At 71.5% G+C, this 114302-nt stretch carries 110 protein-coding genes and 1 riboswitch (2 of these 111 only partly in view); of the genes, 45 read left to right on the top strand and 65 right to left on the bottom strand.

The genetic code is table 11. From position 1 onward, the window contains the following. From carB to pyrR, 5 genes are all read right to left on the bottom strand, one after another. On the bottom strand, positions 1-409 hold the 5' end (the start) of the coding sequence (carB, locus tag BM085_RS13685; protein ID WP_093887366.1) for a carbamoyl-phosphate synthase large subunit. Its footprint begins 2885 nt before the window's first position; the window shows 409 of its 3294 coding nt (coding positions 1-409); its start codon is at positions 407-409; the stop codon falls past the left edge of the window. Continuing rightward, entirely contained in the window at positions 402-1580 is a 1179-nt protein-coding gene (gene carA / locus BM085_RS13680) for a glutamine-hydrolyzing carbamoyl-phosphate synthase small subunit (RefSeq protein ID WP_093887365.1), read from the bottom strand. Before carA ends, carB begins: the two co-directional genes overlap by 8 nt. A gap of 127 nt (positions 1581-1707) precedes the next feature. Next, on the bottom strand, positions 1708-3003 hold the full coding sequence (locus BM085_RS13675) for a dihydroorotase (protein WP_093887364.1): 1296 nt from the start codon (positions 3001-3003) through the stop codon (positions 1708-1710). After that, a complete protein-coding gene (locus tag BM085_RS13670) occupies positions 3000-3932 on the bottom strand; it encodes an aspartate carbamoyltransferase catalytic subunit (protein WP_012889508.1) in 933 nt (310 codons plus the stop codon). The genes BM085_RS13675 and BM085_RS13670 overlap by 4 nt, the downstream gene beginning before the upstream one ends. Then, positions 3929-4498 carry a bifunctional pyr operon transcriptional regulator/uracil phosphoribosyltransferase PyrR gene (pyrR, locus tag BM085_RS13665; protein WP_242676147.1) on the bottom strand — a complete coding sequence of 190 codons (570 nt, stop codon included), beginning with the start codon at positions 4496-4498 and terminating at the stop codon, positions 3929-3931. The genes BM085_RS13670 and pyrR overlap by 4 nt, the downstream gene beginning before the upstream one ends. Positions 4499-4762: 264 nt before the next feature. Here pyrR and BM085_RS13660 point away from each other — a divergent pair, with 264 nt between their 5' ends. From BM085_RS13660 to BM085_RS13615, 10 genes are all read left to right on the top strand, one after another. Then, positions 4763-5686 carry a F0F1 ATP synthase subunit gamma gene (locus BM085_RS13660; protein ID WP_093887363.1) on the top strand — a complete coding sequence of 308 codons (924 nt, stop codon included), beginning with the start codon at positions 4763-4765 and terminating at the stop codon, positions 5684-5686. 104 nt (positions 5687-5790) lie between these two features. Further along, on the top strand, positions 5791-6063 hold the full coding sequence (locus BM085_RS13655) for a DUF3040 domain-containing protein (RefSeq protein WP_093887362.1): 273 nt from the start codon (positions 5791-5793) through the stop codon (positions 6061-6063). Between the two features lie 178 nt (positions 6064-6241). Beyond that, positions 6242-7618, top strand: coding sequence for an amino acid permease (locus BM085_RS13650; protein ID WP_245789301.1), 1377 nt, complete (start codon positions 6242-6244; stop codon positions 7616-7618). Positions 7619-7640: 22 nt separating this feature from the next. Then, complete coding sequence (locus BM085_RS13645) at positions 7641-8885, top strand: arginine deiminase (RefSeq protein WP_093887360.1); 1245 nt, start codon at positions 7641-7643, stop codon at positions 8883-8885. 38 nt (positions 8886-8923) lie between these two features. Beyond that, positions 8924-9928: an ornithine carbamoyltransferase gene (argF, locus tag BM085_RS13640; RefSeq protein WP_093887359.1), complete on the top strand. Its 1005-nt coding sequence runs from the start codon at positions 8924-8926 to the stop codon at positions 9926-9928. Between the two features lie 168 nt (positions 9929-10096). Then, positions 10097-11032, top strand: a complete 936-nt coding sequence (gene arcC, locus BM085_RS13635) for a carbamate kinase (RefSeq protein ID WP_093887358.1) — start codon at positions 10097-10099, stop codon at positions 11030-11032. 100 nt (positions 11033-11132) lie between these two features. Further along, on the top strand, positions 11133-12557 hold the full coding sequence (locus tag BM085_RS13630) for an amino acid permease (protein ID WP_093887357.1): 1425 nt from the start codon (positions 11133-11135) through the stop codon (positions 12555-12557). After that, on the top strand, positions 12554-13462 hold the full coding sequence (locus BM085_RS13625) for a universal stress protein (RefSeq protein ID WP_093887356.1): 909 nt from the start codon (positions 12554-12556) through the stop codon (positions 13460-13462). Before BM085_RS13630 ends, BM085_RS13625 begins: the two co-directional genes overlap by 4 nt. Before the next feature lie 271 nt (positions 13463-13733). After that, positions 13734-14228, top strand: coding sequence for a transcriptional regulator BldD (bldD, locus tag BM085_RS13620; protein ID WP_012889498.1), 495 nt, complete (start codon positions 13734-13736; stop codon positions 14226-14228). A gap of 218 nt (positions 14229-14446) precedes the next feature. Next, positions 14447-15577, top strand: coding sequence for a PP2C family protein-serine/threonine phosphatase (locus BM085_RS13615; protein WP_093887355.1), 1131 nt, complete (start codon positions 14447-14449; stop codon positions 15575-15577). Positions 15578-15602: 25 nt separating this feature from the next. Here the strand turns inward: BM085_RS13615 and BM085_RS13610 are convergent, their stop codons facing one another. Further along, positions 15603-16049: an SAV_6107 family HEPN domain-containing protein gene (locus BM085_RS13610; RefSeq protein ID WP_093887354.1), complete on the bottom strand. Its 447-nt coding sequence runs from the start codon at positions 16047-16049 to the stop codon at positions 15603-15605. Between the two features lie 322 nt (positions 16050-16371). Continuing rightward, the gene (locus BM085_RS13605; RefSeq protein WP_093887353.1) at positions 16372-17166 is read right to left on the bottom strand and encodes a L,D-transpeptidase family protein; all 795 of its coding nucleotides are present in this window, start codon (positions 17164-17166) and stop codon (positions 16372-16374) included. A 119-nt stretch (positions 17167-17285) separates the two neighbouring features. On the opposite strand from BM085_RS13605, the gene BM085_RS13600 reads away from it, so the two are divergent. Next, positions 17286-17765, top strand: a complete 480-nt coding sequence (locus BM085_RS13600; RefSeq protein ID WP_386431360.1) for a YbaK/EbsC family protein — start codon at positions 17286-17288, stop codon at positions 17763-17765. Between the two features lie 136 nt (positions 17766-17901). Next, a complete protein-coding gene (locus BM085_RS13595) occupies positions 17902-18450 on the top strand; it encodes a GNAT family N-acetyltransferase (RefSeq protein WP_177245094.1) in 549 nt (182 codons plus the stop codon). 234 nt (positions 18451-18684) lie between these two features. On the opposite strand, the gene metF is transcribed toward BM085_RS13595, so the two are convergent. Further along, the gene (metF, locus tag BM085_RS13590; RefSeq protein ID WP_093887351.1) at positions 18685-19617 is read right to left on the bottom strand and encodes a methylenetetrahydrofolate reductase [NAD(P)H]; all 933 of its coding nucleotides are present in this window, start codon (positions 19615-19617) and stop codon (positions 18685-18687) included. A 107-nt stretch (positions 19618-19724) separates the two neighbouring features. On the opposite strand from metF, the gene BM085_RS13585 reads away from it, so the two are divergent. Then, positions 19725-20792: a polyprenyl synthetase family protein gene (locus tag BM085_RS13585; protein WP_093887350.1), complete on the top strand. Its 1068-nt coding sequence runs from the start codon at positions 19725-19727 to the stop codon at positions 20790-20792. Between the two features lie 145 nt (positions 20793-20937). Here the strand turns inward: BM085_RS13585 and thiE are convergent, their stop codons facing one another. The 3 genes from thiE to BM085_RS13570 are packed head-to-tail and all read right to left on the bottom strand — an operon-like array spanning position 20938 to position 23154. Further along, complete coding sequence (gene thiE / locus BM085_RS13580) at positions 20938-21579, bottom strand: thiamine phosphate synthase (protein WP_093887349.1); 642 nt, start codon at positions 21577-21579, stop codon at positions 20938-20940. Continuing rightward, positions 21557-21931, bottom strand: a complete 375-nt coding sequence (locus BM085_RS13575; protein WP_031162748.1) for an Rv2175c family DNA-binding protein — start codon at positions 21929-21931, stop codon at positions 21557-21559. The genes thiE and BM085_RS13575 overlap by 23 nt, the downstream gene beginning before the upstream one ends. Positions 21932-21981: 50 nt before the next feature. Then, entirely contained in the window at positions 21982-23154 is a 1173-nt protein-coding gene (locus BM085_RS13570) for an NAD(P)/FAD-dependent oxidoreductase (protein WP_093887348.1), read from the bottom strand. A gap of 331 nt (positions 23155-23485) precedes the next feature. Between BM085_RS13570 and thiO the strand changes: the two genes are divergently transcribed. The 4 genes from thiO to pknB all read left to right on the top strand — a co-directional run bounded on the left by thiO (position 23486) and on the right by pknB (position 27576). Beyond that, entirely contained in the window at positions 23486-24607 is a 1122-nt protein-coding gene (gene thiO, locus BM085_RS13565) for a glycine oxidase ThiO (RefSeq protein WP_093887347.1), read from the top strand. Next, complete coding sequence (gene thiS / locus BM085_RS13560) at positions 24604-24804, top strand: sulfur carrier protein ThiS (protein ID WP_093887346.1); 201 nt, start codon at positions 24604-24606, stop codon at positions 24802-24804. Before thiO ends, thiS begins: the two co-directional genes overlap by 4 nt. A gap of 5 nt (positions 24805-24809) precedes the next feature. Continuing rightward, entirely contained in the window at positions 24810-25568 is a 759-nt protein-coding gene (locus BM085_RS13555) for a thiazole synthase (protein WP_093887345.1), read from the top strand. Positions 25569-25644: 76 nt separating this feature from the next. Further along, a complete protein-coding gene (pknB, locus tag BM085_RS13550; protein ID WP_093887344.1) occupies positions 25645-27576 on the top strand; it encodes a Stk1 family PASTA domain-containing Ser/Thr kinase in 1932 nt (643 codons plus the stop codon). A gap of 30 nt (positions 27577-27606) precedes the next feature. Here pknB and alc read toward each other — a convergent pair whose 3' ends face one another. The 9 genes from alc to uraD form a co-directional block, all read right to left on the bottom strand. Next, positions 27607-28560: an allantoicase gene (gene alc / locus BM085_RS13545; RefSeq protein WP_093887343.1), complete on the bottom strand. Its 954-nt coding sequence runs from the start codon at positions 28558-28560 to the stop codon at positions 27607-27609. After that, positions 28557-29936, bottom strand: coding sequence for an allantoinase AllB (gene allB, locus BM085_RS13540; RefSeq protein WP_093887342.1), 1380 nt, complete (start codon positions 29934-29936; stop codon positions 28557-28559). Before allB ends, alc begins: the two co-directional genes overlap by 4 nt. Positions 29937-30038: 102 nt before the next feature. Next, positions 30039-31328: a glycerate kinase gene (locus BM085_RS13535; RefSeq protein WP_093887341.1), complete on the bottom strand. Its 1290-nt coding sequence runs from the start codon at positions 31326-31328 to the stop codon at positions 30039-30041. A gap of 94 nt (positions 31329-31422) precedes the next feature. Further along, entirely contained in the window at positions 31423-32805 is a 1383-nt protein-coding gene (locus BM085_RS13530) for an 8-oxoguanine deaminase (RefSeq protein WP_177245092.1), read from the bottom strand. 124 nt (positions 32806-32929) lie between these two features. Continuing rightward, complete coding sequence (locus BM085_RS13525) at positions 32930-33403, bottom strand: (2Fe-2S)-binding protein (RefSeq protein ID WP_093887340.1); 474 nt, start codon at positions 33401-33403, stop codon at positions 32930-32932. Next, positions 33403-34278: an FAD binding domain-containing protein gene (locus BM085_RS13520; RefSeq protein WP_093887339.1), complete on the bottom strand. Its 876-nt coding sequence runs from the start codon at positions 34276-34278 to the stop codon at positions 33403-33405. Before BM085_RS13520 ends, BM085_RS13525 begins: the two co-directional genes overlap by 1 nt. Before the next feature lie 2 nt (positions 34279-34280). Continuing rightward, on the bottom strand, positions 34281-35162 hold the full coding sequence (gene pucL / locus BM085_RS13515; RefSeq protein WP_093887338.1) for a factor-independent urate hydroxylase: 882 nt from the start codon (positions 35160-35162) through the stop codon (positions 34281-34283). A 2-nt stretch (positions 35163-35164) separates the two neighbouring features. Further along, positions 35165-35476 (bottom strand): hydroxyisourate hydrolase, encoded by a 312-nt coding sequence (gene uraH, locus BM085_RS13510; protein WP_093887337.1) that lies wholly within the window; start codon positions 35474-35476, stop codon positions 35165-35167. Between the two features lie 79 nt (positions 35477-35555). Continuing rightward, positions 35556-36152 carry a 2-oxo-4-hydroxy-4-carboxy-5-ureidoimidazoline decarboxylase gene (uraD, locus tag BM085_RS13505; protein WP_093887336.1) on the bottom strand — a complete coding sequence of 199 codons (597 nt, stop codon included), beginning with the start codon at positions 36150-36152 and terminating at the stop codon, positions 35556-35558. 205 nt (positions 36153-36357) lie between these two features. Here uraD and BM085_RS13500 point away from each other — a divergent pair, with 205 nt between their 5' ends. Continuing rightward, positions 36358-37218 (top strand): deoxyribonuclease IV, encoded by an 861-nt coding sequence (locus BM085_RS13500; RefSeq protein ID WP_093887335.1) that lies wholly within the window; start codon positions 36358-36360, stop codon positions 37216-37218. A gap of 483 nt (positions 37219-37701) precedes the next feature. Here the strand turns inward: BM085_RS13500 and BM085_RS13495 are convergent, their stop codons facing one another. From BM085_RS13495 to BM085_RS13475, 5 genes are all read right to left on the bottom strand, one after another. After that, entirely contained in the window at positions 37702-39258 is a 1557-nt protein-coding gene (locus tag BM085_RS13495; RefSeq protein ID WP_093887334.1) for a sodium:solute symporter family transporter, read from the bottom strand. Further along, positions 39255-39641: a hypothetical protein gene (locus BM085_RS13490; RefSeq protein ID WP_143120911.1), complete on the bottom strand. Its 387-nt coding sequence runs from the start codon at positions 39639-39641 to the stop codon at positions 39255-39257. The genes BM085_RS13495 and BM085_RS13490 overlap by 4 nt, the downstream gene beginning before the upstream one ends. Further along, a complete protein-coding gene (locus BM085_RS13485) occupies positions 39638-40402 on the bottom strand; it encodes a LytR/AlgR family response regulator transcription factor (protein ID WP_086576695.1) in 765 nt (254 codons plus the stop codon). Before BM085_RS13485 ends, BM085_RS13490 begins: the two co-directional genes overlap by 4 nt. 78 nt (positions 40403-40480) lie before the next feature. Next, the gene (locus BM085_RS13480) at positions 40481-41665 is read right to left on the bottom strand and encodes a histidine kinase (protein ID WP_093887332.1); all 1185 of its coding nucleotides are present in this window, start codon (positions 41663-41665) and stop codon (positions 40481-40483) included. Between the two features lie 48 nt (positions 41666-41713). After that, positions 41714-42334 (bottom strand): molybdopterin-dependent oxidoreductase, encoded by a 621-nt coding sequence (locus BM085_RS13475; RefSeq protein WP_093887410.1) that lies wholly within the window; start codon positions 42332-42334, stop codon positions 41714-41716. 379 nt (positions 42335-42713) lie between these two features. Between BM085_RS13475 and aroF the strand changes: the two genes are divergently transcribed. Continuing rightward, positions 42714-43751, top strand: coding sequence for a 3-deoxy-7-phosphoheptulonate synthase (gene aroF / locus BM085_RS13470; RefSeq protein WP_031162787.1), 1038 nt, complete (start codon positions 42714-42716; stop codon positions 43749-43751). 139 nt (positions 43752-43890) lie between these two features. Here the strand turns inward: aroF and thiI are convergent, their stop codons facing one another. Then, complete coding sequence (gene thiI, locus BM085_RS13465) at positions 43891-45093, bottom strand: tRNA uracil 4-sulfurtransferase ThiI (protein WP_093887331.1); 1203 nt, start codon at positions 45091-45093, stop codon at positions 43891-43893. Between the two features lie 445 nt (positions 45094-45538). On the opposite strand from thiI, the gene BM085_RS44370 reads away from it, so the two are divergent. Next, entirely contained in the window at positions 45539-46048 is a 510-nt protein-coding gene (locus tag BM085_RS44370) for a hypothetical protein (protein WP_177245091.1), read from the top strand. A gap of 723 nt (positions 46049-46771) precedes the next feature. On the opposite strand, the gene BM085_RS13455 is transcribed toward BM085_RS44370, so the two are convergent. From BM085_RS13455 to BM085_RS13445, 3 genes are all read right to left on the bottom strand, one after another. Then, entirely contained in the window at positions 46772-47797 is a 1026-nt protein-coding gene (locus tag BM085_RS13455; RefSeq protein ID WP_093887330.1) for a 6-phosphofructokinase, read from the bottom strand. A gap of 355 nt (positions 47798-48152) precedes the next feature. Next, on the bottom strand, positions 48153-49670 hold the full coding sequence (locus BM085_RS13450; protein WP_218158702.1) for a N,N-dimethylformamidase beta subunit family domain-containing protein: 1518 nt from the start codon (positions 49668-49670) through the stop codon (positions 48153-48155). Between the two features lie 57 nt (positions 49671-49727). After that, entirely contained in the window at positions 49728-50675 is a 948-nt protein-coding gene (locus tag BM085_RS13445; protein ID WP_177245090.1) for a lactonase family protein, read from the bottom strand. A 146-nt stretch (positions 50676-50821) separates the two neighbouring features. Here BM085_RS13445 and BM085_RS13440 point away from each other — a divergent pair, with 146 nt between their 5' ends. After that, complete coding sequence (locus tag BM085_RS13440; RefSeq protein WP_093887328.1) at positions 50822-51724, top strand: bifunctional helix-turn-helix transcriptional regulator/GNAT family N-acetyltransferase; 903 nt, start codon at positions 50822-50824, stop codon at positions 51722-51724. Between the two features lie 173 nt (positions 51725-51897). On the opposite strand, the gene BM085_RS13435 is transcribed toward BM085_RS13440, so the two are convergent. Further along, a complete protein-coding gene (locus tag BM085_RS13435) occupies positions 51898-52830 on the bottom strand; it encodes an acetyltransferase (RefSeq protein ID WP_093887327.1) in 933 nt (310 codons plus the stop codon). A gap of 435 nt (positions 52831-53265) precedes the next feature. On the opposite strand from BM085_RS13435, the gene BM085_RS13430 reads away from it, so the two are divergent. Further along, entirely contained in the window at positions 53266-56418 is a 3153-nt protein-coding gene (locus BM085_RS13430) for a KAP family P-loop NTPase fold protein (protein ID WP_143120909.1), read from the top strand. Positions 56419-56562: 144 nt separating this feature from the next. Here the strand turns inward: BM085_RS13430 and BM085_RS13425 are convergent, their stop codons facing one another. Continuing rightward, positions 56563-57780, bottom strand: coding sequence for an MFS transporter (locus BM085_RS13425; protein WP_093887325.1), 1218 nt, complete (start codon positions 57778-57780; stop codon positions 56563-56565). Between the two features lie 210 nt (positions 57781-57990). Here BM085_RS13425 and BM085_RS13420 point away from each other — a divergent pair, with 210 nt between their 5' ends. Next, positions 57991-58569 carry a helix-turn-helix domain-containing protein gene (locus BM085_RS13420; protein ID WP_093887324.1) on the top strand — a complete coding sequence of 193 codons (579 nt, stop codon included), beginning with the start codon at positions 57991-57993 and terminating at the stop codon, positions 58567-58569. A gap of 141 nt (positions 58570-58710) precedes the next feature. Here the strand turns inward: BM085_RS13420 and BM085_RS13415 are convergent, their stop codons facing one another. Continuing rightward, complete coding sequence (locus BM085_RS13415) at positions 58711-59178, bottom strand: Dps family protein (protein WP_031162809.1); 468 nt, start codon at positions 59176-59178, stop codon at positions 58711-58713. Positions 59179-59292: 114 nt separating this feature from the next. Between BM085_RS13415 and BM085_RS13410 the strand changes: the two genes are divergently transcribed. The 4 genes from BM085_RS13410 (at position 59293) to mmuM (ending at position 65064) form a co-directional block, all read left to right on the top strand. Then, on the top strand, positions 59293-59985 hold the full coding sequence (locus tag BM085_RS13410) for a MerR family transcriptional regulator (protein WP_093887323.1): 693 nt from the start codon (positions 59293-59295) through the stop codon (positions 59983-59985). Next, on the top strand, positions 59982-62303 hold the full coding sequence (locus BM085_RS13405) for a VIT domain-containing protein (protein ID WP_093887322.1): 2322 nt from the start codon (positions 59982-59984) through the stop codon (positions 62301-62303). The genes BM085_RS13410 and BM085_RS13405 overlap by 4 nt, the downstream gene beginning before the upstream one ends. A gap of 72 nt (positions 62304-62375) precedes the next feature. Continuing rightward, entirely contained in the window at positions 62376-64007 is a 1632-nt protein-coding gene (locus BM085_RS13400) for a DUF885 domain-containing protein (RefSeq protein WP_093887321.1), read from the top strand. 193 nt (positions 64008-64200) lie between these two features. Further along, entirely contained in the window at positions 64201-65064 is an 864-nt protein-coding gene (gene mmuM, locus BM085_RS13395) for a homocysteine S-methyltransferase (RefSeq protein WP_093887320.1), read from the top strand. A gap of 54 nt (positions 65065-65118) precedes the next feature. On the opposite strand, the gene BM085_RS13390 is transcribed toward mmuM, so the two are convergent. Continuing rightward, the gene (locus BM085_RS13390) at positions 65119-65436 is read right to left on the bottom strand and encodes an L-rhamnose mutarotase (RefSeq protein WP_093887319.1); all 318 of its coding nucleotides are present in this window, start codon (positions 65434-65436) and stop codon (positions 65119-65121) included. Positions 65437-65713: 277 nt separating this feature from the next. Here BM085_RS13390 and BM085_RS13385 point away from each other — a divergent pair, with 277 nt between their 5' ends. Together BM085_RS13385 and BM085_RS13380 are read left to right on the top strand one after the other, a co-directional pair. Further along, the gene (locus BM085_RS13385; protein ID WP_093887408.1) at positions 65714-66712 is read left to right on the top strand and encodes an acetylxylan esterase; all 999 of its coding nucleotides are present in this window, start codon (positions 65714-65716) and stop codon (positions 66710-66712) included. A 38-nt stretch (positions 66713-66750) separates the two neighbouring features. Next, a complete protein-coding gene (locus BM085_RS13380) occupies positions 66751-67758 on the top strand; it encodes a LacI family DNA-binding transcriptional regulator (RefSeq protein WP_218158701.1) in 1008 nt (335 codons plus the stop codon). Between the two features lie 35 nt (positions 67759-67793). Here the strand turns inward: BM085_RS13380 and BM085_RS13375 are convergent, their stop codons facing one another. The 8 genes from BM085_RS13375 to BM085_RS13340 all read right to left on the bottom strand — a co-directional run bounded on the left by BM085_RS13375 (position 67794) and on the right by BM085_RS13340 (position 74560). Further along, positions 67794-68720 (bottom strand): urease accessory protein UreD, encoded by a 927-nt coding sequence (locus tag BM085_RS13375; protein ID WP_093887407.1) that lies wholly within the window; start codon positions 68718-68720, stop codon positions 67794-67796. A gap of 17 nt (positions 68721-68737) precedes the next feature. Further along, positions 68738-69367: an urease accessory protein UreG gene (gene ureG, locus BM085_RS13370; protein ID WP_093887317.1), complete on the bottom strand. Its 630-nt coding sequence runs from the start codon at positions 69365-69367 to the stop codon at positions 68738-68740. Positions 69368-69389: 22 nt separating this feature from the next. Next, positions 69390-70079 carry an urease accessory protein UreF gene (locus BM085_RS13365; RefSeq protein WP_093887316.1) on the bottom strand — a complete coding sequence of 230 codons (690 nt, stop codon included), beginning with the start codon at positions 70077-70079 and terminating at the stop codon, positions 69390-69392. A 7-nt stretch (positions 70080-70086) separates the two neighbouring features. Continuing rightward, the gene (ureC, locus tag BM085_RS13360; protein ID WP_093887315.1) at positions 70087-71811 is read right to left on the bottom strand and encodes an urease subunit alpha; all 1725 of its coding nucleotides are present in this window, start codon (positions 71809-71811) and stop codon (positions 70087-70089) included. Positions 71812-71817: 6 nt separating this feature from the next. After that, positions 71818-72489: an urease subunit beta gene (ureB, locus tag BM085_RS47410; RefSeq protein ID WP_093887314.1), complete on the bottom strand. Its 672-nt coding sequence runs from the start codon at positions 72487-72489 to the stop codon at positions 71818-71820. Between the two features lie 10 nt (positions 72490-72499). Further along, on the bottom strand, positions 72500-73219 hold the full coding sequence (locus BM085_RS13350; RefSeq protein ID WP_143120908.1) for a sirohydrochlorin chelatase: 720 nt from the start codon (positions 73217-73219) through the stop codon (positions 72500-72502). Between the two features lie 53 nt (positions 73220-73272). After that, positions 73273-73578, bottom strand: coding sequence for an urease subunit gamma (gene ureA / locus BM085_RS13345; RefSeq protein WP_012889422.1), 306 nt, complete (start codon positions 73576-73578; stop codon positions 73273-73275). A gap of 73 nt (positions 73579-73651) precedes the next feature. Continuing rightward, on the bottom strand, positions 73652-74560 hold the full coding sequence (locus BM085_RS13340; protein WP_093887406.1) for an urea transporter: 909 nt from the start codon (positions 74558-74560) through the stop codon (positions 73652-73654). 324 nt (positions 74561-74884) lie between these two features. Here BM085_RS13340 and BM085_RS13335 point away from each other — a divergent pair, with 324 nt between their 5' ends. Both BM085_RS13335 and BM085_RS13330 read left to right on the top strand, forming a co-directional pair. Beyond that, positions 74885-76093, top strand: a complete 1209-nt coding sequence (locus BM085_RS13335) for an ammonium transporter (RefSeq protein ID WP_093887312.1) — start codon at positions 74885-74887, stop codon at positions 76091-76093. 9 nt (positions 76094-76102) lie between these two features. Next, the gene (locus tag BM085_RS13330) at positions 76103-76510 is read left to right on the top strand and encodes a hypothetical protein (RefSeq protein ID WP_093887311.1); all 408 of its coding nucleotides are present in this window, start codon (positions 76103-76105) and stop codon (positions 76508-76510) included. 85 nt (positions 76511-76595) lie between these two features. Here the strand turns inward: BM085_RS13330 and BM085_RS13325 are convergent, their stop codons facing one another. The 3 genes from BM085_RS13325 to BM085_RS13315 form a co-directional block, all read right to left on the bottom strand. Next, positions 76596-76955 carry a fluoride efflux transporter FluC gene (locus BM085_RS13325; protein ID WP_245789299.1) on the bottom strand — a complete coding sequence of 120 codons (360 nt, stop codon included), beginning with the start codon at positions 76953-76955 and terminating at the stop codon, positions 76596-76598. Next, positions 76952-77269, bottom strand: a complete 318-nt coding sequence (locus BM085_RS13320) for a fluoride efflux transporter FluC (RefSeq protein ID WP_177245089.1) — start codon at positions 77267-77269, stop codon at positions 76952-76954. Before BM085_RS13320 ends, BM085_RS13325 begins: the two co-directional genes overlap by 4 nt. Positions 77270-77357: 88 nt before the next feature. Continuing rightward, entirely contained in the window at positions 77358-78065 is a 708-nt protein-coding gene (locus tag BM085_RS13315) for a lysophospholipid acyltransferase family protein (protein WP_093887309.1), read from the bottom strand. Between the two features lie 148 nt (positions 78066-78213). On the opposite strand from BM085_RS13315, the gene BM085_RS13310 reads away from it, so the two are divergent. Further along, positions 78214-78978 carry an alpha/beta hydrolase gene (locus tag BM085_RS13310; RefSeq protein WP_093887308.1) on the top strand — a complete coding sequence of 255 codons (765 nt, stop codon included), beginning with the start codon at positions 78214-78216 and terminating at the stop codon, positions 78976-78978. A gap of 66 nt (positions 78979-79044) precedes the next feature. Beyond that, positions 79045-79521: a hypothetical protein gene (locus tag BM085_RS13305; RefSeq protein WP_093887307.1), complete on the top strand. Its 477-nt coding sequence runs from the start codon at positions 79045-79047 to the stop codon at positions 79519-79521. Between the two features lie 3 nt (positions 79522-79524). On the opposite strand, the gene BM085_RS13300 is transcribed toward BM085_RS13305, so the two are convergent. The 7 genes from BM085_RS13300 to BM085_RS13270 form a co-directional block, all read right to left on the bottom strand. Further along, the gene (locus BM085_RS13300; protein WP_093887306.1) at positions 79525-80655 is read right to left on the bottom strand and encodes a hypothetical protein; all 1131 of its coding nucleotides are present in this window, start codon (positions 80653-80655) and stop codon (positions 79525-79527) included. A gap of 56 nt (positions 80656-80711) precedes the next feature. Beyond that, on the bottom strand, positions 80712-81443 hold the full coding sequence (locus tag BM085_RS13295) for an endonuclease/exonuclease/phosphatase family protein (RefSeq protein ID WP_093887305.1): 732 nt from the start codon (positions 81441-81443) through the stop codon (positions 80712-80714). Positions 81444-81505: 62 nt separating this feature from the next. Beyond that, a complete protein-coding gene (locus BM085_RS13290; protein ID WP_093887304.1) occupies positions 81506-82450 on the bottom strand; it encodes an ROK family glucokinase in 945 nt (314 codons plus the stop codon). Positions 82451-82472: 22 nt separating this feature from the next. Next, positions 82473-82916: a DUF5304 family protein gene (locus tag BM085_RS13285; RefSeq protein ID WP_093887303.1), complete on the bottom strand. Its 444-nt coding sequence runs from the start codon at positions 82914-82916 to the stop codon at positions 82473-82475. Continuing rightward, positions 82909-84078 (bottom strand): ArsA family ATPase, encoded by a 1170-nt coding sequence (locus BM085_RS13280; RefSeq protein WP_093887302.1) that lies wholly within the window; start codon positions 84076-84078, stop codon positions 82909-82911. Before BM085_RS13280 ends, BM085_RS13285 begins: the two co-directional genes overlap by 8 nt. A 61-nt stretch (positions 84079-84139) precedes the next feature. Next, complete coding sequence (locus tag BM085_RS13275; protein ID WP_093887301.1) at positions 84140-84577, bottom strand: SRPBCC family protein; 438 nt, start codon at positions 84575-84577, stop codon at positions 84140-84142. A 43-nt stretch (positions 84578-84620) separates the two neighbouring features. Further along, positions 84621-85388, bottom strand: a complete 768-nt coding sequence (locus tag BM085_RS13270) for a metallophosphoesterase family protein (protein ID WP_093887300.1) — start codon at positions 85386-85388, stop codon at positions 84621-84623. A gap of 213 nt (positions 85389-85601) precedes the next feature. On the opposite strand from BM085_RS13270, the gene BM085_RS13265 reads away from it, so the two are divergent. Next, entirely contained in the window at positions 85602-87395 is a 1794-nt protein-coding gene (locus BM085_RS13265) for an AMP-dependent synthetase/ligase (RefSeq protein ID WP_093887299.1), read from the top strand. A 136-nt stretch (positions 87396-87531) separates the two neighbouring features. On the opposite strand, the gene BM085_RS13260 is transcribed toward BM085_RS13265, so the two are convergent. From BM085_RS13260 to BM085_RS13240, 5 genes are all read right to left on the bottom strand, one after another. After that, on the bottom strand, positions 87532-88656 hold the full coding sequence (locus BM085_RS13260; RefSeq protein WP_093887298.1) for a glycosyltransferase family 4 protein: 1125 nt from the start codon (positions 88654-88656) through the stop codon (positions 87532-87534). Then, positions 88653-89930: a M48 family metallopeptidase gene (locus BM085_RS13255; protein WP_093887297.1), complete on the bottom strand. Its 1278-nt coding sequence runs from the start codon at positions 89928-89930 to the stop codon at positions 88653-88655. Before BM085_RS13255 ends, BM085_RS13260 begins: the two co-directional genes overlap by 4 nt. Positions 89931-90093: 163 nt before the next feature. Beyond that, positions 90094-90879 (bottom strand): hypothetical protein, encoded by a 786-nt coding sequence (locus tag BM085_RS13250; RefSeq protein ID WP_143120907.1) that lies wholly within the window; start codon positions 90877-90879, stop codon positions 90094-90096. Positions 90880-90954: 75 nt separating this feature from the next. Next, the gene (locus BM085_RS13245) at positions 90955-91443 is read right to left on the bottom strand and encodes a C40 family peptidase (protein ID WP_093887295.1); all 489 of its coding nucleotides are present in this window, start codon (positions 91441-91443) and stop codon (positions 90955-90957) included. Positions 91444-91549: 106 nt separating this feature from the next. Further along, positions 91550-91708: riboswitch (cyclic di-AMP (ydaO/yuaA leader) on the bottom strand. Positions 91709-92325: 617 nt separating this feature from the next. Then, on the bottom strand, positions 92326-92913 hold the full coding sequence (locus BM085_RS13240) for a TetR/AcrR family transcriptional regulator (protein ID WP_093887294.1): 588 nt from the start codon (positions 92911-92913) through the stop codon (positions 92326-92328). A 204-nt stretch (positions 92914-93117) separates the two neighbouring features. Here BM085_RS13240 and BM085_RS13235 point away from each other — a divergent pair, with 204 nt between their 5' ends. The 4 genes from BM085_RS13235 (at position 93118) to BM085_RS13220 (ending at position 97695) form a co-directional block, all read left to right on the top strand. After that, entirely contained in the window at positions 93118-93765 is a 648-nt protein-coding gene (locus BM085_RS13235; protein WP_093887293.1) for a CatB-related O-acetyltransferase, read from the top strand. A gap of 194 nt (positions 93766-93959) precedes the next feature. Continuing rightward, positions 93960-95231, top strand: coding sequence for an erythromycin esterase family protein (locus tag BM085_RS13230; RefSeq protein WP_093887292.1), 1272 nt, complete (start codon positions 93960-93962; stop codon positions 95229-95231). Positions 95232-95352: 121 nt separating this feature from the next. Then, a complete protein-coding gene (locus tag BM085_RS13225; protein ID WP_093887291.1) occupies positions 95353-96912 on the top strand; it encodes an FAD-dependent monooxygenase in 1560 nt (519 codons plus the stop codon). 183 nt (positions 96913-97095) lie between these two features. Continuing rightward, positions 97096-97695 carry a LemA family protein gene (locus BM085_RS13220; protein WP_093887290.1) on the top strand — a complete coding sequence of 200 codons (600 nt, stop codon included), beginning with the start codon at positions 97096-97098 and terminating at the stop codon, positions 97693-97695. On the opposite strand, the gene BM085_RS13215 is transcribed toward BM085_RS13220, so the two are convergent. The 3 genes from BM085_RS13215 to BM085_RS13205 all read right to left on the bottom strand — a co-directional run bounded on the left by BM085_RS13215 (position 97637) and on the right by BM085_RS13205 (position 100638). After that, a complete protein-coding gene (locus BM085_RS13215; protein ID WP_093887289.1) occupies positions 97637-98629 on the bottom strand; it encodes a C40 family peptidase in 993 nt (330 codons plus the stop codon). The genes BM085_RS13220 and BM085_RS13215 overlap by 59 nt on opposite strands. An 85-nt stretch (positions 98630-98714) precedes the next feature. Then, positions 98715-99329, bottom strand: coding sequence for a hypothetical protein (locus BM085_RS13210; protein ID WP_143120906.1), 615 nt, complete (start codon positions 99327-99329; stop codon positions 98715-98717). A 46-nt stretch (positions 99330-99375) separates the two neighbouring features. After that, positions 99376-100638: an NYN domain-containing protein gene (locus BM085_RS13205; protein WP_245789297.1), complete on the bottom strand. Its 1263-nt coding sequence runs from the start codon at positions 100636-100638 to the stop codon at positions 99376-99378. Positions 100639-100851: 213 nt separating this feature from the next. On the opposite strand from BM085_RS13205, the gene BM085_RS13200 reads away from it, so the two are divergent. The 3 genes from BM085_RS13200 (at position 100852) to BM085_RS13190 (ending at position 104136) form a co-directional block, all read left to right on the top strand. Further along, the gene (locus BM085_RS13200; protein ID WP_245789296.1) at positions 100852-102000 is read left to right on the top strand and encodes a phosphotransferase family protein; all 1149 of its coding nucleotides are present in this window, start codon (positions 100852-100854) and stop codon (positions 101998-102000) included. An 81-nt stretch (positions 102001-102081) separates the two neighbouring features. Then, positions 102082-103806 (top strand): DEDD exonuclease domain-containing protein, encoded by a 1725-nt coding sequence (locus BM085_RS13195; protein WP_093887286.1) that lies wholly within the window; start codon positions 102082-102084, stop codon positions 103804-103806. 42 nt (positions 103807-103848) lie between these two features. Further along, entirely contained in the window at positions 103849-104136 is a 288-nt protein-coding gene (locus tag BM085_RS13190) for an Lrp/AsnC family transcriptional regulator (RefSeq protein ID WP_031172931.1), read from the top strand. A 3-nt stretch (positions 104137-104139) separates the two neighbouring features. Here BM085_RS13190 and BM085_RS13185 read toward each other — a convergent pair whose 3' ends face one another. The 3 genes from BM085_RS13185 to BM085_RS13175 form a co-directional block, all read right to left on the bottom strand. Further along, the gene (locus BM085_RS13185; RefSeq protein ID WP_093887285.1) at positions 104140-104949 is read right to left on the bottom strand and encodes a sensor histidine kinase; all 810 of its coding nucleotides are present in this window, start codon (positions 104947-104949) and stop codon (positions 104140-104142) included. Positions 104950-105033: 84 nt separating this feature from the next. Continuing rightward, positions 105034-106080 (bottom strand): anthranilate phosphoribosyltransferase, encoded by a 1047-nt coding sequence (gene trpD, locus BM085_RS13180; RefSeq protein WP_093887284.1) that lies wholly within the window; start codon positions 106078-106080, stop codon positions 105034-105036. Between the two features lie 18 nt (positions 106081-106098). Further along, positions 106099-106497 carry a response regulator gene (locus BM085_RS13175; protein ID WP_031172935.1) on the bottom strand — a complete coding sequence of 133 codons (399 nt, stop codon included), beginning with the start codon at positions 106495-106497 and terminating at the stop codon, positions 106099-106101. A gap of 195 nt (positions 106498-106692) precedes the next feature. Here BM085_RS13175 and ctaE point away from each other — a divergent pair, with 195 nt between their 5' ends. The 4 genes from ctaE to qcrB are packed head-to-tail and all read left to right on the top strand — an operon-like array spanning position 106693 to position 110879. After that, positions 106693-107310: an aa3-type cytochrome oxidase subunit III gene (ctaE, locus tag BM085_RS13170; RefSeq protein WP_012889388.1), complete on the top strand. Its 618-nt coding sequence runs from the start codon at positions 106693-106695 to the stop codon at positions 107308-107310. Positions 107311-107326: 16 nt separating this feature from the next. Then, a complete protein-coding gene (gene qcrC / locus BM085_RS13165; protein WP_093887283.1) occupies positions 107327-108136 on the top strand; it encodes a cytochrome bc1 complex diheme cytochrome c subunit in 810 nt (269 codons plus the stop codon). Further along, the gene (gene qcrA, locus BM085_RS13160; RefSeq protein WP_093887282.1) at positions 108136-109245 is read left to right on the top strand and encodes a cytochrome bc1 complex Rieske iron-sulfur subunit; all 1110 of its coding nucleotides are present in this window, start codon (positions 108136-108138) and stop codon (positions 109243-109245) included. The genes qcrC and qcrA overlap by 1 nt, the downstream gene beginning before the upstream one ends. Beyond that, positions 109242-110879 (top strand): cytochrome bc1 complex cytochrome b subunit, encoded by a 1638-nt coding sequence (gene qcrB / locus BM085_RS13155; RefSeq protein WP_093887281.1) that lies wholly within the window; start codon positions 109242-109244, stop codon positions 110877-110879. The genes qcrA and qcrB overlap by 4 nt, the downstream gene beginning before the upstream one ends. Positions 110880-111125: 246 nt before the next feature. On the opposite strand, the gene BM085_RS13150 is transcribed toward qcrB, so the two are convergent. The 3 genes from BM085_RS13150 to ctaD all read right to left on the bottom strand — a co-directional run. Continuing rightward, positions 111126-112334 carry a L,D-transpeptidase gene (locus BM085_RS13150; RefSeq protein WP_093887280.1) on the bottom strand — a complete coding sequence of 403 codons (1209 nt, stop codon included), beginning with the start codon at positions 112332-112334 and terminating at the stop codon, positions 111126-111128. 157 nt (positions 112335-112491) lie between these two features. Further along, positions 112492-112887: a cytochrome c oxidase subunit 4 gene (locus tag BM085_RS13145; protein WP_031167828.1), complete on the bottom strand. Its 396-nt coding sequence runs from the start codon at positions 112885-112887 to the stop codon at positions 112492-112494. Beyond that, positions 112884-114302 carry the 3' portion of an aa3-type cytochrome oxidase subunit I gene (gene ctaD, locus BM085_RS13140; protein ID WP_245789305.1) on the bottom strand. The gene runs 171 nt beyond the window's last position, so 1419 of the gene's 1590 nt are visible here — the last part of the coding sequence; its start codon lies beyond the right edge, outside the window — the gene reads right to left on this strand; the stop codon is at positions 112884-112886. Before ctaD ends, BM085_RS13145 begins: the two co-directional genes overlap by 4 nt.

The raw sequence follows: 114302 nt of genomic DNA, 5'->3' as shown, positions 1-114302 counted from the left end.
CCACGATGCCCTTGAACAGCTCGCGGTTCTCGCCCGCCTGGATGGCGTCCACGTCGGCGCCGATCAGCTCGACGTCGTATTTGGCCAGGACGCCGGCCTCGTGCAGGGCGATCGCGGTGTTCAGCGCGGTCTGGCCGCCGAGGGTGGGCAGCAGCGCGTCGGGGCGCTCCTTGGCGATGATCTTCTCGACCATGTCCGGGGTGATCGGCTCGACGTAGGTGGCGTCGGCGAACTCGGGGTCCGTCATGATCGTCGCCGGGTTGCTGTTGACGAGGATCACGCGGAAGCCCTCGGCGCGCAGCACGCGGCAGGCCTGGGTGCCCGAGTAGTCGAACTCGCAGGCCTGCCCGATCACGATGGGCCCGGAGCCGATCACCATGACCGACTGGATGTCCGTGCGCTTAGGCACCCTTGCTTCCCTCCGTGTCGGCGCCCGGCTCCTCGCCCGCGCCCGCGGTCACGCTCACTCGTCCCCTGGCCGATTCCATCAGCGCGCAGAAGCCGTCGAACAGGCCGGCGGAGTCGTGCGGACCGGCCGCGGCCTCGGGGTGGTACTGGACGCTGAAGGCGGGGCGGTCGAGCAGCCGCAGTCCCTCGACGCAGTCGTCGTTGAGGTTGACGTGGCTGACCTCCGCCGGGCCGTACGGCGTGTCGAAGGTCCCCTCCAGGGGGGCCCGCACGGCGAAGCCGTGGTTGTGCGCGGAGATCTCCACCTTGCCGGTGCGCCGGTCCTGGACCGGCTGGTTGACCCCGCGGTGGCCGTAGCGGAGCTTGTAGGTGCCCAGGCCGAGGGCCCGGCCGAAGATCTGGTTTCCGAAGCAGATGCCGAAGAACGGCGTGCCGGAGTCGAGGACCCCGCGCACCGCCTCGACCGGCCCGTCGGCGGTGGCCGGGTCGCCCGGGCCGTTGGAGAAGAACACCCCGTCCGGGTTGAGCGCGAGGATGTCCTCGGCGGTGCTGGAGGCCGGCAGGACGTGCACCTCGCAGCCGCGCTCGGCCATCCGGTGCGGGGTCATCGCCTTGATGCCGAGGTCGACGGCCGCCACGGTGAAGCGCTTGGCGCCGACCGCCGGCACGACGTACGGCTCGGCGGTCGAGACCGCCTCGGCCAGGTCGGCGCCCTCCATCGCGGGGCTGCGCCGGACGCGCTCCAGGAGCTCCTCGACCGGGGCGAGGGCGGCGCCGGAGAAGACGCCGGCGCGCATGGCGCCGCGCTCGCGCAGGTGGCGGGTGAGGGCACGGGTGCCGGCGATGGCGATGGCGACGACGCCCTGCTCCCTGAGGTAGTCGTCGAGGGAGCGGTTGGCCCGCCAGTTGGAGGAGACGCGCGCGGGCTCGCGGACCACGTAGCCGGAGACCCAGACGCGCGAGGACTCGGGGTCCTCGTCGTTGACCCCGGTGTTGCCGATGTGCGGCGCGGTCATCGCGACGATCTGGCGGTGGTAGGAGGGGTCGGTGAGCGTCTCCTGGTAGCCGGTCATCCCGGTGTTGAAGACCATCTCACCGAAGGTCTCCCCCTCGGCTCCATAGGGAGTCCCATGGAAGACACGTCCGTCTTCCAGCACTAGCACTGCGGTCACTCAAACACCCCGATCATCTCGGTCATTGCTCCGCAAAGTATGAAATATCCGGCGCCCCGGAGGGGGGCGCCTCCACGATGTGGGACGCCCGCCGGGCGGACGGGCCGCCTCCGGCGGGCGAGGGCCGTCACGCGAGCTTTCCGTCCAGGACGGTCGGCCGGCCGCGCAGGAAGGTGGCCACGACCCGGCCCGGGAGGGTCCTGCCCTCGTACGGGGTGTTACGGCTCCTGGAGGCGTAGCCGGCCGGGTCCACCTCGGCGCGCACGGCGGCGTCGTAGAGGGTGATGTTGGCCGGGGCGCCGACCTCGATCGGCTGCCCGTGGCCCTCCAGCCGGCCGATCCTGGCCGGGGCGGCGGACATGCGCTCGGCGACACCGGCCCAGTCGAGCAGCCCGGTCTCCACCATGGCCTCCTGGACCACCGACAGGGCCGTCTCCAGACCGATCATGCCCATCGCCGCGGCGGCCCACTCGGTCTCCTTGTCCTCGACCGGGTGCGGGGCGTGGTCGGTGGCGACGCAGTCGATCGTGCCGTCGGCCAGGGCCTCGCGCAGCGCCTCCACGTCCGCGCGGGTGCGCAGCGGCGGGTTGACCTTGTAGATCGGGTTGTAGGAGCCGACGGGAGAGTCCTCGACGAGATCGTCGGTGAGGAGCAGGTGGTGCGGGGTCACCTCGGCGGTGACGTTCCAGCCCTTCGACTTGGCCCAGCGGACGATCTCCACCGAGCCCGCCGTGGACAGGTGGCAGACGTGCAGGCGGGAGCCGACGTGCGCGGCGAGCAGGCAGTCACGGGCGATGATCGCCTCCTCGGCGACCGCCGGCCAGCCGGTCAGGCCGAGCCTGCCGGAGACCGCGCCCTCGTTCATCTGCGCGCCGGAGGTCAGGCGCGGCTCCTGGGCGTGCTGGGCGACCACGCCGTCGAAGGCCTTGACGTACTCCAGCGCGCGGCGCATGAGCACCGCGTCGGAGACGCACTTGCCGTCGTCGGAGAAGACCCGGACCCGCGCGGCGGAGTCGGCCATCGCGCCGAGCTCCGCCAGGCGCTCGCCCTGGAGGCCGACGGTGACGGCGCCGACCGGCCGCACGTCGCAGTGGCCGGCCTCCTGGCCCAGGCGCCAGACCTGCTCCACGACGCCGGCGGTGTCGGCCACCGGGTCGGTGTTGGCCATGGCGTGCACCGCGGTGTAGCCGCCCAGGGCGGCGGCGCGGGTGCCGGTCTCGACGGTCTCGGCGTCCTCGCGGCCGGGCTCGCGCAGGTGGGTGTGGAGGTCCACCAGGCCGGGCAGGGCGATGAGGCCCCGGGCGTCGATCTCCGTGTCGCCGGCCAGTCCCCGGCCGATCTCGGCGACGACCCCGTCGCGGATCAGGATGTCGGCGGGCTCGCCGCCGAGGATCTTCGCCCCCTTGATGACGGTGGTGGTCACTGGATCTCTCCCCCGAGGTCGGCGCCGCCAAGCAGCAGGTACAGAACGGCCATGCGAGTGGTCACACCGTTGGCGACCTGCTCGACGATCGTCGAGCGCGGAGAGTCGGCCACCTCGGCCGCGATCTCCATTCCCCGGTTCATCGGGCCGGGATGCATCACGATGGCCTCGTCGTGCATCTTCGCGACCCGGTCGCGGTCGAGACCGTAGCGGCGGCTGTACTCCCGCTCGGTGGGGAAGAACGCGGCGTTCATCCGCTCGCGCTGCACGCGCAGCATCATCACCACGTCCGACTTGGGCAGCACGGAGTCGAGGTCGTAGGAGACCTCGCACGGCCAGGAGTCCACGGTCACCGGCAGCAGCGTGGGCGGGGCGACCAGGGTCACCTCGGCGCCGAGCGTGTTCAGCAGCAGCACGTTGGAGCGGGCCACCCGGCTGTGCAGCACGTCGCCGACGATGGTGACCTTCCGGCCGTCCAGCGGGCCGAGGCGGCGGCGCATGGTGAAGGCGTCGAGCAGGGCCTGGGTGGGGTGCTCGTGGGTGCCGTCGCCGGCGTTGACGACGCTGCCGCGCACCCAGCCGGCCAGGCGGTGCGGCGCGCCGGAGGCGCCGTGCCGGATGACGACGGCGTCGGCGCCCATCGCCTCCAGGGTGAGCGCGGTGTCCTTGAGCGACTCGCCCTTGGAGACGCTGGAGCCCTTGGCGGAGAAGTTGATGACGTCCGCCGACAGGCGCTTGGCCGCCGCCTCGAAGGAGATCCTGGTCCGGGTGGAGTCCTCGAAGAAGAGGTTGACCACGGTACGGCCGCGCAGGGTGGGCAGCTTCTTGATGGAGCGTTCCGAGATCTTCGCCAGCTCGTCGGCGGTGTCCAGGATGAGCAGGGCGTCGTCGCGGCTCAGGTCGGCCGCCGAGATCAGGTGCCGCTTCACTTGTCGTCCTCCTTCAGCAGCAGGACCGCGTCGCGGCCGTCGTTCTCCTCCAGGTAGACCTTGACGATCTCGGACTTGGAGGTCGGCAGGTTCTTGCCCACGTAGTCGGCGCGGATGGGCAGCTCGCGGTGGCCGCGGTCGACCAGGGCGGCGAGCTGGACGGCCTGCGGGCGGCCCAGGTCGTTGAGCGCGTCGAGCGCGGAGCGGACGGTGCGGCCGGAGTAGAGGACGTCGTCGACGAGGACGACGATCCTTCCGTCGATGCCGTCGGCCGGCAGCTCGGTGCGGCCCAGCGCGCGGGCGGGGCGGAGGCGGAGGTCGTCGCGGTACATCGTCACGTCGAGGGATCCGACGGGGACCGAGCGGCCCTCGAACTGCTTGATGCAGGCGGCCAGGCGCCGGGCCAGATGGACGCCCCGCGTGGGGATCCCGAGGAGGACGATGTCCTCGGCGCCCTTGGTGCGCTCAAGGATCTCGTGGGAGATGCGGACCAGCGCGCGATTGATGTCGGGCCCCTCGAGGACCGCGCGTGCGCCACTGTGAGCATGCGAAATGGCATCAGCCAAAGAAAACACCACCTTTCCCGCCTCACGGGACGGGTCTTAAAGGAAGTCAACGACCTCACGTTAGCAGCCGCCGGGCAGTGGGCCGGAATCGGCCCCTTACTTCTCTAACGGCATCAAACTATGAAATAGCGCCACACATGGCACTTGGAGCGGTCCAGGCCCATTAATTGGCAAACTCTCCCCTCCCCCGGCCGTGACGGCGACCGCCGAGGGCAGGGCCAACCGTGACGGCATCCCGGCCGGCAGCAGTCCTCGGGGGAGAGCATGGGCGCCCAACTCCGCGCGATCCGCGCGCGCATCCGGTCCGTCACCTCGACGGCCAAGATCACCCGGGCGCAGGAGCTCATCGCCTCCTCCCGGATCCCCCGGGCACGCCGGCGCCTCGACTCCGCCAGGCCGTACGCCACGGAGATCACCCGGGCGGCCTCCATCCTCGTCAGCCACGGCACCCACATGAACCACGCGCTGCTCAACCGCAAGCCCGACACCTCGCGCGTGGCCGTGCTGCTGATGAGCAGCGACCGGGGCTTCTGCGGCGGCTTCAACCACAACGTGCTGCGCCAGGGGGACGCGCTGGCGGCGCTCCTGCGCGGGCAGGACAAGGAGCCGGTGTTCTATCTGTCGGGCCGCAAGGCGGTGGACTTCTACCGCTTCCGGCGCAGGAGGACCGAGCGGGAGTGGGTCGGCCTGTCGGACCACCCCACCTACGACGTCGCCGCCGAGATCGGCCAGACGCTGGTGAAGGCCTTCGACATGCCCACCCGGGAGGGCGGGGTGGGCGAGGTGCACGTCGTCTTCACCGAGTTCGTCTCCATGCTGACCCAGGAGACCCGGGTGCGCCGGATCCTGCCCCTGGAGATCGAGGAGCGGGAGATCGGCGGCCGGGCCGAGGGCTCCGCATCCGCCCCCCTGCCGCCGTACGAGTTCGAGCCGGCCCCGGGCGCCGTGCTCGACCTGCTGCTGCGGCAGTACGTTCGGGGCCGGATCTGGAGCATGCTGCTGGAGTCCAGCGCCGCCGAGCACGCCGCCCGCCGGCAGGCGATGACGTCGGCCACCGACAACGCCCACGAGCTGATCGGCCGGCTCACCCGCCGGGCCAACTCCGCGCGGCAGGCCGAGATCACCACCGAGCTCACCGAGATCGTGAGCGGCGCGGACGCGCTGGCGCGGAAGGGGGACGAGGAGTAAGGGCCGGGGGCGGCGAGGAAGATCTACCTCACCGGCTTGGCAAAACCAGACAAAGTGCCATTAAAATCCTTCGCGTCATCGTCAGCCACCGGGGGATCGAGAACATGGGCCTGTCCGCTCGCGAGAAGCGCACACTCGACGGGATCGCCGACCGGCTCCACGGGGAGGACCCCCTCCTGGCGGAGTCCCTGTCGTCCTTCGCCACCGGCGTGGTCACCGCGGAACTCCTGCCCCCGCGCCGCCGCGCGTCCGTCCTCGTCCTGCTCCCCGTCGCCCTGCTGGCCGCGATCATGGCGATCATGGCCGTGGTGCTCCCGCCGATCTCGGGAACGGAGGCCGGCCCGGCCTCCGTATCCCAGGTGCTGCCCCGCGGCTGACACCGGCGTGTCCGGGCGCCGTCCGCCCTGGTAGCGCGGGTTTCATCCTTTCTGCCCCTGGGGACCTCATTGGGTATTGCCACTAAATGTGGCGATACGGGGGATGTGTGCCGGGGGGCGCGAGATGGGGGATTCCTTTGGCGATCGTCCACAAGGACGCACCGCCGCCGAAGAAGGAGTGATCCGCGACGACGCGGCCGAGGCCATAGCGTCCGAACACGGCAAACTCGGTCTCCCCGCAGCGACGTCACTCGTCGTCGGCAACATCGTGGGCACGGGTGTGTTCCTGCTGCCGGCCTCCCTCGCCGCCTACGGCACGGTCAGCATCCTGGCGATGGGCCTGGTGTCGATCGGCGCCATCGCGCTCGCCGTCGTGTTCGGCAGGCTCGGCGCGCGGGTGCCCGCGGGAGGCGGGCCGTACGCCTACGCCAAGGACGCCTTCGGCGAGTTCCCCGGCTTCTGGAACGCCTGGTCGTTCTGGCTGACCGCCTGGATCGGCAACGCCGCGATCGCCGTCGTCTGGGTCAACTACGTCAACTACTTCCTGCACTGGGACTCCGCCGTCGCCCAGGTCGTCCTGGCCTTCGTCGCCCTGTGGATCCCGGCGCTGATCAACCTGAGCGGCGTGCGGAACATCGGCGCCTTCACACTGGTCACGACGGTGCTGAAGTTCATCCCGCTGATCTTCGTCGCGGTGGTCGGGCTGTTCTTCGTCCGCGGCGCCAACTTCGGCCCGTTCAACGCCACCGACGGCAACTGGATCGGCGCCATATCCACCGCCGGCGCGCTCGCGCTGTTCATCTACTCCGGCGTCGAGAGCGTCACCATCGTGGCGGAGAAGATCAGGAATCCGGCGCGCAACATCGGCAGGGCCAGCGTCTACGGCGTGCTGATCTGCGCCGCGATGTACATGCTCAGCACCGTCGCCATCTTCGGCACCGTCCCGCACGACGCCCTCGTCAACTCCCCCGCCCCGTTCGCCGAGGCGATCAACAACATGTTCGGCGGCGGCGTCGGCGGCGGCATCATGGCGGCCTGCGCGGTCGTCTCCGGCATCGGCGCCATCAACGGCTGGACCATGCTCGTGGCCGAGATGCCGATGGCCGCGGCCAGGGACGGCCTGTTCCCGGCGATCTTCAGCAGGGAGAACCGCCGCGGCGCCCCGTGGGTGGGCATCGTCCTGGGCACCGCGCTGACCTCGCTGGTCGCGGTCTACAACTACTTCGGCACCACCGAGGGCTTCGACAAGATCCTGCTGATCGCCACCTTCACCACGGTCATCCCCTACTTCTTCTCCGCGTGCGCCCAGCTGTTCTGGCTGGTCACCGGGGCCAGAAAGGTCCACGGAGCCCGGCTGGGCCGCGACCTGGCCATCACCGCCGTAGCCATCCTGTTCGCCTTCTGGATGACCTACGGCGCCGGTCTGGAGGCGGTCTTCATCGGCTTCCTGATGATGCTCGCGGGCATCCCGGTCTACATCTGGACCAAGGCGAAACGTGGCGAGTACGGCCCCAGGGAGAGAGCACCGGCCTCATCCTCCGGACGGACTCGTTGACAACGGCGAAGGAAGAGAAGAAATGACCTTTCATGTCGACTCCGAGGTGGGCAGGCTCCACCAGGTCCTGCTGCACCAGCCCGAACTGGCGCTCAAGCGGCTCACCCCCTCGAACAAGGACGAATTCCTCTTCGACGACGTGCTGTGGGTGCAACGGGCCGTGGAGGAGCACGAGCAGTTCCAGCAGGTGCTGCGCGACCGCGGCATCACCGTCTACATGCTGGCCGACCTGCTGCGCGAGACGGTCGACATCCCCGAGGCCCGCAAACACATCCTGGACGGCACCATCGACGAGCGCTACTTCGGGCCGATGGCCATCGACGCCCTCCGCAACGTGTTCGACGCGATGGACTCCGCCGAACTCCAGCTCTACCTCACCGGCGGCATCACCAAGCGCGAACTGGTGGAGCGGGGCACCGACCCCAAGAGCCTGGCCTTCCACACCCTGGAGTACGACGACTTCATCCTGCCGCCGCTGCCCAACCACCTGTTCACCCGCGACACCTCCTGCTGGATCTACGACGGCGTCTCCGTCAACGCGATGAAGAAGAAGGCCCGCCAGCGCGAGACCGTGAACTACGAGGCCATCTACCGCCACCACCCGATGTTCGCCGCCGGCTACGACCGGCCCGGACCGGACGGCTACAACGTCTGGATGCCGGGCCTGGCCGCCGCGCCGGCCACCATCGAGGGCGGCGACGTGCTGGTCATCGGCCGGGACACGGTGCTGGTCGGGATGAGCGAGCGCACCCAGCCGCAGGCGGTGGAGATGCTCGCGCGGAGCCTGTTCAACAGAGGCTCGGCGAAGAAGATCGTCGCGCTGAACATGCCGAAGGCCCGGGCGTTCATGCACCTGGACACGGTGATGACCAACGTGGACGTCGGCGTGTTCACCAAGTACGCCGGCCTGGGCATGCTGCCCTCCTACACGGTCGAACCCGGCGACACCGAGAAGGAACTCAAGATCACCGACCATCCCGCGGAGGACATGCACAAGGCGATCGCCCGGGCCCTCGGCCTGGACGACATCAAGGTCCTCACCCCCACCCAGGACGTCTACGCCGCCGAGCGGGAGCAGTGGGACGACGGCTGCAACGTCCTGGCCGTCGAACCCGGCGTCGTCGTCGCCTACGAGCGCAACACCACCACCAACAACTACCTGCGCGACAACGGCATCGAGGTGATCACGACCCCGGGCAGCGAGCTCGGCCGGGGCCGGGGCGGGCCGCGCTGCATGAGCTGCCCGCTCGAACGCGACGGCATCTGAGCCGCTTCATCGTCACGGGGACACGACGGGGGACATCCATGGCATTCAACCTGCGCAACCGCAGCTTCCTCAGGGAACTCGACTTCACACCCGACGAGTTCACGTTCCTGATCAGGCTGTCGGCCGACCTCAAGGCCGCCAAGTACGCGGGAAACGAGGATCCCCGGCTCACGGGCAAGAACATCGCGCTGATCTTCGAGAAGACCTCCACCCGCACCCGCTGCGCGTTCGAGGTCGGCGCCCACGACCAGGGCGCCCACGTCACCTACCTCGACCCCAGCGGCTCCCAGATGGGCCACAAGGAGTCGGTCAAGGACACCGCGCGGGTCCTCGGCCGGATGTTCGACGCCATCGAGTACCGGGGCAGCAAGCAGGCCTACATCGATGAGCTCGCCGCCTACGCCGGCGTCCCGGTCTGGAACGGCCTCACCGACGAGTGGCACCCGACGCAGATGCTCGCCGACATGCTCACCATGCAGGAGCACAGCGACAGACCCCTGCACGACGTCTCCTACGCCTACCTCGGCGACGCCCGCAACAACATGGGCCACTCGCTGCTGGTCACCGGTGCCATGCTCGGCATGGACGTGCGGATGGTCGCCCCCAAGGACCTCTGGCCCGACGAGAAGACGGTCGTCAAGCCCGCCAGGGACCTCGCCAAACGGACCGGCGCCACCGTCACCGTCACCGAGGACGTGAACAAGGGCGTCAAGGGTGTGGACTTCCTCTACACCGACGTGTGGGTGTCCATGGGCGAGCCCAAGGAGGTGTGGGACGAGCGCATCAAGCTGCTCATGCCGTACCAGGTCAACGCGGAGGTGGTGAAGGCCACCGGCAACCCGAAGGTGAAGTTCATGCACTGCCTGCCGGCCTTCCACAACCGGGAGACCAGGGTCGGCGAGGACCTGTTCGAGAAGACCGGCTACGACGCGCTGGAGGTCACCGAAGAGCTCTTCGAGTCACCGCGCTCGATCGTCTTCGACCAGGCCGAGAACCGGCTCCACACCATCAAGGCCATCATGGTTGCCACCCTGGGGGACTGAGGCCGTGCACACCACCACACCGTCAAGGCACCGGCCATCCCGGCCACCCTGGACGACCGAAACCACGCACACCACCACACCGTCAAGGCACCAGCCATCCCGGCCACCCTGGACGACCGAAACCACGCACACCACCACACCATCAAGGCACCGGCGAGAGGACGGCAGATGCGCGTTCTGGTAGCCCTGGGGGGCAACGCGCTGCTGCGGAGGGCGCAGCGGCCCGACGCCGACGTCCAGCAGGAGAACCTCCGTGACGCGGTCACGTCGCTGGCCTCGCTGGCCGAGCGGCACGAGCTGATCATCACGCACGGGAACGGCCCGCAGGTGGGCGTGCTGGCGCTGGAGAGCGCCAAGGACGCCAATCTGACCCGGCCCTACCAACTCGACACGATCGTCGCCGAGACCCAGGGCATGATCGGCTACTGGATGCTCCAGGCGCTGCAGAACGCGCTGCCCGGACGGCAGGTCGCGGCGATGGTCACCCAGACGCTCGTCTCCGCGGTGGACCCCGCGTTCGACGACCCGACCAAGTTCGTCGGCGAGGTCTACGACCGGCAGGAGGCCGAGAAACTGGCCCGGGAGTACGGCTGGACGGTCAAGCCGGACGGGCAGTACTGGCGCAGGGTCGTCCCCTCCCCCGCCCCGCAGCGGGTCGTGGAGACCCGGCTGATCCGCCGCCTGGTCCGCGACCACGTCCTGACGATCTGCGCCGGAGGCGGCGGCATCCCGGTCATCCGCAACGAGAAGGGCCGGCTCCAGGGCGTCGAGGCGGTCATCGACAAGGACCTCACCGGGTCGGTGCTCGCCGAGGCCCTGGAGGCGGACGTCTTCATGATGCTGACCGACGTGCCGCGGGTGGCCAGGAACTTCGGCACCCCGCAGCAGGAGGACATCGCCCACACCACTCCCCACGAGCTGCGCGCGGAGGAGTTCCCCGCCGGTTCGATGGGGCCGAAGGTGGAGGCGGCCTGCCGGTTCGTGGAGACGACCGGCGACATGGCCGCCATCGGCAAGCTGGACGAGGCCGAGCGGATCCTGGCGGGAAAGGGGGGCACGATCGTCACCCCCAACGCCACCTGGCCGCTGGCCAGCACGCTCTGACCGCGGGCCCGGCCGCCGCGCTCCGGCGGCCGTGGCCCTGGCCGTTCCTCCCGGCATGACCGATCATCACCGCACAGGCGCAGTCGAGGAGGAACGAGACATGGCTTCCGTGGCACATCGGCTGTTCCGCACCAAACCCGCCGACGAGATCATCGCCGAGGGCGGCCACGGCGAGGGCGGCGAGCTGCGCCGGACCATGACCCTGTGGCAGCTCACCCTCTTCAGCGTCGGAGCCACCCTCGGCACCGGCATCTTCGTCATCCTCGGCCAGGCCGTACCCAAGGCGGGTCCCGCGGTGGTGGCCGCGTTCGTGCTGGCGGCGATCACGGCCCTGTTCTCGGCCCTGTCCTACGCCGAGCTGGCCGGCACGATCCCCGTCTCCGGCTCGTCCTACTCCTACGCCTACGCGACCCTGGGCGAGCTCGTGGCGTGGGTCTGCGGCTGGTGCCTGATGCTGGAGTACGCCGTCTCGGTGGCGGCGGTGGCGGTCGGCTGGGGCGAATACCTCAACCACTTCCTCCAGGACCTGTTCGGCTGGGAGCTGCCGGCCTCCATCACCCACTCCCCCGGCGACCAGGGCGGGGTGATCAACCTCACCGCGATCCTCATCGTCGTGCTCGCCACCTGGCTGCTGCTGCGCGGGGCGTCCGAGAGCGCCACCGCCAACGCGATCTTCGTGATGATCAAGATCGCGGTGCTCGTCTTCTTCTGCGTCGTGGCCTTCACCGCGTTCAACACGGGCAACCTGGCGCCGTTCGCCCCGATGGGCGTCGCCGGCATCACCGCCGCCGCCTCGCAGGTCTTCTTCTCCTACATCGGCTTCGACGCGGCCTCCACCGCCGGCGAGGAGGCCAGGAACCCCAAGCGCGACCTACCTCTGGCGATCATCCTCTCCCTCGTCATCGTCACGATCGTCTACGTGGCGGTGGCGCTGGCCGCCGTCGGCGCCATGCCGTGGCAGCAGTTCAACCCGCACACCACCGAGGCCAGCCTCGCCCTGATCGCCGACCTGGCCACCGGCTCCACCTGGGCGGGCATCATCATCTCCTTCGGCGCGGTCATCGCCATCGCCAGCGTGGTCCTCACCGTGCTGTACGGCCAGACCCGCATCCTGTTCGCGATGTCGCGCGACGGCCTGATACCGAAGATCTTCGAGAAGGTGAACCCGCGCCGCCAGGTCCCGGTGGCCAACACGCTCATCGTGGCCGCGTTCGTCTCGGTGCTCGCCGGGTTCATCCCGCTGGGCCAGCTCGCCGAGGCCACCAGCATCGGCACCCTGTTCGCCTTCGCCATCGTCAACGTCGGCGTGCTGGTGCTCCGCCGTACCCGGCCCGACCTGCCGCGCAGCTTCAGGACACCGCTCTTCCCGATCACGCCGATCCTCGGCGTGATCTTCTGCGTCATCGTGATGCTCGGGCTGGCGGGGGTCACCTGGCTGGCCTTCGCCATCTGGATGCTGGTCGGCCTGCTGGCCTACTTCCTGTACGGCTACCGCCACTCCCATCTCAACCGGAGCGTCCGATGAAGATCGAGCATGTTCTCGCCGGGTTCATCCCCGAGTCGCGCGGCAAGGACGGTCTCTGGCTGGCCCTGCTGCTGGCCAGGCAGAGCGGAGCACGGCTGACGGTGGCCCACGTGCACGCCCCCGCCTGGACCACGCCGGGCCCCGGCAAGATCGACGCCGAGTGGCAGGCGTACGTGGCCGAAGAGGCCGCCCTGACCATCGCCCAGGCGCGGCGGCTGCTGGCGGACGTGGACGACGTGCCGATCGACTACGTCCTGCACGGCAACCGGGGCAGCGGGCGCGGCCTGGTGCAGCTCGCCGGCAGGACCAAGGCGGACGTGGTGGTCATCGGCTCGGCCCCCGGAGGGGGCCGGGGCCGTATCCGCCTGGGCAGCACCGCCGACCAGCTCCTGCACGCCTCCCCCGTGCCCGTCGCGCTGGCGCCTCGGGGGTACGGCGAGGAGCATCCGCCCCGGATCCAGCGGCTGACCGTGGCCTACCGGCGCGACCCCGCCTCCGGCGAGGCGGTACGGCAGGCCGCCGCGACGGCCCTGCAGATGGACGTGCCGCTGCGCCTGATCACCCTGGTGCTGAGCGGCGGGCGGCAGGCGCGGATAGAGGAGGAGATGCTCAACCGGCTGCGGGAGAGGGTCGCGACGGACCTCAAGGCGGCCGCTCGCGGGCACCGGCGGGTGGAGGTCGACGTGGCGGTGCTGGAGGGCAGGAGCGTGGCGGCGGCGCTGGGCAACACCGACTGCGAGGGTTCGATGCTGATCTGCGCCTCCAGCGAAACGGGGCCGTTGCGCCGGGTCTTCCTCGGCGACATCTCATCGAAGATCATACGCGCAGCGCCGTGCCCGGTGATGATGTTGCCCCGAAACCCGCCGAAGAAGCCTGGATCCGGCGGCAAGCAGGGAAAACCTTGATGATTCACTATCCGGGGTGGGACAAGTGCGGCGTTTGAGGAGGACCGCGTCGGATCGGATTCGACATCTTTTTTCCAATCAGCTTGACCTTAGACGCCCACCGCTTTACCGTCACTGTCCGTAACCACACCTCGCGGCGTTATCGGGTAAACCCTGACGCTCCGGTCACCGAAGGTGCCTACCCCGGGCACCAACCCGGTGGTTGGGGCATATGTTGCGAGGGAGCACAATCAAGTGAAAGCAGCACATAAGAGAGCCGGGGGGCCACACCATGCCGTCTGAGTACGCCAAGTCGCTGGGTGCACGACTCCGCGCCATCCGCACCCAGCAGGGCCTGTCCCTGCACGGAGTCGAAGAGAAGTCCCGCGGACGCTGGAAGGCGGTTGTCGTCGGCTCCTACGAGCGCGGGGACCGCGCCGTGACCGTGCAGAAGCTTGCCGAGCTGGCCGACTTCTACGGTGTTCCGGTCTCGGAGTTGCTGCCGGGTGGCGCCGCCCCGAGCCCGCTCGGCCCGACACCGAAGCTTGTGATCGACCTTGAGCGTCTTGCCCAGCTCCCCAAGGAGAAGGCAGGTGCGCTCGCCCGCTACGCGGCCACGATCCAGAGCCAGCGTGGCGACTACAACGGCAAGGTGCTGTCCATCCGCCAGGAGGATCTCCGCTCCCTCGCCGTGATCTATGACAAGTCCCCCACCGAGCTCACCGAGGAGCTCATCAACTGGGGTGTCCTGGACCCCGAGGCACGACGCGCCGTCGAATCCTTCTGACGACCCGTCCGGTCGTGGGTGCGCCGGGGGCCGGCGTGCCCACCCACCGGGAAATCTCGTCGTCTCGTTAGAACATCGCCTTCATCGCGCCACGGGTGGCGGTCCCTGTGGTAGGAAAAGGCAAACATGGCATTTAACGAGATGTGGTGGACATGGCAGGGAGAGAGGATCGACACGATCACTCTCGAAGACGCCCCAAAAGCCGTCTCGACGCCCTCATGGCGTCTCTGGGGTCGACCAAGACCCGCGCGTTCCTGAGGCTGCTGACCTCCGTCGGAGGCAGCAGGACCCAGGACATTCTGAAGCTCCTGCCTTTCATCGTCATGGGCGTCGTGGCCCTGATCGACTTCGGCTCCGGCCCGACGTCCGGCCTCCTGCCCCTGCTCGCCCTGGGCCCGGCCTTCGCCAGTGTGGCCTGCGGGCTGGCCAGGACCACGGTGGTCGGCGTGATCGCCCTGGCGCTGTGCGTCGCCCTGGGCCTCTACAACGACATTCTCTGGACGCCCCGTACCAACATCACCATGGCCGCCATCCTCGGCGTCACCGTGGCCAGCGTGCTGGCCAGCGCCGGACGGCTCCGCCACGAGAGGCAGCTGGCCGATGTCCGCTCGGTGGCCGAGGCCGCCCAGCGCGTGCTGCTGCGGCCCGTGCCGCGCCGCGCGGGGCCGGGGATCGGCGTGGCCGTCTCCTACACCTCGGCCACCGCCGAGGCCAGGATCGGCGGTGACCTGTACGAGGTGGTGACCACCCCGCACGGGGTCCGGATCATCGTGGGAGACGTCCAGGGCAAGGGCCTGGAGGCCGTGGAGACCGCCGCGGTGGTCCTCGGCGCCTTCCGGGAGGCCGCGCACGACGAGGCCAAGCTCCAGGGCGTGGTGGCCCGGCTGGAGAACGCCCTGACCCGGGAGCTGTCCGGCGAGCAGTTCGTCACCGGCATACTGGCCGAGATCACCGGCGGCACCTCGATCACCGTGATCAACTGCGGTCATCCGTCGCCCATGGTCCTCGGCGTCGACGGCAGGCACTGGTTCGCCGATCCCCCGGACGAGGCGCTCCCGCTGGGCATGGGCTCGCTGAAGGCCAGCGAGCCGACGCCGCACCAGATCCCGTTCGAGCCGGGGGACCAGGTCCTCTTCTACACCGACGGGGTCATCGAGGCGCGCGACGGAGCGGGCCGGTTCTACCCGCTGCCGGCCAGAGCGCACCTGCTGAACGGAGCCGATCCGCAGCTCGCGCTGGACGCCCTCCGCGCCGACCTGCTGCGCCACGTGGGCCGGCCGCTGGGCGACGACGCCGCCATGCTCCTGCTGCGCCACCGTGCCGCCCGCCCCGCCTCCTCGGCGGCCTGACCGGCGCCTCCGGCGGACGCCGGGCCTAGCCGGCGAGGGGGACGCGGCCGGGCAGCGTGGGCTGGGTGGGCACGCCGAGCAGGCTCTCCACCGTGGTGACGAAGCGCTCCGCCTCGGAGATCAGCTCCTCGGCGTCCCGGGCCGACACCACACGGGTCATCCCGGCCTCGGCGGAGGCCCGCTTGGTGGCGCTCACCTCGAAGTAGGGGGCCCAGTCGGCGAGCCGCGGCTCGGCCTCGGGCAGCAGCTCCCAGGCACTGCGCAACCGGCGCCTGCGGCCGTCCATGGGGCGCGGCCGTGCGGCCAGAACGGCGGCGGCCGCCCTGAGCGCCGCCAGGTGGGCGGCGACGTAACGGGTGGCGGGGGTCCGGGCGGCGGCCGCCTCTTCCAGGCAGTCACGCGCGTCGGTCAGGTGCGCCCGCACCGTGGGCGACAACCGGGGCCCGCCGGAATCGCTGAGCCGAGGGGTCATGTGCTTCAGCCTCCTAGGTCGCAAGCGGCTCCCGGCGACTTCGCCGGTGATGTCAACACTTGCAGACCCCACCGACAAATTCCCCGGACGGCCGGACGAGGAGCTTCCCCTCTCCCCGTCCGCCTCGACCTGGCCCGGCCGTCTGCGACGACGGCACGGGCACGATCGACCGCCCTGGACGTGATCCGCGAGTTTCACGTCATTACATCGAACATAAATTCGACCACTCGTAGTGTCAAGTAAAGCGGCGAACAAAGGTTCGATCTTCATGGAGACGGCGAGGCCCCGGGAGATCAGGATCTCCCGGGGCCTCGACCTGCGGCTATCGGACGAACCTGCCCCGCACGTGCACCGGGACGCCCTTGCCCAGCAGGCCGGGGAGCATCCCCGCCACGTTCATCGGCAGCCGGACGCAGCCGTGCGAGGCCGGGGCGAGCGGCACCGACAGCGCGCCGTGGAAGGCGATGCCGCCGTTGAAGAAGATCGGGTTGTAGAGCTGGCCGAGGTAGGACTTGTGCCAGCCGTCCCTGCGCCAGGTCGTCTTGTAGTCACCCGTCGGCGTGCGGGCGTCGCCGCAGAAGCGCTGGACCTTGCCGTTCCAGTTCGCCGTCTCGCAGTACGGGATCCCGCTCCCGGAGGAGGTGTGGCTGATCAGCTTCACCCGCCCGTCGACGTAGAGGACCATCACCTGCTTGGCGAGGTTCATCTCGACCCGGGTCGGCTTGCCGTTGGGCACCAGCACCTTCGGCGCCTTCGGCGCCTCCAGGGCGTTCCAGGTCCTGCGCGCCACGGTGCTGGTCGGCGAGACGCCGTTGACCTTCTGGAAGGCCCAGACCGCGGCCTGGGTGGCCCCGCCGTACCGGCCGTCGATCTTTCCGGGCGCGTAGCCGAGCTCCTTCAGCCGGGCCTGAAGCACCTTGACCTCGGCGCCCTTGGCGCCGAGCTTGAGCGTCCTGCCGGGCGCGACGAACGCGGCGGCTCCGGCCTCCGCCACGACGACCCGGGCCGCCGAGGGGGCGGCCTGGGCGTTCGCGACGCCGAGGGAGCCGAGCGAAGAGACGAGCACGGCCCCCGCCGTCATGAGCGCGGCCACTCCGAGCCGCCGGTCAACCCCCACGTAAAATCATCCCCTCGTGTCACCGATGTCCGAACCAAGAGACCATAGTGGATGAACCGCTTGTCTCCGCCAGAGGTGATGAAGCGGTAATCAATGGTCAATCTGTTTAGAGTGGCCGCGTGCCAGAAAAGTTGCATCCCAACATCGAGAAGGTCGCCGCGGTCCTGGGCGAGCACGACGTCTCCGGCGAGATCGTCGTCTTCGCCGAGGCCACCCCGACCGCCGCGACCGCCGCCGCGCAGCTCGGCTGCGAGGTCGGCGCCATCGCCAACAGCCTGGTCTTCGACGCCGACGGGGCGCCGCTCCTGGTGCTCACCAGCGGCGCCCACCGGGTGGACACCGGCCTGATCGCGGAGACCGTCGGCGCGGCCGAGGTGAAGCGGGCCACCCCGGAGTTCGTACGCGCCGCCACCGGTCAGGTCATCGGCGGCGTCGCGCCGATCGGCCACCCGGCCCCGCTCAGGACGCTGGTCGACACCTGGCTCGGCAGGTACGAGGTCGTCTGGGCCGCCGCGGGCCATCCGCACACGGTCTTCCCCACCAGTTTCGCCGAACTGGTCCGCATCACCGGCGGCACCCCGGTGGAGGTGGAACGGTGACCGGGGAGCGCGGCCGGCCGCCGTCCCGTACGTGCCCGCGATTAAAAAGCGCTCTAGTAATTTATGAAAATTACTAAACATCACTTACGCGCCTTTCAACACCCCGGGCAATGTCTGCCCTGCTAGGGTGCGTGGCGTGATCGGACTGCGACGGGTCGGCCCCGATGAGTTCACCACCCGGCTGGACGCGGTCCTGGAGATCTACATCGCGGCGATGAACCCGCCCGTCGACCAGCTTCCCGGCCGGAAGACGATCATGGGGAACCACGCCGTCCACCCGGGATTCACCTGCCTGTTCGCCGAGCGTCCCGACGGGACGCCGGTGGGCCTCGCCTACGGCTTCCACGGGGCCGCCGGGCAGTGGTGGCACGACGTCGTCCACCGGGCCATCGCGGAGCGGAACGGCGAGGGCAGCGCGCGCGGCTGGCTCGGCGACGCCCTGGAACTCGCCGAGATCCACGTGCACCCCGACTACCACGGCAAGGGCATCGGCCGGGCGCTGGTCGTGGGCATGTGCGCCGGCCGCCCGGAGCGCACCGCCGTCCTGTCCACCCGCGACCAGCCCACCGCGGCCCGGCACCTCTACCGCAGCGTCGGTTTCGTCGACCTGCTCACCCAGTTCGTCTTCCCGGGCGGCTACGAGCGCTACGCGATCCTCGGAGCCGTGCTCCCGCTGAGAGGGTAGGCCCTCCGGGAGATCCCGCGGGCAGCGGCTCCGGCCCGCCCTGGACGGCCGCTCGCGCTCCGGCGGGTGACGTGCCCGCCGGAGTGGGAAAGCGCGAGGACCCCAGCCCGCCGGACGGGGCCGCCGGTCCCGCCAGACGGTCAGCGCGGCCTTCGCCCCGGTCCCGCCAGACGGTCAGCGCGGCCTTCGCCCCGGTCCCGCCAGATGGTCAGCGCGGCCTTCGCCCCGGTCCCGCTAGACGGTCAGCGCGGCCTTCGCCGGCGCGACGTCGAGTGCCTGGTAGACCTCACGGGTCGCGCTGGAGCGGTTGAAGGTGATGAAGTGGATTCCGGGCACGCCCTCGTCGAGCAGGGTCTGGCAGAGCTCGGCGGCGTGCTCGACGCCCAGCCGCCGCACGGCGGCCGGATCGTCGGCGACGGCCTCGAACCGCGCCGCCACCTCCGCGGGGAACGGCGCGCCGGACAGCTGCTCGGATCGGGCGATCGTGCTCATCTGCGTGACGGGCATGATGCCGGGGATGATCGGGGTGTCGCAGCCCTTGGCCGCCACCCGATCGCGCAGCCGCAGGTAGTCGTCCGCCCGGAAGAACATCTGGGTGATCGCGTAGTCGGCGCCCGCACGGCACTTGCGGACGAAGTGCTCGGTGTCGGCCTCCACCGAGCCCGACCTGGGGTGCTTGTAGGGGAAGGCCGCCACGCCGACGCAGAAGTCGCCGGCCTGGCGGATCAGCCGGACCAGCTCGTCGGCGTAGAGCACGCCCTCGGGGTGACGCACCCACTCCCCCGCCGGGTCGCCGGGCGGGTCGCCCCGCACGGCCAGGATGTTGCGCACGCCCGCGTCCGCGAAGCGGCCCACCAGGTGGCGCAGCTCGCGGATGGAGTGGTCGACGGCGGTGAAGTGGGCCACCGGGGTCAGCGTGGTCTCGTGGGCGAGCCGTTCCACGAGGCCGACCGTGCGGTCGCGGGTGCCGCCGCCGGCGCCGTAGGTGACCGACACGAAGGCGGGACGCAACGCCTCCAGCTCCCGGATGGCGCGCCAGAGCTGCCGCTCTCCCTCGTCGGTCTTCGGAGGGAAGAACTCGAAGGAGAACGACCGGCCACCGGCGGCGAGAAGCTCGCGGACGGTGGGCACGCGGTCGGGAAGGATTGACGGGCGACCCAGAGCCATGTCCCTAGGGTACTGGCCGCCCCGCCGGCCGCCACAACCACGAACAGGGGACGAAACACCCACCTCTGCAGATAGGAGTCGTCGGTCTGGCCAGATAATGTCAGTGCATGACCACTTCCGCCGCCGCGCTCGATACCATCCGCTTCGAAGTGGATCGTTCTCTCAAAGAGTTCATCGAGCGGCAGCGACCCCAGCTCGGCGTGCCCGAGGTGGCCCCTCTCATCTCCGCCGCCGAGGAGTTCCTGGCGGGCGGCAAGCGTCTGCGGCCGGCTTTCTGCTACTGGGGCTGGCGCGGCGCGGGCGGGGACGACGATCCCGCGCTCTTCACCGCCGCCGCGTCGCTGGAGCTCCTCCAGGCCAGCGCCCTCGTGCACGACGACGTGATGGACGCCAGCGACCTGCGCCGGGGCATGCCGTCGGCGCACCGCAGGTTCCAGGCGCTGCACGAGAAGGCGGACTGGCACGGTTCCGCCGAGCAGTTCGGCGAGGGCGCGGCCATCCTGCTGGGCAACCTCATGCTCATCTGGTCCGGCGAGATGTGGCGCGGCAGCGGCCTGCCCCCCGCTTCGCTGGCGGCGGCCCAGCAGGTCCACGACCACATGCGCACCGAGCTGATGTGCGGCCAGTACCTGGACCTGCTGGAGCAGGCCCACGGCGAGAACACCTTCGACAGCGCGCTGCGGGTCGCCCTCTACAAGAGCGGCAGATACTCGGTGGAGCAGCCGCTCCGGCTCGGCCTGGTGCTGGCCGTGCGGGACCGCGCCCCGTGGATCGACCGGCTCTGCGCGGAGTACGGCCGGTCCGTGGGCATCGCCTTCCAGCTCCGCGACGACATCCTCGGGGTGTTCGGCGACCCTGCCGAGACCGGCAAGCCCGCCGGTGACGACCTGCGGGAGGGCAAGCGGACGATGCTCGTCGCCCGCACGCTCGCCGTGGCCTCCCCCGCACAGGCGGAGGCGGTGCGCGGCACGCTCGGCGACCCGGCGCTGGACGCGGCCGGGATCGACCGGCTCCGCCAGATCATCGCGGAGACCGGGGCGCTCGTCGCGTGCGAGGGAATGATCAAGAACTATCTCGAAGACGCCCTGACCTCGCTGGACGACGCCCCGATCACCGGGGAGGCCCGCGCGGCCCTGGCCGACCTGGCCGTGGCCGCCACCTCCCGCCGCACCTGACGCGGTCCGGGCGGCGGGCGCCCGGTCAGGCCCCCGGCCCGTCGGCGGCGGACCGCCCCGCAAGGCACCCGTCCCGGTCCGGCGCGCCCGGCCGGGGACGGCCATGGGCCGCCCGATCCGGGTCCGCCGTCGGGACCGCCGCCCCTCAGCCCGCGGCGGCCAGCCTCCGCTGGAACTCCTCGGCGGCCGCCTTCGGGTCGTCGGCCTCGGTTATCGCCCGCACGACCACGACCCGGCGCACGCCGTAGGAGATGACCTCGTCCAGGTTGGCGAGGTCGATGCCGCCGATGCCGAACCAGGGCCGGTCGGTGTCCAGGGACGCGGCGTGCCGCAGCAGGCCGGGTCCCGCGGCGTGCCGCCCGGGTTTGGTGGGCGTCGGCCAGATCGGGCCGCAGCAGAAGTAGTCGACACCGGGCTCGACGGCCGCGGCGGACGCCTCCTCGTCGGCGTGAGTGGAACGCCCGATGAGGATGTCGTCGCCGAGCATGTCGCGCACCACCGGCACCGGCAGGTCGTCCTGGCCGAGGTGGAGCACGTCGGGACGGGCCGCGTAGGCGATGTCGGCCCGGTCGTTGACCGCCAGCAGCCTGCCATGACGGTCGCAGGCCGCGCGGAAGACCTCCAGGAGCGCGAGCTCCTCGCGCGCCTCCAGGCCCTTCTCGCGCAGCTGCACGATGTCGACCCCGCCCGAGAGCGCCGCGTCGAGGAAGTCGGCGAGATCTCCCCGGTCACGGCGCCCGTCGGTGCACAGGTAGAGGCGGGCGTCAGAAACCGAGGGCCTGGGCACGCCGCTTGACCTCGGTATGGCGGCCCGCGACGATCGCGTCCACCGGCGACCCCGGCAAGGTCTCGTCCGGGGTGAACAGCCACCGGAGTGACTCGACGTCGCTGTATCCGGCGTCGAGCAGCACGGTGAGCGTGCCCGGCAGGCCCTTGACGACGTCGTCGGCCCCGAGGAACGCGGCGGGGACCTGAGGCTCGCCGCCTCCCCGCCGGACTCCGATGAGCTTGCGGTCCTTGAGAAGTTGCTTGGCACGACCGGCACTGAGGTTGAGCCGCCTGGCCACCTCACTCAGGGTGAGCCACTCGCCCACCAGCTGGTCGGTTTCCCGGTCGATCTGCGCAACAGAAAGCGTCACGAATCCACCACTACCACATCGAGCCCTTCGCCAAACACCCGGCGGCGAGGTTACGCCGCCGTACAGTCGCGCAACGCTACCGCAGGGTCGGCCAGGCGCTCGACGTCGAGCCGCCGGCCGCGCTCGATGAGGCGGCGGCCCTGGACCAGGTCTCGGGGGCGGTTGACGGCGAGGACCGCGGTGAGCCTGTGGTCGTCGGCCACCCAGCAGACCGCCCACTTGGCGTCGGCGGCCGGATCCCCGCGCAGGACCAGGCGTTCGCCGTCGTGGTGGCCGGCGTACTGCACCATGTGGCCGAACTGCTCGGACCAGAAGTAGGGCACCGGGTCGTAGACCGCGTCGTCGCCCAGCAGCGCGGCCACGGCCACGTCGGGGGCGCCCAGCGCGGTGTCCCAGTGCTCGACCCGCATGCGGCGGCCGTAGCGGCGCGACCACCACGCCGCGCAGTCGCCCACGGCGACCACGCCCGGCAGCGAGGTGCGCAGGTGCTCGTCGGTGACGACCCCGTTCTCGAGTTCGAGGCCGGAGCCGGCCAGCCACTCGACCGAGGGCCGCACGCCGACGCCGGTGACGACCACGCCGGCCTCGACGGCGGACCCGTCGGCCAGGGTCAGCCCGCCCTGGTCGACGGAGGCGACCGCGGTGCCCAGGCGCAGGTCCACACCCGCCCGGGCGTACCAGGAGACGGTGTGCGCGCCCACGGGGCCGAGGGCGGCGCTCAGCGGGACGCCGGCGGCCTCGACGACGGTCACCTCGCAGTCCGCCCTGCGGGCGGCGGTGGCGACCTCGGCGCCGATCCAGCCCGCGCCGATGACGGCGACCTTCGTCCCGGGGACGAGCAGCGCGCGCAGTTCGAGCGCGTCGTCGATGGTGCGCAGCACGTGCTGCGGGCCGTCGCCGCGCAACCGGATCGGGCGCGCGCCGGTGGCGATGACCAGTCCGTCGTAGGCCAGCTCGCCCTCGGTGGTCTCCACCACGCCCTCGCGCAGCCCCTTGGCGGCCACGCCCGCGCGGAAGTCGACCTCCAGGGCGTCCAGGTCGGAGTCGACGACCGTGGAGTCGGTCTCGCCCAGCAGGACGCTCTTGGACAGCGGTGGACGGTCGTAGGGCCGGTGCGTCTCCTCACCGATCAACGTGATCGTGCCGCCGAACCCGCGGGCCCGTAGCGCCTCGACACTCCGCACACCGGCCAGGCCGGCGCCAACCACCACGACATGATTCACAACTCACGAGCCTAAGCGGCCGGGCCGACCCGCTGCCAACGCGGTTTGATAACGAAAACGGTATTTAGCTCACACCGAGCGCGATAAGAGTGTTGTGCCAGCCCTTAGGGTGGGAGGGACAAGACGCGCGGGAGCCCGGAACGCACCGGGCTGAGAGGAGGGCTGCGGAGCGACGAGGACCGCGGTGAGCTCGGTGACGTGCGAGAACGTCGCGCCACAGGCGCGAACGAGCACGACACGGGGCCGACGGCGGGCCGAGCGCGGCCGCAAGCGGGCCCTCGACCGCCACGAACCTGATCCGGGTCATGCCGGCGAAGGGAGCGGAGCACGTATGGCGCACCGTTTCGACGTCCTCGTCATCGGCGGGGGCGTGGTCGGGCTCTCGGCGGCCTGGCGTACGGCCAGGCGAGGGCTTTCGGTGGCGGTGGTCGATCCCGCCCCGGCCTCGGGAGCCTCGCACGCGGCGGCGGGCATGCTGGCGCCCGTCAGCGAGGTCACCTACACCGAGGAGCCCCTCCTCCGGCTGGGCCTGGCCTCCCTGGCGAGGTGGCCGGCGTTCGCGGCCGAGCTCACCGCCGACAGCGGTCACGCCCTCGACTACCGCACCGACGGCACGCTGGACGTCGCCTTCGGCGCCGACGACCTGGCGGTGCTGGACGACCTCGCCGCGTTCGTCGAGAAGCTGGGACTGCCCGCCGAGCGGCTCACCGGCCGCGAGTGCCGCCGCCTGGAGCCGATGCTCGCGCCGTCGGTCCGCGGCGGCCTGCTGGCCGGCGCGGACGCGTGGGTGGACCCCAGGAAGGTCACCAGGGCCCTCCTGACAGCCCTGGAGCGGCGGGGGGGCGCGCAGATCCGGGCCGGGGTCGCGGGGCTGGAGACGGCCGCGGGCGCGGTCACAGGAGTACGGCTGGCCGGCGGCGGGACCGTCGGCGCCGCGCGGGTGATCCTGGCGGCCGGGGCCTGGTCGGGCGCGCTGGAGGGGCTGCCGCCCGAGGTCCTGCCGCCGGTGCGGCCGGTCAAGGGCCAGATCATGCGGCTGCGCTCCCCCGAGCCGATCCTCCGGCGGTGCGTGCGGGGCGTCGTGCACGGCTCGCACGTCTACCTGGTGCCGCGTGGCGACGGGGAGCTGGTCGTCGGGGCCACCCAGGAGGAGATGGGCTTCGACACCCGGGTGACCGCCGGAGGGCTGTGGGAGCTGCTGCGCGACGCGCGGGAGCTGGTCCCCGGCGTGACGGAGCTGGAGCTCGCCGACGTGGTCGCGGGCCTGCGCCCCGGCACCCCGGACAACCTGCCGCTGGTGGGGCCCACCGCCCTGCCGGGCCTGTCCCTGGCCACGGGGCACCACCGGGGCGGGGTGCTGCTCGCCCCGCTCACCGCCGACCTCTGTTCCGGCGAGGCGGAGCCGGAACTGCTGGAGATCTGCTCACCACTCCGCTTCCGGGAGCATCGATGAAAGTGACCATCAACGGCACCGCGCACGAGTTGCCCTCCGGGGCCACCGTGACGCAGGCCGTGCAGAGGCTGACCGGGGCCAGGAGCGGCGTGGCCGTTGCGGTCAACGACGAGGTCGTCTCGCGGAGCTCGTGGGACTCCACCGCGCTCGTGGAGGCCGACCGGGTCGAGGTGCTCACCGCGGTACAGGGAGGTTGAGGGACGTGGACGACGATCTGACCATCGGCGGGGAGAAGTTCTCCTCCCGTCTCATCATGGGCACCGGGGGCGCGCCCTCGCTGGAGATCCTGGAGCAGGCGCTGGCCGTCTCGGGCACCGAGCTGACCACGGTCGCGATGCGGCGGCTGGACCCGTCCGCGCCGGGTTCCGTGCTCGACGTACTGCGCAGGCGCGGCATCAAGGTCCTGCCGAACACCGCCGGCTGCTTCACCGCGGGGGAGGCCGTGCTGACCGCCAGGCTGGCCAGGGAGGCCCTGGAGACCGACTGGGTCAAGCTGGAGGTCATCTCCGACGAGCGGACCCTGCTGCCCGACCCGATCGAGACCTTCGACGCGGCCGAGCGGCTGGTCGCCGACGGGTTCGTGGTGCTGCCCTACATCGGCGACGACCCGGCCCTGGCGCGCAGGCTGGAGCAGGCCGGCTGCGCGGCGGTGATGCCGCTGGGCGCGCCGATCGGCTCGGGGCTGGGCATCCGCAACCCGCACAACATCGAACTCATCGTGGAGTCGGCGAAGGTGCCGGTGATCCTGGACGCCGGGATCGGCACGGCCAGTGACGCGGCGCTGGCGATGGAGTTGGGGTGCGACGCGGTGCTGCTGGCCACGGCGGTGACCCGGGCGCAGCGGCCGGACCTGATGGCGCAGGCCATGCGCTCGGCGGTCGTCGCGGGCCGCCAGGCCCGGCTGGCGGGGCGGATCCCCCGGCGGCGCTACGCGGAGGCGTCGTCCCCGATGAATCCATAGGAAACAGTCAACTTCTCGGCATCGGTTTGGAACACCGGGACCCTGCGGGCGCCAAATCGCCCGTAAACTCAGCCGGGTGGACACGACGCTTACGGACCCCCTAGTCGGGAAACTCCTCGACGGGCGTTACCGCGTTGAGTCCCGGATCGCCCGGGGCGGCATGGCGACCGTCTATCTGGCTCTGGACATCCGGCTCGACCGCACGGTCGCCGTGAAGGTGATGCACCGCTCCCTCGCCGAGGACCCCTCGTTCGTGCGGCGGTTCATCGGCGAGGCGAAGTCGGTCGCGAGCCTTTCGCACCCCAACGTGGTGCATGTCTTCGACCAGGGCACCGACGGAGACAACGTCTACCTGTCGATGGAGTACGTGCCGGGGCGCACCCTGCGCGACGTGCTCCGTGCCCGGGGCAGGCTGCCCGCCCGCGAGGCCCTCGAGGTCATGATCCCGGTGCTCGCCGCACTGGGCGCCGCGCACCAGGCCGGGCTGGTCCACCGGGACGTCAAACCGGAGAACGTACTGCTCAGCGATGACGGCCGGGTCAAGGTGGTGGACTTCGGCCTGGCCCGCGCGATCGAGGCGACCAACCAGACGCGGACGGGCGTCATGATCGGCACCATCGGCTACATGTCGCCCGAACAGGTGACCTCCGGCGCCACCGACGCCCGCAGCGACGTCTACTCGGCCGGGATCATGCTGTTCGAGCTCCTCACCGGCCGCCAGCCGTACGAGGGCGACACCCCGATGTCGGTGGCCTACCGGCACGTGCACGACACCGTGCCCGTGCCCTCGGCGCTGCTGCCGGGCACCCCGCCGCTGCTGGACACGCTGGTGGCGCAGGCGACGGCCCGCGACCCCGCGACCCGCCCGGCGGACGCCACCGCGCTGCTGGTCGCCGCGGTGGACGCGCACCGGATGCTGCCCAGGGAGAGCGGGTCGGCGCCGTCCGTCCCGGTCGGCCCGCCGCAGCGCCCGGACGCGGCGCCACCGCCGGCCAACCAGACCCTGATCCAGCCCCGCGTCGAGCTGCTCACCAGCCCCGTCTCCGACGTCGCCGAGCCCGCCGCGCCCCGGGCGCGGCGGGGTTTCCGGCCCAACTGGTTCCTGATCGCGCTGGCCGTGGTGATGGTGATCGCGGTCGGGGTGACCGGCTGGATGTTCTCCCAGACCACCACCGTCACGGTGCCCTCGCTGGTCGGCAAGAACATCACCATCGCCGAGGGCGAGGCCAGGAGGCTCGGTTTCCTGGTCGAGGTCGGCAAGGCGGAGAACGACGAGAAGGTGCCCAAGGGCACCGTGTTACGGACCGACCCGGTGGCGGGCACCGAGACGGAGGGCAAGACCAAGCTGGTCCTCATCGCCTCGGCGGGTCCCAAGCGGGTCGCCGTGCCCAACGTCGTGGGCATGGACGAGAACAGCGCGCGGACGAAGCTGGCCGAGGTCGGGCTGGTCGTCAACGACGTCAGGAAGCAGCCCAGCGAGACCGTGCCGCGCGGCCAGGTGATGCGGACCAGCCCCGCCGTGGGCAACCAGGTCCGGGAGGGCAGCAAGGTCAACCTGGTCAAGAGCGCGGGCCTGGTCATGCCGGACGTCAAGGGCATGCCCCGCGACCAGGCCGACGCCATGCTGCGCGGCGCCGGCTTCAACCCCCAGTTCGTCGAGCAGACCGACGCCGCCCAGCCCTGCACGGTCATCGCCCAGGATCCCCAGCCCAACGCGGAGATCGACAAGGGCGCCGTCGTCCGGCTCACCCTCTCGCAGTGCGACAACGGCGGGTGGCGCTGGCCGTGGGAGAACGACGGCGACAACGGCGGCGGCGGCGGTGACGACAAGATCATCGTCATTCCCAACGTGATGTTCAAGGACGTCAAGGCGGCCCGTGAGGAACTGCGCGTGGCGGGGATGAGGGTGAAAATAAAAAAAGGTCCGGGCCGGGGCGTAGTCCTGGCCCAGATCCCGCCGGGTGGGCAGCAGGCTCCCCCCGGAACTGAGGTGACCCTCTGGCACTGAGCCGGCGTGCGAGGCGCCGCTCAGGGCCCGTCAGCGCTCGCTGAGCAAGCCGTGCAGGCGGACGCGGGCGAGGCCGCCGTCGGGGTAGACGTCCACCCGGACGTGGGTGGCGGCGGGCACGTCGCCGAGGCGGAAGCGGTGCGAGGTGTCGGGCTGCAGGCGGGTCCTGGGCAGCAGCTCGAACCAGGTGTCCCCGCCGGCGGTTCCGGTGATCGAGACCGATCCCGGCGCGTTGAACAGCAGGTTGGTCGTGTCGATCTCGGCGAGCTTGACGACGCCGGCGCCCGCCAGGCGGATCAGCAGCCAGTCGTTGCCCTCGTCGCGGCGGCGGGCGGTCTCCCAGCCCTCGGCCTGGTGCCGGGCGAGGCCGGGGGCGATGACGTTGTTGGGCGAGGAGTAGAACTCGTTGGAGCAGCCGGTGACCAGCGCGCCGTTCGCCAGCGCGGCCAGGTCCAGGCCGAGGCCGTCGTACAGGGTCAGATCGGGCCTGACCTCGCCGTGCACGCGCAGCCGGGCGATGCCGCCGTCGGGGAACATGTTCAGCCGGACATGCGTGTGGCGCCGCCCGTCGGTCACGTCGAACAGATGCTCGGCGTCACCCGTGAGGGCGCTCCTCGGGACGATCTCCACCCACTCGGCGGCCTCCAGCTCGGCGACCGTGGGGTAGCCCTCGACCGCGGCCGCCTCGACGGAGGCGTGGGGCGGGTAGTTGCCCGTGAACCACGCGGTGTCGATCACGACGCCGCGGATCACGCCGGGCAGGCCGAGCCGGATCATGGCCCAGTCGTGACCGGGCTCGCGCCGCCGCCGGGTCTCCCAGCCGTCGTAGACCTGCCCCTTGGGGCCGAAGGTGTGCGCCTGGAAGGCAGGGCGGCCTGGGCGGATCAGGCTCTCCCTCGCGGCGAACGACTCGTCGTTGGCCGCGACGACCGAGCCGCCGAGGGTGCGCAGGGCGAGGTCGGGCAGTGCGGTGAATCCGCTCACGGTGAGGGCCTCTCTTCTGTGGCGCGTTCCGGTCCCGGAGAGCGTGCCCCGGCCGGGGAGGGGCGCAGGAACTCTCCGCCGGGGGTGTCGCCCACGACCCGGCCGCGCAGCCAGGTCGCGCGGACCACGCCGCGCAGCGTCCTGCCGTGATAGGGCGTGACCGGGTTCCTGTGGTGCAGGGTTGCCGCGTCCACGGTGTGGCCGGCGTCGGGGTCGAAGGCGACCAGGTCGGCGTCGTTGCCCACGGCGATGGCGCCCTTGCCGTCCAGGCCGGCCAGTGCCGCGGGGTTGGCGGCCATCCACCGGACCACCTGGCCGAGGCCGTGCCCGCGCCGCGAGGCCTCGGTCCACACGGCCGCCAGGCCCAGTTGGAGGGAGGAGATCCCGCCCCAGGCCGCGGCGAAGTCGGGCACCTTGAGGTCCGGGGTGGAGGGTGAGTGGTCGGAGACGACGCAGCTCAGCACGGCGTCGGCGAGCCCCTGCCAGAGCTGCTCGCGGTTGGCGGAGGTCCGGATCGGCGGGCAGCACTTGAACTCGGTCGCGCCCCGCGGCACCTCCTCGGCCGTCAGCGTCAGGTAGTGCGGGCAGGTCTCGGCGGTGATCCTGACGCCCTCCCGCCGCGCTCTGGCCAAGGGTTCCAGGCAGAGCGCGGAGGACACGTGCAGGATGTGCGCCCGCACACCGGTCTCCCCCGCCAGCGCGGCGACCAGTTCGACCGCACGGCGCTCCGACCGGCCGGGACGGGAGTCGAGGAACTCCGCGTAGCCGGGGCCCGCCGGTTCGGCCAGCAGCTCCGGATCCTCGGCGTGGACGATCAGCAGGCCGTCGAAGGAGGCGATCTCCACCATGGCCGCCCGCAGCCCGTCCACGTCCAGCGGTGGGAACTCCGCCACGCCGGACGGCGACAGGAAGCATTTGAAACCGTGCACCCCGGCCTCGTGCAGCGGCCGCAGATCCTTGACGTTGCCGGGGACCGCGCCGCCCCAGAAGCCCACGTCCACCAGGCACTGCCCGGCCGCGGCGCTCCGCTTGCCGGTCAGCGCGGCCACGTTCACCGTCGGCGGCAGCGAGTTGAGCGGCATGTCCACGATCGTGGTGACACCGCCCGCGGCGGCCGCCCGGGTGGCGCAGGCGAAGCCCTCCCAGTGCGTCCGTCCGGGCTCGTTGACGTGCACGTGGGTGTCCACCAGGCCGGGCAGCAGCGCGGTGTCGCCGAGGTCGACCTGCTCGGCGGCCTCCAGGACGGCGTCGTAGGGGTGCAGGCCGGCGATCCTGCCCCGCCGTACGGCCACCGCCGCCGGGCCCTCCCCTTCCGGGAGCACGGCCCTGCGGGACCGGATGACCAGGTCCGCCACGTCTTCGGCCCGCACGCTCATCGCCTCTCGATCTCCCCGCCCGGCAGCCGGACGTCCCGGTGCCCGGCCGGCCGGGCCGTCCGCGCCCGGTGCGGCGTGAACGGTCCGGCGGCCGGACCCTCGTCAAAGGTGTCCGCGCGCGACCTCGCGTGCGAGCCGCTCCAGCAGCGGGCCCGCCTCGGACATGCACACGGCCGGGTCGGGCTCGATGTCGGTGAGCGCGTAGGCGGCCGTGATGCCCGCCGCGTTCAGCTCCTCGTCGCCGAGGGCGCGGCGTCCGCAGACCGCGACGACGGGGACTCCCGCCTTGGCGGCGGCCGCCGCGACCCCGGCGGGGGCCTTGCCGTGCAGGGTCTGCTCGTCCAGCGAGCCCTCGCCGGTGATGACCAGGCGGGCGCCGTCGAGCAGGTCGTGGAAGCCGAGCAGGTCGAGCAGGTATTCGATGCCGGGGCGGACCTCGGCGGACAGGAAGGCCAGGGCGGCGAAGCCCACTCCCCCGGCGGCGCCCGCCCCCGGCTGGGCGGCCACGCCCATGGGACGGACGATCCCGTCGTGCTCGATGGCGCCGGCCAGGCCGTGGGTGTGCGCGGCGACGGCGGCGAGCCTGGCCAGGGCCCCTTCGAGCACCTTCACCTCCTCGGGTCCGGCGCCCTTCTGCGGGCCGTACACGGCGGCGGCGCCGTACGGGCCCAGGAGGGGGTTGTCCACGTCACTGGCGACGACGAACTCGACGCCATCGATCGCGATAAGTCCGGATTTATCGATTTTTTCCAAGGCGCGCAGGGCGGCGCCGCCACGCGGCAGCTCCTGCCCTCCGGCGTCCAGGAAGCGGACCCCCAGCGCCTGCATCATGCCGGCGCCGCCGTCGGTGCAGGCGCTGCCGCCGAGCCCGAGCACGATCCGCCGGGCGCCGCGCCGTACGGCGTGGGCGATCAGCTCGCCGGCGCCGTAGCTGGTCGCGGTCAGGGCCTGCGGGTCACCGGGCAGGCGGCGCAGGCCGGACGCCTCGGCGAGCTCGATGACGGCCGTCGGCACCTCGGCCGGGGACGGCGAAGACCCCGGACCCTCCGGGAACGTCGGGGAACCCGAGCCGGCCGGGGACGGCGGGGAACCCAGGTCTGCCGGGGAACCCGGGCCGGCCGGGCGCCGCGCGCCCCCCGCGGCGGGCTCGCGCCAGGCGTAGGCGGCGCGGACCGGCTGCCCGGTGGGACCGGTGACCTCGACCTCGACGCGGGTGAAGCCACAGGCCACGACCGCGTCCACGGTGCCGTCGCCGCCGTCGGCCACCGGCAGCGCGACCGTGACGACATCCGGGCCGAGCCCCGCCGCCACGCGGGCGGCCACCTCGGCTCCGGTCAGCGACCCCTTGAACTTGTCCGGGGCGATGACGACATGTCCCGAAGACTCAGACAACCCTGCTCCCTGATGGAGAATCGGCGGACACGCGCTCCCGCCCGGCGCGGGCCGGGATGAGCGCGTTCCGGAACCCGGTGATGGACGACCATCATCACACCTGCCCGCCGGCGGCGAAGCCCCGCTCCCCGGCCAGGCGCATGAGACGGCGGTGGGCCTCGCCACCCGCCCGGCCGAGCTCGTCCTGGGCGACCGTGCGCAGCTCGTCGTCCTCGACGACCGTCTCGCCGCCCACCAGCAGGCGCGCCAGAGGCGGCTGGCGGCTGCCGAAGACCAGGGTGCAGACCGGGTCGGTGACGGCCGAGGCGAAGGCGCCGTCGGTCCGCCACAGGGCGATGTCGGCGAGCTTGCCCGGTTCCAGGGAGCCGATCTCCGCCTCGCGGCCCAGGTTCCGGGCCCCGCCGAGGGTGGCGATCTCCAGGGCCTGCCGGGCGGTGAGCGCGGCCGGCCCGTACCTGGCCCGCTGGAACAGCAGGGCCTGGCGCATCTCCCCGGACAGCGAGGTCAGCTCGGCGGAGGCGCTGCCGTCCACCCCGAGGCCGACGATCGCCCCGCGCCGGAGCATCTCCGACACCCGGGCGATGCCCGCGCCGAGGCGGCCGTTGGAGCTCGGGCAGTGCGCGGAGCCGGTCCCGGTCCGGGCGAACGCGTCGATGTCGGAGTCGCTCAGGTGGATGGCGTGGGCGAACCACACGTCCGGGCCGAGCCAGCCGAGCTCCTCCATGTAGTCGACCGGGCGCAGGCCCACCTGGGCCAGGCAGTGCTCCTCCTCGTCGAGGGTCTCGGCGAGATGGGTGTGCAGGCGCACGCCCTTGGACCTGGCCAGCGCGGCGGCCTCGGTCATCAGGTCCGCGCTGACCGAGAACGGCGAGCACGGGGCGACCGCGACGCGCAGCTTCGAGGAGAAGGACGGGTCGTGGTAGGCGTCGACGGCCTCGGCCGTCGCGGCGAGGATGTCGTCGAGCCTCTCGACCACGACGTCCGGCGGAAGGCCGCCCTGGGAGGCGCCCCGGTCCATCGACCCCCGGGCGGGATGGAACCGGATGCCCAGGTCCCGGGCCGCCTCGATCTCCGCGGCGAGCAGGTCTCCGCGGCCCTTGGGGAAGACGTAGTGGTGGTCGCTGGAGGTGCTGCAGCCGGACAGGGCCAGGTAGCCCAGGCCCGCGCCGGCCGCGCCCTTGACGACCTCGGCGTCCATGGCGGCCCACACCTGGTAGAGCGCCACCAGCCACTCGAAGAGCGTGGCGTCCTGGGCCAGGCCCTGCGAGGCCCACTGGTAGAGGTGGTGGTGGGTGTTGACCAGGCCGGGGGTGGCCAGGCAGCCCGTGCCGTCGATCCTGGTGGCGCCCGGGACGGCCGGGGCGGGCCCGGGACCGAGCGCCACGATCCTGTCGCCCTCGACGTGGATGTGACCGGAGGGAATCTCCGGGCCCACGACCGGGGCGATGTGGACGTTCTCCATCAGAACAACGCTCATCGCCGCTCCCCGCCGCGGTGCCCCCGGCCCGCGCCGCCGCGCTCGGCCGCCCGTCCCCACCCGCTCCCGCCACCGCGTCGCACGGCCCGCCCGCCCGCGGGGCCGCGCTCCTCGGCCCGCCCGTTCACCGGGCCGCCGCCTTCCGGGCCGCGGCGAGCCGTACGGCGTCGAGGATCTTCTCGTAGCCGGTGCACCGGCACAGGTTGCCCGCCAGGGCCTCGCGGATCTCGGCGTCGGAGGGCCGCGGGATCCGCTCGATCAGGTCGTGGGCCTGGACGACGAGGCCGGGGGTGCAGAAGCCGCACTGGACGGCGCCGCACTCGACGAAGGCCTCCTGGACCGGGTCGAGCCGGTCGCCCTCGGCGAGCCCCTCGACCGTGCGGACCTCCCGCCCCTCGGCCTGACCGGCCGCCACCAGGCAGGCGCAGACGGGGACGCCGTCGAGGTAGACCGTGCACGAGCCGCATTCGCCCTGCTCGCAGGCGTTCTTGGAGCCGGGCAGGCCCATCCGCTCGCGCAGGACGTACAGCAGGCTCTCGCCCTCCCAGACGTCGTCGGCCGTCTCCGCACGGCCGTTGACGGTGAAGCTGACACGCATCAGCCCGCCCTCCTTCCGGGGTGCCCGGACCGGAACTCGTTCCATGCCCAGGTCAGGGTGCGGCGCGCCATCACGCCGATGGCGTGCCCGCGGTAGCCGGCGGTGCCGCGGACGTCGTCGATCGGTGAGGCCGCCTCCGACGCCAGCTCGCCAAAGCGCCTGAGCACCTCGGGGTCCAGCCGGGCGTCCCAGTCGAGTTCGGCGGCGAGGAACTCCTCGGCCGCGACGGCCCGGCGGGGGGTCGGGGCGGCCGAGCCGATGCCGGTGCCCACCCTCCGCTCGCCGGGGTGGAGCGCGATCGCGAACGAGCAGACCGCGATCACCATGGCGTTGCGGGTGCCGACCTTGGAGAAGTACTGCGGGCCGCTCGCGGGGCTCATCCAGAACGCCCGGATCAGCTCGTCGGACCGCAGGGCGCTCCGCTTGACCCCGAGGTAGAACTCCGCGGCGGGGATCATCCGCACGCCCCGGGCGGCGGACTCGACCTCGATGACCGCGTCCCCGGCCAGCAGCGGCGGGTGGCTGTCGCCTGCGGGCGAGGCCGCGCCGAGGTTGCCTCCCACGGTGCCGCGGTTGCGGATCTGCGGGGAGCCGACCGTGCGCGCCGCCTGCGCCAGGCCCGGCAGCCGGTCGCCGAGTTCGTCGATCAGCCGCGTGTACGGCACGCCCGCGCCGACCCGGAGCCGGCCGTCCTCCTCGGTGGTCCACCGGGTGAGCTCGGCGACCCGGTTCAGGTCGAGCAGCGCGTCGGGCCGGTGGACGTCGAAGTTGATCTCCACCATCATGTCGGTGCCGCCCTGGATGGGCGCCGCGCCGGGCATGGCGGCCTTGGCCTCCAGTGCCGCCGCCCACGTGGCGGGTCGCAGGAATTCCATCCTCATTCCCATGCGAACCGGGCGGCGGGGGCGTCGTCGTCGAGCACGGCGCCCTCGATGAGCCCGTAGGGACGGTCGGCGGCGTAGAAGACCTCGTCCGGGTTGTCCAGCCCGAACGGCGTCAGGTCCACCGGGAAGTGGTGCTTGTTCGGCATCGCCAGGCGCACCTCGCAGATCTCGCCGCGGGTCTCCAGCACCCGCCTGCCCATCGCGTAGAGCGTCTGCTGCAACGACAGGCTGTGGGTCTCGGCGAACGCCTCCAGAAGACATCGCCGTACCTCACTGTAGGACTTGCCGAACGGGGAGCCGTCGGAGACGTGCCGCCACCCGGCCGACACCTCGGTGGCCAGGATGCGGTCGGTGACGGGCTGGAGGGTGGTGTACTCGTCCACGGCGAAGCCGTGGAACTCCGAGCCGGTCGAGTTGAGCACCACCAGGTCCTTCAGGCCGGACAGCACGGTGGTGGTCCCGTCCCGGTCGTGGTGGACGACGCAGGTGCGCACCTCCCTGCCCGAGCGGACGAAGGAGTGCCGCTCGCCGGACGGCCCCTGGGCGGGGATGCGGTCCCAGAAGTACTCCTCGATCTCCACCCGGGCGTGGTGGACGGCCGGCTGGGAGCCGACGTAGTGGCGGGCCAGCAGGAGCGCGAAGTCCTCGATCTGGTCGACGCCGTACTTCCGGGCGAAGGCGTAGACGGTGTTCTTCTGGGTGTCCGTCGGCAGGATCGCGGTGTTGTCACCGCTCAGGTGGGCCTCGTCCATGTCGCCCGAGAGCGCGGAGCTGACGTTGACGTCCTTGATGTGGTGGACGCCGCCGTCCCTGACGACGCGGACCACCCGGGTCTCCGCCTTGCCGTAGCGGTTGGGGCCGAGAATGACGGCCATGCCTAGCTCCCTCGGTACGTCGAATAGGCGAACGGGCTCAGCAGCAGGGGCACGTGGTAGTGCTCGTCCGGGTCCCCGACGGTGAAGTCGATCGAGACCTCCGGGTAGAAGGCGTCCACCGCGCGGGCGGCGAAGTAGCCGCCGGTGTCGAAGACCAGCCGGTGCGCGCCCTCCCCGGACTGCCAGCCCCCGATCCGGCCGTCGGCGTCGGTGACGCCCTCGGCGAGCACCGTGCCCGCCCGCTCCAGCCGTACGGCGACGCCGGCCGCGGGCCTGCCCAGCGCGGCGTCCAGGACGTGCGTGGACAGGCTCATCCGAGATCCCTCCGCCTCGTGCGGACGGCCCCGCCCGCCTGCGGCCTCCGCGCCGTCACGGCGCCTGTCCCCGCGTCTCTCATCGAGCGTCTCCCAGCAGTTTCGCCACGCGCAGGCGGGTGATGCGGGCCAGCTCGGCCCGGACGACGTCGCGCTCGGCCGCGTCGTCGTTGCGCAGCCGTTCCCGCAGGCGGCTCAGCATCTCCTCGGCCGTCATGCCGGTGGCGCAGACGAGGTAGACGTGGCCGAACCGCTCCTCGTAGGCGCGGTTGCCCTCGGCCAGCCCGTCGAGCACCGCCCGGCCGGCCGCGTCCACGCCGGACTGCTCCTGCCGGGACCAGGACGTCTCCCGCGCCGCCCGGCCGCCGTCGCGGGGCGGCTCGCCGGTTCCGGCCGGGGGCGGAGGCGCGGCCCGGCCGCCGTCGCGGGGCGGCTCGCCGATCCGAGGATGCGCGGCCAGCGCCTCCTGGACGTCCGGCCAGGCCAGATCGCGTACGGCGGCGCCGGCGGCCTCGGTCAGCCCGGCGAGGTCGGGGTAGGGGCGCCGCGCGGCCACCGCGCGGGCGAAGGCCCGGCAGGCGCAGCACGCCAGCAGCTCCGCCTCGGCCTCGGCGGCGCCGAGCGCGTTGAAGCCGGCCAGCCCCGCCGCCGATGCTGCGGAATTCACGTTCGGCATGTGAGCAGTACACACACCGCCGCCGTACGGGGTCCAGCAGCGAGAACTCCCAAGTGGAATAAAGGTTTGCCCTGGGTTTTCGTGTCATGCTCCAACTGCCCGGTCCGTGGACCGGTCAGGGCGCCTGCCGCCGCGGATCGCCGGGAGGGGACGCGGGCCCGATGGCCGGGGAAGTGTCGGCCCCAGCGCCTAAACTGGCGGCATCATGACTTCTCTCTCCCTCATCGGCGGACAGGTGTCCGTCACCGGCGGCCTGGCCAAGGGCGGCCTGCAGTACGCCTCGGACATCGGCGCCGAGATGATCCAGGTGTTCGTCAGCAACCCGCGGGGCTGGTCCCTGGCCGCGGGCAACCCCGTCCAGGACGCCAGGCTCGTCGAGTCGGGCATGCTCTCCTTCGTGCACGCCCCCTACCTCATCAACATGGGCTCTCCCAGCGCCGACACGCTGGAGAAGTCGGTGGCCACCGTACGGCACGGCCTGCTGCGCTCCCACGCGATCGGCGCCGCGGGCATGGTGATCCATACGGGATCGGCGGTGAGCCAGCCCCGGGAGGACGCCCTGCGCCAGTTGCACGAGCACCTGCTCCCCCTCCTGGAGGAGATCCCCGACGACGGCCCGGACCTGCTGCTGGAGCCGATGGCAGGGCAGGGCGCGATGCTCTGCGCGACCGTCCAGGACCTGGAGCCCTATCTCGCCGCTCTCGACTGGCACCCGAAGGCGGGGATCTGCCTGGACACCTGCCACGCCTTCGCCGCCGGCCACGACCTGTCGACCGCCGAGGGCGTCGGGGAGACCCTCGACGCGCTGCACGCGATCGCCCCGGGACGGCTCAAGCTGATCCACGCCAACGACTCCAAAGACGTGTGCGACTCCAAGAAGGACCGGCACGAGAACATCGGCGCGGGCCACATCGGCATGGAGCCCTTCGCCGAGCTGATGCGTCACCCGGTGTCCGCCGGAGTGCCGCTCTGCATCGAGACCCCGGGCGGCGTCGACAAGCACCGTGAGGACATCGAGCTGCTGAAGAAGCTCCGCGACAGCGACGCCGCGGGCTTCGCCCGCTGACACCGCGCCGGGAGCCGGCCGGCTGGTCCCCGCCGGCCGGGCGGCCCTCGGCTCAGAGCGGGAGCGCCCCCGCCTGGAGCGGTCCCCGGCTCGAAGCGGAGGCGCCCCCGGAGGCCGGGCGGTCCCCGGCCGGAGCGGTCCCCGGCTGAAGGCGGGGTGGGACGGGACGGGACGCCCGCTCTCGTGATCCGGCCGCCCCCGCGGGCCAGATCACGGTCCGGCCCGCGGGCTGACGCGGGCGTCCCATCACACCGGAGATCGCCGGGCCCTCCCCCGATCCAGGGCCCGGCAACCGGATGACCAGGTGTGAACGGTCACCCGGGAGTCCGCGCACCAGGACCCGAGCCTTCCGGCTCTGTCCCCCCCTGGTGCGGCGGGTTCGGCTCTCCGATGAAGGGAACACTAGAGGGGAGCCCGGGCGGGCGACCGCCTCTTTCCGGCCAGCGCGATTAACGGTGCGTGGTCGTCGATGTGCGGAGAGTGTCAGCGCGACGAGTGGCCCGGCCGGCGCGACGAACGGTCGATTCCCGCCTCCCCGAGGTCCTCGGGGAGGTGCATCCTGGCGAGCTTGCGGGAGACCCCCGCCGGCACGCTCCCGGGTGTCGCCAGCGAGACCGCCACCATCACCAGGAAGGCGACCGGGGCGACGAACGGCGCCGGGTAGCGGATCGGCAGCCCCAGCCCGGCCACGAGAGCCGCGGGGGCCAGCCCCTCCACCGCGACGAGCACGGCGATGAGCCCGCCGCCGACCATCAGCCCGGCGGCGGCGCCACGGGCCGACAGCCCGCGCCACCAGATGCCGAGCACCAGTACCGGGCAGAGCGTGGCGGCAGACAGGCCGAACCCGAGCATCACCAGCAGGATCACGCTCCCGTGGGGGGCCGCCCAGGACAGCAGCAGGGCCGTCAGGGCGGCCCCCGCCACCGAGCCCCTGAACCGGCCGATCCGGGTGATCCGAGCGATCCGGGCCATCCGCGGCGTCCCCGGCGACAGGGTCGCCCCCAGGGCGACGAGCACCCCGCAGGAGGTGGCCAGGAACGCGGCGAAGGCCCCGGCGGCGAGCAGCCCGGTGAGCGCGTCGCCGACCGGCCCCGGCAGCATGCGCGCGGGCAGCACCAGCACCATCGCGTCGGCCGGCACGCCGGGGGCGAAAACCCGCCCCAGCACCCCGTACACGGGCGGCAGCAGGTAGAAGGCGACGAGCATGGCCAGCGCCGCCACGACGGATCTGCGGGCCGACCTGCCGTCGGGGCTCGCGTAGACCCGGACGATCACATGGGGCAGGCCCATCGCGCCCAGCGCGCACGACACCAGCACGCTGAGCACCCCGAGCGGGGACGGGTCACCGGTTCCCGCCAGCACGTGCTCCTGGACGGGGCGCGGCACGGCCGGCGGCACCGGGACGGCGGGGGGCGCGGCCATGCCCCAGCGCCAGGCCGACCACAGGACCAGCGCGCAGCCGGCGAAGATCAGGAGTTTCAGCCAGAACTGCAGCGCCTGGAGGCCGGTGACACTGCCCATGCCCGCGGTCAGCGCGACCGCCACGGCCGCCACGGCCGTCGCCACGCCGCCGGCCCACGGCGGCAGACCGGTCACCAGGTGGAGCACGACCCCGGCGGCCTGGAGCTGAGCCACCAGATAGATCATGCCGATCACCGTCACGATGCCGGTGACCAGCCGCCTGACCAGCGGCGAGCCCAGCCGCCACTGGGCGAAGTCGGACAGGGTGTAGGTGCCCGAGCGGCGCAGCGGGGCCACGACCAGGATCAGGACGACCACGTAGCCGCCGGTGGCTCCCACCGAATACCAGAGCATCGGGACGCCGTGCAGGGCGATCAGCCCGGCCAGGCTCAGGCAGCTGACCGCCGAGGTGTACTCGGAGCTGATCGCGGCGCCGTTCCGCCAGGGACCCACCGCCCGCGCCGCGACGTAGAAGTCGAGGGTCGTGGCGTATCTGCGCGGCCTGACCACACCCGTCGCGGCCGAGCCGAGAAGCACGACCGCCACGCCCAGCAGTGACGCGACGACGGCGGTGGTCATCCGCCGTCCCGCGACGTCCGGACGGACTCGCGTTCGATCCGTTCGGCGCGGCGCAGATGGGTGACGGCGAGGAGCGCCCAGAGCGGCGGCGGCGCCAGGCACAGGACCAGCCACACCCCGGGGGCCCCGATGCCGGCGTACTCGCCCAGCGACGGCAGGACCGCCGCTCCCACCAGGATCCCGGCCGCCGCCGCGAGCGTGCGCCCGGCCAGCGAGAGCTGGCCGGCGACGATCGAGCGCAGGTGGAGCTCGCCGGGTCCGGCCCACCCGTCCGGCTCGGCGTCGGCGTCGGGGCCGGCGCCGAGCGGCCGGAGGGGGCCGGCGGCCCCCGTGCCGGCCGCCGGGACCGGGTTGCGGGTCACGGTCACCCGGCGACCGCTCACCCGGGCACGCCGGAGGACAGCGACCGGTCCTGGAGCTGGCGGTCGCGGACGAGCTGCTCGCGGACCTGCCGGGTGTGGCGGCGGCTGACCGGCAGCGTCTCCGAGCCGACCTGCAGCGTCACGCGGCCGCCGTCGAAGCGCAGCTCGCTCACGTGACGCACCGAGACCAGCGTGCTGCGGTGCACGCGGATGAACCCCGAGTCGGCCCAGCGCCGCTCCAGCGCGGCCAGCGACATGCGCACCAGGTAGTTGCCGTCGACGGTGTGCAGCCGTACGTAGTCGCCCTGCGCCTCGGCGAAGCGGACCGTCTGCTGGGACACGAACCGGGTGCGCCCGCCGAGCTCGACCGGGATGACGTCCTCCGGGATCGGTTCGCCCGTCGCCGGAGTCATGCACTCCAGGCGCCGTACGGCCTCCGCCAGCCGGTCGGCCCGGACCGGCTTGAGCAGGTAGTCCACCGCCTCCAGGTCGAACGCCTGGATCGCGCAGTCCTCGTGGGCGGTGACGAACACCAGCCGGGGCGGGTTGGGGAAGGCGCCGATGAGCCGCGCCAGGTCGAGGCCGCCGAGACCGGGCATCCGGATGTCGAGGAAGACCCCGTCGAGCCGTTCTCCCGTGCCGATCATCTGAACCATGTCCTGAAGCGCGGTGATTCCTCCGGGGGCGGTGGAGACGTGCTCGATGCGGGGATCGTGGCGGAGGAGGTAGGCCAGCTCCTCCAACGCGGGGACCTCGTCGTCGACGGCCAGGACTCGCAGCATGGACCCACGCTGCCGCCGAACCGCGTTCACCGCAATAGAAATGTCAACTTTAAGTAAAACTATGACTACTATTAGCTATTACCTGGTGGGAAGCTTGGGCACGCGCAGCCGGATTTTGGTACCGGCGCCCAGCGCGGTCTCCACGACGAGCCCGTAGTCCTCGCCGTAGATCTGACGCAGCCGCACGTCCACGTTGGCCAGGCCGATGCCGCTCTCGTCCCGCCCCTGGCCCGGGTCGTCGTCGAGCAGCCGCCTGGCCCGTCCCGGGTCCATGCCGAGCCCGTCGTCCTCGACGCTGATGTGGGCCTCGGGTCCGGCGTCCCTGACCACCACCCGCACCTCGCCGGAGCCGCCGGTGGCGGCTATGCCGTGCTTGATGGCGTTCTCGACCAGCGGTTGCAGGCACAGGAACGGCACCGGCACCGGCAGCACCTCCGGCGCCACCCGGACGGTGAAGCGGAGCCGTTCGCCGAACCTGGCCCGCTCCAGCAGCAGGTAGCGGTCCACGCAGCGCAGCTCGTCGGCCAGGGTGGTGAAGTCCCCTCCCCGGCGCAGCGCGTGCCTGGTGAAGTCGGCGAAGTCCATCAGCAGCTCGCGGGCCCGCTCGGGGTCGGTACGGACGAAGGAGGCGATGGTGGTCAGGGAGTTGTAGACGAAGTGCGGGGAGATCTGCGCGCGCAGCGCCCGGGTCTCCGCCTCCATCGCGCGCCGGCGGGAGGAGTCGAGCTCGGCCAGCTCAAGCTGGCCGGAGACCCAGCGGGCGACCTCGGTGACGGTCCGGACCAGCCCCGCGCTCACCTCGGCGTCGTAGGCGGCCAGCGCGCCGACCACCCGGCCGTCCACGGTGAGCGGCACCACGGCCGCGCCCCGGATCACGCAGCCCGGCGTGCGACAGGCGATCGCCTCCCCCGCCACCACGTAGGGGCGTCCCGACGAGAACACGGTGCGGGCGTGCTCGGGCGCGTGGTCGCGGTGGCAGCCGGCCGCGCCGTCCCAGGCGAGCACGCCGTCGGCGTCCGTCACCGCGATGGCGTTGACGCCCAGCAGCGTGCGCAGGTGGCGGATCGCCTTGCGGGCGGAGTCGCGTGTCAGGCCGGCCCGCAGCGACGGAGCCGCCAGCGCGGCGATGTGCAGGGTGGCGAAGGTGGCTTCGTCCGGCAGGCCGGCCAGATGGCGGGGTGGCGCCGGTCGCCGGCGGGAGATGACGAATCCCAGGAAAGTGCTGAGCGCGCAGAGCAGCACCCAGGCACTGGTCGACCACATGCGGGAAACCGTAGTCAACCACCCCGGCCAATCAGGGGAGAACGCGGATCACAGCGGGCCTTCGCCCGGTTCCTCCTGATAGGAGTAGCGCTGCTCGCGCCAGGGGTCGGCGAGGTTGTGGTAGCCGCGCTCCTCCCAGAAACCGCGCCTGTCCTCCAGCAGGTACTCCACGGCGCGCACCCACTTGACGCTCTTCCACGCGTACAGGTGCGGGACGATCGCCCGGACCGGGAACCCCCGCTCCGGGGAGAGGGGCTTGTCGTCGAGTTCGAGGGCGAACAACGTGTGGCCGCGGACGAAGTCGCTCATCCGCATGTTGGCGCTGTAGCCGTACTCGGCCCAGATCATCACGTGCTTCACGCCGGGGGCGGGCGGGGCCAGCTCCATCAGCGTCGCCGTGGACACCCCCCGCCACTCGTTCCCCATGATCGAGAACTTGGTGACGCAGTGGAAGTCGGCCATGACCGTGGTGCGCGGCAGCTCGGAGAACTGCGGCCAGGTGAACCTGTGCTGCTCGCCGGAGGCGGTCGCGCCCATGACCCGGAACTCCCACGTCGCCGGGCGGAACGTGGGCACCCGGCCATAGTGGATCACCGGACGCCCCCGGGGGACGTACTGGCCCGGAGGCAGGCGAGTCTCCTCCTGCGGAGTTTCGGACTGCTCCACCACCACTCCCCTCGCCGTTTCCCGATGGCACGGGGTAGTCCTGTTCCCCTACGGCACGGGGTAATCCTGCCATCGTGTGTCCGCCGCCGCCGCAGCGGCCACCGGATAACGCCCTCGCGCCGTTCCGGCGGCGAGATCGCGTGTCACCGCGCGGGCTCCGGCGGCCGCCCTCGCCCGACCAGGTCGCCGACGAGTCCCGGCGGTGCGCTACCATTACCGGCGATGCGTACTTCGTTCTGGTTTTGGTATGGCGACGGACCCGTGGATGGGACCGTTCGCCACCAGATGCTGCGCTGACAGCACAGGCGAACGCGAAGGCCCCGGGTCCGGATTACGGACTCGGGGCCTTCTGCTTTTCGGAGCTTTTCATCGAAGGAGAGACATGGTCATCGTCATGGGCCCCGACGCCACCCAGGGTGACGTCCAGGCGATCGTGGAGGTCATCGGCACGGCGGGCGGCGACGCGTTCGTCAGCCGCGGCGTGAGCCGTACGATCATCGGGCTGGTGGGCGACGTCGCCCAGTTCAGCACGCTCGACCTGCGCGGTATGCGCGGGGTGGCCGACGTGATGCGAGTGACCGCTCCGTACAAGCTGGTGAGCCGGGACAACCACCCCGAGCGCTCCACGGTCCGGGTCGGCGGCGTGCCGATCGGCCCCGGCACGGTCACCCTGATCGCCGGCCCGTGCGCGGTGGAGACCCCGCAGCAGACCCTGGAGGCGGCGGAGATGGCCAAGGCGGCCGGGGCCACCCTGCTGCGCGGCGGCGCCTACAAGCCCCGCACCTCCCCCTACGCCTTCCAGGGCCTGGGCGAGGCCGGCCTGCGCATCCTCGCCGACGTGCGCGAGCAGACCGGCCTGCCCGTCGTGACGGAGGTCGTGGACGCCCACGACGTCGAGCTGGTCGCCTCCTACGCCGACATGCTGCAGGTCGGCACCCGCAACGCGCAGAACTTCGCGCTGCTCCAGGCGGTCGGCGGGGTCGGCAAGCCGGTCATGCTCAAGCGCGGCATGAACGCCACCATCGAGGAGTGGCTGATGGCCGCCGAGTACATCGCCCAGCGCGGCAACCTCGACATCGTGCTGTGCGAGCGCGGGATCCGCACCTTCGAGACCGCCACCCGCAACACCCTGGACGTCTCCGCGGTCCCGGTCGCCCAGAGACTGTCGCACCTGCCGGTCATCGTCGACCCGTCCCACTCCGGGGGCCGGCGGGACCTGGTGCTCCCGCTCACCCGCGCCGCCATCGCGGTCGGCGCCGACGGCGTGATCATCGACGTCCACCCCAACCCCGAGCAGGCCCTCTGCGACGGCCCCCAGGCGCTGGTCGACGACGACCTGCGCGAGCTCGCCCGGGTGATGCGCGAGTTCCCGCCCCTGGTGGGCAAGAACCCGGCCGGCGACGCCCTGGCATCCGCCTGACCGTCGCCCGTGTCCGGCCCCGCGTTCACCCACGCCACAAGCGCCCGCGTCTCCCGGTACGGCCTGCGCCACAAGCCGCCGGCCGTACCCCGCGGATGAACGGCCCCGGGCAGGCGCGGCTCCTCCCGCCGGGACGGACTCAGCCTTCCAGCTTGTACTCCTGGAGGGAGCCGGCGAGCTGGACGGCCAGCTCCTCGGCGTCGAGACGCTTCTCGATCTGCCTCAGGTCCGCGATCTTGGCGGCGGTCTCGGCGCGACGGGGGGCCAGCAGGGTGCAGCAGTCCTCGTCGGGGAGCTCGGAGATCTCCAGGGTGCCGATGCGGCGGGCCTCCGCCATGATCTCGGTCTTGTCGAGGCCGATGAGCGGCCGCAGGATCGGCAGGTCGACCGCGTCGTCCTGGGCGGTGATGTTCTGCAGGGTCTGGGAGGAGACCTGGCCCAGGGAGTCACCGGTGACCAGCGCACCGGCGCGGAGACGGCGGGCGACCTCCTCGGCGGTCTTGAGCATCAGACGGCGCTGGGAGATGACCGCCAGACGGTCCTGGCCGGAGGCCTTGATGGACTGCTGGGCCTTGCCGAACGGGACGACCCAGAGCCGGGACCTGCCCTGGAACCTGTCCAGGGCGCGCACCAGGGCGTACGCCTTGTAGATCGACTCCGACGTCGTGAACGGGATGCCGGAGAAGTGCAGGAAGTCCACCCGCAGGCCGCGCCGCATCATCCGGTAGGCAGCCACCGGGGAGTCGATGCCGCCGGACATCAGGACCAGACCCCGGCCGCTGGTGCCCACCGGCAGGCCGCCCTGACCGGGCATGCCGCCGGTGAAGACGAAGACCTCGTCCCGGTCCACCTCGATGGAGACGACCAGCTCGGGGTTCTTCAGGTCGACCGGCAGGCCGTAGATGTCGTTGAGCTCGCCGCCGACCGAGCGGTCGATCTCCATCGAGGTCAGCGGGAAGCGCTTGTCGCGACGGCGGGAACGGACGGCGAAGGAGACGCCGCGCCTGACGTCGTCCCGGTCGGCCAGCAGTTCGATCGCCGCCTTGGTGACCGCGCCCGGATCCTTCTCCACCCGCCAGGCCCGGTGGATCCAGACCAGGCCGGGGACGTAGGCGACCCGCTCGGCGACCGCGTCGGCGACCTCGACGGTGGTGCCGTCCGGCAGGAAGAGCGCGATGACGCCGTGGCGCTGGCGCACGTCCACCTTGAAGTCGAAGTCCTTCAGGGCCGCCTTGATGTTGGCCTGCAACCGCTGTTCGAAGAGCTCCCGGTTGTTTCCCTTGAGGACGACCTCGCCCAGTTTGAGCAGAACGCAGGGCTCACCCAAGGCGGACATGGTCATGCTGCAACCTCCGGTGGAACTGTAAAGATTCGGGGGAATAAGGGTCTACCGCCCAGTGTGGCGCGTAATCGTCTCAAGACAACGCCTCGACCTAGCTACTTTAGTCCGCCCCACGACCGTCCACGCCTTGCTTGACGGGGTGGCGGACGCGCTCGACGCGGCGAGCGGCATGGAGCGGGGAGACCGGGCGACACGGACGCGGAGCGGGGGACCGCTCGACGCGCCGGGAGCGCGCGGGGCCGCCCGGCGGCCCGAGGCGGGACGACCGTCCGGGGCGGGACGACCGTCCGGGGCGGGACGACCGTCCGGGGCGGGACGACCGTCCGGCGGCCGGGCCGGGCGTCCCGGAACATGCCGAACCCCCGCCGACGGATGATCGTCCGTCAGCGGGGGCTGAGGGGGCGGGCACTCGCGGGGGGCGGCACTCACGGGGTCCGGCGCGTCCATGACGGACGTGCTCCCGCCCGGCGGTCCGCCGAGCCCACGAGAGGGCATTCGGCGTGCTGATCGCCGCCGACTCCGGCGACCGCACCGCAGGCGGCCCGGCTCCGGCTCCGTCCCTCCTGCCGATCCTCGGGAGGTCGGCGGAGTGAACGCCCCGGCCTTCTCAGTGGACCTAGTTGTTGTTGTTATTGTTGTTGTTGTTCCCGCCCCCATTGTTGTTATTGTTGTTATTGTTGTTGTTTCCGCCTCCGTTGTTGTTATTGTTGTTGTTATTGTTGTTCCCGCCTCCGTTGTTGTTGTTATTATTGTTGTTGTTGTTCCTGCCCCCGTTGTTATTGTTGTTGTTGTTATTGTTGTTGTTCCTGCCTCCGTTGTTGTTGTTATTGTTATTGTTGTTGTTGCGAGCCCTGGCGCACTTCTTGGGGTGGTTGGAGCACCAGTCCTGGGCGGAGGTGCCGAAGGATGTCGCGGCGGTCGGACCAGTGGTACCGGCGCTGGCGGGCTGAGCTGACATCGCCACGGGGGCGACAAGAGCCGAGGCCACCATCGCACCGGCGGCGAGAGTATGTCTGAGCTTCGTCATAGGAGATCACTCCGTGTCGCATTGGACGCTCCGGGCGATACCCGGGCCGATGAAACGCCGAATCGGTATCACGGAAGACGCCGACATGGCGCGGAACCTGAATTCGACGCTAGTTGAGGACAACTGGGGAGGTCATCCCAGGGAGGCAAAAGGCTCGGTTCGGAATGCTTACTCTCCGGTTCCGAACAATAACCGAGAGTGAGATTTCAATCACGGGCAGCTACGCCTTTTCGAAACAGCCGCCCAGCCGCCGGGGATGCGGGCGGGCGGCCCAAAGTAAACGAGTGCGTGAGCCACGCGGCGGACCACCCGCCACGCGACCGGCCGACGGACCGGACGGAGATCGTCGTCACAGTCCCGTGCGCCGTGAGAGCGGTGATCGGCCGGCCGCGGGATGGTCATGGCCGGCGGCGGGGAGCGGCGCGATCGCCATGCCCGCGGGAGGACAGCACTTCCCTCCGGCCACTCCGGCCGCACCCGCGGCCGAGACACCGAGGCGGCCGTCGCTGTTCGACTCCAAGGACGGCTGACGTACGGCTCCGCGTCACCGGACCGCACGGCCGGGGTCGCGGACCGCACGGGGGCGCGCCCCGGCCGGACGTCCGCACGGACGGAGGGGCCGCCCTGGAGCGGCCCCTCGCCACCGGCGTGTCAGCCGAAGAAGACCTCGGCCTCCTCGTAGCGGCTGACCGGCACGGTCTTCAGCTCCTTGGTGGCCTCGGCCAGAGCGACCCTGACGACGTCGGTGCCCTGCAGCGCGACCATGACACCGAAGTGACCGTCGTGCACGGCGTCGATGGCGTGCAGGCCGAACCGGGTGGCCAGCACGCGGTCGAAGGCCGTGGGCGTGCCGCCGCGCTGGATGTGGCCGAGCACGGTGGTGCGCGCCTCCTTGCCGGTCCGCTTCTCGATCTCCTTGGCGAGCAGCTCGCCGATGCCGCCCAGCCGGACGTGCCCGAAGGAGTCGAGCTCGCCCGCCTGCAGCGCCATCTGGCCCTCGATGGGGTGGGCGCCCTCGGCGACCACGACGATCGGCGCGTAGCGGGTCGTGAAACGGGACTCGACGTAGGCACAGACCCGGTCGATGTCGAAGGGCTTCTCCGGGATGAGGATGACGTTGGCGCCGCCGGCCATGCCCGCGTGCAGGGCGATCCAGCCCGCGTGACGGCCCATGACCTCGCAGATCAGCGCGCGGTGGTGGGACTCGGCGGTGGTGTGGAGCCGGTCGATCGCCTCGGTGGCGATGTTGACGGCGGTGTCGAAGCCGAAGGTGTAGTCGGTGGCGCTGAGGTCGTTGTCGATCGTCTTCGGCACGCCGACGACCTTCACGCCCTTGTCGAAGAGCTGCTTGGCGACGCCGAGGGTGTCTTCGCCGCCGATCGCGATCAACGCGTCGACCCCGGTCTCCGCCAGATTGTCCTTGATCTTCTCGACACCGCCGTCGATCTTTATCGGATTGGTCCGCGACGAGCCGAGAATCGTGCCGCCACGCGGCAGAATGCCCCGCACGGCCTGGATGTCCAACGGCATGGTGTCGCCTTCCAGCGGGCCACGCCAGCCGTCACGGAACCCGACGAATTCATGCCCGTAGAGGCTGACTCCCTTGCGCACGACGGCGCGGATAACGGCGTTCAGGCCGGGGCAGTCGCCGCCCCCGGTTAGCACTCCAATACGCATGGCATCCTCCGGTGGTGGTTCCGAGGCAAGACGGCCAGACTAAATGGGGTGACGCGGCCGGCGAGGGATTTCCGTCGCCGACGCAACGCATTCTGCCTGCTGATGAGGCGAATGGTCTAGACCAAATTGAAGGAGTCCTCACATGTCGGCTCTCCCCATCGACGCCGGACGGCCGGGATGGTGAATTCCGGCTCTCATCCAGTCTTCTCCATACCCCTGACGTGTTCGCGCGGGAGGACCTCCCTACCCGCCCGCGCGCGACGGGCCTGCCACACCGCCCGACGTGAAAGCCCCGAGAGACCCCGGCGCCGGGACCTCGGCGGTCCGCCGACCCCCCGTCGGGGCCCGGGGAGCCTCAGCGGCCCGCGGGCCCGTCCAGTCCCAGGGACTTGAGGTTGTCGTCGGCCGGATGCTCGCGTCCGGCCGGGCCGGCGGCGAAGACCCGCAGGATGTTCGTCGTGGCCCTGCGGACGAAGACCTTCGCCCGGTCCGTGACGCCGTGGCCGCAGCGGGCGCCCCGCATCGCGCACACCCAGCGCATCGTGCCGGAGCCGAACACGGCGGCGCCGCTCGGCACGGTGTAGTAGGCGCTGTGCGCGACGGTGGACCGGCCGCCGCAGTCGACCGGGGAGACCGACAGGACCTCCATCGGCCGGGGTGCGCCCGCGACGACCTTGTCGGTCTCCACCCCGGCCATGCCGGGGAAGACCGTGCCGCGCCGTACCCCGGTCCCCTCGAAGATCCAGTTGCCGGGCCGGTGGACCACATAGGCGGACTCGGAGGGGAAGCAGTCGTACATCGGCCCGGTCAGCGAGCTCTCCGGCTCACCGCTGTCGCGCCACAGAACGGTGCCGGGGTCCTCGGCGGCGTCCTTGTGGCAGACGACCAGGCGGCCGGGGCCCAGGGGCGTCGCGGCGAAGCGGATCCGCCAGTAGACGGCGTTGGCGCCCAGGAAGGCGAGGTTGGTGCCGTGGTCGCGGGCGGCCTCGACGGTGCGGCGCATGTGCGGCGACCAGTATTCGTCGTGGCCCAGGGAGACCAGGCCGCGGGCGCCGTCGAGGATGTGCGGGTCGCGGTCGAGCTCCAGGTTGGTGACGTAGGCGAGCGGGACGCCGCTGCGCTCGGCGACCTCGACGGCGTCGCGCTCCATGTCCAGGAAGAGCCGGGCGCCGGAGGTGTCGTAGGGGCGGTCGAAGCTGACCGCGCGGGAGCGGTCCTCGAACCCGCCGGGGCCCCGGTAGAGGCTGCGGCCGCCCCACCGGTTGTAGGCCTGCCAGGTGGTGACCGCGTTGACGACGACCAGGCGTCCCCGGGTCGAGGCGGATCTGACGGTGAGGGGGACGTACCGCCGGCCTCCGCCGGCGGCCTCCAGCCGGATCAGGTAGGAGCCCTCGGGCCAGCCGGCGGTGTCCACCTCGGGACCCGGCTTCCAGTGGGCGGCGGTCACCGCGCCGGTGTCCGGGATGGTTTTGGGCGGGGCCTGCCGCACGCCGGGCAGCTCCGCCGACTCCCAGACCTTCCTGGCCCCCGCCCCGCCGTACCAGCCCATCCGGAAGGCCCTGGCGGTGTAGTGGCCGGCCGTGGTCGAGACGTACAGCCGGAAGCCCTCCCCCGGCAGCACGCTCACCCGGTCGGCGAAGCCCTCGATCTCGTGCTCGCCGCCGCGCCTGCGCAGCCGCCAGTGCGGGTCGCCCGCCCTGGCGTTCTCGGCCGCTGTGGCGTCGCGGGCCGCCCCGGCGCCGCCGGCGCCCGCCGCCACGGAGGGCGTGGGGGAAGGGGGGGCCTGTGCGGGCACGCCGGTGCCGACGGCGCACCCGGCGGCCAGCAGGGTCGCCGCCAGCGTGACGGCCAGGTACGCGGACACTCGGAGCATGAGGGCAGCCTGCCCGCGCGGGAGGCCTCCCGCCTGGGACTTGGCGGGTTCTTGGCCTCAGATCCGCGGCAGCACGCACGAGGGGGTGCCCACCGCGAACACCTCCCCGTCGAACCGCGGGATCCCGTCCTTCATCGGCAGTACGGCGATGCCGTCGGAGCGCTGGTTGGCCACGTACATCCGGTCACCGGCGATGGCGAAGTGCCGCGGCCAGACGCCTCCGCAGGGGACCTCGGCGACCGGTTCCAGGGTGGTCGTGGAGAGCACCGAGATCGTGTCGGGGCCCCGGTTGCCGACGTAGACGAACCCGCCGGACACCTCCAGGTGCGAGGGGTGGTTGGGGCCCTCGGCCGCGCTGGCGGGGACGGCCCGGATCTCGCGCCAGCCGTCGTCGTAGACGCGGACCGTGCCGTCCAGCTCACCGGCCACGTACCAGTGCTCCCCGGAGCGGGCCATGTGCCGGGGGCCCATGCCGGGCGCGAGCCGTACCGGGCCGTCGGGGTGCGAGGTCACCTGGGCGCCGACCAGGTGGCGGCGGACCTCGTCGGCCCCCAGGTCGGTCACGTACAGCACGCCGTCGGGGCCGAAGACGGCCTGGTGGGCGTGGGCGCCGTCCCGGTAGGGGAAGATCGACACGCCGGTGAGGAGGCCGGACTCGTCGATCCCGTGCACGCTCACCGTGCCGTCGCCGTAGTTGGCCACCGCGAGCAGCGTGCCCGACGGGTCGACGGCCAGGTGGCAGGGGTACGATCCCTCGCTCGGCCGCCGGGCCAGCGGGGTCAGCGTGCCGTCGCCGGCGCGGGCGAGAACGCTGACCGTGCCCTGCTCGCTCTCCCCCACCGCGTACAGGACCGGGAGCCGGGGGTGGGCGGCGAGGAATGACGGGCCCGGAGCCGCCGTGACGCCGAGCCGGACGAGGCTTTCCAGCTCCACCAGGGTTATCCCCGCGCCCGACCCTCCGGTGTCCGGGGTGTATCCACCGACATACGCGACCTCAGCCATCATGCTCCCGTCCCTGTGCTGGGCGACTTGTGCAGCCCGAAGACTCATCATCCCTTCTTGACCGGCTTGACCGGTCTTCTAACCCGGCACCGGGCACTGAAGAGGGACATTAGTTGACTCAGTCAGTGAAATAGTTGATCCTGTCAGGCATGGAGAGACATGTCTCGGCGGTCCGCGCCTTCAACCGCTTCTACACCGGGGTCATCGGCGTGCTCCACCAGGGCGTCCTGGACACCCCCTACTCCCTCACCGAGGTGCGGGTGCTGTTCGAGCTCGCCCAGCGGGAGCGCGTGGAGACCGGCGAGCTGCGGCGGCTGCTCGGGCTCGACGCCGGCTACCTCAGCAGGATGCTCGGCCGGTTCGAGACCGACGGGCTGGTGGTGCGCGAGCGGTCCGCCGCCGACGGCCGGCGGCAGGTCATCGGGCTGACCGAGGCGGGCGCGACCACGTTCGCGACCCTCGACGAGCGCTCGGCGGCACAGGTGCGGGGCCTGCTGGAAGGGGTGACCGAGGAGGACCGGCGGCGGCTGGTCGCGAACATGGCGGCGATCCAGGAGATCCTCACCCGGGCTCCGAAGGCCGAGCCGTACGTCATCCGCCCGCCGCGCCCGGGGGATCTCGGCTGGGTGGTGCACCGGCACGGCGTGCTCTACAGCCAGGAGTACGGCTGGGGCGAGGAGTTCGAGGCGCTGGTGGCCAGGATCGTGGCCGACTACGTGGACGGCCACGACCCCCGGCGCGACGCCGGATGGATCGCCGAGGTGGACGGCGAGCGGGCCGGGTGCGTCTTCTGCGTGCACAAGGACGACGAGACGGCCCAGCTCCGGATGCTCCTGGTCGAGCCGGCCGCCAGGGGGATGGGGATCGGCGGCCGGCTCGTCGAGGAGTGCCTGCACTTCGCCAGGGCGGCGGGCTACCGGCGGATCGTGCTGTGGACCAGGGACGTGCTGACCGGCGCCCGGCGGATCTACCGGGCGGCGGGCTTCGAGCCGGTCGAGGAGCGGACGGCCGGCGGGTTCGTCGAGGAGGTCTGGTCCAGGGACCTCCGATAGACGATCCGGTCCTGACGGCCGCAGGCGATGAGCGATCGCGGGACGGGCCGGCCGGTGTCCCCGTCGTGCCGGACGGCCGCGGCGGGGACGCGCCGAGCGACGCGGGCGGACACCCCGGACGGCGTCCGCCCGCCGTGGCCTTCGAGCAGGACGGCCCTAAGCGCTTGGCCGTCTCACGCGGGGTTCCGCATCGCGGCGACCGCCGAACCGGACGGCGGGCCTGCGGCCGGTCCGAAGACGACCCGGGACCGCAGCTGCCGGAACCCGGTCCGTTCCAGCTCCGCCCGCACCGCCACCCGGTGGGCGTCCACGTCTGCCACCACCTCCCGGGCGCCGCCGGCGGCCAGCACCCGGACGGCTTCGGCCAGCAGGTCGGCCCGGACGGCCTTGTCGATCAGGCCGAGGTAGCCGATGAGCGGGTAGCAGGCCTGTCCGGCCGGTCCGGCCAGGCCGACCGGCTCCCCGGCGTCCAGCGCGATGCGCCAGTCCCCGGCCGGGCCGGTCAGCCAGGCCAGCGGATCGGTGGCCAGGTCCACTCCGCCGACCGCCCGCGCCATCTCCAGACCGGTCAGCACGTCCGGCTCGGCGATCCGGGCGACCAGGGCGTCGATCTCCGCCGCGTCGGCGGCCGGGCGGAAGGTGTACCGCCCGGAGGCCACCGGCAGCGGTGTGCCCGTCCAGGAGCATCTCAGCCGCTCCCCCCGCTCGACCAGCCCGGCGAGCCGGGCCGCCGCCATCGGCGCCTTGATCACGGCCAGCACCTCCGGCCTGCGCCGCCAGTGCGCCGGCATGGAGGCGTAGTACAACCGGGGACCGCCGAGTGCCTCATGAGCGGCGCGCAGCAGCGCGGCACCCACCTCCGGCTCGGCGTCCAGGTCGAACCTTTCCAGCCAGGGGTCGCCGACGGCACCCGGCGGGAGGACCCAGGCCGCCCGGCCGACCACCCGGCCGGCCCGGAGGGCGACCCAGGTGTTCTCGGGCCGGTAGCCGCCGCCGGCGAGCCCCTCGGCGTAACCGACCTGGCGCAGCTGGGGCAGCGGATCGGGCATGGAGTCGAACAGATTTTCCTCGCCCGCGACGAGCGGACGGATGACCGGATCGGTCATGGATTGATCCTCCGGAAAGCAAGCGCCCCGGGGTCAGATCCGCGTGGACGCCGGGACGCGGAGGGGGCGCAGAACATCGGACATTGTTCTGACCTCCTTCCGGCTCGACGGCGTGCCCGGAAATCTACTCGACGCCCCTTTGCTCCGCAACACGATTCGCGGCCGCCCCGCGAGCCGCGACACGATTCACCGGCGCCCGGAACGACCGCTCAAGGCCATGCCTCCGGCGCGCACCGACGTACGGCGAAGCGTGGCGCCTCCTCGTCGCCTCCACGGTGGGGGGCCCAGGTGAGGGGTGACCGCTCCGGCGCTAACTTTCCGGAAACCCGCGGACAAGCGTTTCCCAAAACAGGTCGCCCTATCGCCAAGATCCGCATGCGGCCGCGGCCGGGCGTCCAGAGTGGGGCGTACATCGTCGTCGGGACGGGAGCACCGTTGAGCGAAGGACTGGCGTCCGCTGAACCGATCTTCGAAACCGCCTCCCGGGCGGGCACTCGCAGGGCCCTGGTCTTCCTCGACCCGCCTCCGGACGCCCCGCCCGGTCCTCCGCCGGTCCCGGCCCGCACCGCCGCCCCGCCGGACGTGCGCCTGGCGAGCGCGCTGCGCGCCGAGGGCTTCACCGTCGACTCCCGACGCAGCCGGGGGGCGCAGGCCGACGGTGAGCGGGTGTGGGAGTTCCTGCGGTCGGCCCAGGAGCGCGACCTGCTGGTGGTCCGCCTCCCCGGCGACGACGGCTGGACCTCCGGGCAGCTCGGATCGATGATCGGCGCGTTCGGACGGCAGGCCGGCGAGACGCTGGCGGCCGCCGTACTGCTGATCATGGATTTCGGCTGGAGCGCCCTGGACAACTCCGCCGCACCGGTCCGGCAGCTCGCCATGGCGGGAGAGCCCCGAGTGGCCGCGGCCGCCCTCACCCTGACCCTGAAACTCGGCGAGACGCTCTCCGGCCGGGCGCACAGCCTGACCGGTGTCCTCGCCGAAGGGCTGGCCACCCGGGCGGCCGACCTGGACGGCGACGGGATGATCACCGTCGGCGACCTGCACGCCTACGCGCTGCGCCACTACGCGACCGCCGCCGCCGCGCGCACCCCCCTCCTGATCGCCTACGGCGCCGTCACCGACGTCGCCCTGACCCAGGCCCGGGACCTGTCCGCCCCGCCCCACGCCGCCTTCGCGCGGGTTCTGGCCCGGCTCGGCGACCTCTCGCCCCCGGCCTCGGGCACCGAGATCGTCCGGCGGATCTACGAGCTCCACCTGAGCGAGCCGGCCAGGGAGCTGCTGCGCAGGGCCTCCCTGCTCGACGAGGGCGAGTCGATCGACGAGGTCCTCGGCGACGCCGCCGAGCTCCGGCACTGGGGGCTGCTCGGCGAGACGACCATGTTCGTCCATCCGGACGTGCGGGCCTTCGGCTACTCGCGGCTGTCGGCGGCCGAACGCGCCCAGACCTCCGCGGTGCTGCGCCGCCTGCGGGCCGGGCGGCGCGCCGTGCAGCCGCGGGCCAGGCTCACCGCCGACCGGTGGACCACCGAGGATCAGCTCGGGCACCGGGTCTACGCCGAGGCCATCGCCGCGTTCGTCCGCCACCCCGAGACGCGGCCACCGCTCACGATCGGCGTCAAGGGGCCGTGGGGCACCGGCAAGACCTCCCTGATGCGGATGATCCAGGACCTGCTGGACCCCGGGGCCGCCGGGGACCGTCCCGCCGAGATCCATCTGCCCGGCTCCCGCCGGGACAGAGCCCTGACCAACGCGGAGGTGCTGGCCAGATCCCGGCAGCGGCCCCGGGAGGGCACCGGCCAGGCCGAGCCGGGCGCCCTTCCGGTACGGCGGGCGGACTGGCGGCCGACCGTCTGGTTCAACCCGTGGATGTACCAGAACGGCGAGCAGGTGTGGGCGGGGCTCGCCCACGAGATCATCGGCCAGGTCACCCGGCGGCTGCCCCTCGCGGAGCGGGAACGGTTCTGGCTGGAGCTCAACCTGGCCAGGATCGACCGGGAGGCCGTCCGCCGGCGCGCCTACCACCTGGCGATGACCCGGCTGGTCCCGCTGGCGCTGGGCCTGGTCGCCACCCTGGTGCTCACCGGCGCCTTTCTCACGGCCTCCGCGCTGCTGCCCGCCTTCGGCGCCCTCCTGCGGAACGCGGCCGCCGGCATCGGCTCGGCCGGTTCGGTGGCCGTGGTCGCGGCGGGCGCCGTACGGCTCGCGAGATTCTTCCGGGAGTCGGCGGACACGGCGTTCCAGGGGCTGGTCCGCCAGCCCGACCTGCTGTCCCCCGGCGTGGTGGAGGGGCTCGCCGCCGAGGCGGCGACCACTCCCGGCTACGGTTCCAGGACGGGCTTCCTGCATCTGGTGCAGACCGACATGCGGCAGGTGCTCGATCTGATCGCCACCGAGGAGCGGCCGCTGGTGGTGTTCGTCGACGACCTGGACCGGTGCTCGCCGGGGACGGTGGCGCAGGTCATCGAGGCGATCAACCTGTTCCTCGCCGGGGAGTTCCCCAACTGCGTGTTCGTGCTGGCCATGGAGCCGGAGGTGGTGGTCGCGCACGTGGAGGCCGCCTATCCGGAGCTGGTGGAGACGATGCCGGACGACGGGCGCTCCGGGCTGGGCTGGCGGTTCCTGGAGAAGATCGTGCAGTTGCCGCTGAGCGTGCCGCTGCTGGACGACGCCGACCGGCTGCCCGGCTTCGTGCGGGCGCTGCTGGGCATGCCCGAGCTCGCCGGGCCCCGCGAGCCCGTGGAGTGCCGCGCGCCGGGCGGGGCCGCACCGCGGCGGCACGGCCGGCCGCCGCGCGGGACGGGGACCCGGCCGGGCGGGGCCGGCGCGCAGGCGCGTGAGAGCGGGCCGCCGCCGTGCGGGGGCGCGCCGGGACCAGGGGGGACCGTGCCGGAGCCACGCGGGAGGGTGCCGGAGCCACGCGGGACCGGGGCCGTGCCGGGGGCGCGCGCGCCGGTCGACGTGCCGCTCGCCGTACCCAGGTCGCGGCCGGTGGAGCCGCCGGATCCGGCGCTGGTGAGCCGCCTGGAGGACGCGATCTGGGCGCTGCGGCCGACGGCCGCGGACCTGGACGAGGCGGCGCGGCGGGCCCAGGAGATCCTGGGCATCGAGGCCCTGGACGCGATCGGCGGGCTGGCCTCGGCGACGCGTGAGGCGGCCGACCGCGTCTTCGACGACCTCTACAGCGACGAGAACGCCTACCGGGCGATCGAGTTCGTGCTCCCGGTCATGACCTTCTTCAACCCGCGCGAGATCAAGCGCTATGTGAACGTCTTCCGCTTCTACTCCTTCCTCGTCTACCGGCGCACCCTCGCCGGCGCGGCGCCCGCCTCCGACGGCGAGGTGGCCAAGCTCGCCGCCCTGACCATCCACTGGCCGCACCTGCTGTCGCCGCTGGTCAGGGAGGTCGACGGGGTGACCGCGCTGCAACGGCTCGAACGCGCCGCGGACGACGACCACGGCTGGGAGCAGGCCGTCCGCGAGGCGGGCCTGGCCGGCCCGGACACCCCGGGCACCGCCCACCTGGACACCCTGCGCGACCTGCTCTCCTGCCCCCACCCCATGGCCGACCTCGCCCGCCACCTCCTCTGACCGGCGGCAGCCGCCTCCGGACCGGGTCATCCGGCCGGCGGCACAGGAGCTCCGGTGCGCCCGGGTCACCGCCGGCGCCTTTCGGGATCCACCCGGGCCGTGGCGATCTCGTCGTGCGCCGGACGGATGGCGGCTGAGGTCGTGTCAGCCGCCGCGCCGCGTCGCGCGGGCCTGCCGTGCCCGGTCCAGGAGGATGAGGGGTACGGCGGCCGCGGCGAGGGCGGCCCCGATCAGGCAGACCGATGTGAGAGCGGCCCCCCGTGTGAGGGAGGCGGCTGCCAGCACGGGGGTGACGCTGATGCCCAGCTGGAACGCCGACACGGTGGTGGCGCCGGCGAGGGTCGGCGCGTCGGCCGCGATGGCGAAGACGCGTCCGTAGACGGCGGGGTTCAGCACGAACGCGGCGATGCCCATCAGGAGAACCGTGGGCACCACCGCCCAGACCTGCTGGATCGCGACGGCCATCACGACCGACAGGATCACGATCGCCGAGGCACCGGCGAGGAGTGCGAGGTGAGGGCGCTGATCGGAGACGCGGCCGCCGATGGACAGACCGACGAAGGCGCCGACCCCGAAGAGCGCGAGGATCGCCGGGATCCAGACCTCGGGGACGGCGGTGATGTCGGCGAGCATGGCTGCCAGGTAGTTGAACGTGATCATGTACGCCGCAGTGGTCAGGATCGTGATCGCGTAGATGCCCCAGAGCATCGGTTTCCGCATCGTGGCGAGCTCCCGCGAGACACTCGGCCCGGTGGTCCGGTTGATGTCCGAGTCGGCGGCGGGGAGACGGAGGAGGCAGCCGGCGATCCCGGCGACCGTCAGGGCCACCACGACCCAGAAGCCGCCGCGCCATTGGATGAAGTGGCTGAGCAGCGTCCCCGCGGGACCGCCGACGACCATCGCCACGCCGAGCCCGCTGACCACGACTCCGGAGGCGCGGGCGTTGCGGTCCGGCGTCACCAGGCTGATCGCGGTCACCGACGCGACAGCGAAGAAGCCCGCGTAGGCGATACCCGAAACCACCCTCGTCAGCAGCAGGACCTGGTAGTCGCCCAGCAGTCCGACGACGATGCCGGCCGCGAAGAGGCCCTGGGTCGCCACCAGCGCGGTACGGCGAGGCCAACGCAGACTGAGCACGGCGAACGGCGGCCCGCCGATCACGACACCCAGCGCGAACGCGGTGATCAGGAACCCGGCCGAGGAGAGCGTGACATCCAGATCGGCGGCCACCGCCGGCAGTACGCCGGCCAGCAGGAACTCCGCGCTTCCCATCGCGAACAGGCTGAACCCGAGCAGGTACACGCCGACAGGCAACCTGTCGGGGGGAGCGTTCCGGGACGTCTCCGCGGTGACGCCGGCCATCAGAGCGTCCCCCCGGCGTCGAGCCCGTCAGACGAGACGGCGGCCCCGCCACCGATGACGATCGTGTCCCACGGCGCCTCTGCGACCGATCCGCTCGTTGGATCCGTTGTTGTGTCCATTCGGATCACCTCCACCGAGAGGATCGGGAGGCTGGACCGGGATCAGCAAACTTCGTTGCCGATTCCGGGACACATTGATTGACTGCGTTCCATGGACGAGCAACCGAGCGTCAGTGCCGTGATTGAGCAGATCGCTCCCCGGCTGCGACGCGCCCGCGAGAAGAAGGGCATCAGCCTGGCCGACCTCGCGCGAGCCACCGGCATCTCGACCAGCACGCTGTCCCGGCTGGAATCAGCGCAGCGCAAGCCGAGCCTCGAGCTGCTCCTGCCGATCACCGCGGCGCTGGGCATCCCCCTCGACGAGATCGTCGCCGTGCCCCGGATACTCGATCCGCGCGTGCCGCAGCAGCCCACCAGGAAAGACGGCCGCGTGCTGATCCCACTGTCGCGACATCAGGGAGAACCACGCGCGTACAAGATGACCATTCCGGCGCACGACGAACAGCCCCACCTGCGGACCCACGCAGGCTACGAATGGCTCTACGTGCTCCGCGGACGACTCCGCGTGAAACTGGGTGACCACGACTTCATCATGGGGGCCGGCGAGGCAGCCGAGTTCGACTGCCGGATTCCGCACTGGTTCGGCGCCGCCGGACGCGGCGGCGTCGAAGTGCTCAGCCTCTTCGGGAAGCAAGGCGAACGCATCCACCTCCGCACCTCACGGCACTGACGCAGGGCACGGGTCAGTGCCGTGAGCCGGGTCGCGCCCGGGTCGGCGGATCAGGTGAACGGGATTCGCGTGGCCGCGTGAGGTACGAGGAAGACGCCCCGGACCACGTGGTCCGGGGCGTCCGTGCGGTACCGGGACGGTCTAGCGCTGGGCCTCGATCATCCAGTGGTGCTTCTCCAGGTCCTGTGTGATCTCGATGAGGATGTCCTGGGTCACCGGGTCGGGCTCGTCGGTGGCGGTGATGCGCTCGCGCATCCGGCGGATGATGGATCCGAGGATGTCCGTCATGGCGGCGACGACCTTGCCATCGTTGATGTAACCCGTCTCCAGCTGCGGCACCTCGGTCGTGCTCGCGAGCGTGGAGGCCCGGCCGTCGGGGTTGGCCCCGATGGCCACCGCGCGCTCGGCGACGGTGTCCGCGTGATTCCTGGCCGCTGAGACGATCTTGTCAAGCTGCAGGTGCAGCGAGCGGAAGTTGTGGCCGATCACGTTCCAGTGGGCCTGCTTGCCCAGGAGCGACAGGTCGAGCAGGTCGACGAGCGCCCCCTGGAGCGCGACGGCGACGACCTTCTTGTCTTCGGGCTTGAGCGGACTGGTGATCGCGGACATGGGATGTCCTCCCCCTGTTTCGACATCAGTTTCCGATTTGTACTGAAACGTCCCTACCCCGCTACGGCCTTCCTTATGTTGACACTGTCACAGTTACAGTGTCACTATTGAGACATGGAATGGACCATCGGTGAACTGGCCGAGCGGGCCGCCGCGGCGCTGACCCCCACCGCCCAGCTCAACGGGCGGGTCAGGGACATGCCCAACGAGCGCCTCATCCGGTGGTACGCCACGATCGGCCTGCTCGACCCCCCGTCGGCCCGCCGCGGCCGCGTCGCCATGTACGGCAGGCGCCACCTGCTCCAGCTCATCGCCGTCAAGCGCCGCCAGGCCGACGGCCGGACCATCGCCGAGATCCAGGCCGAGCTGGCCGGCGCCACCGACCAGGCCCTGGAGTCCATCGCCCGCGTCCCGGAGCCCCCGGCCGAGAAGGCCGCCCTCCGGACCGCGCGCCCGCGCTTCTGGGCCGAACCGCCCGCCGCGCCCGCCGCGCCCACCGTCACGCCGGAGCCCGGCCCCGCCGCCCCGAAGCCCGCCGCCCCGCGACCGGCCCCCTCCCGGCCCGCCCCTCCCGGCCAGCCGCCTCCCCGGCCGGCCACGCCGCCGCCCCACGAGCCGCCCCACCCACCGCCCGCCGCGATCGTCCACGGCGTACGGCTGGCGACGGGCGTGACGCTGCTGCTCGACGGCGGCGGCCGCGCCCCCTCACCCGACGACCTCACCGAGATCACCGCCGCGTCCGAGGCGCTCCTCTCGGTCCTGCGCCACCACGACCTCGCCCCTCCGGAAGGGAAGAAACTGCCATGATCACCTCGATCGCGACGCTACGACCGGAGGAGTGCGAGCCGGTCCCGGACGCGGGGCTGGGAGCCCTCGTCACCGAGCGCGGCAACCTGCCGCTGGAGAGCGTGGACGTCACCGCCGCCGTGTCCGGCCTGATCGCCGGGGTGGAGGTGGTCCAGGGCTTCCGCAACCCGCACGACGTGGCGCTTGAGGCGACCTACGTCTTCCCGCTGCCCGACCGGGCCGCCGTGACCGCCTTCAGGATGGAGGCCGACGGGCGGGTCATCGAAGGGATCCTCAAGGAGCGCGGCCAGGCCAGGGCCGACTACGACCAGGCGCTCGCCGAGGGCAGGCGGGCCGCGATCGCCGAGGAGGACCGGCCCGACGTCTTCACCATCAGGGTCGGCAACATCGTGCCGGGCGAGCGGGTCACCGTGCACCTCACGCTCAACCAGCCGCTCCCCTACGAGGACGGCGCGGCGACCTTCCGCTTCCCGCTGGTCGTCGCCCCCCGCTACATCCCCGGCACCCCGCTCGACGGCGAGCAGGCCGGCGACGGCTGGGCTCCGGACACCGAAGCGGTCCCGGACGCCTCCCGGATCACCCCTCCGGTGCTGCTGCCCGGCTTCCCCAACCCGGTACGGCTCTCGCTCGCGGTCGCCGTCGACCCGGCCGGGCTGGAGCTGCGCGAGGTCCGTTCCAGCCTGCACGTGGTCCGGGAGGAGGAGGGCACGGTCCGCCTCCAGCCGGGTGAGCGGCTGGACCGCGACTTCATCCTGCGCCTGTCCTTCGACGCCTCCACCTCGCTGGCGCTGGTCCCCGACGAGGACGGCGGCGACGAGGGCACGTTCGCGCTGACCGTCGTCCCCGATCCGGCGCCGGCCACCGCCAACGCCAAGGACGTCGTGCTGGTGCTGGACCGTTCGGGCAGCATGACCGGCTGGAAGATGGTCGCCGCCCGGCGTGCCGCCGCGCGGATCGTCGACACGCTCACCGGCGGCGACCGGTTCGCGGTGCTCTCCTTCGACACCGTGGTGGAACAGCCCGAGGGCCTCGGCGAGGGGCTCTCCGAGGCGTCCGACCGCAACCGCTACCGGGCGGTGGAGCACCTGGCCCGGCTGGAGGCGCGTGGCGGCACCGAGATGCTGGCCCCGCTGGAGCAGGCCGTCGCGCTGCTGGCCGACTCCGGCAGGGACCGGGTCCTGGTGCTCGTCACCGACGGGCAGGTCGGCAACGAGGACCAGATCCTGGAGCGGACCGGCGCCCGGCTGGCCGGGGTGCGGGTGCACACGGTCGGCATCGACCGGGCGGTCAACGCCGGGTTCCTCGGCAGGCTGGCCGGCCTGGGCTCGGGCCGGTGCGAGCTGGTGGAGTCGGAGGACCGCCTGGACGAGGCGATGGAGCACATCCACCGCAGGATCGGCGCCCCCCTGGTCACCGACCTGTCCCTCAAGGCCGACGGGCTCGACCTGCTCCCCGGCACGGTCAGCCGTCTCGGCTCGATCTACGCGGGCGTGCCGCTCACCGTCCTGGGACGGTACCGGGGAGCCACCGGCGGGGCGCTGGCCGTACACGGGCTGGAGTCCACCGGGCAGCCGTGGGAACGGCGGGTCGCCGGGGCACGCGTGGACGGCCGCGCCCTGCGCCCGATCTGGGCGCGGGCCCGGCTGCGCGCCCTGGAGGACCGCTACGCCGCCGGTGACCACTCGCTGGAGGAGGAGATCGTCGGAGTCTCGCTCAAGTACGGCGTGCTCTGCCGGTTCACCGCGTTCGTCGCGATCGACAGCAAGGTGGTCGCCGAGGGCGGGCCGGGACACCACGTGATCCAGCCGGTGGAGCTGCCCGGCGGCTGGGAGAACCCGGTCCCGGCGGCGCCCATGATGCTGTCCGCGATGGCCCAGCCGCAGCCGGGCGCGCCCATGGGCCCCCCTGGGCTCGCGGCCCCCGGTGCGGCGCCGAAGTTCGCGGCCACCGGGATGGGCGGCGCGCCGAGGGACATGGCGGCCGACAGCTTCGCCCCGCGTGGCTCGATGATGTCGCCCCGTCCCGCTCCGGCGGCGGCCGCGCAGCCGAGGGAGCTGCCCCGGGCCGAGCTCGCCGAGGAGCTGAAGCGGCTGCGCGCGGCCGAGTCCCTCGGCGCCGCCGACCGGCTGCGCCACCTCCAGGACCTGGGCAGCCGGCTCGCGGCCCTGGCCGTCTACCTGGGCGGTCACGCGGAGCTGGAGGCCCTGGCCAGGGACCTGCAGTCGGGCGGCGACGTGGACGCGCTGTGGCGCCGGGCCGTCGAGGGGCTGGAGGCGCTGAGCCGCTCCGGAGGGCGCCGCCCGTTCTGGAGGAGATGAACCGTGACCGGAGGGGTCAGATCATGTCGATCACGGAGTGACTCCCCAGGTCAGGTCGGCTAAAGTGCCGGGATGACCAGCCCGATCTTCGCCCTTTGCGATGAATATGTCACCCGTTCGGCGGCGCTCGACCCGGTCGGCGCCGGGATGATCGGCATCGACGTCGAATTCGCCCCGGCCACCGACTACGGCCCGGACGGCATCGCCGCCCGGGCCGCCCTGATCAGCGACACGCTGGGCAGGCTCGCCTCCCTGCCGCCGCAGGGGGAGGCGGACGTGCGGGCCGCCGCGCACCTGCGGGAGCGCCTCGAGGCCGAGCTCGCCTGGCACGAGATCGGCGAGCCGTTCCGCGCGGTGCAGGCGCCGTTCGGGCTGATCACCGACCTGCGCGACAGCGTGGATCTGCTGCCGCACGGCAGCGACGACGAGTGGCGGGACGTGGCGGCCCGGCTCGCCGCCGTTCCGGAGATGCTGGACGGCTGGCGGGCGAGCCTGGAGGCCGGTCTCGCCCAGGGCATGCCGGCGGCCCGCCGCCAGGCGCTGGAACTGGCCGTGCAGACCGCTCTCTTCGCGAGCGACGGCACCCACGGGGCGATCGTGACGAGCTACGGCGACGGCCCGGTCCGGGCCGAGCTGGAGCGGGGCGCCGAGGCGGCGCACGCCGGATACGCCGAGGCCACCCGCTACCTGCGGGAGGAGTACGCCCCCCGGGCGGCCCAGGAGGACGCGGTCGGCGCCGAGCGCTACGCGGTGGGCGCCCGGCTCAACCTGGGCGCCGACATCGACCTGGTGGACGCCTACCAGTGGGGCTGGGCCGAGCTGGGCCGCATCGGGGCCGAGCTGGCCGCCGAGGCGCAGCGGGTACGGCCGGGCGCCTCGGTGGAGGAGGCGACCACGATCCTCAACGAGACGCAGTACGTGGAGGGCGTGGACGCCTACCGGGGCTGGCTGCAGGAGCGTCACGACCAGGCGGTCGAGCGGTTGCACGGCACCCACTTCGACATCGCCGAGCCGCTGCGCCGGGTGGACGTCACGCTGGCCCTGGACTCGACCTCGGGCGCGGCCTACTACACCTCGCCGAGTGAGGACCTGTCGCGGCCGGGCCGCACGTGGTGGCCGGTGGGCGGCGACCGGAGGCGGTTCGAGACCTGGAACGAGCTGACCACCGTCTTCCACGAGGGCGTGCCCGGCCACCACCTCCAGCTCGGGGCCACCCGCGTGGCCGGGGACAGCCTGTCGCGCTTCGGCAGGAACTCCTGGGTGAGCGGGCACGGCGAGGGCTGGGCGCTGTACGCCGAGCGGCTGGCCGACGAGCTGGGCTGGTTCACCGAGCCGGGCACCCGGCTGGGCATGCTCGGCGCGTCGGCGCTGCGGGCCGCCCGGGTGGTCATCGACATCGGCGTCCACCTGGACCTGCCGCTGCCCGACGGCTCGAAGTGGACCTTCGACAAGGCGTGCGAGGTGCTGCGCGACCAGGGCCGCTGCGAGCCGCACCGGGTCCACGCCGAGGTGGTCCGCTACTTCGGCTGGCCGGGCCAGGCCCCCTCCTACAAGCTGGGCGAGCGCGCCTGGCTGGCCGCCCGCGAGGAGGCCCGGCAGCGCCTGGGCGCGGCCTTCGACCTGCGCCGCTGGCACACCGCGGCCCTGGAGCTCGGCCCGGTGGGCCTGTCCGGCCTGGCCGAGGCCCTGCGCCGGATCGGCTGACCGGCGCGGTCCGGACCGATCGCGGGACCCGTCCCGGCTGGCCCCCCGATCGGTCCCGCCGCAGGTCCCGCGCCGGACCCCGCGATCGGCGTCGCCGCTGGTCCCGCGACAGGTTCCGCGGCCGGTCTCACGGCGGGCCCGCCGCCGCCCCGGCCGGGACCCGACGCGACGAACAATGACATAAAGTAGCGAAATGGTAATTCTGGACGGCGGACTGGCCACCCATCTGGAGGCGCTCGGCGCCGACCTGCGGGACGAGCTCTGGTCGGCGAAACTCCTGCTGGAGAACCCCTCGGTGATCAGGCAGGCGCATCTCGACTACTTCGCCGCCGGGGCCGAGGTGGCGACCACGGCGAGTTACCAGGCGAGCATCCCGGCGTTCGTGCGGCGGGGGCTGAGCGCGCGCGAGGCCGAGAAGCTGATCGTGCTGTCGGTGCGCCTGGCCGCGGAGGCCAGGGACTCCCACGGCACGGGCACGGTGGCCGCGAGCGTCGGGCCCTACGGGGCCTACCTGGCCAACGGCGCCGAGTACACCGGCGACTACGACCTCGACGAGGACGGCCTGACCGACTGGCACCGCGACCGCTGGCACATCCTGGCCGGCAGCGGGGCCGACCTGCTGGCCTGCGAGACCATCCCGTCCTACGCCGAGGCCAGGGCGCTGGGCCGGCTGCTCGCCGAGACCCCGGGGACCCGGGCCTGGGTGAGCTTCTCCTGCCGCGACGGCGAGCACATCAGCGACGGCACCCCGCTCAAGGAGGCCGCCGCCCTGTTCGCCGGCGACCCGCAGGTGATCGCCGTCGGCGTCAACTGCACGGCTCCGCGCCACATCCCCAGTCTCATCGGCCGGATCGAGGGCAAGCCGGTGATGGTCTATCCGAACTCCGGCGAGACCTGGGACGCCGCGAACCGCCGCTGGCTCGGGCTGGCCGATCCGGCCGAGTTCGGCGCGGCGGCGGCCGACTGGCACGCCGCGGGCTCCGCCTTCGTCGGCGGCTGCTGCCGCACCACCCCCGAGCACATCCGCCAGATCGGCGAGCATCTGAAGGCCGGCTGAGCGGATCCCGGCTTGAAGGCCGGTTGAGCGGCCCTGGCCGCCCGGGAGCGCGGATCAGCCGAGGTGGAACACCTCGGTGAGCGTCGCCATGCCCTCGTCCGGGCGGCCGTCCAGGCCCTCGAAGAACGGCGCCATCTCCGCCTGCCACCGCGCGTTGACCCCGGTCGCGGCCATCCCCGCCAGCGCGGCCTCGAAGTCGTCGGTCTCCAGGTAGCCGACGAGGAGCCCGTCGTCCCGTACGAACAGCGAGTAGTTGCGCCAGCCGGTGGCCCGCAGGGCGTCGAGCATCTCCGGCCACACCGCGGCGTGCCGTTCGCGGTATTCGTCCAGCCGGTCCGGCCGCACCTTGAGCAGGAAGCAGACGCGCTTCATGACAACTCCACCTAAAAACGTTTTAACGAAACGTTGGCGAAGCTACGCGGGACGCGCGCCACTGTCAACACCCGCGTACGGCCACGCGGAGACCCGGAGAACCGGACCTTCCACCATGGAAGCCCTCCTGCCGGTCACCTCTGGCGGATAGCCCCAGAAGTGGACACAATGACCGATGGCGCCGGGCCACCGGCCGGGCACCGAGCCCACCGGACCGACCGGACGTCATCGATCCATCCTGTTCTCGCTGAAGAACGCCTCACCATCGGGAGACTTCGTGTTCGTCGACATGCCCCTCGAACAGCTCAGGGAGTACCGGCCCGAGCGCCGGGAGCCCGCCGGGTTCGACGCCTTCTGGGACCGGACGCTGGCCGAGACGCGGCGGCACGACCTGGGCCCCGTCTTCACCGAGGTGGAGACCGGCCTGTCGCTGGTGCGCTGTTTCGACGTCCGCTACGCGGGCTTCGGCGGGCACGAGATCCGGGGCTGGCTGCTGGTGCCGGCCGCGGCCGGCGGCCCGCTGCCGTGCGTGGTGCAGTACATCGGCTACAACGGCGGCCGGGGCCTGCCGCACGACTGGCTGACCTGGCCGGTGGCCGGATGGGCGGTCTTCGTGATGGACTCCCGGGGACAGGGCGGCGGGCGCGCGGGTGACACCGCCGACCCGGTGGGCGGCACCGGACCGCAGGTGAGCGGCAAGCTCACCCAGGGTGTGCTGGACCCCGACGGCTACTACTACCGCCGCCTGTACGCCGACGGCGTCCGCGCCGTCGAAGCCGCCCGCTCCCACCCGCTGGTGGACCCCTCGCGCGTCGTCGTCTCGGGCGCCAGCCAGGGCGGCGCGCTCGCGATGGCCGTCAGCGCCCTGGTCCCGGACCTGCTGTTCGCCTTCATCGACGTGCCGTTCATGTCGCACATCCGCCACGCCGCCGAGATCACCGACGAGGACCCCTACGCCGAGCTCGGCCGGTTCCTCAGGGCCAACCGCCACCGCGACGACCAGGTCTTCGCCACCCTCGACCATTTCGACGGCGTGAACTTCGCCGCCCGCAACACCACCCCGGCACTCTTCTCGGTCGGCCTGCGCGACGGCGTGACCCCGGCCTCCACCGTCTTCGCCGCCTACAACCACCACGCGGGCCCCAAGGACATCCGCGTGTGGCGCTTCAACGGCCATGAGGGCGGCGAGTCCGCCCAGGTGGCCGAGCACCTCAAGGCCGCGGGTGCCCTGCTGGCCGGCCGGCTGCCGCTCGCCGCCGGAGAGCTGGTGCCGTAACTGGCGCACCGGGGTTTGTTACGTTTTAATCAATGCTCATGAGTTCGGTGAGCATCAAGGATGTCGCAGCGCGTGCCGGAGTCTCCCCCGGCACGGTGTCCAACGTGCTCAACCGCCCGGAGAAGGTCGCCGAGTCCACGCGCGTCCGGGTCGAGAAGGCCATCCGCGAGCTCGGGTTCGTCCGTCACGGTTCGGCCTCCAGCCTGCGGGCCGGGCACAGCCGCACGATCGGCCTGTCGGTCATCGACATCGGCAACCCGTTCTTCACCGACGTGGCGGCGGGCGTGGAGGAGGGGGCCAGCGAGCGTGGATACGCGGTGATCCTGGGCAACTCCTCGGGCGACCGGTTCAAGGAGGAGCGCAACCTGCTGGTCTTCGCCGAGCAGCGGGTCCGGGGGGTGCTCATCACCCCGGCGGGGGCGTCTCTCGCCAAGCTCGACCAGCTCAGGGAGCGCGGCATCAGCGTGGTCCTGGTGGACCATCCGGCCGAGCGGCCCGACCAGTGCTCCGTCGCGGTCAACGACGTCACCGGCGGCTCCCTGGCGGTCTCCCACCTGCTGAACGGCGGGGCCGAGCGGATCGCCTACGTCACCGGCCCCCTCACCGTCCGCCAGTGCCTCGACCGGCGGATCGGGGCCGAGCGGGCGCTGGCGGCGGCGGGCCGCGACCCCGGGCGGGCGCTGGAGGAGATCGCGACGGACGCGATGAACGCCAGGGCGGGGCAGCAGGCGGCCGAGAAGATGATCTCCCAGGGGCGGCTGCCGGACGCCGTGTTCTGCGCCAACGACCTGCTGGCCCTCGGCATGATGCGCGGGCTGCTCCAGGCGGGCGTCCGGGTGCCCGAGGACGTCGCGCTCATCGGCTACGACGACATCGACTTCGCCTCGGCCTCGGCGGTCTCGCTCAGCTCGGTCCGGCAGCCGACCCACCGGCTGGGCCGGGTCGCCACCGAGCTCCTGCTCGACGAGTGCGACAATCCGGAGTCCCACGCCCACCAGCAGATCATGTTCCAGCCCGAGCTGGTCGTCCGGGAGTCGACCCGCTGACCCCGTGGCGTCCCGGCCGGCCGACGGGAGCGCCGTCAGGGTCTGCGGCGGCGGGGTGACGGAACGCCGATGAGGAGGCGGCGGACGGCGTCCCAGGCCGCCCGGAGGGCCTCGCCGACCTCGGGGGACTCCGCTCCGAAGACGCGGGCCCAGGCGCCGCAGTCCTGGGGCAGCACGCTGGCTCCGGCCCGCAGGCCGTACGGGGCCAGCGCCTCGTGCAGGGTGTCGGCCACTATCGTGGCGGGGGCGCCGGCGGTCACCACGAACAGCGAGGCCATCGCCCCGAAGCCGTCGAGGACGGCGGGTCCCGTGACGCCGCCGTCGGAGGGCACCAGCCGCAGGGTGTCGGCGAAGAGGATCTCGCCGTCCGGGCGGCTCACCTCCAGGTCGGTGCAGAACGCGTCGTAGTCGTTGCGCTCCCCGCGTGCGAGGCGGCCCGCGAGCATGCTCTCGCTCAGCACCACCGTGGCCGAGGGGTCGACCACCAGTTCGGTGCGCTGGTAGAACCGGGAGCGCGCGAACGGGATCGCCGGATCGGGGAGATACTCCACGTAACCGCCCGCCCCCACCGCGATGGTGACGAGCTGGGTGGCGTAGTCCTGCTCCATCTTGTAGATCTTCGTGGCGGCCTGCGTGGTCAGGTTCACCTCGGCCCCGGCGCCGCAGGTGAAGTCCATCCGGTAGCGGTCCCCCTGGAGGACGCCGCCGCCGGACGACATCAGCATGACGTAGGGCATCTGCGGCCGCCGCTCGTCGTAGTAGATCGGGCGCATGATCTGCAGCGGCGTCTTCTGGTAGTGACCGGTCAGCTCGGTCCGCCCGCCGATCCTGTCGAACCCCAGCTCCAGCACCCCCACCTTGCCGGGGCTGCCCACCGCGAGCGTGTCGGGGATCCCCGCGTGGCGGGCCACGGCCTCCGGGATCCGGTCCACCGTGTAGTGCTCGGCGGACAGCCTGTCCACGGGGACCCCTTCCGCCGCTACCGCGCCGAGGAACACGTCACGGCCCCGCGTACTTCGATGAAGTCGGCGACCTCGGCCACGCCGGTACCGGTCAGGCAGTCGGTGAGGACGACGGGACGGCCGGCGCGCACGCGGTGGGCGTCGCCCTCCATCACCGCCAGGTCCGTGCGGACGTATTGGGCGATGTCGATCTTGTTGATCACGAGCAGGTCCGAGTCGGTGATCCCCGGGCCGCGCTTGCGCGGCATCTTCTCGCCCTCGGCGGTGTCGAGCACGAAGATGTAGATGTCGGCCAGGGCCGGGCTGAAGGTGAGCGTCAGGTTGTCGCCGCCGCTCTCGAACAGCAGGATGTCGATGTCGGGGAACCTGTCGAGCATCTCGGCGCCCGCGGCGAGGTTCATGGTGGGGTCGTCCCGGACCGCGGTGTGCGGGCAGGCCCCGGTCTCGACGCCGACCACCCGGTCCGGGTCGAGGACGCCGGCCAGCGAGCGGCGGACGTGCTGGGCGTCCTCCTGGGTGTAGATGTCGTTGGTGATGACGCCCGGACTGTGCCCGCGCTCGATCAGGAAGGGCACCACGGCCTCGATGAGGGCCGTCTTGCCGGAGCCCACGGGGCCGCCGACGCCTACCTTCAGTACGTTCTCCACGGTGATCCTCTCGGTGGTGCGGTCAGGTGGTGAAGAGGCGGGCCTCGGCCCGCTCGTGGGCGGCGGAGACGATGTCGGCGAGGGGCACCGAGGCGTGGATGTCGTACGGGCTCCGGGCCGCCAGGGCGGTCGCCGCGGCGCGCGCGATGCCGGGGTGCGCGCCGTACAGGATGGCCTGGGCCTGGCGGAAGTCCACCCTGCCCATGCGGACGGCGGAGGCGGTCCAGCTGGAGGCGAAGGCGAACAGGTCCCCGGCGACCGCCTGCCTCTCGGGCACCCCCAGACCGGCGTGGACCGTCCCGACCACGACCGCGTGGTTGCCCGGCGTGGCCCCCTCCCGCACCAGGGCCGCCAGCTTCCCGACCACCGGCCCCCCGAAGACGCGGCCGGCGGTGTCCAGGACCTGGCGGCCGGTCCGGGTGGCGGCCGACCTGAGCTCGCGGTTGAGCTTGACGGCGTGCAGCCGCCGGTCGGCCGCCACCAGCCGGTCCCAGTCCCCCTCGGCCGCCGCGCGGTGCGCGAGCACCAGTGCCGTCGCGTCGCCCGGCCCCACGGCGTGGCTGAGCAGGTCGGCCAGCAGGCCCGGCAGGTCCGCCGGACCCGCCAGGCCCGACTGGATGTAGCCCTCCAGGCCGTGCGACAGCGTGTACAGACCGCTCGGGAAGGCCGAGTCGGTCAGCTGGAGCTGGGCCAGCAGCGAGGCGAGGTTCACGCGACGGTCACGCGATGAAGTAGAGCTGGGTCAGCGGCAGCCTGGCGGCCGGTTCGATGGCGGCCTGCTCGCCGTCCAGCGTGACCTTGTAGGTCTCCGGGTCCACCTCGATCGTCGGCAGCGCGTTGTTGCGGATCATGTCCTGCTTGCCGATCGTGCGGCAGCCCCGCACGGGGCGGATCATCCGCTCCAGGCCGAGCTTGCCGGGCACTCCGGCCGCGATGCCGGCCTGCGACATGAAGGTGATGTTCGTCGCGGGCAGCGCCTTGCCGAACGCCCCGAACATGGGCCGGTAGTAGACCGGCTGGGGCGTCGGCAGCGAGGCGTTCGGGTCGCCCATCTGCGCCCAGTTGATGTGCCCGCCCTTGACGACGATGTACGGCTTGGCGCCGAAGCCGTACATCTGCCAGATCACGATGTCGGCGATCTTGCCCGTCTCCAGGGAGCCGACCGCGTCGGAGATGCCCGTGGTGCGGGCCGGGTTGATCGTCAGCTTGGCCAGGTAGCGCAGGACCCGGAAGTTGTCGTTGCGGTCGGAGTCCTCCGGCAGCTTGCCGCGCAGTTCCTTGCAGTGGTGGGCGATCTGGAAGGCCCGGGTGAAGGACTCCCCGATCCGGCCCATCGCCTGCGAGTCGGAGGAGACCATGCTGATCACGCCCAGGTCGTGCATGACGGTCTCGGCGGCGATGGTCTCGGCGCGGACCCGGCTGTCGGCGAAGGCGACGTCCTCGGGGTTGTCGTGGCTGAGGTGGTGGCAGACCATCACCATGTCCAGGAGCTCGTCCATGGAGTTGACGGTGTAGGGCAGCGTCGGGTTGGTCGAGGAGGGCATCACGTTCGGCTCGCCCGCGATCCGGAGCAGGTCGGGGGCGTGGCCGCCGCCCGCGCCCTCGGTGTGGAAGGTGTGGATCGCGCGCCCGTCGATGGCGCTGATCGTGTCCTCCAGGAAGCCGCTCTCGTTCAGGGTGTCGGTGTGGATGGCGACCTGGACGTCGTACTCGTCGGCGATCGCCAGCGCGTTGTCGATCACCGCGGGGGTCGAGCCCCAGTCCTCGTGGACCTTCAGCGCGCACGCCCCGGCCAGGATCTGCTCGCTCAGCGGTCCGGGCCGGCTGCCGTTGCCCTTGGCCATCAGGCCGATGTTGATCGGGAGGTTCTCGAACGACTGGAGCATCCGGCTGATCCCCCACGGGCCGGGCGTGCAGGTGGTGCCCCGGCTGCCGTCGGAGGGGCCGACGCCGCCGGCGATCAGCGTGGTGATCCCGTTGCTCAGCGCGGCCTCGACCTGCTGCGGGGAGATGAGGTGGACGTGGCTGTCGATGGCCCCCGGGGTGGCGATCGTGTGCTCGCCGGACAGCACTTCGGTGCCGGGGCCGATGACGAGCCTCGGGTCCACGCCGTTCTCGGTGTTCGGGTTTCCCGACTTGCCGATGCCCGCGATCAGGCCGTTCCTGATGCCGATGTCCCCCTTGACGATGCCGAGGACCGGGTCGACGACGACGACGTTGGTGATCACCATGTCGAGCGCGCCGCTGTGGTTGGTGGCGTTGGGCGCGGAGCCCATCCCGTCACGGGCGGTCTTGCCGCCGCCGTAGACGGACTCGTCGCCGTAGAAGCCGGCGTTGTAGTCCTTCTCCACCTCGATCACGAGGTTGGTGTCGGCGAGCCGGATCCGGTCTCCGACGGTGGGGCCGAACATGTCGGCGTACTGCTTGCGACTCATGGACACCATGGGGCGTCAGCCTTTCTTCCTGGAGGCCGCCGGGGCCTTCCTCGCGGAGGCCGCCGGGGCCTTCTTGGCCGAGGCCGCCGGAGTCTTCTTCGCCGCGGCCGCCGGGGCCTTCTTGGCCGAGGCCGCCGGAGTCTTCTGCGCAGCAGCCGCCGGGGCCTTCTTCGGAGGTGCCTTCTGCGCAGCGGCCGCCGGGACCTTCTTCGGAGGTGCCTTCTGCGCGGCGGCCGCCGGGACCTTCTTCGGAGGTGCCTTCTCGGCCGTCCCGCCCTGACCGGCGGGCTCGTCGAGGAAGCCGAGGATGTCCATCCGCTCCAGCGCGACCCGGCGGGCCTTGTCGGCGCGGACGCTGCCGTCGACCAGCCCGCTGAAGCCGTAGACGCGCAGGCCGCCGCCGTACTCGACGAGGTTGACGTTGTGGGTGTCGCCCGGCTCGATCCGGATGGCGTTGCCCGCCGGGAGGTCGAGGTGCATGCCGAAGGCCGCGTCCCGGTCGAAGGAGATCGCCCGGTTGACCTCGAAGAAGTGGTAGTGGGAGCAGATCTGGACGGCCCGGTCCCCGGTGTTGCGGACGGTCAGGCTGGCCTTCCTGCGCCCCTGGTTGATCTCGATCTCGCCTTCGCCGTATATGTAGCGTTCGTGCCTCGGCAGGCCTTCGTGCGGTCTGGTCTTGCGTGCCATGACTTCCCTCTCAGTGACTGTGATCGTGGTGGTGGTGCGCGGCGGCGAGGCCGTCGTCGGCGTCCCTGTCCCACCGTTCACGCGCGGTCGCGACCCGCCGCCCGACCAGCTCCTCCAGGGAGGCCGTGGAGAGCAGCGGGCCCGCCCAGCTCACGCCCTCGGGCAGGCTCGGCTCGGCGAACGACGCCGGGACGGCCGTCACGTGCCGCGCGCCGAGCAGGCGGCACCGGGCCACCCCTTCGGCGATGTCCGGATCCCCGTCCGTGAACGCGACCTCGACCCAGCGGAGCCCGCTGTGCCGGCGGACCAGGTGGGCCACGCGGAACAGCTCCGCGTCGGCCTCGGCCGAGGCCGCCGGCGCGGTCACCAGCACCGCCCGGGGCCCGGCAGGCGGGGCCGGCGCGGGAGCCTGACCGGTCGCGCGGCCCGCCGCCGCCCGCAGCCAGCCGACCAGGTGGGCGATGGTGCCCAGCGGCGGGGCGAGCAGCAGCTCGCCCGGCTCCCGGCCACGGCCGTTCCAGCGGAGGATCTGCGCGATCTGGTCCGCCAGCCCCGGGTCCCGCCCGAGAGTCATCGGGACGACGACCGCCGGGCGCCGGGTGAGGGCGTGCAGATCCCGGCCGACGGCCGTGACCGTCGCGCCGGGCAGCCCGCCGAGCGCCCGGCCGTACCGGCTCTCGTGCCCGCCGACGAGCACCGTCTCCCGTTCCACCGGTGGCCGTCGCGCCATCGCCGGATCCCATCTCCTCCGCGGTGGCCGCGCCCGCTGCAGCGCCGGCATCCTCAGGCGCCGACGGGGTCGTGACAGGAGACGAGCTTGGAGCCGTCCGGGAAGGTGGCCTCGACCTGCATGAGCGGCAGCATCTCCCGCACGCCGTCCATGACGTCGGCCGGTCCGACGACCTTCTTGCCGAGCTCCATGCAGTCGGCGACCGACTTGCCCTCGCGGGCGGCCTCCAGGACGGCGGCGCTGACGAGTGCCACCGTCTCGCTGTAGTTGAGCTTCAGGCCGCGTTCCTTGCGCTTGGCCGCCAGGTCGGCCACGACATATATCAGCAGTTTGTCCAGTTCTCGCGGTGCGAGATTCATAAGAAATCTCCTTTGTGTGTTATCGGGTTTTCTGTCCGGCCGAGCCGACCGGCGGATTTCCCGTCCGGCGTAGTCACCCGGCGCGCCTGAGCCAGGCGAGCGCCGGGACCGCCGCGAGGAAGCTCCAGGTCACCAGGACGAACGGCCACGTCAGGGTGTGACCGCCGAACGGGGTGAAGAAGGTCGTCAGGGCCGCGGTCAGGCCGGTGGCCGCGATCGCCCCGACCACCGCGTAGACGCCGCCGGCCGGGGACAGCACGACGAAGATCCCGGCGAGCGCCATCCCCGCCAGGACGGCGTTGTAGCCGTACAGGCCGGCGGCGATGTCGGCGGCGGGCGCGCCCAGCACCCAGGCGACCGCCAGCCCGATCAGGCTGGAGACCACCGCGGCGACGGCGGCGATCCGGCTGCCCGCCACCAGCCCGACCAGGAAGATGAGCCCGACGTACCACTTGTTCTGGAAGAAGACCTGGCCGATGCCGTTGAACATGCCCTGCCAGATGTCGGACCAGGTGAGCGCCGTACGGCCGGTCGCCGCGGACGGGAGCGCGGGGCCGATCCTGCCCTGCCTGATGCGCTCGAAGGAGGGAGCCGCGAGCAGCATCACGCTGGTGACGATGCAGAACGGCGCGGTGAAGGTCGGCAGGTTGAACGGTTTGAGCAGGGTGACCAGCGCGGAGGTGACCACGCTGCCCGCCACGCACCCCGCGACGACCAGGAGCGTGGTCATCCAGCTCATCCCGAAGTAGAGGACGAACGCGACGCCGATGAGGGTGCCGCTGAACCCTTCGAGGCCCATCTCGACCCGGTCGCGCGCGGCGCCGAAGGCGTAGGCGGTGAGCGTGGCCACCGCCGAGCCCAGCACCCCGTAGACGGCGTAGCGCCAGTTGCCGGCGGCCAGGGCGACGATGAAGACGAGCCCGGCCCAGGGGCTGGCCATGAAGTCGACCTGCCCGATCCCGCGGACCACAGAGATGATCATGGTGAGGGGATTCAGGACGCGCGGGTGCGGAGCGGTCGCCGCCGGAGTCGTCGATGTCACGTCGGCCTTCCCGAAATTCTCCTCGTTCGGCATTCTCCTCGTTCGGCGGTTACCGGCCGAGTGGAGCCATCCCGGCCTGTCATTCCCGGGGTCGGTCCGCAGCCCACCGGACAGAAGTGCTTTTAATCGTGTCAGTACCTATTTTTTACCCATCTCCACCTGCACTGTTTTATTAGCGTCAAAATCCCGGAATTCGGCGTTTCGCCATGAATACTTCCGATCATTAATCGACAGATCGGAAGTGGCCATAAGCGAGGTTCGACGATGCCCACCGGATTGAATACCGGCGATTCCGCCTGGGTGCTGGTGAGCACCGCCATGGTGCTGCTGATGACACCGGGGCTCGCCTTCTTCTACGGCGGCATGGTCCGTTCGAAGAACGTCTTCAGCATGCTCTTCATGAGCTTCGTCTCGATCAGCCTGGTGACCGTCCTGTGGTTCGCCTACGGCTACGGGCTCGTCTTCGGCCCGGACGCGGGCGGGATCGGCCTGATCGGCTTCGGCGACTTCCGCTTCGCGAACATCAGGCCCACCGACCTGACGGGGTCGGTCCCGACCTACGCCTACGCGCTCTTCCAGCTCACCTTCGCCATCATCACCGTCGCGCTGATCAGCGGCTCGGTGGCCGGGCGCATCCGTGTGGGACCGTGGATGATCTTCTCCGTGCTCTGGGTCACCCTGGTCTACTTCCCGATCGCGCACTGGGTCTTCGACAGCGCCGGCTGGATCCACCGGATGGGCACGCTCGACTTCGCCGGCGGGCTGGTGGTCGAGCTCAACTCGGGCGTGGCGGGCCTGGCCCTGGCCGTGGCCCTGGGACCCGGCGTCCGGTACCGGCGCGGCGAGCCGCCCCAGCCCAGCAACATCCCGCTGGTCATGCTCGGCCTGGCCCTGCTCTGGTTCGGCTGGTTCGGCTTCAACGGCGGATCGGCGCTGAACGACGGCCCGACCGCGGTGACGGCGTTCCTGAGCACCATGATCGCGGGCTGTGTGGGCATGCTGACCTGGATGTTCCTGGAGTGGCTCCGTGCCCGCAGGCTCAGCAAGCTGGGCTCGGCCACCGGGGCCGTCGCCGGGCTGGTCGCCATCACGCCCTCGTGCGCCTACGTGAACGTCGAAGGCACCCTGGTGATCGGCGTCGTGGCCGCCGCCCTCTGCTCCATGGCCGTCGAGTGGAAGTTCGTCCTCGGCTACGACGACACCCTGGACGTGGTCGGCGTGCACGGCATGGGCGGCATCGTGGGCACGCTGCTGATCGGGTTCTTCTCGACCGGCGTGGTCGGCACCGCGGGCCTGTTCTACGGCGGGAGCGGCGCGCTGCTCGGCAAGCAGGCGCTGTCCATCGTGGTGGTGGCCGTCTACTGCTTCGTGGTCACCTTCGTGATCGGCAAGGTCGTCGACAGGTTCTTCCGTCTGAAGGAGACCGAGGCCGAGCAGCTGGCCGGCTCGGATCTGCAGTTCGGCTCGGGCTAGACCGCGGGGATGGGCGTCCCGGCGGACGGATGGCTCAGCCGTACCCTCCGTCCGAAGAAGGTCCCGGTCCCCTGGGCCGCGGCGGTGCGGGCGGGCGCGGTCGTCTCGGCCGGCCCCTGGACGGCGGCCTGGTGGCCGGAGGTCGTGGCCCTGCAGCGGATCGGCGAAGCGGTCATCGAAGCGGCCGTCCAGGCCCGGTCGGGGGCCGCCGTCCCCTCCTCCGCCGACGTGACGGCCACGGTCGCGGGTCTGCGGAGGCTGGCGGCGGCCGTACAGGAGTGGCCCGTCCCGGCCTCTCCGGGCCCGCTCCCCGGATCGGGGCCGCTGGCCGGTGTGGCGCAGGAGATCCGGACCGCCTGGTCGGCGCTGCCCGCGAGCGACCGGCCACGTGATCCCGGCACCCGTACGGCCGGCTGACCGGTGCCCGGCTGATCCTACGGCCGGCTGACCGGTGACCGTACGGCCTGCTGGGGGCGCCGTGCTCCGCCCGGTGCCCGTGCCGCTAGAGGGCCCGGGCCAGGGCCGCGCCGATGAACGCCGCCACGAGGCCGAACACGACGTTGATCCCCATGTTGGCCACCGCGAGGCGGCGTTCGCCCTTCTCCGCCAGGCGCAGGGTGTCGTTGGCCAGGGTGCTGTAGGTGCTGAGCGCGCCGCAGAAGCCGGTGCAGGCCAGGAGCAGCAGCCATTCGGGCAGCCGCCCGGCGACCGTCCCCTCCACGACCAGGCCGAGCAGGAACGAGGCCGCCACGTTCGCCACGAAGATGGCCCACGGGAAGCGCGTGGGGATCCGGACCCCGAGGAGGTCGCGGAGCGAGGCGCCGACGGCGCCGCCCAGCAGCACCAGGATCGCGGCGGTCACATCACTCTCCTCGCGATGGCCGTCCCGACGAATACGGCGATCATCGCGAGCACGGGGGTGAGCACGAGATGGATGACGGCCACGCCGGTGTCGCCGGAGTGGAACTTGTCCTCCATGTTCACCGCGTAGGAGGAGAAGGTGGTGAACCCGCCGAGGAAGCCGGTCGACAGGAACGGCCCGACGAGCGGATGGCCCTGGTGCCTGTCGATCCAGACCGTCAGCAGGCCGATCAGCAGACAGCCGGTCACACTGACCACCAGAAGCGTCCACTGCAGTGCGTGCGGCAGGTTCGGGAAGGCCGCGGCGGCGGGCACACTCCCGGAGCCCTCCGTCCGATCAGGCCGGCCGGGGGCCGTCGGCGGCGGCTGCCCCTCCGGCCGGGCCCGGCGAGGCCGGGTGCCGTCAGCGGCGCCTGCCGGACTCCTTGGCCGCGCGGGCGGCCTCGGCCTTGGCGCTCGCGGCGTATTTGTCGACGTACTCCTGATCGGCGAGCTCCATCAACGCGTACATGATCTCGTCGGTGACGGCGCGCAGGACGAGGCGGTCCTCCTCCATCCCGTAGTAGCGGGAGAAGTCCAGCGGCTTGCCGAACCTCACCCCGGGGCGGATGCCCAGCTTGGGGAGGGGACGGCCGGGAGGCATCATCTCGAAGGTGTTGACCATCGCCCACGGGATGACCGGCGCGCGCGACTCCAGCGCCAGCCTGGCCACACCGGTCTTGCCCTTGTAGAGGCGGCCGTCGGGCGAGCGGGTGCCCTCGGGATAGATGGCGAGCACCTGGCCCTCGCCGAGGATGCGCTTGCCGGTGCGGAGCGCCGCCTCGCTGGCCTTGCCTCCCGAACGGTCGATCGGGACGGTGCCCACGCCGCTGAAGAAGGCCCGGCTGAGGACGCCCTTGAGGCCGCGGCCGGTGAAGTAGTCGGACTTGCCGAGAGAGATCACCTTGCGCGGCAGGAAGAGCGCCCCGAAGAAATGGTCGGCGAATGACAGGTGGTTGCCCGCCAGGATTACCGGCCCCTCCTTGGGCACGTTCTCCACCCCCTCCGCCCACGGACGGAAGACGAGATGGAGGAAGGGCCAGAGGATGGCCTTCACCACCCAGTAGAACACGTGAGGCTCCTTCGATTGACAGGCGGGACCTTGAGTTATCTTCGCATCTCCGGTGCCGGCCAACTACACCGCGAAACCACTCAAATCGACCTCTCGCAAAATATGCCCCACTCGTGCGACGATCGGGCGAACCTTACAAGGAGCTACGATGCCAGTCATGCCCGGCGCGGAGCCGTACCACCATAAAGGTGGTCAGATCGGCGTCTTGCTCTGCCATGGATTCACCGGCTCGCCCCAGTCGCTGCGCCCGTGGGGCGAGCACCTGGCCGCGGCCGGCCTGACCGTGGCGCTGCCCCGGCTGCCCGGCCACGGCACCACCTGGCAGGAGATGAACCGCACCCGCTGGGAGGACTGGTACGCCGAGCTGGACAGGACCCTGGCCGACCTGCGCGGCCAGTGCGCCGAGATCTTCGTGATGGGCCTGTCCATGGGCGGCTGCATGGCGCTGCGGCTGGCCCAGGTCCACGGTGCGGGGATCAGGGGGCTGGTGATCGTCAACCCGTCGGTGACCAGCGACGTGCCGCTGCTCCGGCTGGCGCCGCTGCTCGGGCTGGTGGTCCCGTCGGTGGCGGGCGTGGCGGGCGACATCAAGAAGGAGGGGGCGACCGAGCTAGGCTACACACGCACTCCGGTGAGGGCCGCGGCCAGCCTTCCCCGGCTGTGGGCACTGACCCAGGCGGAGCTGGGCAAGGTCACCCAGCCGGTGCTGGTCTTCCACAGCTCGCAGGACCATGTGGTGAAACCGGCCAGTGTGCGTATTCTGCGTGAGAGGCTGAGCGGGGGGAATCTTAATGTGGTGGAGCTCAACGACAGCTACCACGTCGCGACGCTCGACAACGACGCGGATCGGATCTTCTCGGGGAGCCTGGAGTTCGTCCACGCGAACACCTCGCTACCCTTGCAGAGAGACTGATCGCGAGTGGGGGATGCGCGGTTTCCGGGAGGAAGTGGCCCGCTGATGAGTAACGAGCCCAGCTAAGTGACACCTCAAAGCGATGAGGACGAGGTCTGGCGTCAGATCGTCGCGTCCTTCAACGACACCGCCGTACGCGACTCGGCCGACCAGCCGTGGCCCGACAGCGAGAACCTGCCCTCCGAACCTCCCCGGCGCGTGGTCAAACAGTCGGACGAGGACGAGCGCCCGCCGGCGGAGGACCTCTCCGACGCCGATACCGACACCGACACCGAGCAGGCGGATCCCGACGACGAGGGTCACTACGTGCCCCCGCCGCCGCCTCCGCTGCCCAAGACGGACACCACCACCAAGCTCGCTTGGCTGGCCCTCTTCGGCGGCCCGGCCTACCTGCTGCTCAGCGCCGCCCTGAACTGGCAGTTGCAGGGCTGGATGCTGTTCACCGCGGTCGCGGCGTTCATCGGCGGTTTCGTGGCGCTCGTGGTGCGGATGGGCGACGGCCCGCCCAACGACTCCGGCTGGGACGACGGCGCGGTCATCTGACGGCTACGGCTTGGCGCGCTCCGAGGTGCCGAGCCGCTCGATCACGTCGGTGTAGCGGCCGTCGGCGTCCACCACGTGGCCCACGGTGACCACGGTGCCGGCGCCCGGCAGATAGGCCACCGACTGGAGCCTGATGGTCCGCGGGGCGACGGCGGCCGCGCCGCGGAGCGGCCTGACCGTGCGGCCGTCGTAGCGGAGCAGGAAGGCCTCGCCGGGCCGCTCCAGATCCACCCCGGAGATCCAGAAACGGCCCTTGCGGTCACCGGTCACGCCGTACAGGCGCACGTCGCCGCCGGGCGGGGTCAGCCGGGACCACTTCTTGCCGTTCCAGGACAGGATCAGCGGGCCGGCCCTGCCGGAGTCGTCGTAGACGCCGCCGACGGCCAGCGCCCGCTTCGGCCCGTCGAGGTGGATGTCGCGCAGGTAGCCGCCGGGGATGTCCGGGACGTGGAAGGTCTTCCAGCGCCCGCCGGACAGCCTCGTGATCAGCGGCCTGCGGCCGGTGTCGCCCACCGCCCACCCGTCGCTCTTGCCGGCCAGGGCCACGCCGTACAGCGTGCCCTTCCCCTCGAGCTGGGTGAGCTTCCACTTGCCGCTCCCGGTCCCGGTGACGACGAGCGGGTGCTTGTCGCGGCGGCCGACCGCGACCATCCGGCCGGGGGCGGCCGCCACCCCGCCCAGCCAGTCGCCCACCCGCAGGCTGTCGACGGTGACCCGGTCGAAGGCCGACCCGTCTCCCCTCGCCAGGTACGGCAGGCCGTCATGGCCCTCGCCGACGGCCCACAGCTCGGTCGGGGAGGCGGCCGCGACCGAGCGCAGGAGCCCCGCGCCGGTGGGATCGTTGCGGATGCCGACCTCGGTCCAGGTCACGCCGTCCCAGTGGGTGATCGCGCCCCGGCTCTGCCAGATGTCCCAGACGCTCTGCTGGCCCACCGCCCAGACACTGGTGGCCGAGACCCCGGCCACGTCGGACAGCGACCCGTCACTGCTCAGCCGCGCGCTGGTCGGCGCCTGCCATGCCTCCGCCGCGGGCGGGCTGGCGGGCTCGGCGTGGGCGGCGGGCAGACGCGGAGACAGCAGGAGCAGGCCTCCCGCGCAGAGCGCCAGCGCACGCCGCGGAAGGCGACGGGTCATGCTCAAATGGTAAGGGCCGCGCCCGGCTCGCGTGCCCGCTCCCCCCGGTTGCCCTCCTACGGGTGCGGCCGGCCCAGCTCGGCCACCACCGGCAGATGGTCGGTGGCGGCCACCAGATCGGCGGGATCGGCCTCGGCCACGCCGCAGGAGAGGACCGGGAGCCCCGCCGCGGCGAAGATCGCGTCGATGCGTCTCCCGGGCCGCCGGGCGGGGAAGGTGAGCCCGTCACCGCGCGGCGAGACCGGGTAGCAGTCGGTCAGGTGCCCGGCCAGGTGCCGCCAGGCCGGCTCGTGGGACTGCTCGTTGATGTCCCCGGCGAGCACCGGCAGCGCGCCGAACCGGCCGGCGGCGGCCCGCAGCAGGGCCAGCGCCTCCGTCGCGTGGCACAGCCGGGCGCCCCTGTCGAGGTCCAGGTGGACGGAGCCGACGGCCACCCGCCGCCCCTCGGCCTCCAGCACCGCGATCGCGACCGCGCGCTGTTCCAGACCGGGGAACCACCTGAGCAGGTGCCCCTCGCCGTGCAGCAGCCGCACGCCCGGACCGACCAGCACCGCCACCCCGCCCAGACGGCGGCCCGCCGCCACGGTCAGCCCGCCGGAGGCGGCCAGCCGCCCGCGCCTGCGGCGCCAGCACAGGAAGCGGGGGGCCTCCTGCACGCAGAGCACGTCGGGGTGGATCGCGCTGATCACCCGTCCCAGCGCGGCGACGTCGTCTTTCATGGAACGCACGTTGTAGCTGGCGACCCTGAGCACCGCAGCCACCTCACTCGACGGAGCGTCATGGGACATGACGGGACGTGCCGTGAGAGTAGCCCGGCGGGCCCCGGTGTGCCAGAGCCCGCGGACAGACGTCAGCGCCTGCGGGCGAGGTCCGCCGCGCCGACCAGACCGGCCGACGCGCCCAGCTCGGCCAGGCGGATGTCGGCCAGGGGACGGTGTCCCCGGCCGGTCAGGTTGCGGGCGAAGGCCTCACGGACCTGGCCGATCCAGAGGTCGGCGGCGCGGGAGACGCCGCCGCCGAGGACGAAGCACCCGGGGTCGAGGACCGCGGCGAGGTCGCACAGGCCCTGGGCGAGCCACTCGGCCATCGCGGAGAACGCCGCCAGCGCGGCCGGGTCCCCCTGCCCGGCCGCCTCGGTGATCTCGTGGCCCTCGATGTGCTCGGGGGTGCCGCCGGAGATCTCCAGCAGCAGGGCGGCGCGTGCCGGGTCGGCCTCGGCGATCGCCCTGGCCTCGGCGACCAGGGCGTTGCCGCTGGCGTACTGCTCCCAGCAGCCGAGGTTGCCGCACCCGCACAGGCGGCCCTCCGGCACCACCTGCATGTGGCCGAGCTCGGCGCCCATGCCCCAGCGGCCACGGTAGAGGGCGCCGTCCAGCACGACCCCGCCGCCGATGCCGGTGCCGACGGTCACGCAGACCAGATGGCTCTCACCGCGCCCGGCGCCGAACTTGGCCTCGCCCCACGCCATCGCGTTGGCGTCGTTCTCCACCACGACGGGCAGGCCGACGAGGTCGGAGACCTTCTTCTGCAGCGGTTCCTCGCGCCAGGCGAGGTTGGGCGCGAACCGCACCATGGACCGGGTCTCGTCGACGAACCCGGCGGCGCCGAGGCCGACGGCCTCGATCTCCCGGCCCTTGGACAGTTCCCGGACCGCCTCGGCGATCGTCTCGGCGACCTGTTCGGGGTTGGTGGCCGGGGTGGGCCGCAGAAGGTGCTCGACGATGCGGCCGTCCTCGTCCACGACGCCCGCCGCGACCTTGGTACCGCCGATGTCAACGCCGATGGTCAGCGCCATTGTCCACCCTTTCCCCCTGGGCTCACCCCAGGTCGATGTGCTCCACGGGGGTCTCTTCCCTGCCGCGCTCCCGTGCCCGCTGCGCGGGCGTGGGCTTGTTGAGCCCGTCGACGGCCGACCTGAACGCGGCGAACAGCTCGCTGCCCGCCTGCATCAGGTGGTCGGCGACCGCTCCGCCGGACTCGCGCTGGGCGGCCATCGCACGGCAGACGGGGCAGGCCCGGCAGATGTACTCGTCATGCTCGGAGACCGCCTCCTCCCACACGTCACGGCTGCCGGCACGGCTTCCGCCGCCGGAGAAAGCACTGCCGAACCCGGTCATCGTGCCCTTGATCAGGTTCTTCCGCAGCTCTCTGGCCGCTCTCTGCTGGAACGTGTCGAAGAGTTTGAACGCCTCCTCGGTCGCGTTCCCCAGCGGGTCCCGGTCGTTGTCGGTCCTGCCGGTCTTGTCGGTCTTCTCAGTCATCAGGCCCTCCCGATTGGAACCGTACCCGGAGAAAGCCGTCGCGGAGCACGGCCTCTCGCACGGATCTGCGGGCCAGGGCCGCGGGCAGGGCCAGGACCCGGCGGTAGGAGCCCGCGTTGACGATCAGCTCGTCGCCCTTGCGGGCCAGGTCCACCTCGCCCTTCTCGGCGAACGGCAGGGCCAGGATCAGCTCGCCCTCGGGGGTGATCCGCAGCGGTGGGTCCGCGGTGGGCGGGGCGAAGGGGTCGGACGCGCCGTACATGGCCTCGGCGACCCGGGCGAGGGCGGCGGGGCCGACGGGCTCGGCGTCCAGGTAGGGCACGGTGTGGACGGGCAGCGGGGCGAAGGACTGCTCGACTTCGGCCAGGTGCCCGGCCTGGGCCTCCACCCACCGCTGCCGCCACGGGTCGGCGCCCCCGGCGGGGAAGACCCGGTTGGCGATCACCGCGTCGACGCGATAGCCGTACAGGCTGAGGGAGGTGAGCGTGCGGCGGGCCTCGGCCAGCACGACGGCCTCGGGGGTGAGCACCAGCCGGACGCTGGCGTCGGGCCCGGTGAGCAGCTCTCGGACCTCCAGCAGGCCCCGGTGGAGCCGCTCCCCCGCGCCGACCACGTGGTCCTCGGGCACGCTGACCTGCGCCACCCGGCGGATGAGCGGGGAGAGCGTGCGCAGGAGCCGCCTGCCGACCGGCAGCAGCCGGTTGACGTGCCAGTCGAGGGCCTCGGGCAGGGCGAGCAGCCGGAGCGTCTCGGCGGTGGGCGCGCAGTCGATGACGATGACGTCCCAGCGGCCGCTGCGGGCCTGCTCGCGCAGCTCCAGCAGGGCGATGACCTCCTCGGCGCCCGGCAGGACGGTGATCTCCTCGGCGGTGACCTCGTCCAGGCCCAGCTCGGCGAAGAAGCCCCTGGCGTAGTCGCGCAGGTCGCCCCACTGGCGCTCCAGCGCCTTCTGGGTGTCCACCTGGTGCAGGTGGAGGCCGGGCGAGACCTCGGTGGGCTCGGCGCCGGCGGTCGCGCCGAGCGTGTCGGCGAGCGAGTGCGCGGTGTCGGTGGAGACCACCAGCGTCTTACGCCCCGACCTGGCCGCGAGGGTGGCGGTGGCGGCCGCCGCGGTCGTCTTGCCGACGCCGCCCTTACCGGTGAACAGCAGGACCCGGCTCACGCGTCCTCCCCGCCCGGCGCCCCGGGGCGCACGCCCGCGGGTCCGGCCCGGCCCGGCTCCCTCATGAGGTCTCGACGCGCTTCTTCAGTCCCTTCAGGGCGGTGTCGATGATGACCTTCTCCGCCTTCCGCTTGATCATGCCGATCATGGGGACCTTGAGGTCCACGGCGAGCTCGTAGGTCACCTCGGTGCCACCGCCCTCGTCGGCGAGGCGGTAACTTCCGGTGAGCCCGGAGACCATCTTCCCCGCCTCGGCGATGTTCCAGTCGACGGAGTCCTCGCCGTGCCAGGTGTAGGCGAGGGTGTACTCGTCGCTGATCACGCCCGCGTCCAGGGCGAACCGGACCGTGGCCGGACGTCCGTCCTCGCCGGCGGAGAGCACGCGCGCCGACTTCACCTGGCCCGCCCACTCCGGGTATGAGGCGAAGTCGGCGATCACCGTCATGATGGGGGACCGGCCGGCGCCGATCGTGATGCTCGAAGTGGTGCGATCAGCCATGGGGTTACCGTACTCGTTCCACGTTTCCGGGCGAACTTCCGGCTCACCACTCCAGCGCGAAAGGCACGCCCCTGCCGCGGAAGTGGCCCACGTTGAGGCATTCGGTCCTGCCGATCCGCGTGCGGGCGGCCAGGGGCTGGTGCACGTGGCCGAACAGGGCGTAGCGCGGCTGGGTCCGCCTGATCGCCTCCAGCGTGGCCTCGCTGCCCCGCTCGAAGCGCCGGGCGACCACGTCGTAGAGCAGCTCGGGGACGGCGGGAGGGATGTGGCAGCAGAGCACGTCCACCTCTCCCACGGCCTCCACCTTGCGCGCGAACTCCTCGTCGTCGATCTCGTTCGGCGTCCGGTACGGCGTGCGCAGCCCGCCCCCGACGAAGCCGAAGCGGAGCCCGCCGATCTCCACGCTCTGCCCGTCGAGCACGTGGTGGCCCTCCCGGAGGTATTCGGGCCAGTAGCGCGGCAGGTCCACGTTGCCGTGGGTGAGATAGGCCGGGGTCGGCATGGCGGCGAAGATCTCACCGTACTGCCGGCGGACCGAGCGCTCGATGTGGTCGCGGGGGTCGCCGTCCAGCGAGGCCCAGAGCGCGGCCGACATCTCCCGCGCCTCGTCGAACCGTTTGGCCGTGCGCAGCGCGATGAACTGCGTGGCCCTCTCCTGCCCGAACAGCTCGGGGAAGATGCCCTGGGAGTGGTCGTCGTAGTCGATGAACAGGATCAGGTCGCCCAGGCAGACGAGCGCGTCGGCGCCCTCGCCCGCGCGCGCCAGGGCGGCGGCGTTGCCGTGCACATCACTGACGACATGAACCCGCATGCCGGACATCCTAACCATCCGCTAAATACGGACATAAGTAACAACTCGGATGCGACCCCGGGGCCGGAAGGTCGGTTCGGAGGTCCCGAGCGACGAGACTGATACCGTGAAATCGCCCCCGGCAACGCCTGGGTAACGGTGTCCACCGGCGCGTAACCTATCGCGGTAACTTCCAGGCAGCCCATTGATCCGCGCGTCTTCAGGGAGTGACCCGTGCGCGAGTACAGCGTCCCCGTACTGGTGGATGTCCCCGCCTCCGCCAACCTGACCGACACGGTGTTCCAGCGCGCCGAACGGGAACCGGGCGCCGTCACCCTGCGCCGCAAGATCGGCGACGACTGGATCGCCGTCACCGCCCGGGAGTTCCGCGACCAGGTCGCCGCGGTGGCGCGGGGACTGATCGCGGCCGGGATCGGCGCCGGTGACCGGGTGGCCCTGATGTCGCGCACCCGCTACGAGTGGACCGTGATCGACTACGCGATCTGGGCCGCCGGCGCGGCCAGCGTGCCGATCTACGAGACCTCCTCCTCCGACCAGGTCAGATGGATCATCTCCGACAGCGGCGCGAAGGCCGTGTTCGTGGAGCTGGAGTCGCACGAGGAGGTCGTCCGCGAGGTGCTGGCCGAGCTGCCGGACCTCAAGGACGTCTGGCGCATCGACGGCGGCGCGCTGGAGGAGCTGACCGCGGGCGGCGCCGAGGTGTCCGACCAGGCGCTGACCGAGCGCAGGACCGGCCGCGGCACCGCCGACCTGGCCACCATCGTCTACACCTCGGGCACCACCGGCAGGCCCAAGGGCTGCGCGCTGACCCACGACAACCTGCTGTTCACCGCCAGGAACGTGGCGGCGGGCCCGCTGGAGCCGCTGTTCACCGTGGACGGCCGGGCGGGCCTGCTGTTCCTGCCGCTCGCGCACGTCTTCGCCCGCATGATCCAGGTCGTGCTGATCGAGACGGGCACCGTGCTCGCGCACACCCCGAACATGAAGAACGTCGCCCCCGACCTGCAGGGTTTCAAGCCGACGTTCCTGCTGGGCGTGCCCCGGGTGTTCGAGAAGGTCTACAACGGCGCGGAGCAGAAGGCCGCCGGCGACGGCAAGAGCAAGATCTTCCACGCCGCGGCCGACACCGCCATCGCCTGGAGCCGGGCGCAGTCGGAGGGCGGCCCCGGGCTCGGCCTCAGGCTGAAGCACACCCTGTTCGACAAACTGGTGTACGGCAAGCTCCGCGCGGCCACCGGAGGCAGGCTGTCGGCCGCGGTGTCCGGCGGCTCGGCCCTGGGCGAGCGGCTCGCCCACTTCTTCCGGGGCGTGGGCATCGAGGTCTTCGAGGGCTGGGGCCTGACCGAGACCTCCGCGCCGTCGGCGGTCAACATGCCGGGCGCCAACAAGGTCGGCACCGTCGGCAAGCCGTTCCCCGGCGTCACGATCGGCATCGGCGAGGACGGCGAGGTGCTGGTCAAGGGCCGTCACGTCTTCGAGGGCTACTGGAACGACGAGAAGGCGACCGGCGAGGCGATCGACGCCGGGGGCTGGTTCCACACCGGTGACGTCGGCGAGCTCGACAAGGACGGCTACCTGCGCATCACCGGCCGCAAGAAGGAGATCCTCGTCACCGCCGCGGGCAAGAACGTCGCCCCGGCCCCGATGGAGGACCTCATCCGGGCCCACCCGCTGATCAGCCAGGCGATGGTGGTCGGCGACGACCGGCCGTTCGTCGCGGCGATCATCACCCTCGACCCCGAGGCGCTGGAGCAGTGGAAGGGGGCCAACGGCAAGGCCGGGGCCACCCTCGCCGACCTCAGCACCGATCCGGCGATCCTCGCCGAGGTGCAGAAGGCGGTGGACAGGGCCAACAGGTCGGTCTCCAAGCCCGAGCAGATCAAGAAGTTCACGGTGCTCGACCGCGACATCAGCGAGGAGAGCGGGCACCTCACCCCGACCCTCAAGGTCAAGCGCAACATCGTGATGCGCGACTTCGCCAAGCACATCGACTCCCTGTACGGCTGACGCCGTCCCGGCCGGTCCACGCCGATCCGGCCGGGCCCGGCGGGCGGTGCGCGCGGTGCACGACGGGGTCGCCGCCCGGCCGCACGGGCCGGCGCGGTCCGGCGCGGTCCGGAAGGGCCGCGCGGACGGCCGCGCGTCAGGAGGGTCGCGCCGGTTCGAGCAGCCGGGCGAAGCGGGCGGCGACCAGCTCCCAGTCCCACTCCCGCGTGACCCACTCGCGCCCGCGCTCGCCCATCGCCCGGGCCCTGGCCGGATCTTTGAGCAGCTCGATGAGGGCCCCGGCCACCTCGGCCGGGGAGGTCCCGTCCACGACCAGGCCGGTCTCCCCCTGCAGCACCGCGTCGGGGGCCCCGCCCGACGCGCCCGCCACCACGGGCAGCCCGCTGGCGGAGGCCTCCAGGTAGACGATGCCGAGTCCCTCCACGTCGATGCCGCCCAACCGGGTACGGCACGGCATGGCGAACACGTCGCCGGCGGCGAGGTAGGCGGGTAGCGCCGCCGACGACACCGGCCCGGCGATCCTGACCGAGCCTCCCATCGGCCGGGCCAGCCGCTCCAGGGTCCTGCGGTACGGCCCGCCGCCGACGAGCAGCAGCACGCCGTCCGGCACGGCCCGCAGCACCTGGGGCCAGGCCCGCAGCAGGACGTCCTGCCCCTTGCGCGGCACCAGCCGGGACAGGCAGACCACGACCGGCCGGTCCCCCAGCCCCAGCGCCGCGCGGACCTGTCCCGCACCGGCCTCCGGCCGGAACAGGCCGGTGTCGACGCCGGGCGCGAGCCGTACCAGCTTGCCGCCGGCGATCACCGGGGCCAGCCGCTGCCTGGTGTACTCCCCCAGGTAGGTGACCACGTCGGCGTGGCGGCCGATCCTGGCCAGCAGGCGGCGGGCGAGCGGGACCTGCGCCCAGGAGGCCTCGTGGCCGTGGGTGATCATGACGACGCGGCCCGCGCCGGCGGCCCGCATCCTGGGCGCGAGCAGGCCGAGCGGGGCCGCCGCTCCGAACACCACGGTGTCGCACTTGAACTCGGCGACCAGCTCCGCGGCCCGGCGGGCGACCGCGCGGGTGGGCAGCATCAGTGAGGTGGGGTGGCGCACGACCGGGTACGGCTGCCGCGCGTCGAACGCCTCGCAGCCGGGCCACCGCGGGGCATAGACGACCACCGAGTCCTGCGGGAGGCAGGCGGCGAGACCGTGCACGAACGACTGGATGCCGCCCGCCCGGGGCGGGAAGTCGTTGGTGACGATCAGCGCGCGGTTCACGGCTCCCGCATGCCGTTCAGCAGGGCCCAGGAGCGCGCCATGGCGATGCGCTGCGGCGCCGTGGGGTGGGAGACGTAGAGGACGTATTCGAAGGCGTCCGGCGACAGGTCCGAGATGTTGGTGACCGACAGCCGTCTCTGCATGGACACGAACGCGTCCGGATCCCTGGTCAGGTCCAGCGCGTGCGCGTCGGCGCGGGCCTCGATGTGCCTGCTGACCAGGTTCTGCGCCGGCCCGGACAAGACCGTGGCCAGGCTCAGCAGCCCCATGACCAGGCCCACGGCCTTCGGGTCGGCCACCGAGGCGATCCCGGTGCGCCGCCGTACCGGCCTCCAGGACGCCACCAGGTAGAGCAGGCACGCCCCGCAGGCCGCGCCCAGGGCGCCGACGAGCGTGCCGTACAGCACGTCGCCGGCCTTGGCGTGGCCCAGCTCGTGCGCGACCACCAGCTCGACCTCGTCGGCGGGGGCCCGCAGCAGCGTGTCGTAGACCACGATCCTGCGGGTCGCGCCGAAGCCGGAGACGTAGGCGTTGAGCGCGGTGGTCCGCCGTGAGGCGTCGGCGACGAGGACGTCCTCGACGGGCACGCCGTCGCGGGCGGCCATGCCGAGCAGGTCGTCGCGGAGCTGTCCGGCGGGCATCGGCGTGAAGTCGTTGAAGACCGGCTCGATCAGCACGGGGTAGGCGAAGGAGGCGGCCACGGTCAGCGCGAACGCGCCGGCGGCCGCGGGGATCCACCAGCGCCGGTAGCGGCGCGCCAGCGCGACCACCGCGAGCACCATGATCGCGGTCAGCCCGGTCCTGATGCCGATGTTCTTGACCCGGTCGGCCGTCCAGGCCGGCCAGTTCTGGGTGGACAGGCCGAACTCGCGCAGGTAGGTCTCCGACCACATGCCCAGCGGCCAGCGGAGGATCTCCACCGCCGCCGACAGGACGAGGACGCCGAGCAGCACCCGCAGCCACCACGGCCCCCGCAGCCTGCCGAGCAGCCGCGCGCCCAGCGGGGTGCTCACCAGGACCCCGGCCGCCACGAGGGTCAGGCCGAGCGACAGGTAGGCGGGCGCGCTGACCGCCGCGTCGAAGATCTCGGAGCGGGCGATCTGGTCCGGGGTGAAGTCGCGGGCCGGATCCGGCGGAACGGACGGGGCGACGGCGGGCAGGGCCCGCCAGGGCGTGGTGAACGCCACGATCGCCAGCGTGGCCGCACCGAGGGCGGCCAGCGCCCACCCCGCCACCCGGATGCCCGAGGGCGCCTCCGCCGTGGTCGTCGTCATCGGATCCCTCCCCGCAGGCGCGTCGCAGCCCCCCGGGAGGCCGCAGGCACGCCCGTCGTGGTCCGCGCCATGGCACCCCTTCCGGAGGCCGCAGGCACGCCCTTCACAGTCCGCCTCACGGCACCCCTTCCGGAGGCCGCAGGCGTGTCCGTCGTGGTCCGCGTCAACCCAGTTCCCTCCGGAGGTGGTCACGCCAGGCGGCGGTGAGCTGCGCCGTCGACAGGCCCAGCGCACTGCCGACATCGCTACCGTAGAGCCTCACCAGCGCCTTCTCACCGAAGCGCTCCGCGATGTAGCGGCAGGCGAGCCACGCCTCCTCGTAGGCCTGCGCCAGCCGGGGGGCGCCGGGGGCGAAGTCGGCGGCTCCGGGCAGGCGGGCGGGCAGGGTGCCGGCGCGCACCTCCGCGGCCAGCTCGGCGGCGGCCTCGCGGACCCCGATCCCGGCGTCGCGGTATCCCACGTAGTCGGCGAACCCCTCCGACAGCCACATCGGCACCCGGCCACCGCGGGTCGCGCCGGTGGCCACGTGGGCGAGCTCGTGTGTGATCACCACGTCCCGGCCGATCGCGCTGAGCCTCGCGTAACCCGACGGCAGGACGATCACCCTGTCGGCGGTGGCCATCGCGGCCAGCCCTCCCGTGCTCCCGGCGCCCGCGAGCGCCGCCGCCTCCGCGTCGGTGGCGGGAAAGAGGATCACCGGCCGGACCGGTCCCCAGATCCGCCCGACGGTACGGCGGGCACGGTCGGCCCTCGACGCCAGATCGCGGAGATCGGCGAGCGGGACGCGGTGGCCGATCACGACGGAGTGCTCCCCGCGGACCACGGTCGCGGCCCCCGGCCAGAGGCCGCGCGTCTCCTGCGGAAGGGGCCCCGCCCCGGCGGTCAGGCCGGCGCTCATCAGCGCCAGCATCCCGGTGAGCACGGCGCGGCGCCCTCTCCGGACGGACATATGAGCTGATGGTACTCGACCGGCATGGAGCGGCCCCGTCCATCCGCGGAGGATGGACGGGGCCGATTCGCCCGGTCAGCCGCCGGGACGGACCGCTCCGGCGAAGGAGGACTTGTAGTACCCCTTCAGCTTCACGATCCGGACCGTCTTGCCACTGCTCGGCGAGTGGACCATCCTGCCCTTGCCGACATACATGCCCACATGGCCCTTGCCGTAGAAGAACATCAGGTCACCGGGGCGCAGGCTGCTCCACGAGACCTTCTTCCTGACGGCGCGATACTGGCTGTGCGTGATCCGGGGGAGGGAGACGCCGGCCTTGCGCCACGCGTACTGGACGAGCCCGGAGCAGTCGAACGAGCCGGGGCCGGAGGCTCCCCACCGGTACGGGTCGCCGATCTGCTTCGTGGCCGCCGAGACGGCCTTGTGGGCCTTCGCCTTCTGCCGTGCGACCTTGCTCGTCCGGGTCGCCTTGGCCTTCGCCGTGCTCTTGGTCTTCGCCGTGCTCTCGGCCTGGACCGCGACCACGATGTCCGTCGTCGCCTGTGCCGCCGTGGATCCCAGCACGACCGCTCCGGACGAGGCGGTCAGGGTGAGCGCGGCGCCGCCGAGGGAAAGGCGGGCAAGGCGTGACAGACGGGGGTTACGCAGGGTGGTAGACAGGATTTCTCCTTGGGGCTTCCACTGATGCCTACCGGGTTAGCTGACGGATTCGGACGGGGAAGTCGCCCTACGGCATGAAATATGCCGATTCACCCCTGGCCTTACCTTGAGGGCCCTTGGGTCCCCGGTTCCATGCCTCCTGGCTGCACGGATTCGGCAGGCCGCCGCGATGGGGTCCAGCCCCTGAGGGGAGCGGCGGCCAATTGGATTTTCCGCGGAATGCCTGACTTTCGGGCAGGCACTCGTCGCGGCGACATGGCTTGCCACCGCGACGCCAGAAGTTACTCCGATCACCAAATTTCAGCAAAGCAATGCCAGGAAAATGGAGATCGACAAGCACCCCGGCAGCTTCCGTAATCCCTGCGTGATAGACGATTCCATTATTTCTTTATGACCCTCGTCACACTCTCGTGATCATCACCTGAAGGCCGTTGCCCATGTAACATTCGTCACATTAATTTCGATCTTCAATTCCTCCGGCCCGCCGGGGCGCCGTACCGGGACCCGTAGGCGTGGCCCACTCCCTCGGGCACCGGGTGTTCTCAGCGAGGGAGCACGGGGTCGAGGAACCGGCGGACAGCCGTTGGCGCTGAGAAGGATCATGGTGGATGTCGCTTGTTCCCGTCGCCGGGGACGCGGTAGCGGATGATCGGCCGGTCAGCGCGTGGCGGCCGGCGTGAGGACGTTGAGCGTCTTGGCGAGTGAGGGCACGAGCCGGAACCGGGCGGCGTGGCACCGAACGGCCACCAATAAACCGCTCGGCGAACCCGGACAAGCACTCGTATCTCAGGGTTGCGGGTGAGGTCCCATGCCGACGAAGAGGGCGTCGAGGATCCGGTCGACATACTCATGGGTCAGTGGTTCCTGAGTGATCAGGAACCGGAAGTACAGCGGGCCGGACAGGATCGCCATCGCCAGGTCCAGGTCGAAGCCGGACGCCAGTTGACCCTGGTCTTGGGCCTTCTTCAGCCGGGCGACGGTCTTGTCCGTTTGCGGGGCGATGAAGCGCTCGTTGAGCGCGGCGGCGACCCGGGGGTCGTACTGGGCCTCACCGACCAGGGCCTGGTACAGGGGGCCGAAAGGGGGCCTGCCTATGAGGTCGACGGCCGCGTGGATCTGTTCGCGCAGGTCGGCGACGATGTCGCCGGTGTCGGGGTAGTCCAGGTCGGACTCGTGCAGTGACAGCAGCGAGTCGAGCAGCAGGGCCCCCTTGGATGACCATCGGCGGTAGATGGTGTGCTTGCCCGCGCCGGCACGGGCTGCGACCGCTTCGATGCTCAGTTTGGCGTAGCCGATTTCCTGACCCAGTTCCAGCGTGGTCCGCATGATGACCTCGGTCCGGTCGGCGCCGCGACGATGGGGTGTGTCGGTCATGCCGCCACCCTATCGGTACGGCACGTGCCGTACTTGACAGTGAAAGCACGTTTGGACATCATCACATCGGCACGGCACGTGCCGATGCGCTAAAGAGAGCGACCGCCAAGGGCGGCGCGTCCTCCCTCACCATGACCATGCGCGATGCCAAGGCACCGAGACCTGCCGTTCTCCCGCTCTGCTTCTCCGGAAAGAAGATGATTTATGATGTCCGCTCCCGCCGACCCGACCGTGGTGCATCCCATGCCCGAGCAACCGCGGGTGGTGCTGCTGAAGCCGCTGATCACCTCGCCGCTGATCGAGGTCGGGGAGTTCACCTACTACGACGACCCGGACGATCCGACCGCCTTCGAAACCCGCAACGTGCTGTATCACTACGGGCCGGAAAAGTTGGTCATCGGGAAGTTCTGCGCGCTGGGCGAGGGCGTGCGGTTCATCATGAACGGCGCCAACCACCGCCTGGACGGCCCCTCGACCTTCCCGTTCCCGATCATGGGCGCCTCCTGGGCCGAGCATTTCGATCTCATCACCGGCCTGCCCGGGCGGGGTGACACCGTGGTGGGCAACGATGTCTGGTTCGGGTACCGGTCCATGGTGATGCCCGGAGTCCGTATCGGTGACGGAGCGATCATCGCCTCCGGTTCCGTCGTCGTCGACGACGTCCCCGCGTACGGCATCGTCGGTGGCAACCCGGCCAAGCTCATCCGCCGCCGCCACAGCGACGCCGACATCAGCCGCCTCCTGGCCCTGGCCTGGTGGGACTGGCCGCTCCAGCACATCACCGAGCACATCCGCACGATCATGTCCGGCAGCCTCGACGACCTGGAGCAAGCGGCCCCCGCGCAGCGGTAGCGGCACGCCAGAGCCCACCGCCGGTGAGAGCGGCGGGCCGCTCAACAGTCCCGGCACAGGACAATCGGCAGCCCGGTGCGGCCCGGCGGCTCCACCGCTGTGCCGCCGAGCTCCCGTGGCGCCCCGCGTGCGGTGCCCCGCACTCCCACCCCGTCATTCGACGCACCTTCCGACACCAGAATCGAGCTGTCAGCATGCCTGCTCCGTCGCACCACAACCCGTTCGCCGGCTGGCTCCGCGGCCATGCCGTCCCGCTCACCCACCTCGACCCTGAGGCGCCACTCGATGACCTGGAGCCGCTGCGCGGCATCGTCGGCAACGCGCGCGTCGTCGCGATCGGCGAGAACTCCCACTTCATCGCCGAGTTCGAGCTCATCCGCCGGCGCGTCCTGCGGTTCCTGGTCGAACGCTGCGGTTTCACCGTCCTGGCCTTCGAATACGGCCTCAGTGAAGGCTTCCCGCTAGACGCGTGGGCTCAAGGCGAGGGCACCGACGATGACCTGTCGGCCCACCTCGCCACGGCGATCCCGGTGGGGATCGATGAGCCACTGCGCTGGATGCGCCGGCACAACGCCACCGCCGCGGCGCCGGTCCGTTTCGCCGGGATCGACATCCCGGCGGCCGGAGGGTCGTTGCTTCCCGCCCTGGCCCCGGTCGCCGACTACCTGCGCCAGGTCGACCCCGAGACCCTGCCGGCGATCCAGACGGCGACGCGGATCGCCGGATCGTTCGCCGGCGCCTCCGCGGCCGCGGCCGCACCGGCCTGGACCCGCCTGGCCGCCGCCGAGCAGGACGCCCTCAGCGCGACCCTGATGCGGCTGCTCATCCGGTTCCGCGCCGTCGCACCGCTGTACGTCTCCCGTGGTGACCAGCACAGTTACGACATCGCCCTGCGTCGCCTCGAGGCCGCCTGCCACGCCGACTACGGCTTCCGCGCCATGGCCGGCCTGTACGCCGGCAACGGCCTGACCGCCGACACCTCGGCCCGGGACGTCTACATGGCCGAATCGATCCAGTGGCACCTGCAACGCTCCCACCCCGGGACCCGCATCGTGCTGGCGGCCCACAACGCCCACATCCAGAAAACGCCGGTCTCCTTCAACGGCCAGCTCACCGGGCTCCCCATGGGACAGCACCTGCACAACTCCCTGGGCGATGACTACGTCGCCCTCGCCCTGACCAGCATCGCCGGACACACCGCCGACATGCGTCCCGACGAGAACGCCCGCTTCGGCTTCGCCATCGACGACACCGCGCTGCAGCCGCCCGAGCCGGGCAGCGTCGAAGCCGCCTTCGCCGACGCCGGGCTGGGGCTCAGCCTCGCCGATCTCCGGCAGGCGCCCCGCGAGACTCCCGGCCCCGACCGCTATCGGATCCAGAGCGCCTACCTGCACACACCCATCCTGGACGCGTTCGACGCCGTCCTCAGCACCCCGACTTCCACCGTCGCCGACATCGCGCACTGAGGGACCTTGACATGAGGCTTCACCCTCCCGGCCCGGCCACACCGAGGCCAGAACCTGTGGACATGTTGTTGACGATCAGGTCGCGCCAGGACGCGACTAAACCCTACGAGGAGAGTGACCAGTGAAGAACCCTGACGTGATCATTGTGGGGGCCGGGCCGACCGGTCTCATGCTGGCCGTCGAACTGCGTTTGACCGGGGTGCGGCCGTTGGTGCTGGAACGGCAGCCGCGGCGCCGGGATGTCCCCAAGGCCGGGGGCCTGGGCGGGCAGATCCTGGAGCTGCTGCGCTGTCGCGGCTTGCTGGAACGATTCGAAGCCGCCTGCACCGGCCCTGCTCCGGCGCCTCGTTTCCCGTTCGGCGGGGTGCACCTGGACTTCACCCAGCTGGCAGATCCACCGCTGCATGCTCTGCCGCTGCCGCAGCAGCAGCTCGAACGGCTGCTCGACGACCGCGCCGCCGAACTCGGTGTCGACATCCGCCGGGGACACGAGGTGGCCGGGGTGAGCCAGGACGACGCCGCGGTGAGGGTGGACGTGCGCGGCCCCGACGGGCCGTACCAGGTGAGCGCCCGCTACCTCGTGGGCTGCGACGGCGCGCGCAGCCGGGTCCGGGACCGGGCCGGCATCGGCTTCCCCGGCACTACCTATCCGGAGGTCAACCGGCTGGCCCAGGTCAGCTTGCCCGACACGGTGACCGTGCTCGGAAACGGCGATCTCGACGTGCCCGGCTTCGGCGCGATCCGCGCGGGTTTCACCCGGACGGACCACGGCCTGTTCGGCGTCGGCTCCTCGCCTGATTCCAAGGTCGTCTCCCTTTACACCATCGAAGACGAGAGCACCGACTACGACGACGACATCCCGATGACCGTCGCCGAACTCCAGGACAGCATCCGCCGCGTGCTCGGCGTGAACCTGCCCGTGGGAGAGGCGATCCGGCTGTCGCGCTTCACCTTCAAGGCCCGGCAGGCCGAACGCTACCGCCAGGGGCGGATCCTGCTCGCCGGCGATGCGGCACACCTGTTCCCGGCCACCGGCGTGGCACTCAACGCCGGCATGCTGGACGCGGTCAACCTGGCCTGGAAGCTGGCCGCCGACCTGCAGGGCTGGGCGCCGACCGGCCTGCTGGACACCTACCACGACGAACGCCACCTCGCCGGCGCCCGTACCATGCTGCACACCCGCGCCCAGGTGGCCCTGCGGCGCGGACACGACGCGGCCGCCGAAGCACTGCGAGATGTCTTCTCCGAACTGCTCACCGACGAACAACCGCTGCGCCGGATGGGAGCCCTGGTCGCCGGCACCGACATCCGCTACCCGATGCCCGGCACGAGCCACCACCCGCTGACCGGCGCCTTCGCTCCCGACCTCACCCTGCACACCGACCAGGGCATCACCGGCGTCGCGCGACTCATGCACCCCGCCCGGCCCGTCCTGCTCGACCTCGCCGACCGCCCGGACCTCCGCCGGGCCGCCCGGGACTGGCGGCATCGCGTCGACATCCACACCGCCAAAACCGATGATCGGCCGACCGACGCCCTGCTGATCCGCCCGGACGGCCACATCGCCTGGGCCGCGCCCCTCGACGAACCTGCCGGTACCGCCGCGCCCGCGCTGCGCGAAGCGCTCTCCTCCTGGTTCGGCGCGCCCCGAAACGACGGCGAGATCACCGCGCTGAGGTAGGCGACTGACCGACAGGCCGCCTGGCCTGGCTCACGATCATTTCGACCCGGGCCGGTCTCGGGCGCGAACCGGTCTCGGGCGCGAAATGCTTCTGCAGGCGAGGTGCAAGGGTTCCGGGGTCAGATGGGGGCCGCGCGGCGGACCGGGTCCGCGCACGCCGCCACTCTCCCCGGGAGGCTCCCGTTGGTCACTCAGGCCGTTCTCGTCTTTCTCGCCCTGGTCCTCGTGCTGCTCCTCGTCCTGCTCATCGTCTCGACCTACAACGGGCTGGTCCGCAAGCACGGCGCGGTGGACAGCGCCTGGGCCCAGGTCGACGTGCAGCTCAAGCACCGTCACGAGCTCGTCCCGGACCTGGTGGAGACCGTGCGGGGCTACGCCGCCCACGAGCGGCAGGCTCTGGAGGCGGTGCTCGCCACGCGCTCCCGGGCGGTCGGCGCCCAGACCCGTGCCGAGCGGGCGGTCGCCGAGACCACGCTGTCCGGGGCGCTGCGGGACCTGTTCGAGGTGGCCGAGTCCCACCCCGGCCTGCGGGCCGACCGGCACTTCGCCGAGCTACGGGAGGAACTGGCCGCCGCCGAGAACCGGATCGCCTCCTCCCGGCGACACCACGACGACGCCGTCCTCATCTACAACAACGTGATCCAGATGGCCCCGGCCAACATCGTGGCAGGCGTGACCGGCTTCGCGCGACGCGAGTACTTCCGGGCACCGGACGGAGGGGGCGTCAGGGGCGGACGGCCCCGACCAGGCGGCGGCCGTAGGCCGACAGAGGGACGACCTTGACGACGTCTCCGGTCTGCGGGGCGTGGACGATCTTGCCGTTGCCCGCGTAGAGGCTCACATGGCCCAGCCCCTCGCTGAAGATGAGGTCCCCGGCCTGGAGCTCGCTCACGGAGACCTTGCGGCTCGCGCCCCAGCTCCACTGCTCCCAGGTCGTGCGGGGAAGGCTGACGCCGCCGCTGCGCCAGGCGGCCTGCACGAGGCCGGAGCAGTCCCAGCCCCCCGGGCCCGTGCCGCCGTACTGGTAGGGCTTGCCGACCTGGGCGAAGGCGAAGGCCAGGGCGGCCCGGGCATTGCCCGAGGCCGGGCCGTTGTACTGGATCCCGGTGCTGTTGGGATTGCCGGTCCGGAAGGTGCCGAGCTCGCGCAGCAGCTTGGTCTGGGCCTTCACCATCTTCTCGACCTTGGCCTTCTCCGCGGCCAGTTCGTCACGTGTCTTGTCGGCCTCGGCCAGGGCCTCCTTGGCCGTGTCGCGGCTCACGCGCAGCAGCTTGTTCGCCTCGTCGAAGGCGCCCAGGGACAGGGCACGGGAGGCGGCCATCTGGTCGACGGCGGCCAGGCCGCTCAGCAGCGTTCCGGGATCGGGCTTGTTCATCATGCCCTCCCAACCGCTCACCCCGCCGAGCTGGTAGCTGCTGACCGCCATCGTGACGAGCTCCTGGCGCAGCCCGGCGACCTTGGCGTTCTGGCGCGTGAGCTCGCCGTTCAGCGTCCGGTACTTCTTGCGGGCCTTCTTCAGCTTCTCGCCCGCCTGGTTGTACTTCTCGACGATCTTGTCGGCCTGGTCGTTGAGCTTCTCCAGCTTCTTCTTGGCCTGGGCGACGGTCGGCTTCGGTTCGGCGAAGGCACCGCCGACCGGTAGCAGGAACAGCGCGAGCGCCACCCCCACGGCCATCGGCATCCGCCCGAACCCACCCGGCATACCCGCCACGGCCACGACGCCGCCTCCCCCAGTGCAAAGACCTGGGCGGAATAGTACAGAACCAGTAAGGGTTAGCTCACCTTTTTGGCTGTTTTGCTCTTTACGCGCAGGTGGCGATCCCGCAGATCTTCGCGGTCATCCGGGAGGCGTCCGCCAACTGGTCGGCCCAGTCCCGCTTGACCGGCTTGGCGTACTCCCCGGCCCGGAGGTAGACCAGCACCGCGTTCCCCTTGCGGACCACCACGCTCCGGTCTCCCCCGATGCCGGCCTTCTTGCCGTAGTAGACCTGCCCGGAGACCTTCAGGGCGTCGTCTCCGAGACCGGCCACGGCGGCGGAGGCGTAGCGGTAGCCGGAGCCTCCGCCGCTCTTCGCGCCGCACGCGGACAGCGCCGCGCGGACCTGGGCCATGGCCTGCTCCGCGGCCGCCCTGGAGCCGTACAGAAGCACCTGCTCGACCTTCATGAAGTCCGGCACACCGGTGAACCTCACCGTCCGTACGGCCACCCGGCCCGCCTTGCCGACGGCGCCCCTGCCACACGGGTCGACCGCGAACCGCGCCTTCGGCGAGTCGCTGACCTTCCAGTTGGTCTCGGGGTCGCGGTCCTTCGTGGCCGCGGCCTTCTCGTACAGCAGGAAGCCCTTGGGGATGCCCGGGGCGGCGGCGGCCGTACCGGCCACGAGGGCGGCGCAGACCAGTGCGATGATCTTCTGCATCGAATCAACCTCCAGTGTGATCCGATGCACCATAAGGCCAAAAGGTTCAGCCGCGCCCAAGCCGTCGCAGAAGCAGAACCGACGGGACCGGCCGCGCGCCCATCCGGCGGACCGACTCGGCCACCTCGCGGTCGGAGGAGACCACCGCGATGGCACGGCCGGCGGGTTCGGCGCGGACCAGCTGACGGATCAGGTCGTCGGCGATCTGGCCGGGGGCGCTGAACATCACCCGGACTCCCCGGGGAGCCGACACCGGGACCGGGCCGTTCAGCTCGGCGCCGTCGAAGACGCAGGTCAGCTCGGTGCGCGTCTGCGCGTACAGCGCGCCGAGCCCGGTGAGCAGGCGGTTGCGCTGGTCGGCGAGGGTGAGCGTGCCGTAGCCGGTCTTGGTCACGTTGTAGCCGTCCACGATCAGGTGGATCTGCGGCAGGGCGAGCAACTGGTCGAGAAGGACCGGGTCGTCGTCGGCGAGCGCCCTGGCGGGCACCGCCTGGACCCCCTGCCTGCCGGGCGCGACCGAGGCCACCGAGTCGGCGGGCCGGTTGATGCTGGAGGGCAGGGCGAGCTCCCGGCGCAGCCCGGCGGCGGCGTCCTGGAGGGCGTCGAGCAGCATGCGGACCTTGGTGTCCTCCACGCTCCGGCCCTCGCGGGCGGCCCGGCGGGTGGCCTCCAGCTGCCGCTCGGCGTCGGCCACGCGCTCACGGAGGCGGCGCAGCTCGCTCTCCCCCGCGCTTCCCGCCGACGCGGCGGCGGCCTTGACCTCCTGCGCGGCCTCCTCCACCTCGGCGGCCCGCGCGTCGGCCGCCTTGGCCCGCTCGCGGGCGTCGTGCAGTTTGCGGCGGAGGTCGGAGATCTCCGAACGGGCCGTCTTGAGCTGCTCGCGCAGCCGGTCGGACTCCTCCTTGGCGGCGCTCTTCTGTGCGGCCAGCTGCTCGCGCAGCCGGGTGAGGGTCTGCTCCTGGGCCGAGCCCTCCGCCGCCGCGACCGACTGCTCCAGGTCCGCGCGGGCGATCTCCACCATCCCCGCCCAGCCCGGCGGCCGGGTCAGATAGGCGGCGGCGGCGACCAGGACGGGCTCTGCGGCCGGCGGCATGACGCCCTCGGCGAGGCTGGCCACCAGCTCCGGCCAGCCCGCGCTCAGCGTCTCGGCGACCAGCTCGCGGAACTTCTTGTCGCTCTCCAGCTGGGCGGCGATCGGCGCACTGCCCAGTTTGGCGCGTTTACGCGGGTCGAACCTGGCGATCCCCCGCAGGGGCAGGGGCACGGCGGAGGCGGGCATCGACCCCAGGATCTGGGACGCCAGCTCCACGACGTGTAAGCGAACCTGCTCGGGTAACGGACGAGACAGGCCCTCTCCGGCTGAACTCATCACGGCCCCTACTCGGATTGGTCTTCACGTCAAGGGTACGGCTACCGCACCCTGACCCGGACATGACCGGAAATCCGGCTCCGGTCCCGCGGGCAGGTGAACTTTAGATGGACAAGCCCTTGATCGCAGGTATACGACTGTGCCCATCGACGTGTGACGCACGCCACCCCGGAGGGCGCGATGGACGAGCAGGGCGGCCAGGCCGGACAGATGCGCACCTCCACCCGCGACCTCGGCGAGCTGCGTGAGCGGGTGCGATCCTGGCTCACCGGCCGCCTGGGCCGTCCCGTCGCGGTGTCGCGGCTGTCGCAGCCCTCGGGCAACGGCATGTCCAGCGAGACCCTGCTCTTCGACGCCTCCTGGGACTCCCCCGAAGGCAGGCGGGAGGTCGGGTGCGCCGCCCGGATGGCCCCGGCGAGCGAGGCGGTCCCGGTCTTCCCGGACTACGACCTCGGCAAGCAGTTCGAGGTCATGCGGATGGTCAGGGAGCGCGCCGGGGTGCCCGCCCCGCGCACCCTCTGGTTCGAACCCGATCCCGGGCCGCTGGGCACGCCGTTCTTCGTGATGGAACGGCTCGCCGGCGACGTGCCGCCGGACGTGGTGCCCTACACCTTCGAGGGCTGGCTGCTCGACGCCTCCCGGGCCGACAGGGACCGGCTGCAACGGCAGAGCGTCGAGATCCTGGCCAGGCTGCACGACACCCCGTTCACCGCCGAGGAGCTCGAGACGGTGGCGCCCGGCGGGTCCGGCGGATCCGCCGCCCTGCGCAGGCACGTCGACGACCAGCGGGCCTACTACGAGTGGGCGCACGGCTCGATGCGGATCCCGGTGCTGGAGCGGGCGTTCGCCTGGCTGGAGGAGCACTGGCCCGCCGCCCCCGGACCCGCCGTGCTGAGCTGGGGCGACGCGCGCATCGGAAACGTGATGTACCGGGACTTCACCCCGGTGGCGGTGCTGGACTGGGAGATGGCCACCGTCGCCCCCCGCGAGCTGGACATCGCCTGGATGATCTTCCTGCACCAGTTCTTCCAGGAGGTCGCCCAGGTCTTCGGGCTGCCCGGCCTGCCGGATTTCATGCGGCGTGAGGACGTCTGCCGGACCTACCAGGAGATCACCGGCTACCGGCCGCGTGACATGGAGTTCTACGAGATGTACGCCGCGCTCCGGCACGGCGTCATCATGGCCCGCGTCTGGCACCGGCGCATCCACTTCGGCGAGCAGCCCATGCCCGAAGACCCCGACGACCTGGTCATGCACCGGGCCGCGATCGAGCGGATGCTGGACGGGAGCCACGGCGGCTGACCCCGTTCCGGCCCCGGCGGCCGGCGCCGGGGCCGGACCCGGAGCTTTAAATGTCGGTCGAGGCTCCTATCGTCTTGAACCGTGGATTACGTCGTGCAGGGAACGCTGGACGAATTGGGCACACCGCTCAGCCAGATCACGTTCGTCGTGTTCGACCTGGAGACCACCGGGGTTTCGGCGGGCGAGCACGCGATCACGGAGATCGGCGCGGTCAAGGTCCGGGGCGGTGAGGTGCTGGGCGAGTTCGGCACCCTCGTCGATCCCGGGTCGCCGATCCCGCCGTTCATCTCGGTTCTGACCGGCATCACCGACACCATGGTCGCGACGGCGCCGAAGATCGAATCGGTGCTGCCCTCGTTCCTGGAGTTCGCCGAGGGCACCACCCTCGTGGCGCACAACGCGGGATTCGACGTGGGCTTCATCAAGGCGGCCTGCGCCGTTCACGGCTATCCCCCGCCCACCCATCCGGTGGTCGACACCGTCGTCCTGGCGCGCAAGCTGCTGACCCGCGACGAGGCGCCCAACTGCAAGCTGTCCACGCTGGCCCGGATCTTCAGCAAGACCGAGCCCCGTCACCGCGCGCTCGCCGACGCCCAGGCCACCGTGGACGTGCTCCACGCCCTGCTGGAGCGGGCGGGCTCGTTCGGGGTGCACACCCTGGAGGAGCTCAGGGGCTTCGTCCGCGCGCCCACCCCGGAGCAGCGCCGCAAGCGGCACCTGGCCGACGGGGTGCCGACCGGCCCCGGCGTCTACGTGTTCGAGGACGAGCGGGGCGACCCGCTCTACGTCGGCAAGAGCACCAACCTCCGCAACCGCGTGCGCAGTTACTTCACCGCGGGCGAGACCCGGCCCCGGATCCGCGAGATGATCGGCATCGTCGAGCGGGTCCGGCCGATCGCCTGCGCGACCGCGCTGGAGGCCGAGGTCAGGGAGCTCAGACTGATCGGCTCCGCCAAACCGCGCTACAACCGCAGGTCGCGCTTCCCGGAGAAGATGATCTGGCTCAAGCTCACCGACGAGCCGTTCCCCCGCCTGTCGATCGTCCGTGAGGTCAAGGACGACGACGCCGGCTATCTGGGCCCCTTCACCAGCACCCGCGCGGCCGAGGACGCCCGCACCGCGCTGCACGAGGCGGTCCCGCTCCGGCAGTGCACCGAGAAGATCACCCCCCGCACCAGGCGCTCCGCCTGCGCCCTCGCCGGGCTCGGCAGGTGCGGGGCGCCGTGCGAGGGCCGCCAGAGCGCCGAGGAGTACGGCCTGCACACCGTGGCCGCGCGGCGGGCGATGGAGCTGGACGCTACCCCCGTCTTCTCCGCCGTCCAGGCGCGCATGGAGCGCCTGGCCCTCGAACAGCGCTACGAGGAGGCGGCGGCCGACCGCGACAGGCTCGTCTCCTACGTCCGCGCCTCCGCGCGCATGCAGCGGCTGAGCGCGCTGACCTCGATCCCCCAGATGGTCGCCGCCTCCCCCGCGGCGGGCGGCGGCTGGCAGATCCACGTCGTCCGGTACGGCAGGCTGGCCTCGGCCGGGGTGATGCCCCGGGGCGCGCATCCCACCCCGTTCGTGGACGCGCTGGTGGCCACCGCCGAGACCGTCGTGCCGGGACCGGGCCCCGTCCCCGCGGCCAGCGCCGAGGAGACCGAGTGCATCCTGCGCTGGCTGGAGTCCCCCGGGGTGCGGTTGGTGCAGGTGGAGGGCACCTGGAGTCTGCCCGCCGGCGGCGCGGGACGGCTCAGGGCCCGCCTCGACCGCGCCTACCCGGCCTCCGAACCGCACCGGCGGCGTGAAGGGCGCCCGATGCGCTGATAACTTCGGAGCTGCAAGCCGTACTCAACGAGGAGGAAGCTCGTGGTCACCGCGATCGTGCACATCAACGCCGAGGTGGACCGGATCCCCGAGGTCGCCCAGACGATCGCCGAGATCGACGGGGTGAGCGAGGTGTACTCCATCACCGGGGAGTACGACCTGATGGCCATGGTCCGGGTCTCCGCCTACGAGGAGATCGCCGAGGTCATCCCCGGCCGGATCAACAAGGTGGACGGGGTGCTGCGCACCGAGACGCACATCGCCTTCCGCACCTACTCCAGGCACGATCTCGACGCCGCCTTCTCCATCGGTCTCGGCGAGTCCGACTGACGCTCACGCGGACGGGCGGGGGCCCGGACGGATCTCGCCCGCCGTGGGCAGCCGGGCCCGCACCTCGAATCCCCCCTCGGGGAGCGCCTCGGCTTCGAGGGTCCCGCCGAAGAGCGTGGCGCGCTCGCGCATGCCGAGCAGGCCGGTGGTCGCCGTGGTGGTGACCTGGCCGTCGTCGCGGACCAGCACGTCCAGGAAGCCCGGCCGCCAGCGCAGGGTGACGTGGGCCGAGTTCGCCCGGGCGCGCCTGAGGGTGTTGCTGAGCGCCTCCTGGACGATCCGGTAGGCCGACAGTTCGAGAGCGAGACCGATCTCGACGGGCCTGCCGTCCTCGATCACGTCCACCATCAGACCCGCCGTGCGGACCTGGCTCAGCAGGTCGGAGAGATCCGACAGCTTGGGCTGGGGGGTCCTGCTCCCCGGGGACCCCTCGGTCCTCAGCAGGCACAGCATGCGCTGGAGCTCCAGAAGCGCCTGGCGGCCCGACTCCTCGGCCAGCCGCAGGGTCTCCCGGGCCCGTACGGGATCCTTGTCCATGATCATGCGGCCGGCGCCGACGCCGAGCGTCATCATGCTGATCCCGTGGGCGACGACCTCGTGCAGTTCGTGGGCGATGCGGGTGCGTTCCTCGGTGACGGCGGCATGGGCCAGCGCGTCCTGCTGGTCGGCGAGCTTGTCCTGCTCGCGGCGGAGCCTCAGGAGCAGGAGCCGGCGTTCACGGGCGAGTCCCCCGATGACCAGGGCCAGGCCGAACACCACCAGAAGCACCAGGACAGGCAGTATCTGCTCGGCCGGGGGGTCAACGCACCACATGACCGCAATCTAGGACCGCCCTCGGAGGGGCTGCATCCCCTCACGGGTGGATCTTCCGTCCGCCCGTGAGGGGATGATCCGAGGTCAGCGCGGCTTCAGTGCCCGGCTGGTCGCGACCCAGCGGTCGAGGGTGGCCGCGGCGGCACCGGAGTCGAGGGCCTGGACGGCCCGCCCGTAGCCGGCGGACATGGCGGCGTCGAGGTCGTCGCCCTTGCCGTCGAGGGCGACCAGCGCGGCGGCGGCGTTGAGCAGCACCGCGTCACGGACCGGACCGGTCTTGCCGCCGACCAGGTCGCGCACGGCCTGGGCGTTGTACACCACGTCCCCGCCGCGCAGCGCGTCGGGAGCGGCCCTGGGGATGTCCAGCACGGCCGGGTCGAAGACGGTCCGGGTGGCGTTGCCCTCGCGTACCACCCAGACCGTGGAGGTGGTCGCGGTGGTGAGCTCGTCCAGCCCGTCGTCGCCCCGGAAGACCAGCGCCGACACCCCGCGCTCGGCGAACACGCCCGCGACCACGGGGAGCATGCCCGGGTCGAAGATGCCGATCGCCTGGGCCTGGGGCCTGGCCGGGTTGGTCAGCGGGCCCAGGAAGTTGAAGACCGTCGGGATCCCGAGCTCCTTGCGCGGCGGACCGGCGAAGCGCAGGGCCGGGTGGTAGAGCGGCGCGAAGCAGAAGGCGATGCCCGCCTCCGTCGCGACCTCTGCGGTGGCGGACGGGGGCAGGTCGAGCACGACCCCCAGGTGCTCCAGCACGTCGGCGGCGCCGCAGGAGGAGGACGCGGAGCGGTTGCCGTGCTTGACCACCCGCGCGCCCGCGGCGGCGGCCACGATCGCGGCCATGGTCGAGACGTTGACCGTGTGCGCGCGGTCGCCGCCGGTGCCGACGACGTCGACGATGGGGCCCTCCACCGACAGCGGGGTGGCCCGCTCCAGCATCGTGCGCGCCAGCCCGGTCACCTCCGCGACCGTCTCCCCCTTCGCCCGCAGGGCCACGGCGAAGCCGGCGATCTGTGCGGGCGTGGCGGAACCGGACATGATCTCGTTCATCGCCCAGGCGGTCTCGTCCGCCGTGAGGTGCTCACCGGCGAGCAGGGCCGTCAGCAGCGCGGGCCAGGTGGTGCGCGCGTCCATGGGGGTCTCCAGAAGGTTCTACCGGGCGGTCAGGCGGGTGGAGAGGCGGCGGCGCATCAGGTCGGCGACGGCGTCGGCCAGGACCACCGGGTCGATCGGCTGCGGCACGACGGCCTCGGCTCGGGACCATTCGGCCAGCCAGCGGTCGTCGCGGCGGGCGATCAGCAGGCAGATCGGCGGGCAGTCGTAGACCTCGTCCTTGGCCTGCCGCGCCACGCCCATGCCACCGGCCGGCTGCGCCTCGGCGTCGAGCACGGCGACGTCGATCTCATCCGAGTCGAGGTGCTGGACGACCTTGGCGTGGGTGGCGCACTCCACGATCTCCACGAGGGGCACGTCGGCGGCGGGACGCCGGCCGATCGCCTGACGCACCTTCTCGCGGGTGCTCGCGTCGTCGCTGTAGACGAGAACCCTCATTTTGTCGTCGGCGCTCACGGTCGCACTCACTATCCCTTGTCGATGTATGGTCACCTGGGATGCTACCGGTCGCCCGGCCCGCGGACCCAGGCCGGAGGCATCGGCGAGCAAAATGCCCCGTACGTCCACTTTCAATGGACGTTTGAGCCCCCTATTGGGGGGTCGTGCGGCGACCCGAGCCGGGGAGCCGCAATAATGCTGCCCGTGGCGACAGCATCCGCAATCTCAACGACGACGACAGCACATTCGTCCCGCAGGCCAGATCTGGTCAGCGTCGGGACGATCGTCTGGCTGTCCTCTGAGCTCATGTTCTTCGCGGCGCTGTTCGCGATGTACTTCACCATCCGGTCGGTGAGCCTCGGCCAGGGTCTGCCCTGGCCCGAGGCCCACCTGAACGTTCCGTTCTCGTTGGCCAACACGATCATCCTGGTCCTGTCGAGCGTGACCTGCCAGCTGGGCGTGTGGGCGGCCGAGAAGGGCCAGGTCGCCAAGCTGCGCTTCTGGTACATCGTCAGCTTCCTGATGGGCGCCGTGTTCGTCGGCGGCCAGCTGTACGAGTACAGCCAGCTGGTCCACGAGGGGCACACCCTGTCGCACTCCGCGTACGACTCGGTGTTCTACCTGACCACGGGCTTCCACGGCCTCCACGTGACCGGTGGACTGATCGCGTTCCTGTTCATGCTGGGACGCACGTACGCCGCGAAGCGCTTTACCCGTGAGCAGGCGACCAGCGCGATCGTCGTGTCCTACTACTGGCACTTCGTCGACGTGGTCTGGATTGGCCTTTTCGTGACCATCTACGGCATTCATTAAGGAATCGGGGATCTCAGTGAACAGGATCACCGCTAGGCGGCGGCATCCCCTCGCGAGATACGCCGTCCTGCTTCTGGCCCTCGGGCTGGTCGGAGGGTTCTACACCCTCGTGGCCCCGCCGGGCGAGCGGGCCGACGCGGCCATCGCCTCCGGCAGGGCCGACGACGTGGCGCAGGGCAAGAAACTCTTCGAGCAGAGCTGCGCGAGCTGCCACGGCCTCAACGCCGAAGGCACCGCACAGGGTCCGTCGCTCGTCGGCGTCGGCGCGGCCGCCGTGGACTTCCAGGTCAGCAGCGGCCGTATGCCCCTGGCCAACCCCGGCGCCCAGGCACCGCGCAAGCCCACGGCTCCGTGGGTCAACGACGAGACCATCAAGCAGCTCTCGGCCTACATCCAGTCTCTCGGCGGCGGCCCGACCGTCCCCTCGCAGGAGACGGTCGACCCCGCCAAGGGCGACAAGGCGAAGGGTGGCGAGCTGTTCCGTGCGAACTGCATCCAGTGCCACAACTTCGTCGGCTCCGGCGGCGCCCTGACCCAGGGCAAGTACGCCCCGCCGCTGCACGAGTCCACCCCGACACAGATCTACGAGGCCATGATCACTGGCCCGCAGGCCATGCCGGTGTTCAACGACAGCATCATCACTCCCGAGCAGAAGCGGGACATGATCGCCTACATCGTGGGCGTGCGTGAGGAGCCCAACCCCGGCGGCGCAGGTCTCGGCCGCATCGGCCCGGTAACCGAGGGCCTGGTGGCCTGGATCGCGGGCATCAGCCTGCTCGTCCTGGCCGCCATCTGGATCACCGCGAAGAAGCGACAGGCCCACTAATGACTGACAGCAATCACGACATCGAGCAACCCGAAGGACGCGTGCCCAAGCGCGTCATCGGCACCCCCTCGCCCGCCGCGGACACCGCCCTGCTCGGAACCGAGGAGCAGCACGCCGGGGACCTCGACGTCCCCGGCGTGACCCTGCAGAACGAGGCGACGGCGAAGAAGGGCGAGAAGATCGCCGCCCTGTGCTTCACCGTCGCCCTGATCGCGGGCATCGGCTTCATCGTGTCCTACGTGGCGTTCCAGGTCGGCGACATCGACAAGACCCAGGTCTCCAACCTGGCCCTGGGCGGCGCGCTCACGCTGGCGCTGCTCTCGCTGGCCGCGGGCATCGTGGTCTGGGTCCGCATGATCATGCCGAAGTACAACCTGGTCCAGGAGCGCCACCCGATGGCCTCCGACGGTCAGGCCAGGGAGTACGTCGCCGAGACCTTCCTGCAGGGCGCGGCCGAGAGCGGCATCACCAAGAGGCCGCTGCTCCGCCGTACGCTGCTGCTGGCCGCGGCCCCGCTGGGCCTGGCCCCGCTGGTCCTGCTGCGCGACCTCGGCCCGTCCTACGCCGACTTCCCGAAGAAGCTGCGGCACACCGTCTGGGGCGAGAAGACCAAGGACGGCAAGCACCGCAAGCTCGTCGTCGAGGGGACCGGCGCGCCGATCCGCGCGGCGGACTTCAACTCCCCGGGCGGCATCCTGTCGGTGGTGCCCGAGGGTTACGAGCACGACCTGAACGCGCTGGCCAAGGCCACGCTGATCCTGATCAAATTCCGTCCGGAAGAGATCAAGTCCGGAACGAACCTGAACTGGACGCACGACGGCATCGTGGCGTACTCGAAGATCTGCACGCACGTCGGCTGCCCCGCGGCCCTGTACGAGCAGACCACGCACCACATCCTGTGCCCGTGCCACCAGTCGACCTTCGACGCCGCCGACGGCGCCAAGGTCATCTTCGGTCCGGCCGCCCGGCCCCTGCCCCAGCTGCCCATCGCCGTGGACAACGAGGGCTACCTCGTCGCCACGGCGGACTTCGCCGTTCCTCCCGGTCCCAGCTTCTGGGAGCGCGGCGACGCTGAGGCCGAGGTCCGTGAGAACGGAGGCCACGCATGAGCACCGGAACCGTTCCGAAGCCCATAGCGAGCACAAGCAGCTTCATCGACGACCGCATCGGCGCGGGAAACTTCCTCAAGCGCAACCTGCGGAAGGTCTTCCCCGACCACTGGTCGTTCCTGCTGGGCGAGATCGCGCTCTACTCGTTCATCGTCCTGCTGCTGACCGGCACGTTCCTGACCTTCTTCTTCAAGCCCTCCATGGGCCACGTCGTCTACGACGGCTCCTACGAGCCGCTCAAGGGCATCATGATGTCCGAGGCGTACGCCTCGACCCTGCACATCAGCTTCGACGTCCGCGGCGGCCTGCTGATGCGGCAGATGCACCACTGGGCCGCCCTGCTGTTCGTCGCCGGCATGATGGTGCACGCGCTCCGAGTGTTCTTCACCGGTGCGTACCGCAAGCCGCGTGAGCTCAACTGGCTGATCGGCGTCGGCCTGCTGACGCTGGCCCTGCTCGAGGGTCTGACCGGCTACTCCCTCCCCGACGACCTGCTCTCCGGCGCCGGTCTGCGGATCACCGAGGGCGTGGCGATCTCCCTGCCGCTGGTCGGCACCTGGATCACCTTCTTCCTCTTCGGCGGCGAATACCCCGGCGAGGACGTGGTCTCCCGGTTCTACTCGCTGCACATCCTGCTCATCCCGGGCATCCTGCTGGCGCTGATCACCGCCCACATGATCCTGATGTGGGTGCAGAAGCACACGCAGATGCCGGGCAAGGGCCGCACGAACACCAACGTGGTGGGCGCTCCGTTCTACCCGGCCTTCATGGCCAAGGCCGGCGCGTACTTCATGTTCACGTTCGGCGCCATCGCGCTGCTGGGCACCTTCGCCCAGATCAACCCGATCTGGCTGTTCGGTCCCTACAGCCCGGCCGACATCTCGGCGGGTTCCCAGCCCGACTTCTACATGGGATTCCTGGAGGGCTCGCTCCGCCTGATGCCCTCCTGGGAGATCAACTTCTTGGGCTTCACGCTGCCGCTGAGCGTGCTGATTCCGGCGCTGGTGCCGATGGGCATCGTCATGACGGGCCTGGCCCTGTATCCGTTCATCGAGCGGTGGGTCACCGGGGACCGCAGCGAGCACCACATCGCCGAGCGTCCCCGCAACAACCCGCACCGCACCTCGATCGGCATCTCCGCGGTCACCTTCTACGGCGTCCTGTGGCTGCTGGGCGCCAACGACGAGATCGCGGCGTTCTTCCACGTCTCGCTGAACTGGACGACCTACGTCGGCCGGGTGCTGGTCTTCGCCGGTCCCGCGCTCGCCTACTTCATCACCTACCGGATGTGCCTGGGCCTGCAGCGCAGCGACGCCGCGGTGATCGGGCACGGCGTGGAGTCGGGCGTCATCAAGCGCCTGCCCTCTGGTGAGTACATCGAGGTCCACGTTCCGCCGAACGAGGCCATCGAGGCGCACATGCGCGGCAAGACGGCGATCCCGGTGATCGCCGACACCTCCGCCGACGGCGGCGGCATCCCGCCCAAGGGGATGCGCGGCCCGCTCGGCAAGCTCCGCGCCAAGCTGAGCAAGGCCTACGGCGGGGAGAAGATCCCGCTCGACGGCGAGCACCCTCACGAGGAGCACGCGGCCGTCGGCTCGGGCGAGGACGACAAGTCCCTCACCCGGCACTGACCGCTCCGCCACAGGCAGGGCCCGGACACCTCGGTGTCCGGGCCCTGCCGTCTCTCCGGCCCCTTGACGGCCGTACGGCATCCGGGGACCGTACGCGCCTCGCAGAGCACCCCCGGAGATCTCGGGACGGCCGGCCCCGAGGCCCCTATGCGCTCCTCAGGGCCACGGAGAGGCCTCCGGGCGCCGTTCCGGCGGCCAGGAGCGCGGCCGGGGCCGGCGGGGTCGTGTGGTGCGCCTGAGGCGCCGTCAGCGGGATTCGGTGGTGAAGTGCTTGACGCTGCTCCACTTGAGCCACTGCTTCCAGTTCTCCTGCCAGTGACCCCAGCCGTTGGTCGGCTCCAGCACCCGGGGCGATCCGGTGATGATGATCGGGTCGCCGATCAGGGTGTTGTCGATGAACCACTTGGCGTTCTCCGGGCTGACGTTCACGCAGCCGTGGCTCACGTTGGAGTTGCCCTGCGAGCCCACCGACCATGGGGCGCTGTGGATGTACTCACCGCTGTTGGAGATCCGGACGGTGTTGTAGACGGTCATCTGGTAGTAGCCGGGCGAGCCGGGCCCGATGCCGGGCGAGGTCATGACGGTGACGGGCTCGCGGGACATGGCCAGGTGGATGCCGCTGGTCGTGTAGTACTTCCAGACGCCGCCCTGGCCCGCGCTCATGGGCATCTCGCGGATCTTCCTGCCGTCGCGCCTGACGGTCAGGTGGTGGGTGCCGGTGCTCCCCTTGGTGATCTGGGAGCGGCCGATCTTGAAGTCGATGCTCTGGTTCCGCTTGCCGTACAGGCCGGCGCCGCCGCGCACGCCCGCCAGGCGGGCCTCGACCCGGACCTTGGTGTGCGCCGGCCAGAACTCCCGGGGGCGGAAGTGCACCGTCTTGTCGTCGAACCAGTGCCATGCCCCGAAGACCGGCTTGGAGGCGTGGACCATCAGGTTCCGCTCCACCGAGACGCGGTCGGAGATGGGCTGGTCGAAAGTGATCATGACCGGCATGCCGACGCCGACGGTGAGGCCCGTCATATCCCTGTTGGGGGCGAAGGTTTCGATCGCGAAGGTCTTGTCGGCCTTGACGGTGGAGAAGGAGGTGGTCGTCTCGGTGACCTTGCCGCCCGGGTTCACCGCCGTGGCGCTGACCCTGTAGGAGGTCCCCGGGGTCGCCGTGCCCCGGCTGCGCCACTGGGTGCCGTCGGCGCTCAGCACGCCCGCCAGGGAACCGTTGCCGCCCTTGACGGTGACCTTCTTCAGGACCCCGCCCCGGGCCGCCACCAGGACGGTCGTTCCCGTCGGCACCTTGCCGGTCCCGTCGACGGGGACCACGCTGACGGCCGCGTCGGCGTAGCCCATGGGGCTCGGCGTGCCCGGCGCTCCGGTGCTGCTGCCGGCCGCACATGAGGTCGCCAGCACCAAGGCCAGCAGCCCGGCCCCCTGGCTCGAACCACGGATCGCCTGCCCCACGTGAACTCCCCCGTCCCGGACCGATCTACTGATTCTGTTATTACCCGGAGTAAGCGGAGCACCACGTAAGACATCACTCCTAACCTGCCAACAAACGCCAAAAAGCGGACCACGGAAATTTTCCGTGGTCCGCTTCTTCGGCGGAGACGTGCCGGGATCAGTGCGAGAAGTTGCCCCGGTAGTACTCGAAGACGAATCCGATCATGCTCATGATGACCGCGAAGACGCCGATGATGAAAAGCCACCAGCCGATGACCAGGCCGACCGCGGTGAGCGAGACGGCCAGGCAGACGAACAGCGGCCACCAGCTGTGCGGGCTGAAGAAGCCGAGCTCTCCGGCGCCGTCGCTGATCTCACCCTGCTTGTTGTCCTCCGGCTGCTCGCCGATACGGCGAGCGGTGTACATCAGGTAGTAGCCGATCATGAAGGCGAAGCCCACCGAGATGGCCATCGCCGTCGTGCCGACCGGCTCCCTGGACCAGAACCAGTAGACGACGTCCACCGCGGCGAAGAAGATCCCGCAGAGGATGAACAACCAACCCTGGACCTTCATCGGTTCTCCTCCAGCTGCTGCGGGGCCGAGGCGTAGGGGTGTCTGAGGTCGAACGCCGGGCGCTCGGACCGGATGCGCGGCAGCGAGGTGAAGTTGTGCCGCGGCGGCGGGCAGGAGGTCGCCCACTCCAGCGAGTTGCCGAAGCCCCACGGGTCGTCCACGGTGACCTTCGGCGCGGTCTTGTGGGTCTTCCACACGTTGTAGAGGAACGGCAGCGTGGAGGCGCCCAGCAGGAAGGCTCCGATCGAGGAGACCATGTTCAGATCGGTGAAGCCGTCGATCGGGCTGTAGTCGGCGTAGCGGCGCGGGAAGCCCTGCGCGCCGAGCCAGTGCTGGACCAGGAAGGTGGTGTGGAAGCCGATGAACAGCGTCCAGAAGTGCACCTTGCCCAGGGTGTCGTTGAGCATCTTGCCGGTGAACTTGGGCCACCAGAAGTAGAAGCCCGCGAACATCGCGAACACCACCGTGCCGAAGACGACGTAGTGGAAGTGCGCGACCACGAAGTAGGAGTCGGACACCTGGAAGTCCAGCGGCGGCGAGGCCAGGATGACTCCGGTCAGGCCGCCGAACAGGAAGGTGACCAGGAAGCCGATCGAGAACAGCATCGGCGACTCGAAGGACAGGTGCCCTCGCCACATCGTGCCGATCCAGTTGAAGAACTTCACCCCGGTCGGTACCGCGATGAGGAACGTCATGAAGGAGAAGAACGGCAGCAGCACCTGGCCGGTCGGGAACATGTGGTGGGCCCACACGGTGATCGACAGACCGGCGATGGCGATGGTCGCGCCGACGAGGCCGATGTAGCCGAACAACGGCTTGCGGCTGAAGACCGGGAGGATCTCGGTGACGATGCCGAAGAACGGCAGCGCGATGATGTAGACCTCGGGATGGCCGAAGAACCAGAACAGGTGCTGCCAGAGCAGTGCGCCGCCGGTCTCCGACGCGAAGATCTGGGTGCCGAGCTTGCGGTCGGCCTCCAGGGCCAGCAGGGCCGCGGCCAGCACCGGGAAGGCCATCAGCACCAGGATCGAGGTGAGCAGGATGTTCCAGGTGAACATCGGCATCCGGAACATGGTCATGCCGGGTGCGCGCATGCAGACGATCGTGGTGATGAAGTTCACCGAGCCGAGGATCGTGCCCAGGCCGCTGATGGTCAGGCCGACGATCCACAGGTCACCGCCGATGCCCGGCGAGCTGATCGCGTTCGACAGCGGGGTGTAGGCGAACCAGCCGAAGCTGGCCGCGCCGCCCGGGGTAAGGAAACCCGACAGGGCGATGGTGCTACCGAAGGTGAACAGCCAGTAGCTGACCATGTTCAGACGGGGGAACGCCACGTCGGGCGCGCCGATCTGCAGCGGCATGAGCTCGTTGGCGAAGCCGGCGAACAGCGGCGTCGCGAACATGAGCAGCATGAC

Source organism: Streptosporangium canum (assembly GCF_900113865.1).
Classification (GTDB): Bacteria; Actinomycetota; Actinomycetes; order Streptosporangiales; family Streptosporangiaceae; genus Streptosporangium; species Streptosporangium canum.
Note: the sequence above shows the minus strand (reverse complement) of the source record. Positions and strands in the feature narration are given on the sequence as shown.

What these genes read in the sequence shown, in the direction of transcription:
- BM085_RS13175 (WP_031172935.1), bottom strand. Translation starts at nt 106,497, where the DNA reads ATGAGGGTTCTCGTCTACAGCGACGACGCGAGCACCCGCGAGAAGGTG.
- BM085_RS13530 (WP_177245092.1), bottom strand. Translation starts at nt 32,805, where the DNA reads ATGAGCGTTGTTCTGATGGAGAACGTCCACATCGCCCCGGTCGTGGGC.
- BM085_RS13520 (WP_093887339.1), bottom strand. Translation starts at nt 34,278, where the DNA reads ATGGAATTCCTGCGACCCGCCACGTGGGCGGCGGCACTGGAGGCCAAG.
- metF (WP_093887351.1), bottom strand. Translation starts at nt 19,617, where the DNA reads ATGGCTCTGGGTCGCCCGTCAATCCTTCCCGACCGCGTGCCCACCGTC.
- aroF (WP_031162787.1), top strand. Translation starts at nt 42,714, where the DNA reads ATGGTCATCGTCATGGGCCCCGACGCCACCCAGGGTGACGTCCAGGCG.
- BM085_RS13525 (WP_093887340.1), bottom strand. Translation starts at nt 33,403, where the DNA reads ATGCGTGTCAGCTTCACCGTCAACGGCCGTGCGGAGACGGCCGACGAC.
- arcC (WP_093887358.1), top strand. Translation starts at nt 10,097, where the DNA reads ATGCGCGTTCTGGTAGCCCTGGGGGGCAACGCGCTGCTGCGGAGGGCG.
- uraH (WP_093887337.1), bottom strand. Translation starts at nt 35,476, where the DNA reads ATGAGCCTGTCCACGCACGTCCTGGACGCCGCGCTGGGCAGGCCCGCG.
- ctaE (WP_012889388.1), top strand. Translation starts at nt 106,693, where the DNA reads ATGCTGCCCGTGGCGACAGCATCCGCAATCTCAACGACGACGACAGCA.
- thiO (WP_093887347.1), top strand. Translation starts at nt 23,486, where the DNA reads ATGGCGCACCGTTTCGACGTCCTCGTCATCGGCGGGGGCGTGGTCGGG.
- BM085_RS13310 (WP_093887308.1), top strand. Translation starts at nt 78,214, where the DNA reads ATGCCAGTCATGCCCGGCGCGGAGCCGTACCACCATAAAGGTGGTCAG.
- BM085_RS13630 (WP_093887357.1), top strand. Translation starts at nt 11,133, where the DNA reads ATGGCTTCCGTGGCACATCGGCTGTTCCGCACCAAACCCGCCGACGAG.
- BM085_RS13625 (WP_093887356.1), top strand. Translation starts at nt 12,554, where the DNA reads ATGAAGATCGAGCATGTTCTCGCCGGGTTCATCCCCGAGTCGCGCGGC.
- ureB (WP_093887314.1), bottom strand. Translation starts at nt 72,489, where the DNA reads ATGGCACGCAAGACCAGACCGCACGAAGGCCTGCCGAGGCACGAACGC.
- BM085_RS13285 (WP_093887303.1), bottom strand. Translation starts at nt 82,916, where the DNA reads ATGACTGAGAAGACCGACAAGACCGGCAGGACCGACAACGACCGGGAC.
- BM085_RS13240 (WP_093887294.1), bottom strand. Translation starts at nt 92,913, where the DNA reads ATGACCGACACACCCCATCGTCGCGGCGCCGACCGGACCGAGGTCATC.
- BM085_RS13420 (WP_093887324.1), top strand. Translation starts at nt 57,991, where the DNA reads ATGGACGAGCAACCGAGCGTCAGTGCCGTGATTGAGCAGATCGCTCCC.
- BM085_RS13405 (WP_093887322.1), top strand. Translation starts at nt 59,982, where the DNA reads ATGATCACCTCGATCGCGACGCTACGACCGGAGGAGTGCGAGCCGGTC.
- BM085_RS13255 (WP_093887297.1), bottom strand. Translation starts at nt 89,930, where the DNA reads ATGACGACGACCACGGCGGAGGCGCCCTCGGGCATCCGGGTGGCGGGG.
- BM085_RS13610 (WP_093887354.1), bottom strand. Translation starts at nt 16,049, where the DNA reads ATGACCCCTCGGCTCAGCGATTCCGGCGGGCCCCGGTTGTCGCCCACG.
- BM085_RS13480 (WP_093887332.1), bottom strand. Translation starts at nt 41,665, where the DNA reads ATGTGGTCGACCAGTGCCTGGGTGCTGCTCTGCGCGCTCAGCACTTTC.
- BM085_RS13425 (WP_093887325.1), bottom strand. Translation starts at nt 57,780, where the DNA reads ATGGCCGGCGTCACCGCGGAGACGTCCCGGAACGCTCCCCCCGACAGG.
- BM085_RS13295 (WP_093887305.1), bottom strand. Translation starts at nt 81,443, where the DNA reads ATGTCCCATGACGCTCCGTCGAGTGAGGTGGCTGCGGTGCTCAGGGTC.
- allB (WP_093887342.1), bottom strand. Translation starts at nt 29,936, where the DNA reads ATGAGCGTGCGGGCCGAAGACGTGGCGGACCTGGTCATCCGGTCCCGC.
- BM085_RS13340 (WP_093887406.1), bottom strand. Translation starts at nt 74,560, where the DNA reads ATGATCATCTCTGTGGTCCGCGGGATCGGGCAGGTCGACTTCATGGCC.
- BM085_RS13655 (WP_093887362.1), top strand. Translation starts at nt 5,791, where the DNA reads ATGGGCCTGTCCGCTCGCGAGAAGCGCACACTCGACGGGATCGCCGAC.
- BM085_RS13335 (WP_093887312.1), top strand. Translation starts at nt 74,885, where the DNA reads ATGCCCACCGGATTGAATACCGGCGATTCCGCCTGGGTGCTGGTGAGC.
- BM085_RS13330 (WP_093887311.1), top strand. Translation starts at nt 76,103, where the DNA reads ATGGGCGTCCCGGCGGACGGATGGCTCAGCCGTACCCTCCGTCCGAAG.
- BM085_RS13390 (WP_093887319.1), bottom strand. Translation starts at nt 65,436, where the DNA reads ATGAAGCGCGTCTGCTTCCTGCTCAAGGTGCGGCCGGACCGGCTGGAC.
- BM085_RS13210 (WP_143120906.1), bottom strand. Translation starts at nt 99,329, where the DNA reads ATGCAGAAGATCATCGCACTGGTCTGCGCCGCCCTCGTGGCCGGTACG.
- BM085_RS13145 (WP_031167828.1), bottom strand. Translation starts at nt 112,887, where the DNA reads ATGAAGGTCCAGGGTTGGTTGTTCATCCTCTGCGGGATCTTCTTCGCC.
- ureA (WP_012889422.1), bottom strand. Translation starts at nt 73,578, where the DNA reads ATGAATCTCGCACCGCGAGAACTGGACAAACTGCTGATATATGTCGTG.
- BM085_RS13485 (WP_086576695.1), bottom strand. Translation starts at nt 40,402, where the DNA reads ATGCTGCGAGTCCTGGCCGTCGACGACGAGGTCCCCGCGTTGGAGGAG.
- BM085_RS13450 (WP_218158702.1), bottom strand. Translation starts at nt 49,670, where the DNA reads ATGCTCCGAGTGTCCGCGTACCTGGCCGTCACGCTGGCGGCGACCCTG.
- BM085_RS13300 (WP_093887306.1), bottom strand. Translation starts at nt 80,655, where the DNA reads ATGACCCGTCGCCTTCCGCGGCGTGCGCTGGCGCTCTGCGCGGGAGGC.
- BM085_RS13440 (WP_093887328.1), top strand. Translation starts at nt 50,822, where the DNA reads ATGGAGAGACATGTCTCGGCGGTCCGCGCCTTCAACCGCTTCTACACC.
- uraD (WP_093887336.1), bottom strand. Translation starts at nt 36,152, where the DNA reads ATGCCGAACGTGAATTCCGCAGCATCGGCGGCGGGGCTGGCCGGCTTC.
- qcrB (WP_093887281.1), top strand. Translation starts at nt 109,242, where the DNA reads ATGAGCACCGGAACCGTTCCGAAGCCCATAGCGAGCACAAGCAGCTTC.
- BM085_RS13290 (WP_093887304.1), bottom strand. Translation starts at nt 82,450, where the DNA reads ATGGCGCTGACCATCGGCGTTGACATCGGCGGTACCAAGGTCGCGGCG.
- thiS (WP_093887346.1), top strand. Translation starts at nt 24,604, where the DNA reads ATGAAAGTGACCATCAACGGCACCGCGCACGAGTTGCCCTCCGGGGCC.
- BM085_RS13380 (WP_218158701.1), top strand. Translation starts at nt 66,751, where the DNA reads ATGAGTTCGGTGAGCATCAAGGATGTCGCAGCGCGTGCCGGAGTCTCC.
- argF (WP_093887359.1), top strand. Translation starts at nt 8,924, where the DNA reads ATGGCATTCAACCTGCGCAACCGCAGCTTCCTCAGGGAACTCGACTTC.
- BM085_RS13275 (WP_093887301.1), bottom strand. Translation starts at nt 84,577, where the DNA reads ATGGCTGATCGCACCACTTCGAGCATCACGATCGGCGCCGGCCGGTCC.
- BM085_RS13415 (WP_031162809.1), bottom strand. Translation starts at nt 59,178, where the DNA reads ATGTCCGCGATCACCAGTCCGCTCAAGCCCGAAGACAAGAAGGTCGTC.
- BM085_RS13270 (WP_093887300.1), bottom strand. Translation starts at nt 85,388, where the DNA reads ATGCGGGTTCATGTCGTCAGTGATGTGCACGGCAACGCCGCCGCCCTG.
- BM085_RS13585 (WP_093887350.1), top strand. Translation starts at nt 19,725, where the DNA reads ATGACCACTTCCGCCGCCGCGCTCGATACCATCCGCTTCGAAGTGGAT.
- BM085_RS13645 (WP_093887360.1), top strand. Translation starts at nt 7,641, where the DNA reads ATGACCTTTCATGTCGACTCCGAGGTGGGCAGGCTCCACCAGGTCCTG.
- BM085_RS13185 (WP_093887285.1), bottom strand. Translation starts at nt 104,949, where the DNA reads ATGTGGTGCGTTGACCCCCCGGCCGAGCAGATACTGCCTGTCCTGGTG.
- BM085_RS13230 (WP_093887292.1), top strand. Translation starts at nt 93,960, where the DNA reads ATGCCTGCTCCGTCGCACCACAACCCGTTCGCCGGCTGGCTCCGCGGC.
- BM085_RS13250 (WP_143120907.1), bottom strand. Translation starts at nt 90,879, where the DNA reads ATGTCCGTCCGGAGAGGGCGCCGCGCCGTGCTCACCGGGATGCTGGCG.
- BM085_RS13500 (WP_093887335.1), top strand. Translation starts at nt 36,358, where the DNA reads ATGACTTCTCTCTCCCTCATCGGCGGACAGGTGTCCGTCACCGGCGGC.
- BM085_RS13350 (WP_143120908.1), bottom strand. Translation starts at nt 73,219, where the DNA reads ATGGCGCGACGGCCACCGGTGGAACGGGAGACGGTGCTCGTCGGCGGG.
- BM085_RS13445 (WP_177245090.1), bottom strand. Translation starts at nt 50,675, where the DNA reads ATGATGGCTGAGGTCGCGTATGTCGGTGGATACACCCCGGACACCGGA.
- BM085_RS13495 (WP_093887334.1), bottom strand. Translation starts at nt 39,258, where the DNA reads ATGACCACCGCCGTCGTCGCGTCACTGCTGGGCGTGGCGGTCGTGCTT.
- BM085_RS13435 (WP_093887327.1), bottom strand. Translation starts at nt 52,830, where the DNA reads ATGACCGATCCGGTCATCCGTCCGCTCGTCGCGGGCGAGGAAAATCTG.
- BM085_RS13455 (WP_093887330.1), bottom strand. Translation starts at nt 47,797, where the DNA reads ATGCGTATTGGAGTGCTAACCGGGGGCGGCGACTGCCCCGGCCTGAAC.
- BM085_RS13400 (WP_093887321.1), top strand. Translation starts at nt 62,376, where the DNA reads ATGACCAGCCCGATCTTCGCCCTTTGCGATGAATATGTCACCCGTTCG.
- trpD (WP_093887284.1), bottom strand. Translation starts at nt 106,080, where the DNA reads ATGGACGCGCGCACCACCTGGCCCGCGCTGCTGACGGCCCTGCTCGCC.
- mmuM (WP_093887320.1), top strand. Translation starts at nt 64,201, where the DNA reads ATGGTAATTCTGGACGGCGGACTGGCCACCCATCTGGAGGCGCTCGGC.
- qcrA (WP_093887282.1), top strand. Translation starts at nt 108,136, where the DNA reads ATGACTGACAGCAATCACGACATCGAGCAACCCGAAGGACGCGTGCCC.
- ureC (WP_093887315.1), bottom strand. Translation starts at nt 71,811, where the DNA reads ATGGTGTCCATGAGTCGCAAGCAGTACGCCGACATGTTCGGCCCCACC.
- pucL (WP_093887338.1), bottom strand. Translation starts at nt 35,162, where the DNA reads ATGGCCGTCATTCTCGGCCCCAACCGCTACGGCAAGGCGGAGACCCGG.
- BM085_RS13615 (WP_093887355.1), top strand. Translation starts at nt 14,447, where the DNA reads ATGGCGTCTCTGGGGTCGACCAAGACCCGCGCGTTCCTGAGGCTGCTG.
- BM085_RS13235 (WP_093887293.1), top strand. Translation starts at nt 93,118, where the DNA reads ATGATGTCCGCTCCCGCCGACCCGACCGTGGTGCATCCCATGCCCGAG.
- BM085_RS13660 (WP_093887363.1), top strand. Translation starts at nt 4,763, where the DNA reads ATGGGCGCCCAACTCCGCGCGATCCGCGCGCGCATCCGGTCCGTCACC.
- BM085_RS13410 (WP_093887323.1), top strand. Translation starts at nt 59,293, where the DNA reads ATGGAATGGACCATCGGTGAACTGGCCGAGCGGGCCGCCGCGGCGCTG.
- thiI (WP_093887331.1), bottom strand. Translation starts at nt 45,093, where the DNA reads ATGACCATGTCCGCCTTGGGTGAGCCCTGCGTTCTGCTCAAACTGGGC.
- BM085_RS44370 (WP_177245091.1), top strand. Translation starts at nt 45,539, where the DNA reads ATGACGGACGTGCTCCCGCCCGGCGGTCCGCCGAGCCCACGAGAGGGC.
- bldD (WP_012889498.1), top strand. Translation starts at nt 13,734, where the DNA reads ATGCCGTCTGAGTACGCCAAGTCGCTGGGTGCACGACTCCGCGCCATC.